Here is a 115,343-nt window from a genome sequence, read left to right as displayed (position 1 = left end):
GGTTTCAAAGACTGAGCGTGAAGCATGGGGAAAAATGATAGAGCGCTACTTCACAGGACGCAAGGAATTAAAGGCGGTCGTACAAATTGTGGATTTACGTCATCCACCTACAGCGGATGATTGCCTGATGTATGATTTTTTAAAGCATTACAATATTCCTTGTATTGTCATCGCGACAAAAGCAGATAAGATCCCCAAAGGTAAATGGGATAAACATAAAAAAGTAGTAAAAGAAACGCTCAATATGGAAAAGAATGATCCTCTTATTGTGTTTTCTTCAGAAAAAGGAATTGGCTTTGAAGAGACTTGGCGTACTATTGAAAATTTAATGTAATTAAACAACATCTATTGCTTCTAATTATTTTGGACAGTAGATGTTTTTTATTTTCATTTTAAGTGAAAGCCCAATAAAAGATTTAGGTTTTTTGATGAGAAGTTATGTAGAAACTTGGGAAAATCGCTTGATGTATGAAAGAATTGACCGATAAATTAAATAGGAGGTGGACTGAATGGATATCGCAGCTTTATCAATTGCCATGAACCAAGCGACTTTAATGCAAAATGTATCTTTAGCTGTTACAAAACAGGCAATGGAGATGCAACAGCAGAATACAGAACAGTTAGTTGAAATGTTAGATGCTCCACATCCGACAGCCGGACATACAATTGACATTCAAGTATGATTAAAGGTAAGGTAGCTTGAAGATAGAAAGCTACCTTTATCTTTGTGTCTAATGGTTGCTCTAATAAGAAAGTAGAATGCGTTAAAATGTAACTTTTTGAAGACGTAAAACTACCAATAATACGATATACTATTTATTAATAACAGATTTTAAAGGAGGCGGAATTTGTTGAAGAAGATTCCATACATACTTCTGATTTTGTTATTTGCGGTTTTTGGATTTTCATCGAGTCAACCAGCCAATGCTGCTACTCAAATGGTGACAGGATCCTTTGTCGATGTAACATTTTCAGAATATGCAAATCCAAACGGAGTACTAGAAAAAAAACTAAGTAAAATCACTTTACAAAATGACAGCGGTCGTACAGTTACATACAATATTAATGACAATGCCCGCCTGTATATTAATAATACTGTCACTACCATTGATGGTTTTAAAATGGGAATGAAGGTAGAGGCAGATATTTCTCTTCGAAGTGTTGTTGAACTACGCGGTTCATCTAATTCTACAAAGGATACTGAAACTACATCTCCTTCAGTTGAACAAAATACGAAAAAAGCAACGGTTACTGGGGTAGTCACAAGTATTGATCCTAACGGACTATTCATCATGTTTAAGCCAGATATTGGAGAGGAAACAACCTACTATCTAAATAAAGATACAAGCTATCAAAAAAATTCTTCATCTGTGGATATTAGTTCCCTCTATGTAGGAGATCGAATTAAGCTTAGTCTTAAAAATTTAAATACGTCTATCGTTACTAAAGTAGATATTAGTGAAACGGGTACATTAGTAGAAAATCTTTATAAAGGTGAAATACAAGTCGTTAATGCGAATGCAAATAAATTAACGATAAAAAATCAACATGCCTTTGTAAATTGGGACTTTGGTTCAGAAACGACAACTGCTTTATCTACGATGGATTTTTCATCAAAGGTACCTATTTATGTAGGGAATACAAAAATTGATAAAGGTCAGTTAAAAAACTATATTGGCAGTGAAGCATATTATGCTACGGTTAAACAATTTGGTAAAGAAGTAATTGAGAAAATTGTTGTCTTAAAAAATAACGAACGAACTTACTATGAGCCTATGCTTTCTGTGGATACAAAATATCAATTACTAAAACTTAAATCTGCTGGTACATTGTACTTCCATGATGGCACAATTTTAATTCGTAATGGGCGTTTAATCGAACCTACTGGCTTGCTAGCTTATGGAACAGCCTTTGTTATCTCGGACGGGGCTGCACGTGATCACTACGCACAGGTTGTCCAAGTGACAAGTGATAGCTTTATGTCTCCGAACTTAGCAGGTCATGAATTATACTATGGTCGCTTGTCTCAAGCAGATGGCTATCTAATTGAAATTGATGATGCGATGAAGATTGATTCCAATGTCTTTAAGAAAACAGAGCATACTGTTTTATCAGTAAGTAATTCTACTAAGGCAATAGTGGATGATGGCAAAAAAGTATATAGTGTTATCCCTGATATTGAGCTTCATTTATTTGAAGGCGATTATGGCTACTTCTATGTGAAAGATGGACATATCCAGGCTGTTCATATCCTTGATAATGCTAAGCCAGTTGCACCTTTAATGCTGGCAGGTAAGCTGCAATCAGTTAAATCAACATATCCAGCTGTTATCAATGTAAAGAGTGTCAGTCAATGGCAAAAAGGTCGTTGGTATGAAGCGGGAGAAATGGTTGATATGAATATTGATCAAACTACTCTTATAAAAGCTGGTAAAGTTATTCAACCAACGGATTTAAAACCTTCTGATCGTTTAGTAGTATTATCAGATCGTTTTGGCAAAGCTCATTTTATTTTAGTAGATTAATTTAATAAAATTTGTGAGTCTCTTGTGAGTAGAATAGATGAAAGATAGGCTATATGCGTTGAAGTGAGTGTATACTTATTCTTTTATTATGATACTTGCAGGAGACATGCGGATTTTAAGCTTTTTTATGCATGATTTTTGGCAGCCCCTATATAGACGTGCATGAAATGAAAGAGAGGGACAAAAAACGAATGCGAAAACATTTATCTAAAATAATGTTAGTAGTTCTTGCGATAGCTGTATTTGGCGTTACCATCCCGCAAAATGCATTAGCTGCTTCATTAGAAACTACAGGTGCTGTAAAAAATGAATATACATATGAAGAAGCTGTTTTCATTACAGGAACACCAGTTATTTTTAAAGGGACAAGTAAAGATATTAAAATTACTGAAAAAGAATCAAAAGGAAAATTAACAGAGACCTATAGCCTTAAGCTGACAGCGAGTAATGGGGCTACTTTAACACGAAATATTGCCTACGAATCAGATGTTGTCGATTATGCAACGATTGGTCAAAAAACGTCCAATGGTGTTGTGAAAAAGTATGCTGAAAAAATCGTGATTGGTAAAACTACCTATACATTAGTAGATTACCAATTTTCTCAAGGTACGGTGACGGACAATCGTGCTGCCTCGGATTATTATTCTGGTAATGTAATTTCTAGAAAAACCTATTCCTTCCAGTCAGGAACGGGGAAAAATGCAGTTCAAAATACAGTAACCATTGATACTGATAGTCGACATGCTGGCTATGAAAATTTCTGGGGAGCAACAGAAACACAAATTACAGAAGCGGTTTATTCTTTTAGTGATGGCAAGACAAGCCATGTGAAAAATCGATTATCTACAAGTAAATCACGTGTATTAAACTATGAACAAAACCTAGGAAGCTTAGGTAGCTTTGATGGTGGATATGCAGTTGTAAGTGAAAAAGATGTTATTTCCGAATATACGTATAATTTAGCCTCAGGACAAAAGGGGACGTTAGACCTAGACACGGAATATATGCCAACTATTGAAAGATTAATCATTCCTAAGTTTAGAGATTTAAACAATCATTACGCGAAGGAAGCAATTGATAAATTATACTCTTTAGGTATTTACACAGATACAAGTAACTTTTTCTCTCCGAATACTCCAATGAAGCGTTTTGACTTTACAACAGCGATTGGTAAAGCGGTTGATTTACGTGTTATGCAAGAAAAAGAAAATAAATCGAAAAAAACTGCATCTACAAGTGTTTTTAAAGATGTGAAGCGTACTGTAAAGGATTATGCCTATATTGAATCAGCTGTCAAGAAAGGAATTATTAAAGGAGTTACACCTGAGTATTTCAAACCAGATAGTCCGATTACACGTGGTCAAGCTGCGACGATATTTGTGCGTGCCTTAGGACTTGAAAACAAAGCACCAGACCCAGGCTATGTAACTAAATTTACAGATGATGCTCAAATTCCAAATTACACAAAAGACGGGATTTACATTGCTAATGAGTTAGGCTTAATGACAGGTGACCCTGTAACAGGCAGATTTAACCCTAACCAGCCATTAACGCGGGCACAGGCATCAGTAGTGCTGGAACGTTTCTTGAATTATTTGGAAAATGATCTAAAACAAAACTATCGTGATGACATATTGTTCTTCAATTAAAGAAAGGACTGAACTACATGGCACATGCTAAAAAAGCATTGTTATCACTGCTTTGCTTCGTACTAGTATTTATGTCAGCAGCTCCTGCTGTTACTTGGGCAGCCACGACAATTCAGGATGTACCGACGAATAATAGTAAATACAAAGCTATATCATGGGCAGTTGATAATGACTTACTATCATTGAATGGCGCTAATAATTTTTTACCAGATGAACAAATAACTGAACAAGAGCTTGTAGTTATGCTCGCAAAGCTTGATCGTAATTATGCATTAACGTATAACGAAAGTGTAGCGTATAACTTCTATAGTGATTTCTACTTACCTTTTAATGGTACACATGCAACTGCGAATCGTTCCAAAGCAATAACACGTGGTCAATTTGCACGGGTATATGCAGCCTTTAAAGGTTTAGATTTAGATGAACCTCAAGCAGTACAATATTTATATACAAATGATATTTCAACAGGTAGTACAGGAAAGAAAACATTTGCTGATTTTAATCCCTCTACAAAATTAAATCGTGGGGATATTGCAGTATTTTTATATCGTGCTGTACAAAATGGTTCCTTAAGTGTTCAAGGATTAAAACGTGCTGCTGCTGGCCGTGATAATGATAAAGTTACTTTACCAGCAGGCTTTATGGGCTCAGGTAGTGCAGATTTTGAAGAACCAAAGGATAATTCCAATGATTTTACTGGACCAGAATATGTAAATAATGCTTTACAAAGCATCGATGTTGAAAAACCAGATTTAATTGCAAATGGAGTTGACTCAACACTAATTACAGTATCGTTAAAAGCCTGTAATGGTGATCCAATTGCAGACGATAAATCTTATACATTCCGTGTAACTTCATCATATGGTGCAACAATTGTGGATACAGCAGGCGATCCAGTTAGAAACGTACAATCTGATGGCTCTACAGTGACAGCTATAGTAAAAGCACCAGCATTAACAAAGTCTGTCCGTGACACTATTTCTTTCGAGTTGATTAACAATACAGATCCAAGTATGAAATGTCTAGTAGGTGAAAAATTAAATGCACAGGTGCGTTACTCACCTCAACCAGAGATGCGTATTGATTACCAAGTGTATGATCCAGCCAATACCGATGATGATAATGGAAATGTTACACCTCCATTTAAACCTTACGAAAAATTGCCTGAGTTCTTTACGGAAAATATCATTGATGTTTACAATCCAGTTCCTTTAGACAAAGATGCAGATAAAAAGCTGTTTAGTATTGGTCAGCAAACGAATGTAACAGATGCACTTGGCAATGTGCAAAATACGTATTTAAGATATGGTGGTTCTGATCCAAAATATCCTGCTTTAGGTTATGAGAATGCCATTTTACAGTTTGAAAACTATGATATTTCCGTTTATTTATTTGAAGAACTATTAAATCGACGTTTGAAGGATTCCGTGACAACACCAGCTAAAACAGAAATTATGTATATGATTTCTGATGATGGTCGTCCTATCTATCGTGTGCAAGGAATTGACGATGCGATTGCTTCACAGGTAGAAAATATAAATCCGGTTGGTTCCATTATTCAGCTGATGAATCATATGCCAGAGGAAAAGAAATTAACATTAGAGCATTATGATAGTGTTATGAAAATATATGCTATTCTTACGAATTTGAGTAACTATGATCGAACAGTTCTATTAAAATATCAAGGCGGTAAATTACTTGGACAGGTAGAGGCTTATAAAAAGCGTGTAGAAGCATTAAAAGAAAGCGCAGAGGCAGCATCTAGACCATCTGGTAAAGATCGTTACACAAAAGTAATGGTTACATTAGTGAGAGCTGGCGGGGAACCAATTACTGACTATCAAGGAACTGTAAAAATTAAATTCGATGGTGTAGAAAAGACGGCTTCATTTGTGACAAATACCTCGGATTATTTAGATAAAACAGGGGGACCTGGAACAGCGGTAGCTTACTTTGATTCTATTATTTATGGGAAATCTAAAGTAGAAGCAACACTAGTCAATAAAATTGATCCGCGTTATACCACAATATTAAAAGACCTGACGGATAAAACGATTACTAAGGAAATTTTTACGAATCCGTATTTCAGTAAAAATTCTTGTTCATTAGCAACAGAGGTCGCATTTGTGGTTGATTATTCTGCATCCATGAAAACTGCTGATCAAACAAATTTCCGTGGTAAGAAAACGTTGGAAGCTATAAACCAAATTAAGGCAAAAAATAATATAGTGGTAGAAACGAATACAAAAGCTACTGTACTAGCAGAAGGCAGTACGGAGAATGTATTGAAAAAAGATCTCTATAAAACATCGAAAGAGAAGGGTGCTACAGACATCTTTGCAGGTATTGAATTAGCCCTTACGAAATTCTCAAACGATGCGAAAACGTCAAAAGCAATGGTTGTCATATCTGATGGCAAGACAAGTAAATCGAAAATGACAAAAGTGCTGAATGATGCGAAAAAGCAAGGCGTTAAAATTTATACAGTAAGTATGGGTAAAAAATCACAAATCAATGATGCCATTTTAATGCAGCTGGCTTCAGAAACTGGTGGAACTTATTATCATGCAATCGATAATTTACAGTTACATCAAGTGTTCCAAAAATTAATTGATGCGATTTTATGTAAAACAACTTCTTCAAGCTGTGTAAATCCTGATAATCTATTTGAAGAAGCATCTGTTACATTACGCAAAGGGAATATTACAATGAATGCTAGAATTGATGGTAATTGTTCAAATGTTGCGAAGGTTAATGTGCGCTTCACCTCTGTAAGCGGAGATGTACAATTCGAATTAAAGAAACGTAGTGATAATGTATATATGCTGACAAAAACAGTTCAAACTATGCAAGACTTCAAGGTGAACAACGAAATAGAATTTGTAGCATATGATAAAGAAGATAAAATCATCACGTTAAAGACAGTAACAATCACTAATTAATAGATATAGCTGCTCCTTCTCAAGGGGCAGTTTTTTAATTTGAAACAGGCCGTATAATTTGTTACACTTAGTTTATAATAATTCTAATGTAGATGACGAATCACAGTTCTTCATGACATGTTCACAAATTATAGATGAACTTCTGTCGAACTGTGCTATAATGAGATTTGTGAATTAGAACGTGTGAGGTGTTATTCATGCATACCATCGTAGTAGGCTTGAATTATAAAACAGCGCCTGTTGAAATTCGTGAAAAGTTATCATTCATAGAGAGTGAACTGCCACAAGCAATGGAAGCGCTGCAAAAACAAAAAAGCATATTAGAAAACGTTATTGTTTCAACATGCAACCGAACAGAAATTTATGCTGTAGTGGATCAATTGCATACGGGACGTCATTTTGTCAAACAATTTTTAGCAAATTGGTTCGATTTACCGGCGGAGACATTTTCTTCTTATCTAACTATTCGAGAAGAAGATGAGGCAATCGAGCATTTATTCAAAGTGACGGCAGGAATTGATTCTATGGTTCTTGGTGAAACGCAAATTTTAGGTCAAGTAAAGAAAAGCTTCTTAAGTGGACAAGAGATTGGAACAACAGGTACGGTATACAATCAGCTATTTAAACAAGCAGTGACATTTGCGAAGCGTGCACATAATGAAACGGCTATCGGTGAGAACGCGGTATCAGTTTCTTATGCAGCAGTTGAATTAGCGAAGAAAATTTTTGGGTCCCTACAGCGCAAACATGTGGCCATTTTAGGTGCTGGAAAAATGGGGGAACTTGCTATTGAAAATCTTTACGGAAGCGGTGTAGGAAAAGTAACCGTTATTAACCGTACATTTGAAAAAGCAGAAAGCCTGGCAGCTAAATTCCATGGTGAAGCAAAATCAATGAAAGAGCTGCAATGTTCTTTACTGGAAGCGGATATTTTAATTACGTCTACAGGTGCTACAGATTATGTGATTGATTATGAACTGATGCAATTTGTTGAACGTTTACGTAAAGGTAAACCATTATTTATGGTAGATATTGCGGTACCACGTGATATTGATCCGCGTGTTGGAGATTTACCTAATGTTTTCTTATATGATATAGATGATTTACAGGGGATTGTTGAAGCAAACTTAGCTGAGCGTGAGCGTGCGGCAGCTGATATTACGTCAATGATTGGCAAAGAAGTTCTTCAATTTAAAGACTGGGTTGCAACTCTCGGTGTTGTGCCAGTGATTTCAGCGTTACGTAAAAAAGCTAGTCATATTCAAGAAGAGACAATGATTAGCATTGAAAATAAAATGCCGGATTTAACGGATCGTGAACGTAAAATTTTAAGTAAACATACTAAATCTATTATTAATCAGCTGTTAAAAGAGCCCATCTTACAAGCAAAAGAAATGGCGAATTCACCAAAAGCAAATGAACAGTTACGTTTATTCCAACAAATTTTTGGTATTGAGGAAGCTGTAGAAGCTGAGGTACATGCAATGACAAAGCAAGAGCTTGATCGTAAAGAGCGTGTGCAATCAACACAACCTTCTACTGAACCAAAGTACTCTTTCTAAGATGTCTATACGTTCGTATTGAAGCATGAACCGAATCAAGGATTGGGCAAATCCGTAATTTTCTCACGAACGAGATTTTCTACTGATATTACATGAGGCGTTTTCGTATCTGTGTGGTAAACTAAGGATACGAAAACGTTTTTCTTTTCTAGGCTAAAGTTGAATATTTCTTTAGCAATTTCGATACAAAGAAGGGATGTCTATTGGCTGATTTGACAATGACAAGGCTTTATGAAGTAATGATCGTCTTGTATGCGATCAGTCTAGTATTTTACTTTACTGATTACTTTTATAAACAAGTACGAGCAAGGCGTATTGCTTTTTGGCTTGTTTCATTTGTATGGGTAATACAAAGTGCCATAATTTTATTAACCTTTGTGGAAACCAAGCGTTTTCCGATTTTATCCTTGTCTGAAGGGATTCTTTTTTATTCCTGGCTGCTCGTTACATTATCTATTATTCTGCATTGCATTGCGCGAGTAGATTTACCTGTATTTATTATTAATATATTAGGGTTTTTATTTGCTAGTATTTTTACTTTTATGCCTAAAAGACCGACAGGAGCAGTTAGTGATACTTTAATTTCGGAAATGCTTTTTATCCATATATCATTTGCGATTTTATCGTATGCAGCATTTACGCTAACATTTGTATTTGCGATATTGTATTTAATTTTATATCGATTACTTAAAAAGAAAAAATGGTCATATTTATGGACAAGGCTGCCATCTTTGCAACAAACGAGTAGCTGGATGAATATATCATTCTTTATTGGAATTCCTATGTTATTTATAAGTTTAGTTTTAGGGTTTGAATGGGCACTATTAACGTTAGAGAGTCTTTCGATTTTTGATGCAAAAATCATTGGTTCATTCATTATCTTAATTTTGTATTGCTTGATATTGTATGTGAATCGCAAAAGTAAGCTAACAGGTACAACTTATGCATGGGTACATATTTACGCATATTTATTAGTTGTTGTGAACTTCTTCCTAGGAAGTAGTTTATCGCGATTCCATTTATGGTATTAGAAGAAAGGTTGGAGACTGTTGAGAAAAATTATTGTAGGTTCTAGGAGAAGTAAGCTGGCATTAACACAAACAAATTGGTTTATTAATGAATTAAAGGCAGCTGGCGTACCATTTGAATTTGAAGTAAAGGAAATTGTTACAAAAGGCGACCAAATTTTAGATGTGCAACTTTCAAAAGTTGGAGGAAAAGGGCTTTTCGTTAAAGAAATTGAACAAGCATTGTTTGATAAGGAAATTGATTTTGCTGTTCATTCGATGAAGGATATGCCCGCAGTACTACCTGAGGGACTAGTAATAGGCTGTATTCCACCGCGTGAAGATGCACGTGATGCATTTATTTCAAAAGGACATGTGAAATTCGCCGATCTTCCTGCTGGTGCTGTAGTAGGAACAAGCTCACTTCGACGTAGTGCTCAGTTGCTAACAGTCCGCCCTGATATAGAAATTAAATGGATCCGTGGAAATGTAGATACACGTTTGGCAAAGCTTGAAACAGATGAATATGATGCCATTATTTTAGCGGCTGCTGGACTAAAACGTCTAGGCTGGAGCGATGAAGTGGTGACTGAGTTTTTACCTGTTGAGGATTGTCTTCCAGCTGTAGCGCAAGGTTCACTTGGGATTGAATGCCGTGGTGATGATACTGAACTATTAACAGAATTAGGCAAATTAACTGATAGCGTTACTTGGCAAGAAGCACATGCAGAACGTGCTTTCCTTGCAGCTATGGATGGTGGCTGTCAAGTACCTATCGCAGGATATGCTAAATCGAATGGGGAAGAAATTACAATAACTGGCCTTGTTGCTGCACCAGACGCCTCAGTTGTTTATAAGGAGACAGTAGTCGGCTCTGATGCGGAGGCAGTTGGGAAAGAGCTTGCTGAGATTTTAACGAAGCAAGGTGCCTTTGAATTAATTCAGCGTGTAAAGGCAGAGCAAGATGCAAAGTAATTTACCTTTAGAAGGTAAAACAATTATTTTGACAGGTACATCTAAAACGGCAACAATAATAGATGACATTACAGCTTTAGGTGGACGTGCCGTCATTGCCCCATTGATTGAAACTTGCGAGCTGATAGATAGAAATGATGATGTACAAATAGAGTTTGCGCGTCAATTTGAATGGCTTATTTTTACAAGTCAAAATGCTGTAGACGCTTTTGCCAGTAAAATGCAACGATTTAATTTAAGTGCAAGGCATTTCCAAGGGAAGATTGCTTCCATTGGCACTAGAACAACTACAGCACTAGAAAATCTAGGATTCCATGTAAGTTTTATGCCTTCCATCTTTAGTGCAGATGTATTTGTTAAAGAATTTCCCGAAGTAGCAGGTAGTAATCCTAGTTGTCTATTTATTCGTGGAGAAAAAGCGAAAAACACACTGAAGGAAGGTCTGCCCTTTAAAATAAAGGAATGGACAGTGTATGAAACGATTGAGCGTCATGACCAAAAACAAATCATTATAGAATGCATACGTGCAAGTAATGATGTCACGGTGATTTTAGCTAGTCCTTCGGCTGTTGATGTCTATGCAATGGATGTAGCTTCAGTCATTGGGTGGAAGGCGACTCGTATTGCAGCAATTGGTCATATTACAGAAGCGGCTATTTCAAATCACGGTGCTACAGTAGATGTTAAGCCTAGCGTATATACTATGCACGCAGTCATCGAAGAAATAATGAAAGTAGGGTACAGAAAATGACAAAATTACAATTTCAAAGACATCGTCGTTTGCGAGCAAATGCAGCGATACGATCAATGGTAAAAGAAACTTACTTACACAAAGAGGACTTAATCTATCCTATTTTCGTTATGGAAGGCGAAAATATTAAAAACGAAGTACCTTCTATGCCAGGTGTTTTTCAATTTTCATTAGATAAATTTGAAGCTGAGATTGATGAAGTTGTAGCATTAGGAATACCAGCAGTTATTTTATTTGGCTTACCTGCTGAAAAGGATGCGGTTGGTACTGGAGCATTCCATGACCATGGTATTGTGCAAGAGGCAACGCGTCTTGTTAAAGAACGCCACCCAGAGCTTTTAATCATAGCAGATACTTGTTTATGTGAATTTACAGATCATGGACATTGTGGCTTAATTGAAGGTGATCAAATTTTAAATGATCCTTCTTTAGAAATTTTAGCGCGTACAGCCGTGTCACAAGCAAAAGCAGGAGCAGATATCATCGCGCCGTCGAATATGATGGATGGCTTTGTTGCTGCAATACGTGCGGGCTTAGACGAAGCAGGCTTTGAACATATTCCAATCATGTCATACGCAGTTAAATATGCATCTAGCTATTACGGGCCATTTCGTGATGCAGCTGACGGTGCTCCTCAATTTGGCGATCGTAAATCATACCAGATGGACCCATCGAATCGTATAGAGGCATTCCGTGAAGCGGAGTCAGATATTGAAGAAGGTGCGGATTTCTTAATTGTTAAGCCAGCACTAAGCTATTTGGATATTATTCGTGATGTGAAAAATAATTATACTTTACCGATCGTTGCGTACAATGTTTCTGGAGAATATGCAATGATCAAAGCAGCAGCTATTAATGGCTGGATTGAAGAAAAAAATGTAGTGCTTGAAACATTATTAGGCATGAAGCGCGCAGGCTCTGATTTAATCATTACGTATCATGCAAAAGATGTTGCACGTTGGTTGGAGGAGAAATAAATGACACGTTCTTACGAAAAATCAAAACAAGCATATGCGGAAGCAATTAATTTAATGCCAGGTGGTGTCAGTAGCCCCGTACGTGCATTCAAATCTGTTAATATGGATCCTATTTTCATGGAATCTGGGCATGGTGCTATTATTAAAGATATTGATGGCAATGAATATATTGATTATGTATTATCATGGGGTCCACTTATTTTAGGTCATACACATCCTGAAGTTGTTCAAGCAATTGCAGATGCAGCAGCGAAGGGCTCTTCATTTGGGGCGCCAAGCTATACTGAAAATCGTTTAGCTAAATTGGTATTAGAGCGTTTACCAGGCATGGAAATGATTCGCTTTGTATCTTCTGGTACAGAGGCAACAATGTCTGCACTCCGTGTCGCTCGAGGAGTGACAGGACGAGATAAAATTTTAAAATTTGAGGGCTCTTATCATGGGCATGGAGACTCATTACTAATTAAAGCGGGCTCAGGTGTAGCTACATTAGGCTTACCTGATAGCCCTGGTGTTCCAGCAGATGTTGCACGTAATACATTAACAGTTGCATACAATGATTTAGAGGGTGCAAAGTTAATTTTTGAAAAGTTTGGAGCTGAGCTTGCAGGCGTAATTGTAGAGCCAGTAGCTGGAAATATGGGTGTCGTGCCTCCGCAGCCAGGCTTTTTAGAAGGTTTACGTGCATTAACGAAGGAATATGGAGCATTGTTAATCTTCGACGAAGTTATGACTGGCTTCCGTGTAGATTATAGTTGTGCACAAAGCTATTTTAATGTGACACCAGATATCACAACATTAGGTAAAGTAATTGGCGGTGGACTACCTGTAGGTGCTTATGCAGGGAAGAAGGAAATTATGGAGCAAATAGCACCAGCAGGCCCAATCTATCAAGCTGGCACACTCTCAGGGAATCCATTAGCTATGACTGCAGGCTATGAAACATTATCACGCCTTGATAAAGGTTCATATGAATACTTCAAAAAGCTAGGAGATCAATTAGAGGCTGGTTTCCGAGAAGCAGCCACAAAATACAATATACCGCATACTGTCAATCGTGCTGGTTCAATGATAGGATTCTTCTTTACGAATGAGAACGTGATTGATTTTGCTACAGCGAAAGCATCTGATTTACAATTATTTGCTGAATACTTCCGTCTAATGGCGGAGGAAGGAATATTCTTACCGCCATCTCAATTTGAAGGATTATTTATTTCAACTGCACATACAGAGGAGCATATCGCTAAAACGGTGGATGCCTTCCATAAAGTATTTGCTCAATTAGCTAGATAAGATTTAATGGCATGCTAGATTAATTTCTGGCATGCATTTTTAATTGTTTGAAAAACCACTAGCTATATGGTGTTTTTTTTGGGGCAAGCTTGATAAAAGTTAAGAGCATGTCCTCTCTAAAAACCGATATTTTTTACTTCAAAACATATCATTGTAATTATTGCGTTCATTATTATCAACGATAAATCTTTGTTGGGTAAAGGACCTGATTTTGTAAAAATTATATCTTTCAGCATAGTCAATTTGTAGTCAAATCGTTTATAATATAGCTATTCATAAAAGAAAGTAGTGAATTGATATGGCAACAGGCACACATATAGTCGAAGTACCCGTAGGAATTGATCATGTATGGGATTTCGTCAGCGATATGGAAAAATGGGCAAAGCTTGTCCCAGGTTATAACGCACATGAAATGATTGATGACAAACATTCAACATGGACTTTTAAAGGCAATGTTGGGGTTCTGAAAAAAACAGTTCAAGTTGAAATTACTATTTTAGAATGGGTTGCCCCTAGTAAAGTAACATTTGAATTAAAAGGTCTTTCGGATAATTTTACAGGTAACGGATATTTCCTTGCAGAAAGCATCGATGCAGAAAATACTAAAATGACAGGCTTTTTAGAGGTAGTAGCAGGTGGATTAGCAGGTCCTGTTTTAAATCCAATCTTTAAGCCAATCGTACCAAAAGCAACACAGATGCTAACAGATCGTGTAGCAAATAAAATTAAATTGGTACATGTATAATTTCATTTGTTTATCAGTAAAATGGCATGCTAGAAATTTTTCTAGTATGCCATTTTTTTGAAAAAGCATCATATTGTTATTTAAAGCAAGAGTATACAATCATTTTTTCTTTCAGCCTTAATTTTTCAATAGCATACCGACCTCTCTTACTTCATATGATGCAAGGGGAGGGATTATTATCGAACACAAAACTTGGAATATGCGTGAAACTTTCTGTTTTCCTGGCTACGGCTGCCCAACAGAAATAGCAGCTGTGCAAATTAAGCCTCAGTGGCAGACGATGCAATTAGAAGATTCATTGCGATTAATGGGTATTTATCATATTACAGCACATGTTCGCTTTGATTTTCAAGATATGCAAGCTTTTAAAGATGATGAAGAATTAGTAAAAATTGATGCGCTTGATATTCAAGGGGATACTGGTTATTTTGAATATGCAGTCCCATTACATGTCGACTTACCTAAAGACTCAGCTCTCGAGGATTTAATGGTAAAAGATGTTCGACCAACACTTACTAACCAAATGTGTCAGCTTGAATGGACTGTTACAAGTATTTTTAATGAACAAGAACTAGTATTAGAAAATGCTTGTGCTTTTGACCAACAATCGGCCACAGTTAAAGCTGAAAAATCAATTACGGTAGAAGAAACAGCACCGCTAAAGCAACATGTAGCTGTTTCAGCCCCAATAGAAGCACAGGCTGAAGTGAAAGTTGCTTCAGCAAAACTTGACAAACTTACAGCGAGTGAACAAAAAACTGTATTAAGAGAATCTTCAAGTCAGATTGTAGTTCGTGAGTCCAGCTCCTGGCAAGAGGTGCCATCTATGATCTGGGATTTAGAAGAAGGTTATACACCGCTAAAAGTTCGTGTCTCAAATGATATCATTTAAGAGTAAATAGCTTAGAAGTAGTAGGAGCAGTAAAAAGATAAAGTCTCCAGATGTTGGAATAATGATTACACGTATAAATTGAAACGCACAAATTGGCACAATAATTGTTCTACAATAAAAGCGAAGTTGCCTTAGCCATGGTGGTAAAAAACAGGGATTATACTTACGTCGTCGCATTTAAATATTCACTTCCTTTTCTATTTACTTTATTGTGAACACTAAAAATGACTAAATCACTTGAAAGATTGCACGATTTTGCGGTACAATGTGTAAAAATTGATATAGATGCTATGATAGGGAAGAGTAAATTATTCGTACATTTTTAGAGAGGAAACGGTAGCTGAAAAGTTTCTATTTGTGCCTAATTGAACGTAGCCCTTGAGCAGCTTTAGTGAACTAATAGTAGTTAAAGCCGGTTAAACACCGTTACCGAATTAAGAGCCAGTAGTAAAAAGGCTTAAGTAGTGCTATTTCTATTCATAACACTTACTTTACCACTGCTGGAATTAAAGGTGGTACCGCGAACTAAAACTCCTTCGTCCTTTTTGACGTTAGGAGTTTTTTTATTTTCAATCAAACTTCTGATGGATGTCTTTGGAACATAAGTCATGGAATGATTGAAGCTTTTCGATTTTTGCCAAAATCACACACAACAGGAGGAGTCAAAATGACAGAAAACATTTCAATGCCAACTAAATATGACCCACAGTCCATTGAAGCTGGTCGCTATGAATGGTGGTTACAAGGGAAGTTCTTCGAGGCGCAACCAGAAAGTGGGAAAAAACCCTATTCGATCGTTATTCCACCACCGAACGTAACAGGTAAATTACATCTAGGTCATGCTTGGGATACGACATTACAAGATATTTTAACGCGTATGAAGCGTATGCAAGGATACGATGCGCTTTGGTTACCTGGTATGGACCATGCGGGAATCGCAACACAAGCCAAAGTCGAAGCAAAACTACGAGAGGATAATATTACACGTTATGATTTAGGACGTGAAAAATTCCTCGAAAAAACATGGGAGTGGAAAGAAGAATATGCTAATCATATTCGCGATCAATGGGCAAAGCTTGGTCTTGGATTAGACTACACGCGTGAGCGCTTCACTCTTGATAAAGGTCTTTCTGATGCTGTTAAAACGGTTTTTGTTGATTTATATGAAAAGGGCTTAATCTATCGTGGTGAACGTATTATTAACTGGGACCCTGCAGCGAAAACTGCTTTATCAGATATTGAAGTTATCTATCAAGATGTTCAAGGTGCGTTCTATCATATGAAATATCCACTAGCAGATGGCTCAGGGCATGTAGAGGTTGCCACAACACGTCCTGAAACGATGCTTGGTGACTCAGGAGTAGCCGTTCATCCAAATGATGAGCGTTATAAGCATCTAATCGGTAAAACCGTTATTTTACCAATCGTTGGTCGTGAAATCCCGATTGTAGCCGATGATTACGTAGATATGGAATTTGGTACTGGGGTTGTAAAAATGACACCAGCCCATGATCCGAACGACTTTGAGGTTGGAAATCGTCACAATTTAGAGCGCATTCTTGTAATGAATGAAGATGGCACAATGAATGAGCTTGCTGGCAAATATAACGGTATGGATCGTTTTGAATGTCGTAAGCAAATTGTCACTGATTTACAAGAAGCAGGTGTATTAATTCGTATTGAAGAGCATATGCATTCAGTGGGACATTCTGAACGTTCTGGTGCTGTTGTAGAGCCATACCTCTCAGCACAATGGTTCGTTAAGATGCAGCCACTTGCTGATGCTTCACTTGAGATTCAAAAAGACGAAGAAGGTAAAGTAAACTTTGTACCAGCTCGTTTTGAAAACACATACTCTCGCTGGATGGAAAATATTCGTGATTGGTGTATCTCTCGCCAATTATGGTGGGGTCATCAAATCCCAGCTTGGTACCACAATGAAACAGGCGAAATTTACGTAGGAAAAGAAGCACCAGCAGATGCAGAAAATTGGACACAAGATGAAGATGTTTTAGATACATGGTTTTCTTCAGCACTTTGGCCATTTTCTACAATGGGCTGGCCAGACGAGGCAAATGAAGAATATAAACGTTACTACCCAACAAGTACATTAGTAACAGGCTATGATATTATTTTCTTCTGGGTATCTCGTATGATCTTCCAAGGTCTTGAGTTTACAGGTCAGCGCCCATTCAAAGATGTATTAATTCATGGTTTAGTACGTGATGGTGAAGGACGTAAAATGAGTAAATCACTTGGCAATGGTGTTGATCCAATGGACGTTATTGAGAAGTATGGTGCTGATTCCTTACGTTACTTCTTAGCAACTGGATCATCTCCTGGACAGGATTTACGTTATACAACAGAAAAAGTTGAAGCAGTTTGGAACTTTGCGAATAAAATTTGGAATGCCTCTCGTTTTGCGCTTATGAATATGGATGGTATGACATATGAAGAAATCGACTTATCTGGTGAAAAGTCAGTTGCCGATAAATGGATTTTAACTCGTTTAAATGAAACAATTGAGCGTGTAACATCCCTTGCAGAACGTTACGAATTTGGTGAAGTGGGTCGAGAGCTTTATAATTTCATTTGGGATGATTTCTGTTCATGGTATATTGAAATGGCTAAATTACCTTTATACGGTGATGATGAAACAGCTAAGAAAACGACTCGCTCTATTTTAGCTTACGTATTAGATCAAACAATGCGTCTATTACATCCATTCATGCCATTCATTACAGAAGAAATCTGGCAACATCTACCACATGAAGGTGAATCTATTACGGTGGCAGCGTGGCCAACTATTCGAACGGACCTTCAATTTGCTGAAGAAGCAGATAACATGAAGCTCCTAATGGATATTATACGTTCAGTACGTAATATTCGTGCGGAAGTTAATACACCAATGAGCAAAAAAGTTCCTTTATTTATCTCAGCAAAAGATGCAGCAACTGTAGCTGTCCTTGATGCAAATAAAGCGTATTTAGAAAAATTCTGTAATCCAGAGTCATTAACGATTGGTGAAGATTTAGAGGCTCCAGGTCAATCTATGACAGCTGTAGTAACTGGTGCTGAGCTATTCTTACCTCTTGTTGGGCTTATTAACCTAGAAGAAGAGATTGCTCGTCTTGAAAAAGAATTAGACAAATGGGCAAAAGAAGTGAAGCTTGTATCTGGAAAATTATCGAATGAGAAGTTCGTGTCAAAAGCACCTGAAGCGTTAGTGAATGCAGAACGTGAAAAATTAGCTGATTATGAGAGTAAACATGCAGTTGTATTAAAACGTTTGGAAGAGTTGAAAAATATGTAAAATCGGAACAGTGGATGGCAATAAAGTCATCCACTGTTTTTCTTTTTATGCAACAAAAGATATGTATTGTATTAGGGAAAAATATGTAGTAATATTTAAAATAATTAGTATAATAGGTGAAAAAGTCTGTGTTGTATTATAGGTATAAAAAACTATTAACAAATAATGTGAAAATATGTCGTACCATTTGTTCTATTTGGAATGGTATTTTTATGGTGATAATAATGGAGGTAAAGTATGACAGGAAATATTACTACAATTATTTCAAAAGTCAACAAGGCTTGTGATGATTTAGATTTTGTTAGTGCAAGAGTATTGATTGAGACCAACCTTCTGAAATTATCAGAGGCAAAACATTATCGTTTATTGAATTCAAATGGCCGTGTACTTATTAAGCATATCCTAGCAGACAGTAAGAAAGAGGAATCAACAAATAAATTAACACGAAATGACTTATTAACTATTAAAAGAATTAACGAGTATTGCTCGAATTTTGATATTTCTATGCTAAAAAGAACTTTAAAAAGCTCCTTTGATTTAGTGCAAAGAGATGATGTTCTGCCATTGTTGAATACGGATGCTAAAATTATATTAGATAATATGGGAGCACTACTTGGTGTACACCAGCTTCAATAACACGAAATGAAATTGCTTAAAAACACACAGAACTTCACTTAATTAAAGTGCTTTTCTGTGTGTTTTTAACGTTCATAAAAGATTGGTTAGATGGAATTAGCGTTTTTTGCGAAATGTATGCGCAATAGGTTCACTTGTACTAAAATAGAGATATTGTAGTAAGAGGGAGTGTTACTTTTGTTTAAAACAATGAAAGAGTGTACAGATTTTATTTTTACATTAAAGGCAGTTGATTATAAACGTGCTCCGCTTGTCCTGATGAGAGAGGTGCTTACACTTTTTGATAATCCACAGGACAAATTTCGCGCTATTCATTTGGCAGGTTCGAATGGGAAGGGTTCCACTGTGAATGCGTTAAGAGAAATTTTACAACATGCTGGCTATAAAGTGGGTGCCTTTACTTCACCACATTTAGAGCAAGTGAATGAACGCATGACGATTAACGGCACTCCAATTGCGGATGAGGATTTTTTACTTTATATGAATAAAGTAGCTGAGCAGATTCATTTACATTATAAAGGTGAGTTCCCAAGCTTTTTTGAAGTTGTTACTTTAATAATGTTCCAATATTTTGCGGATCAAGCTGTAGATATCGCCCTTATTGAAACAGGACTTGGAGGACGTTTAGATGCTACAAATGTCATTACACCTGAGCTTTCAATTATAACTACCATATCACTAGAGCATACTGCGTTTCTAGGCGATACTTTAGCGAAAGTAGCATTTGAAAAGGCAGGTATCATTAAAGATGGTGTACCGGTTATAGTGGGCGTTAAAAATGATGAGGCACTTACTGTTATTCAGCAAATTGCAGAAGAACGTCATGCACTATGTTTAGTGATAGGCAAGGATTTTAGTGTTGCAAACATAACACAAGGTACTAATTTGCAGCATTTTCATTATAAAAAGGCAAATAATGAGATGACAGATGTCCCATTAAAGATGGCAGGATCTCATCAAGTCGATAATGCGAGCCTGGCGATTACAGCTATCTTCACATTAAGAGAAAAGCAAGTACTTAACATTTCTAACGAGTCAATACGTTATGCATTGGCAAATGCTCAGTGGGCAGGTCGTTTTGAACAATTGGTGGGCAATATTGTATTAGACGGTGCTCATAATTCTGAAGGCACAGCTGCACTTATTCAAACTCTTAAAGAGGTTTATCCAAATCAAAACTATCACTTTATATATGCCGCTTTATCAGATAAAGATCATGCGAACAGTATTGCTCTGATGGATCAAATTGCTGCATCAATATCCTTTACGCAAATAGATTTACCCAATGCCATGCCTGCTGGAAAGCTAGCTGAGCTCTCTTCAAATAGGGAGAAGACTTTTCGAAGAGATTGGAAGGAAATAGTGCGAAAAGTACTACATCAAAGAGATGAGAAGGACATTGTAATTATTACAGGTTCACTTTATTTTATAGCCGAAGTACGACAATGGCTTCAGGAGGGAGAACGATGATTCCTAATCTGAATCGTTATAAGGAGAAATGGAACGTTAAGAGCGATGATATTATTAAACCTGGTCTTGCTACAATTGGAGAAGCATTAATACAAGTTGGTAATCCAGAAAACGGATTGCAGATTGTCCATTTAGCAGGGACGAATGGTAAAGGCTCGACGCTTACATTTCTTGAGTCGATAGCGAAAGCGCATGGCTTGCGTGTAGGTAAATTTATGTCTCCCTGCATTGTTGATGTACATGACCAAATTCAAGTGGAGGGTCAAGCAATTACTGAAGCGGAGATGGATCGAGTATTCCAACAAATGCAGGTAGCTGATCTTAGTGGAAAATTAACGGATTTTGAGCTATTAACGGTTGCAGCATTTTTACATTTTGCTGCTAGTAATGTCGATATCGCCCTTATTGAAGCAGGTATGGGAGGCTTACTTGATAGTACAAATGTAGTGATACCGATAGTATCGATTATTCCAAGTATTGCTATAGAGCATACAAAATTTTTAGGCAATACCATTGAAAGTATCACTCATCATAAAGCTGGCATAATAAAGCCATATAAACCAGTCATAATCGGTGATTTACCACAAGAGGCAAAGGAAATCATCCATAAGGAAGCTCGGGAAAAACAGTCATCTGTACTTGAACTTAATCAGCAATTTTATGTAGAGCAAGAGAAGGATGGAGAGATATATGATTATGGTAAGTTGGGCTTCCGTATTTCCAAGCTATCACGGTCGATGAAGGGAGCACATCAGGCACATAATATGGCTTTGGCGATAACGGCCTTTTTTGAAGTTGCAGCTGATCTTGATATAAATGTCAATAAAAATGCTCTTCAAAAGGGAGTGAAAGAGGCAGCTATTTTAGGACGCTTTGAAGAAATTTTACCGTATGTAATTTTAGATGGTGCTCATAATCCGGCAAGTGTTGAAAAATTAATTGAAACGATAAAATATGAGTTTCCTGGTGAGCAAGTTGCATTTGTAATTGGAATACTAGCAGATAAAGATGTTCAGGAAATATTGCGGTTATTTGAGCAGGTAAGCGATCAATTTAATTTTGTTGATTTTAATAATTCTCGTGCAATGAGTGCTCAAAACATGCTGGAGCTATCTGGTGCACCCTATAAGGAAGTTTTAGTAGACTATGCTTCATTTTTACAACAGCAGTCTGAAAGAAAGTTGAGAACTATTGTAACAGGTTCGTTATATTTATTAACAGAAGTACGGAGTGGATTGAAAAATAGATAACATTTAGTGGTATCAGTACTCATTTTTATGGGTACTGATGCGCATTGTTTTTTTCTTGAAGCGCTCGATAGCATTGTTGCATATGTCAAATACTCCATGTTACAGGTGGTCCAAACGAAGGGGAATAGGACTCAGTTCATTAAGGATATAAAACAATTTCGCTTTATGGCTTTGAAAATGAAGAAATAACTGATTCTAAAATATTATGAACAACAAGAAACAGCTTTATCAATGTCTTTTTCACTTACATACACGGAACCCTCAGTATCTATTATATAGTCGATATTATTTTCTTTTAATCTTACTACTAATAATTCTCGTGACTCTTCTGATAAGTTTTCTTGTCTGGCAAAAGAAATGTAAGTTCCCTCAGTAGAATCCCCATTACTGCATCCATTCAATATACTCAAACATAAGATGATAGAAAGCCAACGCCTAATTTTTAACTTCATAAAATCTCCCTTCTATATCTCTAGACACAGTTCTAAAAAAAACACGTAAAATCAACGTTTCTAAAAATCAATTTCACGCGTCTTTAAAGGTTTAATCACTGTTAGTATAAAGTTCAAAGCAAATCTTCTTAGCTCTATTATTTATTAGTTAATTGCCCACCTATTATTTCCAGGATAGTTTCCCAGTATTTTTTCATTTCTTCTCTAACATACTGATCTGATAGTTTCTCTTGATGAAAGCTAATTGTTGTTTTATTGTCTGCTTTTGATAGAACGCGAATTTGAACTGTTGATGGCCGCTCCCATCCCTCCTTTTGCCATGTCAGACGAAGCTGCTGTAACGGTTTAACAATCCTAATTTCTCCTGACCCCAAATTTGTCTTGTATGTTTGACCAGGTTTTAGAGTAATGCCAGTGCTTTCCCCCAGCCAAAGGGTTAATCCATCTGGTGAAGTGAGGAGATTCCAAGCATCCTCTTGAGAGATTGAAAATGATCTTCTTACACCTATTTGAAAGCCAGCTGCTTTTGTTTGCCCAATAATTCTATCGTTTGCCATCTTGGTTTCACTCCAATCGTTTTATTTTGTCTATAAAGTTATTCGATTTCCCCTTCATAATTTCCTTGTCTATATAGCAGAATAGATTGTTTTTGAAGACGAAAATAGTTGTTTTTTTAGGTATATCTTCTGTAAAACTACTAAATCAAAATATAGCAAATTAGCATTTACAGCTGCTTTTTTACATATACTTATATCAAATTGTCGTCGATAGCAGTCTGAGATGTTGAAGGAAGAGGTGATGGATGAATGAAAATTGTCAGTCATGTGATAAAAAAACAAATATTTCGAGCAATGATTATTGGAGGAATAGTTGGACTTTTTGGTGTAGCGATTTTTCTAGGTATTCTTCAGGCGAGTACTCAATTATCTTTAAAAAATGATAGTAACGAGGTAGCAAACAGCAATAATAAGGATGCAGACTCTGAAACTATTCCGACAGCGGGAGGTGCCACAAAGTCATCCATGTTTTTTGCGAGTCAAGCAGGGGTTTATTCAAATTATGAAAGTGCCAGCTCCTTTGTCTCCGAGCACCCTTCATTAAAAGAAAGTGCCATTGTTGAGGTGGATGGGAAATTTTATGTTTGGACGAGCATGGTAACAGATGAAAGCCAGCTTACCTTTTTAGAAGATCCCGCTACTTTTAAAAAAGCATTTAATGTAAACAGTGATAGCTGTAAGGAGGCAACAATTGCAGAGCTCCCATCCGTGTTAGCCGATAAAAAAGCAACAAAATTAAATTTTAAGGAAAATTCAAAGGATTCTACTCTTCCTGCTGATTGGCAATCGATTGGAGCTGCAGCCTCTTCTATTTCAAATGATGTTAGCATTATTCGCCTGCAAGTTTTTGCCCATTACAAATCGAAAAATGCTTGTCTTCAAGTAAAATTTTAGCATGAAATCAGCATTATCTTGATTATTAGAAAATTTTCAAATACCAATTTCTCCGTTATGATAGCTAGTAAGGAGGAATGGTTAAATCATGTTTAAAACAAATCATAACCTTGTGCTTGCTTCTGCTTCACCTAGACGAAAAGAATTACTAACTATGTTATCACTTCCTTTTGATGTTGTTACGAGTGAGGTAGAAGAGACAAGTGTTCAGGCAACAACAATGCAAGATTATGTGAAAGGTGTAGCTCTATTGAAAACACGTGATGTCGCAATAAAGGCACCAAGTGCAACTATTATTGGTGCAGATACGATTGTTGTTTATGATAATGAGCTACTGCATAAACCAAAAAATCGCGAGGAAGCAATTTCTCATTTAATTCGCTTATCAGGCAAACATCATGCGGTCATGACAGCTGTTGCTATAATCGAACCTAATGGTAATGAAACCGTGTTTATTGAAGAAACCACCGTTGTCTTTCATCAATTATCACAGGAGCTAATCGAAGTATATGTAGATTCGGGAGATCCATTTGATAAAGCAGGCGGTTATGGCATTCAAACGGCTGGAACCCTTTTAGTGAAGAGAATTGAAGGGGATTATAACAATGTTGTCGGCTTACCACTTGCAGCGTTATTTACGCAAATGGTGGCACTCAATATAATCCAATTTGCGAAGGAGTGAGACTTGATTGCCGAATGATGTTTTACTTAGTATGATGATACGAGACGTGAATATTGAAGATCGTCCACGTGAGAGATTATTGCGGCAAGGTGCGATGAGTTTATCAAATCAGGAGCTACTTGCTATTTTACTTCGGACAGGCACTAAAGAGGAGTCTGTTCTTGTTCTAGCAAATCGTGTATTAAGTGTTTTTGAGCGTTTGCACCATTTAAAGCATGCGACTATTGAAGAAATGGTTGCTATTAAAGGAATAGGCGAAGTGAAAGCCATTCAATTATTAGCAGCCATTGAGCTCGGTAGACGTCTTGCACAAAAACAAAGTGAAGAAAAGTATACGATCCGATCTCCGGAAGATGCTGCTGCCTATTTAATGCCCGATATGACCTCGTTAAGTCAAGAACATTTCGTTGCTCTTTTCTTAAATGTAAAGAATCAAATTATTCATAAGCAAACGATTTTTATCGGTAGCCTAAATGCGTCCATCGTCCATCCAAGAGAAATTTTTCGCGAGGCAGTTAAAAGATCAGCAGCCTCTATAATTTGTGCACATAATCATCCGAGTGGCATACCAACACCTAGTACAGAGGATATTGAAGTGACCAAAAGATTAGTAGAAGCTGGTTATATCATGGGCATTGAATTAATTGACCATGTCATCATAGGTGATCATCAGTTTATTAGTTTAAAAGAAAAAGGTTATTTTTAACTCTGCATATATTTTGCAGAGTTTTTAATGTGGTGACTAATATACATAATCGACTTTGTAGCTTTGAATGGTGAGCCATTTGTATTGAAAATAAATATTTTGTATTTTTTTGCGATATATTGTAAAAGAAAGCGAACCTTTTTTTAGATTAAACGTTATTGTATTCGTAGAAATATCTATTATATTCACAAAAATTGGTAGCCTGATACACGTTGTCTTATAACCATAAAAATTATATTCTAATCTATACGTACTATTTTAAGTTTAGGAGGGAATTAAAATAGTATCTTTTCCGCAAGAAGAGGCATGTGGCACTACAAATTCTTGCGTTTTTCCGTTATAATGAAAGGTATGATTTTATCTTTATGCAGTAGACGTTTCTCACCTCAGTAGTTGGTGAGTAGAATGATATGTCATTTTTTCAGTGCGTGTTAAACACCAACTGGATAAAGGTAAAGCCTCTGAATGCAATTACGGACAGAGGTATAATTGATGTCAACGAAAGTATGGCTTAAATAGAAAGGGAGTACACAATTTGTTTGGACTAGGAAGCAAAGATGTCGGGATTGACCTCGGCACAGCGAATACATTAGTGTTTATTAAAGGAAAGGGCATCGTTTTACGAGAGCCTTCAGTCGTAGCAAAAAATACAAAAACAGGAGACATCGTTGCCGTTGGTAATGATGCGAAAAATATGATTGGTCGTACACCTGGCTCAATCGTAGCAATCCGTCCAATGAAAGACGGCGTTATTGCTGATTTTGATATAACTACAGCAATGATTGAATATTATTTAAAAGAAGCCTCTAAAAATTCTGGTGGCAATTGGAAGAAGCCGAATGTAATGATTTGTGTGCCTTATGGTATCACATCCGTTGAGCAGCGTGCTGTTATTGATGCTGCTCGTCAAGCAGGAGCTAAGGAAGCATTTACAATTGAAGAGCCGTTTGCAGCAGCTATCGGTTCGAATTTACCAGTATGGGATCCTACAGGGTCAATGGTTGTTGATATCGGTGGCGGTACAACAGAAGTTGCGGTTATTTCATTAGGTGGTATTGTCACAAGTGAATCTGTACGTGTTGGTGGGGATGCGATGGATCAATCTATTATTTCGTATATTCGTAAATCCTATAACCTAACAATTGGTGAACGTACTGCAGAAGCTGTAAAAATGGAAATTGGTACAGCGTTAGCAGAAGGTCCAGAAGAAAAAATGGATATTCGAGGACGAGATTTACTCACAGGTTTACCAAAAACAATTGAAATTTCATCTAAGGAAATTTCTGAGTCTTTACGTGAAGCGGTATCATCAATTATTGATGGTGTTCGAAAAACGTTAGAGCAAACACCTCCTGAATTATCCGCAGACGTAATGGAACGCGGTATTGTGCTAACAGGCGGTGGTGCGCTATTAACGAATTTAGATAAAGTGATTAGCCAAGAAACAAATATGCCAGTTTTTATTGCGGAAGATCCGCTTGACTGTGTAGCTATTGGTACAGGTAAGGCGCTAGACCATATTGATTTAATTCGTCAACAACAAGTGAAAGGGTAAGGAGGTTTAGGCAATGCCACATTTTTTTTTCAATAAGAAATTAATATTGCTGCTCGTGGGCATGGTTTTTCTTGTGGCATTGATTAGCTTCTCATTACGTGATCGGACTAACGCAACTCTACCAGAGCAAATTATTAAAGATACTGTCGGCGTCGCACAATCTATTGTTGCGAAGCCGGCGAACTATATTACAGGTATATTTAATAAAATTGACTCCCTCTTAAACACGTACGAAGAAAATAAACGTTTAAAAGCACGCTTAGAAGATTTTGCGGTTGTACAAGCTGAAGCAGCGGATTTAAAATTAGATAATAAAAAGCTACAGGAGCTTATTGATAAATCAGAGAGCTTAAAAGATTTTAATCCGATTCATGCAACAGTTATTGCTAGAAATCCAGACCAGTGGGAAGAAAAAATTATTTTAAACAAGGGATCTTCACATGGTGTGGAAAAAAATATGGCAGTTATGACAGCGAAAGGTTTAGTTGGTAAAATTATTTTAGTGACACCTTTCACATCTGAGGTAGAGCTTTTATATACAAATAATCCAAACTATCGTGTTTCTGCGATGGTATTAGGAGATAAAGAAGCATACGGTTTAATCGAGGGCTTTGATAAAGAACGTAATGAACTCATTATGAAGCGAATCGATTCTAGCTTAACAGTTAAAGAAGGCCAGCAAGTGGTTTCTTCAGGTCTTGGCGGTATTTTCCCTAAAGGAGTGCCGATTGGAGAAATTACAGAAGTAAGTACAGATGATTTTGGCTTAACAAAAATGGTCTATGTAAAACCATCTGCAGATTTTTCAATTTTAGACCATGTTGTGATTGCGAAACGTACATCGACAGTTATTGATGGGTCAGATGGCAATGCAACCAATGAGGATCTATCAAATCCACCAGAGGCGAATGAAGAGGAGGAAAAATAATGGTTCGATTTCTCATCCCCTCTGTGGCAGTTTTACTATTTTTACTAGAACCAGAGTTTGCGATGCTTTCACCAATTGAAGTGAAGGGGCATATCTACTATTTAGTTCCAAGATTTTTAATCTTATATTTAATTTTTATATCCATCTATTACAGCCGTCAGCGTGCGGTAATGTATGGACTTTTTTTTGGTGTCTTGTATGATGTGTTTTACATTGATATTATTGGATTATATTCAGTGTTATATCCGCTTATTTGTTTTTTAGCAGGGTCTATCGTGAAAGTGATTCATCAGCACTTAGTTGTGACGACTTCAATCTCAGTTATTTTAGTAGCCATTTTAGAATTTATACTCTATCAATTTTTCTTTCTTATCGACTTTACAGCAATTCCATTATCGGATTTCTTACGTTCACGACTACTTCCAACAATAATTGCAAATGCTTTATTTTTAATGATGCTTGGTTGGGCTTTCAAATATTTAATTAATGCGCGTGTCTTACAGAGAGCGCGTGAAGTTTCTTAACAAAGAGCAACGTGAGGTGAGGCATTCATGAAAAAACAGTTAGTGAATATGAAGGGGACAAAGGATGGTTTTGTTCTTCGTTTAGATGATCAATGTGCATATGTCGATTTAATAGAAGAATTAAAGAACAAGGTTTCAGAAAGCGGTATCGATGGCAAAGTGGATGTCCAATTATATTTAGGCTATCGATACTGTTCAGAAGATCAAATAAATGAGCTGATTAAAATTGTACAGGAAACAGAGCAACTTATCGTTTCAAAAGTGCAAAGTGAAGTACTGACTATCCATGAAAGCAACCAGAAAATGATTGAAAGTCAACAAGATACATATATAGGCGTGGTCAGATCGGGACAAATTGTGCGTTCGGCAGGTGATATTATCGTTGTTGGAAATGTCAATCCAAATGGACGTGTTGAAGCTGGTGGTAATGTGTATGTTCTAGGAAGACTTAAAGGTATTGTACATGCTGGTCTTTATGGTAATAAGGAAGCAATTATTGCAGCATCCCGTTTCGAGGCAACACATATCATGATTGCTGATCAGGTTCAGGTGATGTCAGACGAACATGTAAAAGCAATTAATCAGGCAGAGATGACATGTGCATTTATCGGCTATGATGGGCGTATTACGTACGATCAAATTCATGTGTTAAAAAATATTCGACCATTGTTAAATGTGTCTAAGGGAGGAAGCTAGTGTGGGAGAAGCGATCGTCATAACTTCAGGTAAAGGCGGTGTCGGAAAAACAACGACAGCGGCTAACCTTGGAACTGCATTGGCTCTACAGGGTAAAAAAATATGTTTAGTAGATACTGATATTGGTCTACGTAATTTGGATGTAATATTAGGTCTTGAGAATCGAATTATTTATGATTTAGTTGATGTTGTTGAAGGACGTTGTAAAATTCATCAAGCATTAATAAAAGATAAACGGGTAGATGAGAAACTATTTTTATTACCTGCTGCTCAAACGACAGATAAAAATGCTGTTAATCCTGAGCAAATGAAGAGCTTAATAGAAGAGTTAAAAAGAGATTATGATTATGTATTAATAGACTGTCCTGCTGGTATTGAGCAAGGTTACCGTAATGCTGTTGCAGGTGCAGAGCATGCCATTGTAGTAACAACACCTGAAATCTCTGCTGTACGTGATGCGGATCGTATTATTGGCTTGCTTGAGCAGGAAGAAATAACAGCACCTAAGCTCATTATCAATCGTATTCGTCAGCATATGATGAAAAATGGGGATACACTGGATGTAAATGAGATAACTACACATTTGTCTATCGACTTATTAGGTATAATTGTAGATAATGAAGATGTTATTTCATCATCGAATAAAGGTGAGCCAATTGTGATGGATCCTGCAAATAAGGCTTCCCTGGGCTATCGTAATATTGCCCGTCGTATACTTGGTGAATCCGTTCCACTTATGGCGATTGAAGATGAAAATAGGGGTGTATTTTCAAAGCTGAAAGCGTTATTTTCGAGATAATCACTTGAGTCTTTTCGTGCATTTGTGCGAGAAGGCTTTTTTGTTGGCTTGATGGATAGAAGCAACAAAGTGATGGAAAGGAGAGCCAAAGTGACGGATAGAAACATCGAAACGGAGGATAGAAACATCACAATCAGGATATTTGGATTGTTGAAATTTTTTGCATGAATGGACATGCAATCTCATATAGTGTGAAAAAAGGATGAGGGCTTGTTTAAAAAATGGAAATGGATGGTCACAATCTTACTTGTGGCAGGAATTATGCTAGTGATTCGTCTAGAAGATCAGGGGGTGTTGGATACACCTGTGCGAAAGCTTGTGACAACATCAGAGGATTTAACTTATTTAAGCGAGCTAGGGCAAAGTTTGTTAAACAAAGAGGATGAAACAATTTTAGTATCAAGTGATGTTGGGCAAACTGAACTTTTAGCGTTTGCAAATGCTCAAGTTTTTAAGGAAGGCTTTTTATTGCAGTATGATATAGGATTACCCATCTATGCTGGACAGAATGGTCTAGTTGTTTTTACAGGTCATACAAAATACACAGGTAAAACGATGACGATTACTTATGATGATGGCACAACAGTTTCCTATGGTATGCTGGATAGTTTAGCACAGCTACCATATACAACGGTGCAGGCAAATGATTTAATTGGGATGAAAGAGGCTGGACAACTCTATCTATCAATTGAAAAGGATAAAACACACTATAATTTAGAGCAGATTGTACAGTGGCTGGAATCAACGACAGCAGATGAAAATTAAATTACACCTACTATGTATCCCTCTCGTATTGTTAATGATTTTTAGTGGCCAAATTGCTTATTATGCTATTATTTTAACTTCCTTACTTTGGCATGAAGCTGGACATCTATTAGCCGCAATGCTTTGCGGCGTTAAGGTCAAATCATGTGTCATTACACCTTATGGAGGGGAAATTGAATTTGAAAATCCAGCGGTTGTGCCAGCATCGTCACTCCTATGGATTGCCCTAGGGGGACCAATCGCTACAATTATAGGGATTGGCCTCGCTTTTTTTATGCCAGAAATTCTTGCCAATAAGCTTATCAATGTTCAACTTGTCCTTTTAGCTATTAATTTATTACCGATTATTCCGTTGGACGGTGGTCGAATATTTATGGCGTGTTTGTTTTTATTTTATCCAAGTGTTCGTGCGTTTGAATATTACTATTGGCTTTCTCTCATAATAACGTCTATCACATTTATTTTAACGTTAACCAATCTACCACATTCTATTTTTTTAGCTATTCTTTGTTTATTTATTTGGCTTCAAGCAATAAAAGAATGGAACTATCGAAAATATCGCCTAGCATTTGAGAAATATGTGATGAATAGATTGACTTAAAAAAAAGCGTGTGGTAATATTTTAATGTTATTGTTTGTAGCACCTGTGCTACTACAACCGCTCTGGAAAGGTTTAAGTATCTTTGATCACCTTTGTAAACAGGCGAGTCTGAGTCTAAGAGGAGGTGCAGTAAAATGTACGCAATTATTGAAACTGGTGGTAAACAAATCAAAGTAGAAGCTGGTCAAGAAATCTATGTTGAAAAATTAGGTGTAGAAGCTGACGAGGTTGTAACTTTTGATAAAGTATTATTCGTTGGTGGCGAAAACGTTAAAGTTGGCGCTCCATTCGTAGAAGGTGCTACTGTAACAGCTAAAGCTGTGAAAGAAGGCCGTGCGAAGAAAATCGTTGTTTTCAAAATGAAAGCTAAAAAGAACTACCGTCGTAAACAAGGTCACCGTCAACCTTACACAAAATTAGTTGTTGAAACAATCAACGCTTAATTGTGAGGTGTAGCGAATGATACAAGTTACGATTCATCACGATGAAAATAGACATGTGTCAGCATTTGAATATTCAGGACATGCTGAATACGATGAATCTGGTAAGGATTTAGTATGTGCAGGGGCATCTACCATTGCCATTGGCACAGTAAATGCTATTTACGCGCTATTACAAATCCAGCCAGAGGTCGAACAAGCTGCTGAAGGTGGAGGCTATCTTAAGGTAGCTTTACCATCAGATTTAGAGCCTGAAGTAGATGCAAAACTACAATTAATTGTCCAAGTTATGACTGCCCAAGTGTATTCTATGGTGCAAAATTATGGACAATACATCCAAATCAACTACAACCAAGTAGGAGGTGGAACTCGATGAAATTATTATTAGCATTAGACCTTCAACTTTTCGCATCGAAAAAAGGGGTAGGTTCTACTAAAAACGGACGTGACTCTGAGTCTAAACGTCTTGGTGCTAAACGTGCTGATGGCCAATTCGTAACTGGTGGTTCAATTCTTTACCGTCAACGCGGTACAAAAATTTACCCAGGTACAAACGTAGGTCGCGGTGGTGACGATACACTATTTGCTAAAGTTGACGGCGTTGTTAAATTCGAACGCTTAGGTCGCGATCGCAAACAAGTATCTGTATACCCAGCATCACAAGAAGCTTAATTATTAAAGGGCTGCTATTAAAGCAGTCCTTTTTTTACTGTTTCAATATATTGTGCCATTCACATAATTTGATACATACAAAGACTCTTCACCAAATAGAGTTGATATAACGAAAAACAACCCCATAAACGAAAAAATAGATCATTATAGAGTAATAGATAGGGGAGTAAGATGAGATACGGAGAGATGGAATTTGTTTGAATATGCAAAATTTGAGGATGCTAACGTACATATAATGGAACAATCTTTTGTGTAAGCACAAGGCAGATTCTGGACGCAATTATGTCGAGGCATAATTGATTGGGAAAACAATGGCGGTAGCAGAGTATGCTGAGCACATTGAAGACTTTGTATAAAATAAAGCTTCATAATAGATAAACTAAAAACAATCCGAAATAGCACTTAAAAGCAGTAAATCATAAAAAGGTTTACTGTTTTCTTTGATCGGTTATGCTTCATAAAATTCGATGAAGAATTAAGGGAAAAATACAGTAAAACTTGTTATACTAGTAAGGATAACTTTATTGGAGTGAATGGGATGAACAATCAATCACTAACCATTAGTGAAGTATTACGTTTTGCAAATCATGATTATGTGAATCAACTTCAACTGATTCGCATGAACTTAGATTTAGGTAGAATTGACGAATCAAAAAAACTTATTCAAAATTATTCGGAGCAATTACGAAAATTTTCTATTCTTAATCGTCTACAATTACCACAAACAATTGAGTGGCTACAAACGGCAGGCTGGCGCTATCCTTCCTTGTCATTAGAGCTTAGCGGTGAAATAAACAAGCCTGTTACCAATAATATTGATAGGGAAGTTGTAGATACCTTAAACAAAACAGTTATGCATGTTTATGATACATTAGATCCATTTACAGAACAAAGCTTAGCGCTTGATGTACGTGTTGACGATCATACATTTGCCGTGACATTCACGCTAAATGGGCTATGGAGTGCTGATGCATTCACCGAAAAAGGTTTGAAACAATTAGACATTCAAACAATTGAGCAGACAACAACGAGCTGGCAATATGTATTGAGTGCAAGTAGGGAGTGAACTAAATGTTTGTCGATCACGTAAAGATTTATGTAAAAGGTGGCGACGGAGGGGACGGAATGGTTGCCTTTCGCCGAGAAAAATATGTTCCAAATGGTGGTCCTGCTGGTGGTGATGGCGGTCATGGTGGGAATGTTGTGTTTCAAGTTGAAGAGGGCCTGCGAACGTTAATGGATTTCCGTTATAAACGCCACTTCAAGGCTGACCGTGGTGAGCATGGTATGAGTAAAGGAATGCATGGTAAACGTGCAGACGATTTAATCGTTAAAGTACCACCAGGCACAGTTGTAATGAACGAAGAAACGGGCGCTGTTATTGCCGATTTAGTCGAGCATGGTCAACAGGCGATTATTGCGAAAGCAGGTCGAGGTGGACGTGGTAATTCTCGCTTTGCAACACCAGCAAATCCAGCTCCAGAACTTTCTGAAAAAGGTGAGCCAGGACAAGAATTAAATGTTATATTAGAGTTAAAAGTTTTAGCAGATGTGGGACTAGTGGGATTCCCAAGTGTTGGTAAATCTACGCTTCTATCAGTTGTTTCTGCTGCTAAGCCAAAAATTGGTGCTTATCATTTTACCACAATCGTTCCGAATTTAGGCATGATTGAGACAGAGGATCATCGTAGCTTTGCGATGGCAGATTTACCTGGTCTTATTGAAGGAGCACATGAAGGGGTGGGCTTAGGTCATCAATTTTTACGTCATATCGAGCGTACACGTGTTATTGTTCATGTGATAGATATGTCAGGGATGGAAGGTCGCGATCCATATGAGGATTATTTAACAATTAATGAGGAACTAAAACAATATAATCTTCGTTTAACAGAGCGTCCTCAAATTATTGTAGCCAATAAAATGGATATGCCAGAAGCAGAAAATAACTTAGCGGAATTCCGCCAAAAAGTAGGAGAAGATATTCAAATCTTCCCGATTTCTGCGATTTCGCGTCAAGGTTTAAAAGAATTATTATTTGCCATTGCAGATTTACTAGAGGTAACACCTGAATTCCCTCTATATGATGATTTAGAGGAGCAATCAGAGGCAACAGTCATGTATAAACATGAGGCAAAAGGTGAAGATTTTGAAATCACTCGTGATGATGATGGTACATTTATTATCAGTGGTTACGCAATTGAACGCCTATTCAAAATGACTGACTTTAGCCGTGAAGATGGAATTCGTCGTTTTGCTCGTCAATTGCGTGCAATGGGCGTAGATGAAGCTTTACGTGAACGTGGAGCGCAAGATGGCGATACAGTTCGTCTGCAAGAGTTTGAATTTGAATTTGTCGATTAAGACAAGAGTTTTAGGGGGAAGCGTATGAAGAATGTTGCGAATCAGCGATATTATTTAGTTCGTGAAGATGTTTTAACGGATGCTATGCAAAAAACTTTGGAGGCGAAGCACTTACTTTCAAGTGGCTCAGTTTCATCCATTTGGGATGCGGTAAAGCAGGTGGATTTATCGCGAAGTGCGTTTTACAAATATCGTGATGCTGTATTTCCTTTCCACTCAATTGTACAGGAACGCATTTTAACAGTCTTTTTACAGCTTCAAGACCGTAAAGGAACACTTGCAAAGCTTTTAGAAACAGTGACAAATACACATTGCAATGTGCTAACTATTCATCAAACCATACCTATTCAAGGGCGTGCTAATGTTACTTTGTCATTAGATGTAACGAGTATGACCTGTGAACTTGACGAATTAATACAGCAACTAAAACGTTTAGATTTTGTAGAATCAGCGGAAGTTATTAGTTCAGGGGCATTGTAGTACCTGTTTTGAATTGCTGCTAAGATATAGGACGGCAAATAAGGCTTTAAGAGGAGCAGTCTCATTAGAAATGGTATCTGATGGGACAGCTCCTTATTCTTATCATTTCAAAAACGAATAGGATGTTAGTATAGTTGTCAAAAACATATAAAATATTTTAAAAACTACAATTTGTAGTGAGGGAGGAAATTGCAATGACAGAGCAGCATTGGGAAAAAAGAATCGCATATTTAGGACCAGAAGCATCATTTACATACTTAGCCACAAAAGCAATCTTTCCAACTGAGTGGCTCGTTCCATGTGCAACAATTCCAGAATGCATTGAGGCGGTAGCTGAGGGGAAGGTAGATTTAGCCGTTGTTCCTATGGAGAATGCTCTAGAGGGCTCTGTAACACTGACACTCGATTATTTATTCCACGAGGCAATCTTATATGTTACAGGAGAGCTACAGCTAAAAATCCAACAGCATTTAATGGTCAATAAAGCCCAAAAGGATCGTTGGGAATCGATTGAAGGGGTTTATTCACATCCACACGCTTTAGCGCAATGTCATAAATACTTATTCTATCGCTTCAGCCATGTACCATTACAGCAAACAACTTCAACTGCCGCAGCAGCAAAATATGTATCCGAAAATCCAAACGAATGCATTGCAGCTGTTGGTAATGCTGCAGCTGCAGAAAAATATGATTTGGAAATCGTTCAACCAAATATTCATGATTTCCATTTTAATCATACACGCTTCTTTGTATTATCCAAGCAAAATATACGGCTACCACAGGAATTATCAGATGGACAGGCAAAAACAACTTTTATGATTACCTTACCTACTGACCGTTCAGGGGCATTACATCAAGTGCTATCTGTATTTGCATGGAGGCAGTTAAATTTAAGTAAAATTGAATCCCGTCCATTAAAAACGGGCTTAGGTGATTATTTCTTTATGATTGATGTCTTAGCGGATGAAAAAGAACCTATGATGCGTGGGGCAATGGAAGAATTAGCTGCACTTGGCTGCAAGGTAAAGTCACTCGGTACTTACTTTACGTATTTGACGTCAGACGAATCTTAAAAACAGGCTAGGAGGTTTAGTATGGGCGGCATTATTTTGTTTGATGGAATCTGTAATTTTTGTGATAGCAGTGTACAATTTATTATTAGGTATGATCAGGCAGCATATTTTCAATTTGCGTCCATCCAAAGTGATGTGGGACAAGCACTCCTAGCTAAATATAATGTCTCAGAGAATGTTGACAGTGTCATATTAATTGAACATGGAGAGGCATATGTTGAATCAACTGCAGCTCTTAGAATCAGTCGGAAATTAGATGGTTTATGGCCAATCTGCTATCTTTTCATCCTTGTACCGCCATTTTTACGAAATATAGTGTACCGACTAGTGGCGAAAAATAGATATCGTCTTTTTGGTCAAAAAAAAATATGCCTTTTACCTACATCTTCCCAGCAGAAAAGATTTCTCTAACGATGAAGCTATCCAAGTTTATATTGGATAGTTTTTTTGTCAAAAAATGACTAAAATTACGGAGCCGATTTACACCTTAAACATGTTACACTAGTATTAATAGTATTTATTTGGTAAAAAAGGAGGCAAAAGTATGTTTTTGGTGGATATTCAAAAGGAGATTAAAAAAATTGCACCAGCAATACAATTGAATAAAGAAAAAATAAAATTACTTTTTGTGGAAAAATTACAGAACAATGAACCAGATTTCCTACATATGTTTCAAGATGATGTCAACAAAATAGAAGAATTCACAATATCATTAATCGATATGGTTTTTGGAGCAGTGATGCAAGAATCTTTAAAACAATTTATCCCATCCATAAAACCAATCGTACATCAGTACCAAAGCTTAGGCCTTTTACCAGACCATTATAAAAATTTAGGTAAATATTTAATAATTTCTATTCGCGAAGCATTAGAGGAAAGTGTAACACTTGAAGAAATTATAGCTTTTCAATTAATATTTTATCGATTAGCAGAAATAGCCACACGATTAGAAAAAAATGATTACAAAAAAGTAAAGATAGGTATGCAAACTTGGTTTTTTAAATCATTTCGTGTTGTAAAAAAAGTACAGGAAAGTGATTTAATTGTGTTAATTTATATTGTACCTATAGAGGGTAAAATAGCACCCATAGATGGAACAGATAACTATGTTTCAGTGCGTTTAACAATGCTGAATGAAGCACCTTCTCTTCAGCAAAGATTCCCAGTTATCGAAGAGATGGGCCATAAAGGATATGTAATGACCATCAATCGAAATGCTAATATCCAGAAAAATGATCAACTAACGGATTATTTATTTAATTGGATATCTGAAGGAGACACACTTGAAATTACCACACCAAAATGTAATAAAAAATATAACAGGTAAAAAGCAGCTGCTAGTCTTTTTGTAGAAAATGCTAGCAGCTAAGAACATACTATTGATCTGCAATTAAATAGCCTTTTTTTTCTAATGTACGCTCAATCAAATTTAATATTTCAGTTGAAGGTGCAGAAATGACATGTAAATGTGTACCTCCAGTGAGCTCTGATAAATAGCTTGCCTGTGTTTCATTAATACGTTCAATAAATTGTTTAACCTCATGCCGATTTGATACCATGAGAGACGCAGTGATTTCACCATAAATTGGATGTTCAACGATAACGTTTTTTACTGTGCCACCACAGTCAACTATTGTCATTAGCTCATCCTCAGCATCCTTTGATGTATGGAAACAGGGGATTGTCCGCTCTACAGTATGCTGTAAATGCTCTTGGTGCATATAGAGATAGCCTTGACTAGTTGCAATAATAGGCTCATTTCTAGCCTTTAATAATGTCATATCATTGACAATGACTTGTCTAGATACATTGGCGAATTTAGCTAAGTCTGTGCCTGTTATTGGTGTTGTACTATTTTTTAATTGTGCCAGAAGATACAGTCTGCGTTCCTCGCCTAACATTTTTTTCATAAGAGATCACCTCTGTCTGTAATAAAGGAAGCAGTTTTCCTTAAAGCCTAGTGTACCATGAAGCATTTCTAACATGCGTGAATTTTTTGTATCCAAATGAAACATTGAACATATGATACGTAGAGAGGAAGGGAGGAAAACATTGCGTATTCATATTGTTCAAAAGGGAGATACGTTGTGGAAGATTGCCAAAGAATACGGCGTTTCGTTTGAAGATTTAAAGAGACTGAATGCCCATCTTGCTAATCCAGATTACATTGTTCCAGGCATGGAAATTATTTTGCCTGAAAAAATAAACAAAGAACCGCATCGAGATGGGAACAGAGAGGGACATAGAGAAACAAACAGGGGCACACATAAAGAAGGACATAAGGAAACACAAATGCACAAAGAATCACCTACAAAGCCAGTTAAAGAAAGTGTTAAAAAAGAGGTACAAAGACCAATGCCACCACCTGTTGTTGTGCCACCACCACCGATGCCAGAACCACAGATGATACCAATACCTTATCCAATGCCAATGCCGATGCCGCAACAACCGATGTTTGTACCGCAGCCTGTAGAGCTAAGCTGGCACCAGCAAGTAGTTATGCCGCAGATAGAGCAAACACAAACCGTTGCTCCACCACCAGTGCAAATTCAACCACCACCACCTGTCGTACACCCAGCACCGCCACAACCAATGCCACAGCCGATTTATATCATGCCACCGCCAATGCCAGCAGTACCACATTGTTCTAGCTGCCATCAGCCAGTTCACCATCATATGTGGTGGCCAATGCAAATGCCAATGCAAATGCCGATGCAAATGCCAATGCAAATGGAGCCACAAGTAGAAGCCTATACAATGCCACAGCAACCAACATCTTGTGAAATGAAGGGTAGTCATGTAGCTGGAATGGAGAATTTCTTAGAGTCAAGCACATCACCGTTCTTCCAAAAACCTGAAGCATATACGCAGCCTCAATTCCAGCCTATGACAGAGATGAACATGGGGCAGTCTTGTGGTTGCAATACTCAACCAATGATGCCGAATTGGCAAATGGATCCATGTCACTGCCCGCCGCCATGCCCACCACCGCCACCATGTCCATCGGCTTGCCCACCGCCATGTCCGACATGTGGACCATGGGTGTCACCGCACTTATACCCAGGCGGGATGACGCCTTATCGATGGTGAAAAAGCATATATTATTGAGGAACTGAAGCCTAATATTTGGAAATATAAATATCGTTCAAAAACCTATTTTGTCAAACGTGCAAAGCAATTAGAAATAGTAGAAAAGGTAAAGGCAATCCATCGACAGCTTGGACGGCTTGAGCCTTCATTGGTTTTGCCTATAGTGAAAAGTGATGACGAAAATTTAATTGTGCAGATATGGCAAGAGGGTAGCAATAGTGCTAATTTTACCCATAAAAGGGATAGGTTAGAATCTCTTAAGCTATTAATAGCTTTACATGATACCCATAAAAAAATAGCCTGGCAAAAAGTACCGGGATTATACACCTACTCACAGCTTTTAAAATGGCAAATGCGTTATCTACGTTTTAAGAGCAGACGCAGTGAATTTCGCGCTTTTTTAACAAAAGAAGAAATAGATCAGATTTTACACTATAGTGATAAATCCTTACAGTTAATCTCTATGGAGGATGTACCTGAAAAAGATATTACACTTTTACATGGAGATGTTGTACATCATAATTTTTTAAGGTGCTCTAATGGCGACTTAAAGTTAATTGATTTTGATTTGGCACATCTTGGAGAAGCGGATGATGAATATATTTTATGGTTACATCGGATATTGCCAGCAGTAGATTATGACCTCACTAAAATTTTTAAAGAGCTACCAGAGCTGAAGCGATTAGATAAAAGAAAACTACATCGTTTAAAATATCCAAATGAACTATTACGTGAATGGCTTTTCGCAGTAGATTTACCATTAGATCAGCAACTAGTATTTTTAGATTATTTAGTACCGTTTACTAAACGTGCGCTCACATACTGGCCCAAATTGTGGTACGATATTGATAGAATGATGAAAAAATGACCGTCTATTGGCGGTCATTTTTGTGTGGGTGCAACTACTATACTATTTCTTATAGTCGAGCATTCGTTCGCTATATGCTATAATCGAAGACGATGATTGTGAGGGATTATAGATGTATGACTATTTAAAAGGACAAATAACACGTATTACCCCTGAGTATATTGTGCTAGAGCAGCAAGGAATTGGCTGGCAGCTAAACACACCGAATCCATTTGCGTTTAGAACATCTGCACTTGAACAACAAATTTTTGTACACTTACACGTACGTGAAGATGCACAAGTATTATATGGTTTTCCTAATTTGGATCAACGTGAACTATTTCGTAAGCTCATTTTAGTTTCAGGGATTGGGCCAAAAGGAGCGTTGGCTATTTTAGCTACAGGTAACCCACAGCAGGTAATCAGCGCAATTGAACGAGAAGATGAAACATTTTTAGTAAAATTCCCCGGAGTAGGGAAAAAAACAGCACGGCAAATGATTTTAGATTTAAAAGGCAAGCTTGGTTCCTTACTGGACACAATTGAATTGCCTAGTACTGAGGATGAGTTACCACTGTTCGGTGTGAATCCGTATAAACATGAGCTGGAGGAGGCTATTCTTGCTTTAATGGCACTTGGTTATTCTGAAAAAGAGCTAGAAAAAGTACGTCCGCAGCTTGAGGAAAATGAAATGCTGCAAACGACAGATGCCTTTATGAAACAAGCGTTACAATTGCTACTTAAGTTGAAATAGTGAAAGGGGGGAAAGTACATGTCTGAACGTATGATGGCTAGTGAGGCAGGCAGCTATGATGAGCAATTTGAATTATCTTTAAGACCCCAGCGATTGGCACAATATATTGGACAGCATAAAGTAAAAGAGAATTTACAAATTTTCATTGAAGCAGCAAAGCTTCGTCAGGAAAGTTTAGATCATGTGCTGTTATATGGACCTCCTGGACTTGGGAAAACGACACTAGCTGCTGTTATTGCCAATGAAATGCATGTCAATGTGCGCATGACAAGCGGACCTGCAATCGAACGTCCTGGAGATTTAGCAGCTATTTTAAGTTCATTGGAGCCTGGAGATGTACTATTTATCGATGAAATTCATCGCTTGCCACGAGCTATTGAAGAAGTACTTTATCCAGCCATGGAAGATTTTTGCTTAGATATTGTTGTTGGTAAAGGGCCTGAAGCACGTTCTGTCCGTCTTGATTTGCCGCCATTTACGCTCGTCGGTGCCACAACAAGGGCTGGCGCATTATCGGCACCTTTAAGGGATCGCTTTGGTGTACTACTGAGGTTAGAGTATTATGATGATATATCACTTGCTGAGATTGTCGTGCGTAGTGCACATTTATTTGATGTGGAAATTGAGCAAGTAGCAGCAGGTGAAATGGCTAGACGTTCACGTGGTACACCTCGTATAGCAAATCGCTTGTTGAAGCGGGTGCGAGATTATGCACAGGTGCTCGGAGATGGTATGATAACAGAGAATCTTGCAAAGCAAGCCTTAGAGCTATTACAGGTCGATCCTAGAGGACTTGATCATATAGACCATAAACTAGTAACCAATATGATTGAGCGCTTTAAGGGAGGTCCTGTAGGCTTAGATACACTAGCTGCATCTATCGGTGAGGAGCGGGTTACAATAGAAGATGTCTATGAGCCGTATTTAATGCAAATTGGCTTTATCCAGCGTACACCACGTGGAAGAGTCGCTAGTCATTTAGCCTACGAACATTTTGGATATGATTATCCCCAACAAACATAGAAGAAGGAAGTTTTTTCATGCGTGTAGAAGATTTTGATTTTGAATTACCAGAGGTGCTTATAGCCCAAACGCCACTTGTCGATCGAACAGCTAGCCGATTAATGGTTGTGACGCCAGGCTCAAATGAAGTGGAGCATCATCATTTTGCTCATATTTTAGATGAGTTACATGCTGGTGATTGCCTTGTGTTAAATGATACAAGGGTACTGCCAGCGCGTTTAATGGGCATAAAAGAGGAAACAGGTGCCCATATAGAAGTACTTTTACTAAAGCAAATGGCTGGTACGGATGAATGGGAAACACTTGTGAAGCCAGCAAAGCGTGTGAAAGTCGGTACAGTTGTCACATTTGGAGATGGCTTACTGACAGCTACTTGTACAGGAGAGCTTGATCACGGCGGACGTACATTTGAGTTTAACTATAATGGGATTTTTTACGAAATTTTAGAGCAACTTGGTGAGATGCCCTTACCTCCATATATTCGTGAAAAATTAGAGGATAAGGATCGTTACCAAACCGTCTACGCTAAAGAACGCGGCTCAGCTGCAGCTCCAACAGCGGGACTGCATTTTACAGAAGAATTACTGAAACAAGTAAAGGCAAAAGGTGTGGAGGTTGTCTTTATCACGTTACATGTGGGACTCGGAACATTTCGACCTGTCAGTGTAGATTCCATTGAAAATCACGAAATGCATGCTGAGTTCTATAGTGTTACCGAAGAAGCTGCATCAACGATTAATCGTATAAAACGTAATGGCGGTAAAGTGATTGCAGTTGGGACAACCTCTACACGAACATTAGAAACAATTGGCTCTAAATACAATGGAGAAGTGCGAGCAGAACAAGGCTGGACCTCTATTTTTATTTACCCAGGCTATGAATTTACAGTGGTAGATGGCTTAATTACAAACTTCCATTTACCGAAATCTACCCTTGTCATGCTTGTTAGTACGCTTGCAACAAGAGAAACTATTTTAAGTGCCTATTATCAAGCTGTAGAGGAAAAATATCGCTTCTTTAGCTTCGGTGATGCAATGTTTATTCGTCCACAGAGATAATTAAGGATAAAATCGGAGTACTGTTTTTACTTCAGATAAGAGAGGAATATTTTTTTATGACACAACCAGCAATTCGCTATGAACTACTTCATACTTGTAAGCAAACAGGAGCACGTCTTGGTATCGTGCATACACCACATGGCTCCTTTGAAACACCAGCCTTTATGCCAGTAGGTACGCAGGCAACTGTTAAAACAATGTCGCCAGAGGAACTAAAGGAAATGAATGCAGGTATCATCCTGTCTAATACGTACCATTTATGGCTTCGTCCAGGCAATGATATTGTCAAGGAAGCAGGGGGCTTGCATAAATTTATGAACTGGGATCGCCCAATTTTAACAGATTCAGGTGGCTTCCAAGTGTTCTCACTTAGTCAATTCAGAAAAATTGAAGAAGAAGGGGTTCACTTCCGCAATCATTTGAATGGTGATAAATTGTTTTTAAGTCCAGAAAAGGCGATGGAAATACAAAATGATCTAGGTTCAGACATTATGATGGCCTTTGATGAATGTCCACCATACCCAGCAACCTACGACTATATGCTGCAATCTGTTGACCGCACAACTCGTTGGGCGAAGCGTTGTAAAGAGGCACATAACCGTCCAGAAGACCAAGGATTATTTGGTATTATTCAGGGTGGAGAATATGAGGAATTACGTCGTCGTTCAGCAGAAGCATTAGTCGAATTAGATTTCCCAGGATATGCTATTGGAGGGCTGTCTGTTGGTGAACCAAAAGATGTTATGAATAGAGTTTTAGAGTTCACTACACCGTTAATGCCAGCAAATAAACCGCGTTATTTAATGGGTGTTGGGTCACCTGACTCATTAATCGACGGGGCAATTCGTGGTATTGATATGTTTGACTGTGTACTGCCAACACGAATTGCACGTAATGGTACACTAATGACCTCTGAAGGACGTTTAGTAGTAAAGAATGCAAAGTATGCTCGTGATTTCGGCCCAATTGATCCAAATTGTGATTGCTATACTTGTAAAAATTATTCACGTGCTTATATTCGACATCTTATTCGTACGGAGGAGACATTTGGTATTCGCTTAACGACATACCATAACTTACACTTCCTATTGAAATTAATGGAACAAGTACGTGAGGCAATCCGTGAAGATCGACTAGGTGATTTCCGAGAAGAGTTTTTCGAGAAATACGGCTTTAATGGCCCAAATGCTAAAAACTTTTAATTTTAAGGCAAAAAGATATGCACAAAAAATAGTCAAAAGATAATGTGAATCACTGTGATTAGTGTATATTTCTAGCAAAATATTGTCTATTATAGAAAAAATATTAGTAATATAGAAAATTTTTGGGCTTGTCCATCGCTTTTTAAGGGTGGAATAGTCTATACTAAAAAAAGTGATAATGGAAAGGGGGCAAGAATTATGAATTCGTATGTACAATTTATACCCATAGTGTTAATGTTCGTTGCAATGTGGTTTATTTTAATCCGCCCTGCTAAAAAGAGACAGCAGGAAACACAAAATATGCAGAGCAATTTGCAACGTGGAGATAAAGTAATTACAATAGGTGGCTTACATGGTGTGATTGATTCGATTGAGGATACAGCAGTAACATTGAAAATCTCAGAAAATGTACGTGTAAAATTTGATCGTCAAGCAATCGGACGAGTTGTAAGTGAAAAATAACTAAACTTCGATTTAAAGGCGTCGTCCATCATAAATTTGGACAACGCCTTTTGTATTTTTTATCGCCATTTCAATTATTTTTGACTAAGTTTTTCTGTATAAAATACAACATACACGGTCACCTTGTTAGTATGGGGGTGACTGTATGGAAGAATATTTAATTATTATTTTTAGAACATGCTTTATCTATGTGTTTATTTTGATTATTTTTCGATTAATGGGTAAACGTGAGGTTGGTGAATTATCCGTCATCGATTTAGTGGTATCCATTTTAATGGCTGAGGTTGCCGCATTTGCACTTGATGACTTTGAAAATCCTTTAATGAATGCTATTTTGCCAATTATCATGTTGTTTTTTATTCAAATAGGAAGTGCTTATTTATCATTAAAAAATAAAAAATTCCGTGATTTAGTGGATGGTGATCCCGTTTTACTGATAAAGGATGGTGTCATTTTAGAAAAAGAAATGCGCAAGCAACGTTATAATTTAGATGATTTGTGTCAACAGTTGCGCGAAAATGGTACTGCCTCTGTTACTGAAGTTGCTTACGCTTATTTGGAGCCCTCTGGGAATCTTTCTGTTTATGAGAAAGATGAAAAGGCATTTGTATATCCACTGATTATCGACGGTGATATTCAAGAAAGACATTTGAAACTTTTGCATAAGGATGCAGAATGGCTAGTGGCCGAGTTAGCCAAAAATAATATTACAAATTGTAAAACTGTATTTTTTTGTATCTGGGAAGATAATCGACTCCATATTCAACTGAAAGAATCTTAAACTTTTTTCACTAATTTCCGTAGGTACTGGACATCGGTAAAACGTAGCTGATTCGAAAAAATTAAAAAAGTAAATAGTAAAAATAAAGTTACACAACTACTTAAAATAAAAGGTAAAGACATGACGGGTATTAAAAAATACTGAGTGACACAAACCGCAATAAAGCAGCTATAAGGCACTACAAACATTCTAAAGCCTGCACGTAAATTTTTGCGTTGTCTGACTGTTGCGATATGCAAAAACGAAGTAAGTAATACACCAAATCCAATTGCCACAACTGCCCCCTTTTCCTGTATACCAGGCTGAGAAGCGAGTACGAACATGACAAATAACTTTCCTAGACCACCGTAAATGGAGTTCATCATGGCAGCGCGGGCCTCGCCTATTGCTTGCAATATCGAGTGCAATGGACTTTGAATATAGTAAAAATAAAAAATAGGGGCTAATATTTTCACATAGCCACGGTTTTCTTGTAGATGAAAGAGCTTCATCGCTAGTTCATCACCGTGTACAAAAAAGTACGTAGCGGCAATACATCCCACTAAAGACGATAAGCGTAACGACACGGAAATACGTTCCTGTAAAAGCGGTGTATGCTGACGAGCCACAGCATCACTAACAGCCGGAATTAGGACAATCGAAAGTGCAGTGGAAACAAAAGCAGGAAATAACAAAAGCGGCACTAGTACGCCCGAAATAACACCGTAAAGAATCGTTGCTGCGGAGGCTGTCAATCCAGCCATTGTTAGAGCTTTTAAAAAGATAATCGGCTCTAAAAACCATGTAAAGGAACCAAATAGCTTGCTGCCAGCAGAAGGGAGGGCTACTCGTAACATGGGTGAGGAAGGATATGCCTCGATTTTGTTTTTTCTCGTCAATAATTTTTTCTTTGAGATAATATAATGCATCCACAAATATAAGAAAGCAATGACTTCGGCTAAAAGCGTAATCCCCATGGCAGAAGCTGCTGTTACAGAAGCGTTATTATAGTTTGCTACATATGGTAGCATAAATGTGATAAAGCCAATACGTACAAGTTGCTCAAGCATTTGAGACCAAGCTGTTGGTGTAATTTTCGCGATCCCCTGTAAATATGCACGCAATAGCCCAGAGCCGACTGACACAGGCACCGCAAAGAGCGCAATCCAGAGCGTAAAGGTTGTATGTTCATTATGTAATAGAGTAGTCGAGATATATGGTATTGCTAGTGCAACAACTGGCATAAAGATGATCATGCCGATAAACGACCAAAGTATAGCCGTTTTCATAACACCAAAGATGTTTTCACGTTTGTTTTTTGCTAGTAGCTCTGCTACAATTTTGGCCACAGCGATAGGTAGTCCAAGTTGAATGAGTGAGATAAAGAAAATAAAAGCAGGATAGACGGTCATATAAATACCGACTGCTTCTTCACCAGCGATACGCATAAACTGCATTCTATAAAAGAAGCCAAAGAGTTTCGATAAAAAAATCACAAACATCAAAAATAGTGTACCTCGTACAAAAGAACTCATGCCATCCGTCCCTTCTCAAGCCGCAAAAATTCATTTACACTATTTGTATGCAAACATGTCTTACGATACAACTTTGATTGGAGATGATTCAAAATGAGTGTGCAGCATGAGCAGCTATTTGAAAAAATTCGTCCGGCAATTGATAGTAAGATAGGAGAGTTTCAGCATTATCAATACGATGCGATTACAGCAGAAGAGCTTTGGCGCTATTGTATAGAGAAAAAATGGCGCAAAAAAAATATCGAACAATTACGTTTACACGAGATTATCGCTACTATTTTTTCTGTATCTCCGTCGGATATTGTATCTTTTAATCAAGTAGAATTTTTACAAAGTAATAATTGGTTTACAGAATTGAATGCGGAAGAGTTAAAAATGCTCCTTGGACCAGTTAAAGCTTAAGAACTGTGTAAAAATTGTCAAATAATAAAAGAATACTAAAAGTGTTGAATTGACACCAAGCGCAACCTGTTTCATAATGAGTGTGTTGCGCTTTTTTTATTGAAATAAGTATTTTTACTGTCATACTTCTACTAGCTGTTATGAAAAGTAGAGGTTAAAAAGATAAATTTGCGCGTTATGAACGATTGAAATAAGTAGAGCAACCTTTTTGAAGCACAGGCTACATTATTCTACAGGAAAAGGAGGAATAGACGTTTCAAAAGGTATTGCTATTATACTTGTTTGTAGTGTAAGGGATGCCCTTACACCTATTCGAGGAGGATTTATAAATGAAACTAAAAAGTCGTATAGTTGCATTCGTATTGATTTTGGTGCTCTTTACAGCAGCCATTAGTACGACTGTAAACGGCGTCTTAAAGGACATTAAGCTTGGTCTTGACCTACAGGGCGGGTTTGAGGTTCTTTATGAGGTAAAAGAATTAAAAGATGGACAAAAGATTACACCTGGTGTTGTCTCGGCAACTGCAACTGCCCTGGATAAACGTATCAATGAAATTGGTGTAAGTGAGCCTAGCATTGAAATTGAAGGTGAAAATCGTATCCGTGTGCAATTAGCAGGGGTTGAAGATCAAGAATCAGCACGTAAATTATTGTCTACTTCTGCAAATTTAACATTCCGTGATGTCGATGATAATTTACTATTAGATGGTGATGACTTAAAGCCAGGTGGAGCAAAGGATTCCTTTGACCAGCAAAATCGTCCAATTGTTTCATTAACATTAAAAGATGCGAAAAAATTTGCTGATATTACAAGTAAAATTGCCGCTAAACCAGCAGGTGAAAATTTACTTGTTGTATGGTTAGACTTTGAAGAGGGTGTTGATTCATATAAAGCTGAATCACAAAAAGCGAAGCCTCGCTATGCATCTGCTGCAACAGTAAGTCAGACATTAAATACTACAGATGTAATGATTAGCGGGAACTTCACAGTTGAAGAAACAAAAAATTTAGCGGGTATTTTAGATGCTGGTGCACTTCCTGTAAAGCTTAATGAAATCTATTCTACATCAGTTGGTGCACAGTTTGGTGAGGATGCACTTAAAAATACAATTTTCGCTGGTATTGTGGGCGTAGTATTAATTTTCTTATTTATGCTATTCTACTACCGTTTGCCGGGCTTTATTTCTATCATTACACTTGCCATTTTCACTTTCTTAGTACTAGTTGTATTTGATTGGATTAATGCAGTTTTAACACTTCCAGGTATTGCAGCGATTGTGCTCGGTATAGGAATGGCTGTGGATGCTAATATACTAGCGGCTGAGCGTATTCGTGAGGAACTACGTGTAGGTCATTCAGTGAAACAAGCCTTCCAAATCGGCTCGAAGCAGTCCTTATCTGCGATTATTGACGCACAGCTTACTACATTATTAGCTGCGGCTGTATTATTTAAATTCGGGACAAGCTCTGTTAAAGGGTTTGCGACAACATTAATTATTAGTATTTTACTAAGCTTCCTAACAGCTGTTTGGGGATCTCGAGTATTACAAGGATTACTTGTAAATAGTGGCTATTTCAACAATCCTGCGTGGTTTGGTATTGCAAAATCGAAACAGCATAGCTTGGATGAAAATATAGGAACATTGGATTTATCAACGAAATTTGATCGTTTTGATTTTGTACACAATCGTAAGAAATTCTATACATTCTCCTTAGCTATTTTAGTGGCTGGTTTAGTGGTTCTTGGTATATTCCGTCTAAACCTTGGTATTGATTTCTCAAGTGGTACGCGTGTTCAAATTGAAGCGGATCAGACTTTAACGAAAGAAGAAGTATCTAAATACTTAGATAGCATTGACTTCTCATCTGATGATATCGTTCTTTCTGGAGAAAAAAGCAACAATGCTGTTATTCGTTATAAAGATGATCTATCACAAGCAGATATTCTAAAATTCCAAAAAGATGCTACAGAAAAATATGGCCATAAACCAACAGTAAGTACAGTATCTGATACAGTGGGTAAAGAGCTTGTGAAAAACGCAATCAAAGCATTAGCACTTGCAGCTATTGGTATCATTATCTATGTAGCGGTTCGTTTTGAATGGCGTATGGGTATTGGCGCAATTGTCTCGTTAATACATGACGTATTCTTAATTGTTGCTGTATTTAGTTTTATGCGCTTAGAAGTTGATATTACGTTTATTGCTGCTGTACTGACAATTGTTGGTTATTCTATTAATGATACGATCGTTACGTTTGACCGAATGCGTGAGAACTTGGATCGATATGATACGATTCAGGACCGTGAAGTGTTAGCGAATATTGTTAATAAATCATTACGTCAAACAATGGGTCGATCTGTGAACACAGTGTTAACGGTTATTATCGTGACAGTGGCACTTCTTATTTTAGGTGCACCATCGATTCAAAACTTCTCAATCGCGTTATTAATTGGTTTAATAACAGGTATGTATTCATCTATCTGTATTGCAGCACAAATCTGGTACTCATTAAAAATTCGTGAAATGAAAAAATCAGATGGTCAAATTCACAAAAAAGAGAAAAAACAATGGGGAACGGATGAGCCTGTTGTTTAATATATGCCTTTAAATTGGGAACAGGGAAGGGAATTTTCCTTTCCTGTTTTTAATGAAAAAAAAGATCTGCATGCTTTCGTTTGAAAGTTGCAGATTCTTTTTGTTTAAAGCCTAAATTGTTGTAGTAAAGTTTGTAGCTGCTGGGCGTTATCACTTAGCTCCTCAGCTACTGCATTGACCTGCTGCATTGTGGCTACTTGCTCATCAACTGCATGGGTAATAATTTGGGAGTTATTTGCTGAGATATCTGCACCAGAGGCGATTTCCGTTAGAGAGGTCGCTACTTCTTGAGCGCCAGCTGAAATTTGTTCCGATGTGGCTGAAATATCTTCAATTTGGTTTGTAAAGTCTTGAACAGATGATGAAATAGCGTCAAAGGCATTGCCTGCCTCATAAATTTTAGCTACACCGTCTTGAACAGATGTTAAGCCTTCAATAACAGCATCTTCGACATTTCTTGTATCCATTTGAATCTCATTTGTAATAGCGACAATTTGACTCGCAGATTGATTTGATTCCTCTGCAAGCTTTCGCACTTCATCTGCAACGACTGCAAAGCCTTTGCCATGTTCGCCAGCTCTTGCTGCTTCGATAGCAGCATTCAAAGCCAATAAATTGGTTTGCTCCGTAATGGCTGTGATTACTTTTGTAATTTGTCCAATATCTTCAGATTGCTTACTAAGTTTTTTTGTTAAATCAGCAATACGTATTGTAGCTTCAGAGATTGTATCCATCTGCTCTTTGGCAGTTAAAATGGTTGCACCACCTGTATTGGCAAGCTGTGTCATATTGAGAGCGTTGTGATGTAATTGTTGTGTAGTCTCAGCGATGCGTTGTACACCAGCAGCAGTTTCATCCATAGCGATTGTACTTTGCTGAGCTGTGCTAGCTGATGAAGTTAAGTGATCCGTAGTTTCTTTTACACGATGTGCAATATCGCTTGACGTTGCAGTCACTTCCTCAGTGCTAGCAGAAAGCTCTTCAGAAGCAGCAGATAAATGTGTGGCACTATCTTGAACATTTCCTATTAGCTTCGATAAATTTTGTTTTAACGTATTTACTGCTGTAGCAAGAATACCAATTTCGTCTTTTGAGCTATAGTCAAGTTGGGCGATTGTTAAATCACCTTGCGATAGTGCATCTGCTGCATCAATTACCTGTCGTAGCGGTTGGACGATAGAGTTTTTCACAAAATTCATAAAGTATAGTCCTACAAAGACACTTACAATAAGCAAAACAATGGAGAAAATGATAGCTCTTGATACAGTTAAGTCAACATCATGCTCAACCTTTTGAAGTTGTTCATCATGGTATTCCAATAGCTCTTTTGTCAAAGCAAAGATTTCCCTATTATGTTTTGTTACATCATTATTAATGTAGGATAATGCTAAATCCATATTGCCATTAGTAAAAGCTTGCATCGCCTTTTGGGAACTAGCCAGTAATTCATTTTGTAATGCAGATACTTGCTCCATAATACCTTTTGTATAATCTGAACGCACAATACTAGTCAGTTCTTGAATCGTCTCAGGTAATTGTTTTTCATATCTTTCTAAATTAGCTTTTGCCGTTTCATCATTACTATTTAAAAAATAGGAACGTAAAAAAAGGCCTTGAGAGGCAATTTGTTGCTGTATTTCTTCTGTTAATTGCATTTGGACAATTCGATGATTTAATGCCTCTTCTATATCTCTCTTAGCCACTTTAAATTGGAGAAATGATAGAATACTTAAGATCAATAGTAAACAAATTAATGAAATAAATCCTATATTTAGTTTTTTGCGAACGGACATTTACGTTCCTTCTTTCCTTCATAATATTAGAGAATCAATGTTCTGAAATTACTATAACTTGATATTTTTACAAGGTCAATACTTGGTAAGAGCTTAAAATTAGGTAGTTTTACTTCCTTTTTGTTGAATAAATAAAAGCGTTTTTTACTAGTAATGCTTTTCATCATTTCAATAGTATTTTTTCTTTTTCTCAGAATTCATTGACAATTCCGGTAGATTGGCATAAAATAAGGCTAACTTTTTGTTCGGTAATGGTAGAAGGTCTCGGGAGCGAGGCTAGCCATAGAGCAGATGAGCTGAGTTTAGATAAGAATAGCTGAGAAATTGTTGAATAAGAATAGTAGCGTAAGTGTGCAATCTAGAGAGTCAGTGGATGGTGTGAACTGATTTGCAGCTTAAGTGAATGGACTTATGAGAGTCGCTTATAATAAAAGCGAACGGCTTCCCCACGTTATAGGGGGTGCATTAACTTTGTTGACCATGCAGGTTAAAAAGTTAAAAGTCTTCGGACTATCTTTGCGTGATGGATTTCATGTCATGCTAGGACAGCACATAAGGGAGAGCAATATGCTCTAATATGAGGTGGCAACGCGGTCTTAATCGTCCTCTGCAATTAGGAAAATCCTTTTTGCAGAGGGCTTTTTTTATTTTTCAGCAACTATTTAAACATTGATTACATTCAGGGGAAATTTTGAAAAGGAGCTTGGTACTTATGCTATCTACGAGTTCAAGAACAAAAATGAAAACAATTAATGGTGATTCTTTAACACCGATTTTAATTTTTAGACGCTTACAAGGTAATCATAAATTTTTGCTAGAGAGTTCAGCCCAGCATGAGGGAGCAGGACGTTTTTCTTTTATTGGTGCTAACCCTAGAAAAACATATAAAGGTCAAGGTGATGAAATTCAAGAGTATTCCTATAAAACGGGAAAAACATATACACATAAAGGTGATTTATTTGTGTTATTGAAAAGATTAATGCCCCGCGTTTCCAATACTACGCAGTTCCCATTTTCAGGAGGCGCTGTTGGTTATGTAGGTCATGGGGCAACGTCAAATCCTTCTACTGAAGAGATGAATGTGGAGCTGCCTGATGTGCATTTTCATGTTTATGAGACAGTTATTGTTTTTGACCATGTAACAGACGAAGTTACACTAATTCATACAAATATAGATGCAGAAAAAAAAGAACCAAATTTAGAAGAGCTGGCACAACAGCTTATAAAAGGTAGAGAGACTGAGGATACGGACTGTCACTATGTTCCAAAGGAATCCGCAGTGAATGAACATTTTGAGAGCACTCTTACTGCTGTTAAAGATATTTTGGATGAAGAGATGACAAGGGTTGTGCTATCAAAGCGCTTAATAGCTGATTTACAAGGAGATGCTTTCGCTTTATATCGTCAATTACGGAAGAATAGTCCAGCAGCCTATATGTATTATGTAGAATTTGAGGATTACATAGTATTAGGTACATCTCCTGAAAGCCTTATTCGAGTTAAGGGTGGGCGGGTTATCGCAACGCCAACAGAAGGAACAGTTCCTAGAGGTAAAACTAAGGGGGAAGACTTGGAACAAGAACGAAAACTAGTGGAAAACACAGAAGTGAGAAAATCTCATGCGGTACTAGTTTCTGCCATTCAGCAAGAGCTACAGTCAGTGTGCTTTCGAGATTCGATTCAGGTGATAGAGGCGATGAAAATTGAGCGATCAAAGCAAGCTTTACACATGACATCTAGAGTTGAGGGTCAAATTTTACCTATGCTTCATGCACTTGATGTCTTAGCCGGAACATTACCACCTTTTGCATCAGCAGGAAATCCAAATGCACAGGCCAAGGATTATTTAGAAAAAGTTAGTCAGGCTACAGGTATTTTTGGAGGTGCCCTTGGGTTTATTGGCTTCAATGGTCATCTTGATTTTGCTTTAACAGGAAAATCAATGGTGATAGCCAATGAAACGATGCATATGCAAACAACTGTAACGGTAACAAAATATACAAATACCAACGAAATTTTGAAACAGGTGGAAGAGGAAGAACGGGATTTTTTAAAAGAAGGAGGTCAACATTAATGGAAGCTATTCAGCAAAAGGTACAGCAGAGAGAGCATCTCATCTATGAAGAAATGCTACAGGCAGCAAATTGGATGTTCCAGGATGACACACCGAAGGAGGAAATCGCTAGCTTTCTAACAGCATTATCTTGTAAAGGTGAAACAGCACACGAAGTAGCAGCATTGGCAACTGTTATGCGTTCATTTGCACTTGATGTACCTGCAAAAGTAGGTGTATATATGGATAATTGTGGTACAGGTGGCGATGGTTTAAATACCTTTAATATCAGTACAGCATCTGCTTTCGTTTTAGCTGGAGCAGGTGTTCAAATGGCTAAGCATGGTAATCGCAAAATTTCCTCAGCATCAGGAAGTGCGGATGTTTTAGAAGCGCTTGGTATTCATACGGATATTACCATTGAGCAAACTGTTGAACTCCTAGAGACAGAGGGAATTGCATTTCTATATGCGCCAAATGTGCATCCGAAATTAAAGCGTATTGGTGAGGTGCGTCGTGCTCTGGGTAAACCAACCATTTTTAATCTTGTGGGTCCCCTTACGAACCCAGTTTCATTATCAACTCAATTTACCGGCATTAATCGACCTAATTTTGTCATGGAGTACGCTTCAGTACTACAAATGCTTGGACGTGAGCGAGCGATGGTCGTTTCGGGACCACAGGGGTTAGACGAGGCGTCATTAGCTGGGCAGAATACCTTTGTCTTAGTGGATAAAGGAGACTTAATACCTTTTTCATTAACCGCAGAGGATGCAGGCCTTAGCTATGCGCCACTTGAATCAATCCGTGGGGGAAATGCAGATGAAAATGCCGTTATTATGCGAAAATTATTAGCTGGTGAACAAAGTGCTTACTTTGACACTGTATTATTAAATGCTGGTATTGGGCTATTCAGCTATGGTAAGGCTGAAACGGTTAAAGAGGGCGTAGACATGGCGAGGGATAGCATTTTTAGTGGGCGAGCATTACAAAAATTAGAAGCAGTCGCTGCTTTCAGCGAGAAAATTAAAGAAGTGGAGGTTGGACAATGAATATATTAAATAAAATTATTGACCAGAAAAAAATAGAGGTTTGTGCTTTACTTGAACAACCCGACCCACTTGCTAATTTTACAGAGAAGGCACGTCCATCATTATTTGAGCAATTACGAAAATCGGAAACATTACAAGTTATTTCTGAGATGAAGCGTGCATCACCTTCTAAAGGGCTTATTGCAGAAGGTACAGATCCAGTTGCGCAAGCAAAAATATATGAACATGCAGGAGCAGCGGCAATATCTGTACTAACAGATAAAGAGTTTTTTAGAGGATCCTTTGAGGATTTAGCCGCAGTTGCCGATGCTGTTCAGACACCTCTTCTTTGTAAGGATTTTATGATTGACCGTGCACAAATTCGTTTTGCCAAAGCATCAGGTGCATCCATTATTTTATTAATTGTTGCTGCATTAACAGATGAAATATTACGTGATTTATATAGCTATGCAGCAAGCTTAAACTTAGAGGTATTAGTTGAAGTGCATGACCTTCAGGAGCTTGAGCGAGCTTTGGCAGTAGGAGCTCAACTGATTGGCGTTAATAACCGCGATTTACGTTCCTTTGAGGTGAGCTTAGAACGAACACGTGAAATTGCAGAAGCTTTCCCATTCGACAAGGAGCACGTGTTAATAAGTGAAAGTGGCATTTGGACGCAGGAAGATGCTAAAACGGTAGCAGCAATGGGGGCAAGTGGTGTTCTTGTTGGCGAGTCCTTGATGCGTAGTGGTGATGCAGGAGCCGCATTAAAAAGTTTACAGGTAAGTAAGTTGGAGGCATCTGTATGACAAAGGTAAAGATTTGTGGACTCAAGGAACAGCAACATGTACTAGCTGCAGTAGAGGTAGGAGCAGATGCAATTGGATTTGTCTTTGCCCCAAGCAAGCGCCAAATTTCAATTGAACAGGCACATCAATTAGCAAAATATGTACCACAGGGAATTTTGAAAATAGGAGTCTTTGTTAATCCAAGTGTGGAGGAACTGCGAGCCGCTGTTGAAGGTGTGCCATTAGATTATGTGCAGTACCATGGAGAAGAGACACCCGAATTTATCCGCCAGCAGGGTTACCCCGCGATTAAGGCACTGTCAGTTCGTGATGAAGCAGATGTTCGTGCGGCTGCTCATTATAATGTTGACTATTATTTATTCGATGCTCCAGGCACTGATTTTAAAGGTGGGAGTGGCCATACGTTTGATTGGACACTTCTAGAAATGGCAGGGATTCCGCGAGAGAAATTAATTTTAGCGGGTGGTTTGAAAGCTGAAAATATTGCAGAGGCTGTATCGCTGGTGTCTCCTTATATGGTAGACGTATCGAGCGGTGTGGAGACAGATGGTATAAAGGATGAAGCAAAAATAAATGCATTTATACAGACTGTAAAGAAAGGAAGAGCATGATGGTAAATTCAATTGCAAATAGCGTACCGACAAAGGAAGGACGTTACGGAAAATTTGGAGGGCAATTTGTTCCAGAAACATTAATGACAGCCTTGCAGGAATTAGAGTTAGCCTATGATGAGGCAATGAGCGATCAGGAATTTACGGATGAACTAGCCTATTATTTACAACAATATGTTGGGCGCGAGACACCATTGTACTACGCAGAAAACTTAACACAGGAGCTAGGTGGTGCGAAAATATACTTAAAGCGAGAGGATTTAAATCATACTGGCGCTCATAAAATTAATAATGCCATAGGTCAGGCATTGCTGGCTAAACGAATGGGCAAAAAGAAAATTGTAGCGGAAACAGGAGCCGGGCAGCATGGCGTAGCAACGGCAACAGCATGTGCTCTGTTAAACCTTGAATGTGTTGTCTTTATGGGTGCTGAGGATATCAAACGTCAACAGCTAAATGTATTTCGTATGGAGCTGCTAGGTACAAAAGTGGAGTCTGTAGAAACAGGTTCTAAAACATTGAAAGATGCTGTGAATGCTGCACTTCGCTATTGGGTGACAAATGTTGAGGATACACATTATATTTTAGGCTCAGCTTTAGGACCACATCCATTCCCCAAAATCGTTAGAGACTTCCAGCGTGTTATTGGTGTTGAAACGAGACAGCAAATTATAGAAAAGGAAGGACGTTTACCAGATGCAGTTGTTGCCTGTATCGGTGGTGGTAGTAATGCAATTGGGATGTTTCATCCCTTTATCGATGACGAAGCCGTAGCATTATATGGTGTAGAGGCTGCTGGAAGTGGTATAGAAACAGGAAAACATGCAGCAGCTATTGCTGGAGGACAGCTAGGGGTATTGCACGGAGCATATATGTATTTATTACAGGATGATAATGGCTTTGTACAGGAGGCTCACTCGATATCTGCTGGGCTAGACTACCCAGGAAAGGGTCCAGAGCATTGCTATTTACATGATATTGGTCGCGCACATTTTGATTCGATTACAGATAGTGAGGCACTAGAAGGCTTACAGTTATTAAGTCGTACGGAAGGTATACTTCCTGCGTTAGAGAGCTCTCATGCTATTGCTTATACAGCAAAGCTAGCAAAAACGATGTCTACAGATGACATCATTGTTGTATGTTTATCAGGCCGAGGCGATAAAGATGTTCATACAGTCCGTAAAGCATTAGGAGGGGATGTATCATGACAACATTACAGCAGGCAATTGAACAAACAAAAATTGCTGGTCATAAAGCATTTGTGCCATATATTATGGCAGGAGATGGTGGGTTAGAAACGTTAAGACCCACAATTCTAAAGCTACAGCAATTGGAAGTTACGGCTATTGAGGTTGGTATTCCATTTACAGACCCTGTTGCAGATGGTCCAACAATAGAACGAGCAGGTGAACGAGCATTAGCGGCAGGTGTGACATTACGGAAGGTGCTAGAAGAGCTGGCCTCCTTTAGAGAAGAGATTCATGTACCATTAGTGGTTATGACTTATTTTAACCCTATTTTAGCTTACGGCTTAGAGGAATTTGCAAAAGCTTGTGTGGCGGGGGGAGTAAAGGGATTAATCGTTCCTGATGTTCCACTTGAGGAAAGTGCTATTTTACAAAAGGCATTAAATCCTCATAGTATTGACATAATCCAGCTTGTCTCGTTAACAAGCCCACCTGAACGAATTATGCGTATCGCCGCTGCAAGTCAAGGCTTTGTCTATGCTGTGACAGTTAATGGCATCACTGGAGCTCGCTCAAGCTTTGCAGATGATTTAGGTGGCCATTTTGCTCGCTTACGTGAAGCAAGTGAAATTCCAGTGCTAGCAGGCTTCGGTATTTCAACACCTGAGCAGGTGGTTAGTATGGGGGCACTGGGTGATGGTGTTATCGTTGGTAGTGCGATTGTGACGGCGCTTCATGAAAATAATTGGCATAAGATTGAATCATTGGTGCTCGCTTCTAAAGGCGTGCTAGAGAAGTCTACTCTTTAATTAGAGTAGGCTTTTTATCTTCATTCAGCAGAAGACTCCCACCTCTACAGGTACAGGTGGTGAGATGAATGCGGTTTTGGTTCTCCTTTTCAGTGGGTGTCCAAACACCTACTGAAATAGAGGAACTCAGTCTAAGAACGCCACGTCCTGTGGCAATTTATCTGTGGGAAAGCGAAGCGACAGCAACACACGCCTGAGTGACCAACATCATGTTGCTGCCGCTGCGCTAGCACTACCCTTTCGCACAAAAAACATCTGTTGGCCCAAAGCCCCGGCTGATGTCACGGATTTTCAAAGGAATGAATAAAAGGATGTTAGCTTAAAACCTTCGCATCCTGCGAAAACGGCTAACTGACCTGCAAAGGTAAAAACGCCACATCCTGTGTCATTACCGAAATGACCGACATCGTGTCGGCCCTCGTGCAGGCCTAGGAACAATTCAAAATCCGGACACAATTACGCCAAGGCGAAATTGATGAGACAAATAGCATTAAGAATCTTATGGATAAAACTATCAATCTAACTGATAGTGCGAATAAGCTAGATTTTCGGTATAATAGCCTTCGTAAGGAAGTGAGAAGATGATACTATCGAAAAAAAGATGGCAGGTGGAACGACCAGATGCCAAACTTGTACAAACATTACAAAATGACTTACAGCTGTCTGCAATTGCAGCGAAGATTTTAGCGGCACGAGGCTGCGCAACAACCGCTGATGCAGAGAGTTTATTAAATATGACAGAAGCAAATATTCATGATCCATTTTTAATGCATAACATGGCAGAAGCTGTAGCACGTATTGAGCAAGCACTTGAGAATGGGGAAAAAATATTAGTTTATGGAGATTATGATGCCGATGGTGTGACAAGTACAACTGTCATGCTAAATGTGCTACTTGATCTTGGAGCTGATGTATCGTTTAAAATACCGAATCGTTTTATTCACGGCTATGGACCACATGAGGATCTATTTCGTGAAGCATATGACGAGGGTGTTCAGCTAATTATTACAGTAGATAATGGAATTTCAGGCATTGAACCAGTTCGTATCGCGAAGGAGCTTGGCATGGATGTTATTGTAACTGACCATCATGAACCAGGCGATGAATTACCACCAGCGGATATTATTTTACATCCTCGCATACCAAAAGGGCATTATCCATTTGGCGAGCTTGCAGGTGTGGGTGTAGCTTTTAAGTTGGCGCATGCTTTATATGGTGAGTTACCTACACATCTAATGGAATTGGTAGCTGTCGGAACTGTAGCAGATTTAGTGCCATTAGTGGATGAAAATCGATATCTTGTAAAACGCGGAATAGAAGAAATGCGCCGTTCTCTTAGCCCTTGGGTGCTGGCAATGTGTGAAGTAGCAAGCGCCGAGCAAGCTAAGATTAACGAAGAAACAATCGGCTTTTATTTTGGTCCTCGCTTAAATGCAGTTGGTCGCCTTGGAGAAGCGGCTCCAGGTGTAGAGCTATTAATGGCTGAGGATCATGCAAAGGCAACAGCATTGGCAAAACAGCTCAACGCATGTAATAGTGAGCGCAAAGATATTGTTAAAAGCATAACAGATCAGGCAATCGCTCTTATTGAATCAGATGAAAAAATTCGGAATTCACTTGTTTTAGTTGTTGCGGGAGAGGGCTGGAATGCAGGTGTCGTGGGAATAGTTGCATCTCGGCTTGTTGAACTTTATTACCGTCCAACAATTGTACTTTCATTAGACAATGAAAGAGGGACAGCAAAAGGTTCTGCCCGTAGTATCGAAGGGTTCCATTTGTACAATGAACTAGCCAAAAATAGAGATATACTGCCTCATTTTGGTGGACATCCTATGGCAGCCGGCATGACATTATCTATCGAGCATGTTGACGAATTACGATTACGCCTAGATGCTCAAGCAAAAGCGTGTTTATCAGAGGAGCAACTAACACCTGTATTGGCTATCGATATTCCTTTAAAGCTAGATGAAATTTCTGCAGATGCTATCGAGGAGATTTCAACGCTCGGTCCATTTGGTACAGATTTTCCGAAGCCAGTTTATGTATTAGAGAATGTGGAAATAGCCTCTATGCGTAAAATAGGTGCAGCTGAAAATCATATTAAAATGGAGTTGACAGATGGTTATGAAAAATTAGATAGTGTTGGCTTTAATAAAGGTCATCTACATGAAGAGTTAACATATGGCATAAAAGTATCTTTTACAGGGGATTTACAAATTAATGAGTGGCAGGGACGTAAAAAGGCACAATTTATGATTGAAGATGTTCAAACAACAGAGTGGCAATTATTTGATATTCGGGGTATCCGTCAAACGGCTCGCTGGTTAAATACAGTTCCGAAAGAAGAAGCAACATTTATTGCCTTCCGTCGAGAGACATTGACTTACTACCAATCTCTTATTGGTGAGCCTATTCTAGCAGTAGATTCTTCACTTTCAAATGTGGGACAAACCAATTATGTTGTGCTTTTAGATTTACCACAAAATGTTCAACTGTTAGAAAATGTATTACAAATAACTGCTCCATCCCGTATTTATGCGCATTTTTATATGCCTGATTCACAATATTTTAATGGCTTGCCGACGCGCGAGCAATTTGCTTGGTACTATAAATTTTTGAAAAACCGCCCTGCTTTTCCACTTAATATGCATTTAGCAGATTTAGCAAAGCATACAGGTTGGCCATTAGATGCATTAAAATTTATGACACAGGTGTTTTTTGAGCTTGGTTTTGTTAAAATGGAGAGTGGACTGACGACTGTCAACGTGAATGCCATAAAACAGGAGCTTACGGAGGCACCGTCTTACAAACAACGTTCAGAACAGATTGAAATGGAGCAAAAGCTTGTTTATGCCCCTTATATAGAATTAAAACAATGGTTTGATGAACGATTACATTAATAGACGAAAAAGGTTCGTAGGAGGAGCAATATCATGGATTTAAAGCAATATGTAACAACGGTTGAGAACTGGCCAAAAGAGGGCATTAGCTTCAAAGATATCACAACAATTATGGATAATGGACCTGCATATAAATATGCAACAGATCAAATTGTCACGTATGCCAAAGAGTTAGGCGCAGAAATTATAGTGGGTCCAGAGGCTCGCGGTTTTATTATTGGGTGTCCAGTTGCTTATGCCCTTGAAATTGGCTTTGCTCCTGTTCGTAAACCAGGAAAATTACCCCGTGAAGTGGTAAGTGCTGATTATGGTCTTGAATACGGAAAAGATACATTAACTATGCATAAAGATGCCATTAAACCAGGTCAAAAGGTGTTAATTTGTGATGATTTACTTGCAACTGGCGGTACTGTTGAAGCAACGGTTCGTTTAGTGGAACAATTAGGTGGCGAGGTTATTGGCTGTGCCTTTCTAATTGAATTAAAAGAGCTAAATGGTCGTGCAAAACTTGGCGATTTAAACGTGAAAACACTGATTGAATATTAATACAGCTAAAAGGAAAGCGCCACATGCTTATGGCGCTTTTTTTATGGATTTTTGATTGGCAGAGAAAATTGCTCGGTTTGCAATAGCTTCCGCTCAGGTGCGCGAGAAAAACGCTCGGGTTGCCAGCATTCCCGCTCAAGTAAGCGAGAAAATAGCTCCGATTCCCAGCCAATTCGCTCGGGTCATTGAAAAAACTGCTCAGTTTGTCAGCCAATTCGCTCGGGTCAGCGAAAAAACTGCTCGGTTTGCCAGCCAATCCGCTCGGGTCAGCGAAAGAACTGCTCGGTTCGCCAGCCAATTCACTCAGGTCAGTGAAAAACTGCTCAATTCGTCAGCCATATCGCTCAGGTCAGTGAAAAAACTGCTCGGTTCCCCAGTCGTATCGCTCAGGTCAACGAAAAAACTGCTAAGGACCCTGCCATACCACATGAATAGCCTATTAGATTGCTCAAACAGTCCACCTTATGATTTATATGAGCAATCAAGCCCAGAGGCACTTTTCAATAAAGTTACAACCCCATGAAAATTACGCTTCATCGTAAGAGCGGATGATTTTTTGGATGGTTCTTAGTGTGTCATAGAAATTTGCATATTGATCAATGCCGATATCAGCAATAATTCTTTCTTGAATAGTCTGCCAAATAGGGGTAGCCTCGTTTAGTTTTTCAATTCCCTTATCTGTTAATGAGATGATTTTCGTGCGTGCATCTTGTGGATTTCTTGTTAATTCAACATAGCCGCTTTGCTTTAATATATTTATATTTCGCGTAACGGTGGTTTGGTCTAGTTGCAAAATTTCACCTAATCGGCTTATCGAAACGGTTTGTTGATGAGCAATATTGGCAAGCATTGAATATTGAGTGACCTTTAGACCTGTCGGCTGAAGCAACTTGTCATACAATTGCGTCACAACTCTTGTTTTTTTTCTAAGGTTTGCGCAAACACATATCTGCGTATAATCTAGAGTCTTCAGATTATTCTCCATTGTTCAGTTCCCCTTTTATGGATTCAGATAGCTTCAGTATACACCTATCATATGAGAAATACTGCTTGACAGCTATAAATACTCTTACTATTATTATATATGTATATACATGTAATATGAACAAAAATATGTATATACATGTTAATTCGAAAATCTTTCAAGAAATGAAGGTGTTATATGAAGCGTATTCATTATAGTTGGTTTATTCTCATTATCGCATTTTTTTCAATTATCGTAGCTGGTATTACTATGTCGTCTTCAGGAGTTTTTATAAATTCATTTGAAAAGGAATTTAATTGGGATAGATCCTTAATTGCTCTAGCCTTTGCAGTTAGTTTATTTTTATATGGGTTTTCTGGACCATTTATGGCAGCATTACTTGAAGTAGCTGGTTTGAAAAAGATGATGCTAGGGGCAATGGCGACCCTCGTAACAGGGCTGATACTTACACTTTTTATGAGTCAATCATGGCAATTAATCATTATTTGGGGAGGAATCATTGGTTTAGGGGCTAGCCTCTTTTTAACAGTACTAAGTCCATATGTCGCTAATCATTGGTTTGTAAAAAGAAGAGGGCTAGCAGTGGGGATTCTAACAGCAAGTACAGCAACAGGGCAATTAATTTTACTGCCTGTACTGGCTATTATCATTGAGCAGTTTTCTTGGCGACATGCGATTGGCTTAATTCTTCTACTTAGTACGCTCATGTTTATCATCATTTTGCTATTCATAAAAAACAAACCACAAGATATTGGGATGCTACCTTATGGACAGGAAGAAGAGCTAGAATTACCTGAGGAGCATCATAAAAAAAATCCAATTACTATAGCTTTTAGTGGGCTATTTGAGGCCATAAAGATTAAAGAATTTTGGCTATTAGCGGGAAGCTTCTTTATTTGTGGTCTGTCAACAAGCGGATTAGTCGGAACTCATTTTGTATCTTATTGTATTAGCTTTGGTGTACCACTAGTAACTGCCGCATCGTTTCTTTCTTTTATGGGCATATTTAATCTCGTTGGTACTACTTTGTCAGGGTGGCTATCGGATCGTTTTGATAATCGATGGTTATTGTTTTGGTACTATCTTTTAAGAGGAATGTCCTTGCTATTGCTTCCTTACGCATTAGCACAAGGTTCACTTCCCTTACTAGCGATTTTTACAATTTTTTACGGATTAGATTGGATTGCCACTGTACCTCCTACCATTAGTATTGCTAGACAAACTTTTGGGACGAATAAAAGTGGTGTTATTTATGGATGGATTTTTGCATCACACCAGGCAGGTGCTGCTCTAGCTGCTTATGGTGGAGGGCTTATTTATAAATTTTTCAATTCTTATACATGGGCTTTTTTCCTGGCAGGTGTTTTCTGTGCGTTAGCAAGCTTATTTGTTATTATGGTAAAAAAACAACCACAAAGGCAAGCTCATACTGAATAATATTGAAAAAATGAACTCAATGATCTAATTGATTTCATTTTTTTTTTGACTTATAACAAACAAAAGTTTATAATATAAACAAATATAATAAAAGGTGATGCTATGAATGAAAGAGAACAGGCGGTACTAGCATTAATTCGTCAAAATCCGTTTATGTCTCAGCAAGAGATGGCGGATAAGATGAATCTATCTCGTCCAGTCCTAGCCAACTTAGTGTCGAGTTTAACGAAGCAGGGAAAAATAGTAGGACGTGCGTATATTTTACCCGAGGAAAATGAAATTATTTGTATCGGTGGTGCAAATCTAGATCGTAAATTTCATGTGAAGGGGAACGTCCAATTTGGTACTTCCAATCCTGCAAGCTCATCATTTAGTGTTGGTGGTGTTGGGCGAAATATTGCTGAGAACCTTGGTAGGCTAAATCATCAGGTAACATTACTAACAACGGCTGGCAAAGATGCTGATTGGCAAGTTATCCAAGAGGCTTCTGAGTCATTTATGAATTTACGTTATGTTGAGCAATTAGCAGATGCTTCAACTGGCTCCTATACTGCGATAATGGATGAGCAGGGAGAGCTAGCATTGGCTGTAGCTAACATGGAAGTATATGATCTCTTACTGCCAAGCTTGTTAAAGAAGCATGAGGCGATGCTTGTCAATGCTGGATGCTTTATTTTGGATTTAAATTGTCCTAAGGAAACAGTGGCCTATATTCAACAGATGGCAATTGCCCGTGAAATTCCGTTAGTCATTGTGCCTGTATCTTCCCCTAAAATGAATCGACTACCTGATACATTGCAAGGAGTTACATGGTTTATTTGTAACACGGATGAAGCAGAAACAATTGTTGGTCATTCTATTGAAAGCGCTTTAGATTATGAAAATGCATTACAGCAACTACTTCAGTTAGGTGCTGAGCATGTCATTATTACAGCAGGAAGTAAAGGTGTATTTGCAGCATCGACTTCAATTAAACCAAGTCATTTTAAGGCTAAAATTATAGAAAAGATAGAAGATGTAACAGGTGCAGGTGATGCCTTTGTCAGCGCTGTGATCCATAGCTGGCTTACGGGACAATCCTTCGCAATATGCATTGATGCTGGTTTAACAAATGCTAAAAATACACTGGCATCCCCATATACAGTAAGACCTGAATTATCCGTAGATTTGTTAAAAAGTGAAATGGAGGAATAACAACATGAAAGAATTCATCGTATTATCAGAGGAAGTAAAAGCAGGACAAGCAAAAGGTTTACCAATCGTAGCATTAGAATCAACAATTATCTCTCACGGCATGCCATACCCTCAGAACGTTCAAACTGCACGTGAAGTAGAACAAATTATCCGTGACAATGGTGCAGTTCCAGCAACGATTGCTTTAATTGATGGGAAAATTAAAATCGGTTTATCAGATGAAGAACTTGAAATGTTCGGTAATGCGCAAGGAGTAGCAAAAACTTCACGTCGTGACTTAGGCTATTTATTGGCAACAAAAAAATTAGGCGCGACAACTGTTGCGGCAACAATGATTTGTGCAGAACTTGCGGGCATTGAAATTTTCGTAACAGGCGGTATCGGTGGTGTTCATCGAGGCGCTGAAACAACGATGGACATTTCAGCAGATTTAGAAGAATTGGCACAAACGAATGTGGCTGTAATTTGTGCAGGTGCTAAATCGATTTTAGACATTGGTTTAACATTAGAATATCTTGAAACTAAGGGTGTGCCTGTCGTTGGATTTGGCACAGATGAAGTACCTGCGTTCTATACTCGTCAAAGTGGTTTCGATGTTAACTTTAAACTTGATACGCCAGAAGAAGTGGCAGAGATGTTACGTGCAAAATGGCAATTAGGCTTGAAGGGCGGAGCTGTTATTGCGAATCCGATTCCTGAGTCTGAGGCGCTTGAACATGCATTCATTACAGAAATCATTGAAAAAGCGCTAATAGAAGCAGAAGAAAATGGTATTCAAGGCAAAAACGTTACACCATTCTTACTTGGAAAAGTAAAAGAATTAACAGAGGGCAAAAGCCTTGATGCAAACATTGCATTAGTAAAAAATAATGCAGTTGTAGGAGCAAAAATTGCTGTGGCGAATAATAAATTAAGCTAAACTAAACCATTATACAAGAAAAGAGACTCTTTGCGATGATACATTTGCAGAGGGTCTTTTTATTCATTGTGAAGAATAATTCTTCCATTTTTCACATTGTTCACGAGATTAACTAAACAAAATGACACAGTCACTTTACAATAGGCTACAATATTTTATACAATTAAATTTATATCTAATCTGAAAAATTTGACGAGCAAGGTGGACATGTTATGGCGAAAGAGCAAATTTTGACTCCTGAGGACGTATTTGAGTTAGTCAAATCCTACATGAATGATGAAAATGTCGCATTCGTGAAAAAAGCGTATGAATTAGCGAGGAATGCCCATATTGAGCAATTCCGAAGCTCAGGTGAACCGTATATTATTCACCCAGTGCAAGTAGCTGGTATTTTAGCTGAGTTACAAATGGACCCTGAAACAGTTGCGGCTGGTTTTTTACATGATGTTGTCGAGGATACAGATTTTACGCGCGACGATTTAGTTCGTGAATTCGGCGAAGAGGTTGCAATGCTTGTTGATGGCGTGACAAAGCTGGGGAAAATTAAATATTTATCAAAAGAAGCGCAGCAAGCAGAAAATCATCGTAAAATGTTTGTTGCTATGGCACAGGATATCCGTGTCATTTTAATTAAACTGGCTGACCGTCTACACAATATGCGGACGCTTAAGCATTTGCCTGCTGAAAAGCAACGCCGTATCTCCAAAGAGACGCTTGAAATTTTTGCACCACTTGCGCATCGTCTTGGAATTTCGACAGTTAAATGGGAGCTTGAGGATACAGCTCTTCGTTATTTAAATCCACAGCAATATTACCGCATTGTTAGTCTAATGAAGAAAAAACGCGATGAACGTGAGGCCTATTTAGAAAATGTTATGGCTGAGATGAAGTCACAGCTTACAGAGGTCGAAATTGATGCAGATATTTATGGTCGTCCAAAACACATCTACAGCATCTACCGCAAAATGGTGTTACAAAAAAAACAATTTAATGAGATTTATGATTTATTAGCCATTCGTGTATTGGTCGATAGTATTAAAGATTGCTATGCTGTTCTGGGAATCGTGCATACGCTATGGAAACCGATGCCTGGACGCTTTAAGGATTATATTGCAATGCCCAAGCAAAACCTTTATCAATCACTGCATACGACTGTAATTGGCCCTTATGGGGACCCATTAGAGGTGCAAATTCGTACAAAGGAAATGCATAAGATTGCTGAATATGGGATTGCTGCACATTGGGCCTATAAAGAAGGTAAAAAGATTGATACTGAAAAACAAAATGTTGATCAAAAATTAACATGGTTCCGTGAAATATTAGAGTTTCAAAATGAATCCTCAAATGCTGAGGAATTTATGGAGTCCTTAAAATTTGATTTATTTTCTGATATGGTTTATGTATTCACGCCTGAAGGAGATGTCATTGAATTACCAGCAGGTTCTGTACCTATCGACTTCGCATACCGTGTGCATTCAGAAGTCGGAAATCGTACAATTGGCGCAAAAATCAATGGTAAAATGGTACCGCTTGATACACCATTAAAAACGGGAGATATCATTGAAATCTTAACCTCTAAGCAATCTTTTGGTCCGAGTCGTGATTGGCTTAAAATAGCGCAATCCTCACAGGCAAAAAATAAAATAAAACAGTTTTTCAAACGTCATCTTCGTGAAGAAAATATTATCAAAGGCAAAGAGATGATTGAAAAGGAAATCCGTGCACAAGATTATGACATGAAGGAAACCATGTCAGCTGAGAATTTAAAACGTGTTTGCGACAAATTTAACTACACAAACGAAGAGGATTTATATGCAGCTGTTGGTGTTAATGGTATTACTGCACAGCAAGTTGTTAATCGATTAGCTGAAAAACGCCGTAAAGAGCGTGAACAGGAAGAAGCACTTGAGAAAATCGAGCAAAAAATGAAAAATCATGTTCCACAAAAACGCACAGAATCAGGTGTTATTGTAAAAGGGATTGACAATATGCTTATTCGACTTTCGCGTTGTTGTACACCTGTGCCTGGAGACGACATTGTTGGCTTTATTACGAAAGGTAGAGGTGTTTCAGTTCACCGTGCAGATTGTCCTAACATTCAAATAGAGGATGAGCAGGAACGTTTGATTGAGGTTGAGTGGGAAAATGGGCTAGCTCCTGAGAAAAAGGAATACCCAGTTGATATTGAAGTATCAGCCTTTGATCGACCAGGTATATTAAATGAAATTATGCAAATTGTTAGTGAAACGAAAACGAATATTTTAGCTGTCAGTGGTCGTGCTGATCGTGAAAAAATGGCCACTATTCATTTAACAATATCTATTTCAAATATTTCACATTTGCATAAAGTTGTAGAACGTATTAAACAAACTCCAGATATTTATTCAGTGCAACGTGTGATTAATTAAAAAGTCCTTGGTTGGATTAACTTTCTTGTTTATGGAAAGTTACAACGATAGAATTGAGGTTTTAAAGAATGAAAGTAGTTTTACAACGTAGTAAAGCGGCCACTGTTACGGTTGACGGGAAAGTAACAGGCGCTATTGATAATGGTTATGTCCTTTTGGTAGGAATTACACATGAAGATACACAAGAGGATGTTAACTATTTAGCCAAAAAGATAGCTAATCTCCGCCTTTGGGAAGATGCTGATGGAAAAATGAACCATTCTATTTTAGAGCATGGAGGGGCTATACTATCCGTCTCACAATTTACATTGTATGGGGATGCAAAAAAGGGGAATCGGCCAAGTTTTATAGATGCAGCTAGACCAGAAGTTGCGGAGCCGTTATGGCAGGCTTTTAATGATGCCTTACGTTTACACGGTTTACAAGTGGAGACAGGTATATTTGGTGCGATGATGGACGTTGCATTTACAAATGATGGCCCAGTTACTATACTTCTTGAGTCAAAATAATGGTACATTTCCTATATTTCCTTCATACACTATAAAGTATGGTTAGTTTTGTAGGAAGGAAGTGTCTTAAAGATGACGAAGATGGGAAGCATATCAAATCCATATTTATACGAAACTCTTAACATGATGATTGGTCAGGCTATTGTAGTACAAACCGAAAAAAATATTCAGCAAGGTGTATTAGCCTCAGTATTACCTGACCATATCGTTGTAGAGATTAGTCGTACGCCTTTCTTCATTCGTTTGGAGGAAATTGTATGGGTTACCTTGGCAACAGTTAAAAAATAAATGAGTAAAACCTTCAATTCACAATACGTGACTGGAGGTTTTTTTCATGTTGGAAAGCTATTTTTATTGTATAATTATCTAAAAATTTCGCCATTTAGAAAGGGGAGGTAAAATGATGCAAAGGATAGCCGTACTTGGTTCATTATTTTTTTGGAATAACATAAAACAAAACTTTTCCGCGTTTCCTCAAGTGCAATTTATTCATTTTCCTTACATGGTACCTGAGCAAAGTATTGAATTGATTGATAAGGCAGCCGCCCATGCAGAAATCTTATTATTTGCTGGCTCGATTTCCTATTATTACTGTATGGATAAAATAAAAGCTAAACAGATTCAAGCAGTCTATATTCCCTTTGATGAATTAACATTATCCCTATCATTGCTATCTATACAACATAACCAAAAGGTGAAATTATCCAATATGTCCATTGATTTACCTAAAATAAATACTCTATATCAAGTTTTAAAAGAGGCAGATATTATACAGTCTCCAGAGATGCATGCAATAGATTATGCTTGGGTGTACGATCAAAATGAAAAAATAGATCACTTTCAGATTGATGACTATATAACTTTCCATAAGGAGTTATATAAAGCAGGAAAAACAGAGCTGGCACTTACTAGCTTACATGCTGTTTATGAAGCGTTACAACAAGCAGGAATCCCAGCGAGCTATATGGTCGAAAGGAAACAGACTTTTATATCAACGGTAAATAAAGCCCTAAATACCTATAAAAACACCCTGTTAATTTCATCACAAATTGCAGTTGTTTCAATTCGCAGCAGAGAGAATTCTATTGCTAATAAACAATTATGGATGGAGAATTTAGAAAAAGTATGTAAAACGTTTCATGCAAGGATAGCTCAATCCCTTCAAGAGCCCTACTTAATTTTTTCTACAAGAGGAGCGATTGAAACACTTGATAGGATCTATTTAACATCGTTAATGAATCAGTTTGAAGTACAATTCGAAACGTCTTTTCGTATTGGAATAGGGTTTGGATATTCATTACATGAAGCTGAGTCACATGCCTCCCAAGCATTGTTTTTTACAACAAAATTTGACGAGCATTCCTCTGTTTTGTGCCTAGTTGATGAAGAAAATCGACTTCATGGACCATTATTTGAAAATAATAAAAACATAGCATTATCGAATAATGATCAGCATATTTTAGAGATTGCTGAAAAATTAAAAATGAGTGCTAAAAATTTAAATTTAATTAGGCAATTTAATAAGTTAAATAATAATAGACCTTTTTCTGCAACAGAATTAGCAATGTATTTAAATCTTTCTCGTCGATCAGCAGAACGAATGATTAATCGATTAATCGAGCAAAAATATCTTGTATTATCAGGTGAAGAGCATCCATACCATCAAGGTCGCCCGCGAAAGTTATATAAAGCAACTAATCTATTAAAGATCTGAAATGATAGAAAATTAATACTTTACAATAAATTTGAACTATTGTATATTTATTTTCAATTAAACGACATATAGCGACAAAATTTAAAAGGAGGAATATCCATGCAATTGAAAAAACGCTAATGTCTAAATTATTGAAGATAAGTGGGTGGAGAAATGGAAAATGAACAAATTGTTAAAAAGAAAAGCTGGCTAAAGGTACCTCATACATATACGATCATTTTTGCTATTATTTTTCTTGCGGGTATTTTAAGTTATATTATTCCAGCGGGGGAATTTGACCGTGTAGAGGACAAGGAAGGTCGAATGCTGGTTGTAGATGGAAGCTATCATCATATCGAGAGTGATCCCGTATCATTTTTTGAAATGTTTACAGCCATTCCAATGGGGCTAGAAAAAGGAGCCCAGATTATATTTTATATTTTCCTAGTAAGCGGAGTATTTGGAATTATTCGTGCTACTGGTGCGATAGAAGCGGGTGTTTATAAGGGTGTAAAAGCATTAGAAGGCAGAGAGAAACTGCTTATTCCATTATCAATGATTTTATTCTCTGTTGGCGGTTTCACGATGGGAATGGCAGAGGAAACAATTATTTTTGTGCCAATCGGGGTAGCAATTGCCCGTGCAATGGGGTTTGATGCAATCACTGGAACAGCTATGATTACGCTTGGTGCTGCTAGTGGTTTCTTTGGAGGAATGCTCAATCCATTTACAGTAGGGGTTGCACAATCTTTAGCTGATGTACCTTTATTTTCAGGGATTGGCTTCCGTGCAGTTGTATATGTGTTTGTATTAGGCTTTGCGATTTTCTATGTATCGCGCTACGCCTTTAAAGTCAAAAAGAATCCGCAGGCAAGTGTTATTTATGACATTGAACAGAAGGCTAAATCAAATCTTTCTACAATTGCTATGCCAACCTTAACAGGGAAACATAAATTAGTGTTCATTGCGATGGCTTGTGGTATTGGATTTAATATTTATGGAGTCTTTAACTGGGGCTGGTTTTTAACACAATTAACGGCATCCTTTTTAATTATGGGTTTACTTGCTGGTCTTTTAGGAGGATTAAAACCGGGAACAATTTTTGATTCCTTTATTGATGGGGCTAAGGCTGTTACTTTTGGTGCGCTTATTGTAGGATTTGCTCGTGCCATTACAGTTGTGCTTGAGCAAGGAAAAATTATTGATACAATTGTTTATGCTGCATCTGAAACGATTGGTCATTTGCCACATTCCATCAGTGCGATTGGGATGTTATTAATTCAAGCCCTCTTAAACTTGTTTATTTCATCAGGTAGCGGTCAGGCAGCGGCAACAATGCCAATTATGATTCCAATTACAGATTTACTAGGTTTAGAGCGTCAAGTTGCTGTTTTAGCTTTCCAATATGGGGATTCATTAACAAACTCTATTATTCCTACTTCATCGGCATTGATGGCATACTTGGCTGTGGCAGGTATTCCGTATGAAAAATGGATTAAATTTATTTGGAAGATGATTCTTGGCTGGGCTGTCATAGCCTGTATTGCATTAATTGCGGCTGTCGCATTGGGAATCTCTTAAAAGAAAAGCTGTGCAGAAAAGTAGATGATTATCTTCTTTCTACACAGCTTTTTGATTTTTAATCGCTTTCATTAAAATAATTCAAGATGCCTTGATAAATCCCCAGACTTGCTTGTTCCCGGAATTTTGCGGTTGTAACGACACGCTCCTCACTTGCATTACTTAAGAAGCCTAATTCAATAAGGACAGCCTTTTGTCGATTTTCTCGGAGCACTAAGAAATTCCCTAGCTGGGCCCCACGATCCCTTAAATCAATTTTACTAGATAGCCCATTATGAATGGCCTCAGCAAGGGTCTTTTGATTACTGTTCAAATAGTATGATGTAAAGCCATTAATAGAGCTATCATCTGTCGCATCGTAATGAATACTAATAAAAGCATCTGCCTCATGCTGATGGGCTATTGAGACACGTTTTCGAAGTGCTACATATTCATCCGATTCTCTAGTCATCACTACATTGGCACCAGCTGCACTCAACTTTGAGGCAAGTAGAGAAGCAGTTTTCAACGTGATTTCCTTCTCATCAGTACCTCGTTGACCAGTAGTACCATGATCATTTCCACCATGTCCTGCATCAACAACAATTGTAAGCCCATTTAACGTTCCTTTTTTACGAGGCTCAGATGTATTTTTTTTGTTCGTCATAGCTTTATTGGAGGTAGTTGTAACGACCCAGTTCGCTACAAATGCAGTTTTGTTATCTAATTGTATTTCATAAAAATCATCTTTCGCACCTACAATAGGGTAGCTTTTGCCTGCATCTACACGTTCTACAACTTCAGCCGTTGTAGTAGCATCTGTCCGTAGGTTTGTCCCATTATAGATAATTGTTACAGATTCCAGCTCTGTAGCTGAGGAAGATGTAGATTTGGTTTTTTCTACATTTGAAAATGTGCCATAAAAACTATATACCCAGCCAGTTATTTTATTGCTGTACTGAATTTGTACCCAGTTATGTTCTTGGGCTAATACCTTAAAGGCTTTTCCCTTTTTAACAGAACCTACTTTTTTCGCATTTAAATCGGGCTTTTTTCGAACATTCAATGTATCCACTAACACTGTAAAAGTTGTATCCTTGTTCACCTTTTTTGTAGATACCTCAATGACAGGTTTTTCCGAATCAGTTTTTTTCTCAGGTTTATTATTAATGGTAACATAATCTGTCGAAACCCAGCCAACTAGCCCGTTCCAATCAATTTTCGCCCATTCGCCGCTTTCTTCAATCAGATTAGCTTGCTTACCCGTTGAAAGTTGTCCAAGAACTGCAGAAGAAATGTCAGGTTCCGTGCGAATATTAAGACGATCAACCTGTGAGATGACGGTTTTATCAATTGTTTGTTTAGCATTTATAGGAGCAGTTAGCCATGAGGCTACCCATCCTTCGTCATTGCCAGATTTTACTTGAATCCAGTCTCCTTCTCGACCAATAGAAGTTAAGGAATCACCTTCTTCTAACGTCGTAATAATAGGATAAGACAGTCCCGGTCCCTCACGTAAATGAAGAATCGTCCCCGTCACTTTTAAATCACTGGTGTCGGCAAATGCACTTTGAACATTAATTTTACTTGGAATGGCAATCGTTAACATTAGCAAGAAGATGATCATGATATGTAAAAGTTTTGTCCTCATCAAATTCCTCCTATTCCTTGTGCTATTTTACCATGCTTTAGTAATAGAATTCGTGGGAAAATGGTAATGGAATTTGCTGTTTTCGCAACTGTTTCGTGAAAAATACAAAAACAGTTGACATTATCTTTCGTTGTGACTAACATAAAGGGTAATCAAAAAATGATTTACTGCTTATGACCAAGCAAGTAGCGTATACCTCTATTGGAAAAGAGAGGGAAAGACCTAGGCTGCAATCTTTCCTGCAAAAATGTATAACGTGAACAACACTTGAGAGGCTTTTTTCTGAAAAGTAAAACTTAGTAGGGAAAAACGGAATCGGCCGTTATCCGATTATGAGGAGGACGCTCGTTGTTAGGCGCGTCAACTAGGGTGGAACCGCGGAAGCTTCTATAGCTCTCGTCCCTTGCAATATGCAAGGTGGCGAGAGCTTTTTTGTTTCTAAAAAATTGGAGTCGCTCAATTTGGAGAGGAAGCCCTAAACATAGTGAAAAAACACCGTTTAAACGAGCAGGCACTCAAAAATCTATCATAAGCAATCAATAGAGGAGGTAGTTATATGAGTTTTAAAGTACCACGTGGGACGCAGGATATATTGCCGGGTCAATCAGAAAAATGGCAAAAAGTCGAAGCGATTATTCGAGATATTTGTCATGTTTATCGTTATAACGAAATCCGTACACCTATTTTTGAGCAAACAGATTTATTTGCACGTGGTGTTGGTGAAACAACTGATGTAGTACAAAAAGAAATGTATACCTTTGAGGATCGTGGAGGGCGTTCATTAACGCTACGTCCTGAAAATACAGCTGGTGTAGTCCGTGCCTATGTTGAGCATAAAATGTTCGGTGCACCTGATCAGCCAGTTAAGCTATCTTATTTAGGACCAATGTTTCGTTATGAGCGTCAACAAGCTGGACGTTATCGTCAATTTGTTCAATTTGGTGTGGAGGCAATTGGTTCAGCTGATCCAGCTATTGATGCCGAAGTGATTGCACTAGCCATGGATGTCTATGAATCAGTAGGCTTAAAGGATTTAAAATTAGTCATCAACTCACTTGGAGATAAAGTTACACGCGAAACACATCGTACGGCACTGCTCCAGCATTTTGAGCCACATATTCATGAATTTTGTACAGATTGTCAAAATCGATTACAAAAAAACCCATTGCGTATCTTAGACTGTAAAGTGGACCGTGAGCATCCATTAATGAAATCTGCTCCAGCATTAACAGATTTCCTAACTGAGGAATCAGCAGCCTATTTCGCTCAAGTTAAAGCATATTTGGACATTTTAGGTATTTCATATGAGGTTGATCCAAATCTTGTAAGAGGTCTTGACTATTACAATCATACAACATTTGAAATTATGTCAACAGCTTCTGGCTTTGGTGCCATTACGACTCTTTGTGGTGGAGGGCGCTACAATGGGCTAGTCGAAGAAATTGGTGGTCCAGATGTACCAGGAATCGGTTTTGCATTAAGTATTGAGCGTCTTTTACTAGCTCTTGAAGCTGAGGGAGTTGAATTAGACACAGCATCAGGTCTTGATGTTTATATGATTGCAATGGGTGATGAAGCGAAGCTAAAAGCGGTTGAATTAACGAGTACCTTCCGTGCTAAGGGCATTGCTACTGAGATGGATTACTTGGATCGCAAAATGAAGGCACAAATGAAATCCGCTGACCGTTTAGGTGCACAATATACGATTGTTCTAGGCGAAACAGAGCTTGAAGAGCAAGTGGCTGCTGTTAAACATATGGAATCAGGCGAACAACATAAAGTCGCTTTCTCAGAATTAGTAAATTACCTATTAAAACAAAAATGAACACAAACATCATCATATTGCCAAGATCGGAATTGATAGACAAAGGTATTATCTGTCCAATTACTGATGAAACATACATTTCATTTTGGATAGATAATGTTTAACAAAAAACGAAGATTCCTTGGCAGCAATTCACTACTTAGTAGGAAATGTATACTACATAAGTAAATAAATCATTTGGAGGAATTGTTAAAATGGCTACAAGAACACATGCTAGTAACGAATTATCAGAAGCGTTACAAGGCGAAAAAGTCGTATTAAAAGGTTGGGTACAACGCCGCCGTGACCTAGGTGGTTTAATTTTTATTGATTTACGTGATCGTACTGGTATCACACAGGTTGTTTTTAGTCCTGATGTTGCTGAGGCACATGCTTTAGCAGATAAAGTACGTAGTGAATATGTCATTGAAGTGGAAGGAACAGTTATCCTTCGAGCAGAAGATCAAATTAATCCAAATGTGCCAAATGGAAAAATTGAGGTAGAGGCATCAACATTAATTGTAATCAATACAGCAAAAACACCGCCATTCCAAATCGAAGACCGTACGGATGTTTCAGAAGATTTACGTTTAAAATACCGTTATTTAGACCTTCGTCGTCCAGTTATGTATGAAACATTCAAGCTGCGTTCAGATGTAACACGTACAATTCGTAATTTCTTACAAAATGAAGACTTCCTAGAAGTGGAGACACCAATTTTAACAAAATCTTCTCCAGAGGGAGCTCGTGACTATTTAGTTCCATCACGTGTCCATGAAGGTGAATTTTATGCATTGCCACAATCACCACAGCTATTTAAGCAGTTATTAATGGTGGCAGGCTTTGAGAAATACTTCCAAATCGCACGTTGCTTCCGTGATGAGGACCTGCGCGCTGACCGTCAGCCAGAGTTTACACAGGTCGATATTGAAACAAGCTTTTTAACACAAGAAGAGATTTTAGAAATGAATGAACGCTTAATCCAGGCTGTTATGAAGGAAGTTAAGGGTATTGATATTCCTGCTCCGTTCCAACGCATGAAATATCAAGAGGCAATGGACCGCTACGGCTCAGATAAACCTGACGTACGTTTTGGCTTAGAGCTTGTTGCTTTAAACGATATTTTTGATGGCTGTGGTTTTAAAGTATTTGCTGATACAGTAGCACAAGGAAAACAAGTAAAAAGTATTAATATTAAAGGTGCCGCAGATAGATACTCACGTAAAGATATGGATGAGTTAACAAAATTCGTCGGTATATATGGAGCAAAAGGTCTTGCTTGGTTAAAGGTAACAGAGGAAGGCTTAAATGGTCCGATTGCGAAATTCTTTGACGAGGCATTAGCAAGTGCGTTAATTGAGCGTATGAAAGCGGAGGTTGGGGATATTCTAGTATTTGTTGCTGATCAAGCATCTGTTGTAGCCGCTTCTCTTGGTGCACTTCGTACGAAATTAGGCCATGACTTAGACTTGATTGATGAATCACAATTTGCTTTCCTATGGATTACAGATTGGCCACTATTGGAATACTCTGAGGAAGATGGCCGCTACAAAGCAGCACATCATCCGTTTACACGTCCATTTGATGAAGATATTCCTTTAATGGAAACTGATCCGTCCGCTGTTCGTGCACAAGCATACGATATCGTATTAAACGGCTATGAGCTTGGTGGAGGCTCACTTCGTATTTATGAACGTGAGTTACAGGAAAAAATGTTTGCATTACTTGGTTTCGCAGAAGAGGAAGCAAAAGCACAATTTGGCTACCTATTAGAAGCGTTTGAATACGGTGTGCCACCACATGCAGGTCTAGCATTTGGTCTTGACCGCTTTGTCATGATACTAGCAGGCCGCAACAATTTACGTGACACAATTGCATTCCCGAAAACAGCAAGTGCTAGCTGCTTATTAACAAATGCGCCAAGTGCTGTTTCTTCAGAACAGTTGGATGAGTTAAATTTAGCGATTAAGGCATTTAAAAAATAATTAGTACTTCTAAATACCTGGATTCTCTAGCAAAAAATGTTGAGAATCTAGGTATTTTTTGCGTTTTCGCAGGAATTTATATTTTAAAAGAAAAAATCGTTTGAATTATCTGAAATATGATGTTATGATAACTGTAATACGAATCCTGATGTGTTTGTTTATCTGCTGATTCTACCTAACAGTTTTGACCGAACATTATAGAATTGGGAGCCTTCATTTTGTAGTCGCAAACATGCCCTAACAAGGAGCGGGACGTTTAAAACTGCAAAGCGGGCACCCCCCTGCGAATTGCGGGTTCAAAACGAATGTTTCTTGGCATTACGGCACAATCGGGATTCGTCAATACATAATGAAACAAAAGGAGCATGTACTGCTCTTTTTTTATTGCTCAAAAATGCATGATATCATCAATAAGTTAGTGAATAATCAAATCATAAAGAAAAATTTAGAAAATATGAAAAAATTACTTTTTATTTTTGTGAAAGCGGCATATAATTGGTATAGACAACTATACCAAATGAAGATTGGTAGCTTGTTTGCTTCAGCAATGCTCCTTCATAAGGAATAAAGGGGGGTGACTCATTGAAGGGGACACTATTGATTTCAAATGTTACGATAGTCAATCACGATAAGATGCCATTTAAAGGCGACTTGCTGATTGACAATGGTAAGATCATAAAAATAAGTCATGCATTATCCAATCGTGCTGATCATTATATCGATGGCAAAGATAAAAATTGGTTCTTACTTCCTGGCTATATTGATATGCATATTCATGGTTCTGCTGGTCACGATACAATGGATGCTACCCCATCTGCCTTACATCAAATAGCCCGTTCTTTAGTAAAAGAGGGTGTAACGGGCTTTCTTGCTACTACAATGACACAATCAGTAGAAGCAATTGAAAGCGCTTTAGCCAATATTGCACTTTTTGAAAATAGTGAGGATGAAGCAGATTTACTAGGAATCCATGTAGAGGGCCCATATGTTTCCAAAAAAAGGGCAGGTGCTCAGCCAATTGAATACATTATATTACCCTCCATCGAGCAATTTGCAGCATGGCAAAAAATAAGTAACCAACGCATCAAACAAATAACGATTGCACCTGAAGTAGAGGGAGGCTTTGCCTTTCTTAAATCCTTAAAGGGCTCACATGTAATTCCCTCTATAGGTCATTCTGATGCCACAATTGAGGATGTAGAGAGGGCAGTTGAACTAGGTGTAAGGCAGGCTACACATTTATATAATCAAATGAGTCCTTTTCATCACCGCAATCCAGGTGTCGTGGGAGGCGTGTTAGTAGAAGATGGTGTTAAGGTTGAAATCATTGCAGATTTTGTGCATAGTCATCCTCAGGCTGTCAAGCTGGCGTATCGGACGAAGGGAGCTCAAGGAATAATTTTAATTACCGATGCGATACGGGCGAAAGGCTTACAGTACGGTGATTTTGATTTAGGTGGGCAAACTGTTCATGTTTCTAAGGCTGGGGCACATTTATCTAATGGAGCTTTAGCTGGCAGCGTGTTAACGATGGAACAAGCGGTGAAAAATATGAAAGCGATCACAAATTGCTCCTGGCAGGAAATTGTTGCAATGTCCTCTACAAATGCTGCTGAGCAATTACAGCTTACAACTAAGGGGCGTATCTCAGAAGGTTATGATGCAGATTTTGTATTACTTGATGAAAAATTAAATGTGCAAAAAACTATTTGTCAAGGTAAAGTTGTATTTGAGAAATGAAAGTAAAGAGATGATAAGGATGGTGCAAGACTTGTTAGATAAAAATTCTCATATACCTATCTATATACAAATAGAAGAGATTATTAAGCAATGCATTTATTTAGAAGAATACAAGATTGGGGAAAACATTCCCTCTGAACGTGAGCTTTCAGCGCAATTTGATGTCAGTAGAATGACTGTTCGTCAATCTATTACAAACTTAGTGAATAGTGGCTTACTGTACCGTGAAAAAGGAAGAGGCACCTACGTAGCTAATCCAAAATTGGAGCAACCATTAAAGGGATTAACGAGTTTCACAGAGGATATGCGGGCAAGAGGGATGGAACCTAGCAGTAGAGTTCTACGCTTTGAAAAAATTGTCCCTCCAGTTGATGTGGCTGGAGATTTAATGTTAGAGCCTGGCGAAGAGGTATTCTTTGTAGTTCGAATTCGTAATGCGGATTCTAAGCCAATGGCAATCGAAAGAACATATATTCCAGTAAAAGTGTATCCAGAGTTAGATGAAAAGAAAATTATGGGGTCATTGTATGCCTTGATTGAAGCAAAATTCCATCAAAAAATTGGAAATGCCATTCAACAAATGGAGGCAGCTATTGTTACAAAAGAGGATAGTAAATTTTTACAAATTAATCATACAGCACCTGTCTTAATTATTAAACGTACAAGTTATTTATCAGAGGGCGTTCCGTTTGAGCTTGTGCGTAGTACTTATCGAGCTGATCGATACAAATTCATTAGTGAAATTAAAAGGTGATTCTATGCATGTATACTTTCAAGAAATACAAAAGTTAATGCAAACCATACAAGAGCAAGAACATACTCAAATAACTGAAGCTGCGCAGTTAATTGTCCAACGGCTTCAACGTGGTGGTATTGTGCAATTATTTGGTTGTGGTCATTCTCAACTTTTAGCACAGGATGCATTTTATCGTGCGGGTGGTCTCGTACCTGTACGCCCAATTATCATTGAAGCTTTGACATTACATGCAGGTGCTATAACATCATCTAAAAATGAAAAGGATCCGACGATTATAGAGCTGTATAAGGAGCAATTTGACTTTCATGAAAATGATGTATGTATCATTATCTCAACTTCAGGGCGAAATCCTGCACCTATTGATGCAGCACTTCTAGCAAAACAATCAGGAGTACTCGTTATGTCACTCCAATCTCTTAAATATCATAATCAGCCCTCGCGTCATGCAAGTGGAAAACGCTTAGAGGAAATAGTGGATATTATGATAAACACACATACACCAGTAGGCGATGGGGTACTGAGTTACAATGAAACACAGTTTGCACCAGCTTCCACAGTGATTGGGGCATTTATTTTAAATGCGTTATTTAGTGAAGTTATCAATAATATGGCAAGCTTAGGGTGCGTATTACCAGTATTTGAAAGCAATAATGTTGAATCCAATCGATCTCATAATGAGGTTTTGATGGCTAATTATCAACATCGGATTGACTTTAATTGAAAAACGGGGGAGATATCGATGAAAAAGATGTATAAAATAACAGCACCAGAGGGGCTACATGCTAGACCTGCAGCGTTGCTTGTAACTGCTGTTACGCCATTTGAATGTGATGTTACTTTAACGTATAAGGAGAAATCGGTAAATTTAAAATCAATTATGGGGGTTATGGCTCAGGGAGTAGCTACAGGAGGCATGGTAGAAATTTTTGCAGAAGGTCCTGATGCGGAGAAACTTTTTCAAACGGTTACAGAAGTATTCATTTCTAAAGGAATTGGTGAGGAATGCTAGAAATACAGGGAATAGCTGTGTCTGATGGCATTAGTTTTGCAAAGGCATATTGTTTAAAGGATCCAGATTTATCGTTTGAAAAAGTAACTGTATTGGATGTACAAGAAGAACTAGAACGATTCAAGGCAGCTATGGGGAAGGCAAAAAAGGAGCTTCAAGAGATTTACGAAATTGCTCAGGGCAAATTTGGTGCAGACAAGGCAACGATTTTTGCAGCACATTTATTAGTGATAGAAGATCCAGAAATGATTGCAGCAGTTGAGTCGAAAATTCTAACAGGTGTGAATGCAGAGTCTGCCTTAGATGAAGTGGCAAATATGTATATCGAGATGTTTGAGGGAATAGACAATATTTATATGCAGGAGCGAGTGGCAGATATCAGAGATGTCTCTAAACGAATATTAGGGCATTTGCTTGGCATTGAAATGGTAGATATCAATCGTTTAACCTCTGAGGTTATCATCGTTGCAGAAGATTTAACACCCTCTATGACAGCGATGCTAGATACGAAGTATGTAAAGGGGTTTATAACGGATATAGGTGGTAAAACATCGCATTCTGCTATACTTGCACGAACATTAGAGATTCCAGCGGTGGTAGGAACTAAAAATGCTACACAAGTCATTCAACAAGGAACTTTGATTATTTTAGATGGCACAAATGGCAAAATTATTGTGAACCCAACCTCAGAAGTATTCAGCTTTTACAAGCAACTGCACACACAGCACATAGCAGCGTGTAAAGAGCTTCTTCAGTACCGTTCTTTGGCAAGTTGTAGCGCGGATGGATATGCTGTAGAAATAGCTGGTAATATTGGCAAACCAGAGGATGTAAAAATGATTCTAAATGCTGGTGGTGATGGTGTAGGTCTTTTTCGAACGGAATTTTTATATATGGGACGTCAGGAGCTACCTTCAGAGGAGGAGCAGTTTCAAGCTTATAAAAGTGTACTTGAGAAAATGCAGGGAAAGCCAACGATTGTTCGAACTTTAGATATCGGTGGTGATAAGCATCTGCCTTATTTACAACTACCAGCAGAAATGAACCCTTTTCTTGGTTATCGAGCCATTCGAATTAGCTTAACACAGCACGATATTTTCCGCGTACAGCTTCGTGCATTATTAAGGGCAGGTGCCTATGGTCATTTAAAGATAATGTTTCCAATGATTGCAACTTTGGATGAATTTCTAAAAGCAAAAGCGATGCTTCTGGAGGAACAGCAGCATTTAAAAAATAATGGCTATTTAGTCGCTGAAAATGTAGAGCTTGGCATAATGATTGAAATCCCATCAGCAGCCATTATAGCGGACATATTTGCTAAGGAAGTAGATTTTTTTTCAATTGGCACAAATGATTTAATTCAATACACATTAGCGGCAGATCGCATGAATGAAAATGTGTCTTATTTATACCAACCATACCATCCAGCCGTTTTAAGATTAATTAAAAACGTTATTGATGCAGCCCATCAGCAAGGTAAATGGGTAGGTATGTGTGGTGAAATGGCAGCAGATGAAATAGCCATACCGATTTTACTAGGGTTGGGATTAAATGAGTTCTCAATGAGCGCCTCCTCTATTCTAAAAACGAGAGCGCATATTGCTAAGCTTTCAAAGCAGCAATTAGTGCTACACATTGAGCGCATTTTATTACTTTCTACAGCAGATGAGGTGAAGGCGTATGTTCAAAGACACTTAAGTCCGTGAATTTCAAGAATATTCAGTATTGAATAGGGGTGATTTGTTTTATGGATATAAAGATGATTCCACCAGAAGATTATTGTCAGGTACATCAACTAAGAGATTATTGTTTTCCTAATAAATATATAGGAGCACGCCGTGAGGATTTTCAATACTGGATTGAGCACAGCATAACGCTCGGGGCTTATGATGCACAGAAGGTAGTTGGTCAGCTATTAATATTACCTCTTAATATAACTGTACATGGTAAGAGTTATGCTATGGGCGGAATTGGCTTTGTAGCAACCTATCCAGAATATCGGCAGCAGGGAATTATTAAAAAGCTAATGACAGCAGCGCTATTGAAAATGAGAGAAAGCGGGCAATCCTTATCTGTCTTAGCCCCTTTTTCTGTTTCCTTTTATCGTCACTTTGGCTGGGAGCTATTTTTTGAAAAACTACATTATTCCATTCCACAAATGCTTTTTCCTGCTTTTGGAAAACAACTAGATATTATTAAACGCATGAGCTTTGAATGGCGAGATAATGGCCTTTATCGTGACATTAAGGATTTTCATAATGTACAGGCACTTACTCGTAATGGGGGTATGCTACGAAATAATGCGTGGTGGCAAAGGATAGAGAGAAGGATGCCAGACAGTCATTTGGCAGCCTACTTTAATTCTGATAATGTAGCAGGTTATATTCGTTATACGATACACAATGAAATATTTGAAATTCATGATTTTATAGCAGAGGATTTGCTGGCAGAACAAGCAATTTGGCGCTTTGTCACATCACATGCTGCAAGTGTTACTAGCATTAAGGGAATTACCTCTAGCGACCATCACTTTGGCTTTCATTTTAAAGAACCACAGTTTAAAAGAGAGGTTGTTCAGGATGTCATGATTCGAATAGTGGATGTTCTCTCTTTTATGCAGCAATATTCATGGCAGGAAATGCAAGAGCCCTTGTATGTGCGTATAGAAGATTCCTTTTGTGCATGGAATGAGCATATCTTTAAAATAAATAAAGATGGAAATGTTTCAATTGTAGAGACAAATTCAATCCCTGCGATGCATATGTTAGCATTACCAATCAATCTTTTTTCTGCTATGATGATAGGCTACCTTTCTGTAAGTGAAGCAGTGGAATATGCCCATAAACAGCCAACAAAAGAGCTTGTTGAGCGATGGCAGCTTGCAATACCTACTGAGAAACCCGCCTTTTACGAGTATTTTTAATGGGTTATACAGATGAATTATAAAATTTTTTTTAAACTTTTTTCTGGACTATACCAGTTTGGTGAATCCTTTTATTCGCCTGAAAGAAGGTTATAGCCCAATTTTTGAAACAATTTTCTAACGAGGGAAATAGTGTAAAAATTATATTGTGGTATATACCAATTGATGCTATTCTCAACTTAAGTAAGCGATTTCAAAGCTGGAAAACAACAAATTTTCGCTAATTAGAAAGACCATTTAATAATTAAAGGGAGTGCTGAAAATGAAAAATATTATGCTAGTGTGTGTAGCAGGAATGAGTACTAGTTTATTAGTGTCAAAGATGCAAAAAGCTGCACAGGATCAAAATATGGAGGCAGATATTTATGCAATTGCTGAGGGGGAAGTTGAAAAAGTATTAGCCAATAAAATGCCTGACGTGCTTTTATTAGGCCCTCAGGTACGGTACTTAAAGGGATCATTTGAAAAAAAATTTAAAGATATGAATTTTCCAATTGATGTCATTAATATGGCTGACTACGGCATGATGAATGGTGAAAATGTCTTGAAACAGGCGTTAACACTAATTGGTTAAGGGGGCAAAGTCAATGGAAGAAACTGCTTTAATGGCATCTGTTATGGGCTTGATTGTGCATAGTGGAAATACAAAGAGTGAATGCATGGAAGCCATTCAGCTAGCAAAAAAAGGACAGATTGTTGAAGCAAAAGACAAAATAAAGCTTGCCAATGACGCTTTGATTGAAGCACATCATTCTCAAACAGCTTTATTGTCACAAGAGGCAAGGGGCGAAAAAGTAGAAGTATCCATGCTGTTAATCCATGCTCAGGATCATTTAATGAATGCTATAACATTTCGTGATTTAGCTGTAGAAATGATTGAGCTATATGAACGAATCAAAGGGGAGTAGCATCGAATTTTGATGTCCAAATAAAAAATAAAGGGAGTGTGTGAAATGTTCCGTTTTTTAGAAGAAAAATTTGTGCCAGTTGCTGCTAGAGTAGGGAATCAACGTCATTTAGTTGCCATTCGTGATGGGTTTATTACAATCATGCCATTGACAATTGTTGGATCATTTGCTGTGCTTATTAATACTTTTCCTCTTGAGCTATATCAAAATGCACTCGATTCCATTTGGAAGCACGAAACCTGGACTCAGTTTGGCGGCAACATCTGGGGTGCGACATTTGGAATAATCTCACTATTATTAGCATTTGTCGTAGCATACCACCTAACAAAAAGTTATGACAAAGATGCGTTATCTGGTGGTGTGATAGGGCTTGCTAGTTACATGACCTTTGGGACATTTGGGGAGGGCGGCTTAACAGGGCTAACGACAGGTACTGGCGGCATATTTGTAGCCCTCATTACAGCCTTAATTTCTGCTGAATTATTCTCACGTTTATCGGGCAATCCAAAGCTTTTAATAAAAATGCCTGCGGGAGTACCGCCAGCAGTTTCAAAGTCGTTTGCCGCATTACTACCAGCAATTATTATAATTGGTTTAATAGCATTAGTACGTACAATTATTTCTGCTGGTTTTGATATTCCAGATATTATTGGTACATTTTATTCAGCTGTTCAAGAGCCATTTATGGGCTTAACAAATACATGGGTAGCAGGTCTTATTTTAGCGTTTATTCCAACATTTTTATGGTCGTTTGGTGTTCACGGGGCAAATATTATTGAACCATTTATGCAATCGATTAATCTACAAGCAATTGATGCAAATGTTGCTGCCATTTCAGCAGGTAAAGTAGCACCGTATATTATTAATAAACCATTCTTTGATGCATTTATCAATATGGGTGGTTCAGGTACTACAATTGCCTTAATCATTGCTATTTTCATCATTGCGCGGAAGAACAAACAGTATAACACGGTCGGTAAGCTCTCGGCAGCACCAGGATTGTTTAACATTAATGAGCCATTGCTATTCGGTTTACCAATTGTTTTAAATCCAATTCTATTTGTGCCGTTTATTTTAACGCCTATGATCAATGTCACAATTGCCTTCTTTGCAACTAAATGGGGCTTAGTACCAGCAGCGACAATAGCTGCACCATGGACGACACCTCCTATTATTAATGGTTTTTTAGTAACACAATCATGGCGCGGTGCAGTGCTTAGTATTGTTCTAATTGCTGTTGCTATCTGTATCTATTTACCATTCTTATCGATGGCAAATCGTATGGCAAAACAAAATGAGCAACGAGCTGCTGAAGCGGAGGCTCAAAGTCAACAGTCTGTTACACAATCAAATATTCAAAAAGTAGAAGTGTAATGACTGATTAACGGAGGTATTTGAATTGAGAAGATTAGGAATTTCACTATATCCCCAGCATAGTACACTAGACCAAATGAAGCATTATGTGCAGCTTGCTCATGACAATGGCTTTGATCGAATATTTACATGTCTACTGTCGTTAAATAACGATCAGGAACGACAAAAATTACAGCAAATAAATAATTTTGCGCAGCAGCTTGGCTTTGAAATTTCAGCTGATATTGCACCAGCTGTTTTCGAAGATTTAGGCTTAACGTATAAAGATATCGCTTACTTTAAGGAGCAGTATCATTTAACGGCTTTGCGTTTAGATATGGGGTTTTCTGGTCAAGAAGAAGCTTTTATGTCACTTGATGCAAGTAATATAAAAGTAGAATTAAATATTAGTAATGGTACTAAGTATGTAGAAAATATATTATCCTACCAACCAAATAAAGATAATATTATTGGCTGTCACAATTTTTATCCAAGACGTTTTACGGGTCTTTCTCGTCAGCACTTTTTAACAACCTCTAAGCTGTTCAAAACGAATCATATTCGCACAGCTGCCATGATTTCATCGCAGCATGCCAAATATGGACCTTGGGAGCAAACCGAGCATGGCTTGCCAACATTAGAAGAGCATCGTTATCTACCAATTACTGTGCAAGCAAAGGATTTATGGCATACAGGATTAATCGATGATTGTATTATTGGAAATATGTATGCCTCTGAAGAAGAGCTCCATGCTTTAGGTCAATTAAATCGTCAAAAACTTGAGCTTAAAATTGTACCCTCTGCTGAAACATCTGTTTTAGAAGAAGCGATTCTATTTAAGGAGCCCCATTTTAACCGTGGAGATGTATCAGAATATGTGATTCGAAGTACACAGTCTCGCGTTAAATATAAAAATGGTGACTTCCCTGCTCATGATACAAATCCATTAAAACTGGGTGATGTGACCATTGATAATAATCTGGATATTCGTTATAAGGGCGAACTGCAAATTGTGTTGAAGGAAATACCTAATGCTGGCTCAACCAATATAGTAGCCAGAGTTGCCGAGGAAGAACAATTTTTACTAGCACATATTCAGCCATGGGAATCATTTGGCTTTACGAGATGATAGTGGATAGAGAAAGGGATTGAGAGATTAATCCTCAAAGTGTTGAAAAATTAATTAGTCAAGGGACTCTTTGTGAATATTTAGTCAAAATGAAGGTGATTTCCGTTCCAGGCTACTCGCTTTGTCGCTGCCGCTTCGCTTTCGCGCAGAGCAAGGCTTCCTGTGGGCGAGCGACGAGCCGCTTCCTGCGCTGGAGGAACGAAGGTTAAGTGCGTCACGTCCTTTGACAACGCCTTCGTGACCAACATCGTGTTGGCCTCAGGGTCTCGTCTGTCTCACTATCCCACGGGAGTCGAGTAGCCTTGCACTTCAATCAGCAATAGTGTAGAACTTTAAATATTTTCTTCCTTCAAAAGTAAAGTAAAAGCATATTACTCACCATCATTAAATGGATAGAATAGTGACTTCAATTTATCACTATACATTTGTGTAAAATGCCAGAAGAAAATACGATGAGCAGTGGTTGATTGGAGTGTAGACTGAGTGACTCCTCGGGGATTCAGCGGCTCATCGGAAGCCTCCAGGAAAGCACTCAGTCGGAACGGAGGTCAACCCCTCGTTTTGAAAAAGGGCTATACTTTTTAATTTGTCACCTTGAATTCATTGACATAATAGTATTTCAACAACATGGGGATTGAGCGATCAATCCTTTTTTCTTTATGAGGAAAGGGGCAAACATTATGTATGTTTTAGCGATAGACGGTGGAGGCACAAAAACATCTGCGGTCCTGTGTGATGAATATGGAAATATTTATGCCAAAGTAGTGACCACTCGCAGTAATCCGACAGCAATGGATTTTCACTATTTTGAGTCAACAATTCATACTATCATGCAAAATTTACAGCAGCAAAACCCCCAAGTATTTTCAGCTGTACATAGTTGTTTTGCTGGTATGGCAGGGGTAAAGGAGCTTCAGGCAGAGAGAACTGTAGAAGAAATATTACAGCAATATGTTTCAAAAACTACAATTATTTCTGTTGACAATGATGCCATAATTGCCCTTTATGCTGGAACGCTTGGTCAGGCAGGTATTGTTCAAATAGCTGGAACTGGCACCATAACAATGGGTTTCGATCAACAGCAAAATTTTCATCGTGTAGGAGGCTGGGGGTATCTTTTTGATGATGAGGGTAGTGGATATGATTTAGGTATACAAGCTCTGAAGGCGATTTTTCAAAGCTATGATGGTAGAGGAAGAGCAACAGCTTTAACAGATGCAGTACTACATTATTTTGCTGTAGCTAATGTGCCACAATTAATAGAGTGTATTTATGGAGAAGAGCATCCACGTACAGTTGTTGCACCATTAAGTAAATATGTTGTTGCAATGGCTAATCAGGGTGATGAAGTTGCCCATAAAATTTTAGAAGATGTTTCCCAAAAGTACTATAGTGCGATTAAAGCCTGTTATAAACAAATGATTTGGGAAAAAGAACATGTACCTGTTGTCTTAGCAGGGGGAGTTTTTAAAAATGAAGGTTATTTTCTACCTAAGTTGCAGCAGCTCGCAATTGCTGATGACCTTCCTTTGCAATTTATAAAACCGCTGCTACCACCAATTGGGGGAGCAGTCATTGCAGCTTTTAAGGAAATGAATATTCAGCCCTGTACAGATTTTATCGAAACTTTTCAAAAGAATGATGAATAATTAGAAAATTAATCGTGTAAAACTAGGGGCAATTGAGAGATTGCTCCTATAAGCGTTGAATATTTTTTAGTTATAATTTTCACTTGAAGAATTACATGATAAAATGTAAGATAGGTTTGATTTTATCTTAGTATTTAAATAGGTTTACTAATGAAGTGAGGACCTCATCCCTCATGGATAGAACAAAAGCTAAAGCCTTCACAACCTACTGCCTAGAACGAATAGGGCTTTTATGGACAGTGAATCGCCCTTTACTTAGGGGTTTTGTATCTGATGATGCGCATTTGGTACAGATTAAATAATGCACATGTAAACAGGATAAAAATTATAATAGACGGAGAGTGTAAGAATGTTACATCAATTTTCACGTAACGAGCTCGCTATAGGAACAGAGGGTCTCGAGAAATTAAAAAATACAACGGTTGCCATACTTGGAGTAGGTGGTGTTGGGTCATTTGCAGCCGAGGCATGTGCACGAAGTGGAATAGGGCGCATTATTTTAGTGGATAAGGATAATGTTGATATCACGAATGTAAATCGCCAATTAGTCGCTTATCTTTCGACAGTAGGTAAATCCAAATCAGGTGTTATGAAAGAGCGTATTGCAGATATTAATCCACAATGTGAAGTAATTGATATGCATATGTTTTACACAGAAGAAACATATGAAGATTTTTTTGCACAAGGCATTGATTATGTGATTGATGCAAGTGATACAGTGATGTATAAAATCCATATTATGAAGGAATGCTTAAAACGTAATATTCCAATTATTTCAAGTATGGGTGCAGCAAATAAAATGGACCCTACTCGCTTCCAAATTGCAGATATTTCAAAAACACATACAGATCCACTAGCAAAGGTTATTCGTACAAAATTACGCAAGGAAGGTATTCATAAAGGGGTTACAGTGGTGTTCTCTGATGAAAGTCCTATTGTAGTTCGACCAGATGTCGTTGAGCATGTTGGGAAACCTGATGCAGCTATTCGCAAAGCGAAAATGCCGCCATCCTCAAATGCGTTTGTACCTTCTGTCGCAGGTTTAATTGCAGCAAGCTGGGTAGTGAATACAATTTTAAAAGATGTAAAAATCACTCGTGTGCAGGGATAATGTATTATTAAATAATAGTAAACTTCCTTACAGGGTGTGAGCAAAAAAGAGCGAGATTGAACATTTTTATAGAAGTAGCTGACTCAATTGACTTTGGAGGCAGCTGCTTTTTCTGTGTTACAATAGGAGCGTTGTAAAAAAAGGAGGCGGTTAATAGTGGAACAAATCTACCAAATGGAATATAGGGGCTTAAATTTGTTTGATGAAATCAGTACGGTGGAGCTTGCTATTGATGAACAAGAGCAAACAATACATATTTTTGATGCTGAACAGGTTGTAAGCCCTATTTTTAATTTTGATGTTTCTGCTTATGAGCTATCAGAGGGTTTTTACAAGATGGCAGATATACTTCGCCATAAACGTATATTGACAAATTATCAGCAGGGTAGGGAATGGACGCTAAGTGAATGGCTCATCACAAACAATGCTTATTTTTATAGTCCAAAACAAAGAATAAAAAAATATATCAAGGGAAGCATTATAGAAATTGTTGATTGTACGAAGGAGCAATTTTTATTTGAGCAATATATACAAAGGATTTAATTCTATCAAAATAGATCATCTTATGTACATAAAAATGCTATTAATTCACGAAATTGTCTTATTTTCTTCCTGTCCACACTTCTTGATTTGGTTTATTGCTATAATTTGAATAATTCCAATTGATAATAGATCGATTTGTTTGGAATGTACAGGACTGCTTAGGGGAGTAGGAATGACGTTTAGAAAACAAATGAGAACATGGGAGAGTGGTAAAATGGAAATTCAAGTAATTCGTGATCATTTAGACATTGTAAAACTTCAAGAAAAGATGGATGCTATTGTATTTGACTATTTGGATACATCTAATAATTATCCAAAAGCTATGAGAGAACTAAATCCTTTATATATACAGGTCACTACATTTTATAAAGAGTATGTTGCTAATAGGGCAGGTGAAATACCAGATGCCAATACATACTGGCATTTGTTTATAGATTGTAGTGCAAAATTATGCTATTTTTTAGCCGCATCAATCTATTATTCTTCTAATGCGTTACAAAAAACGCCAGAGAAAGTCGAGCAATTATTAACTATCGCAGCCTATTCATTACCTAGTATCGAACAGGAGGAGAATGCGCAATTATTATCTGCCATTTTTGCTCTTTATAGTGAAGTTGTAAATGATGACGAGAAAGCGGATTCATTAAAAAATACAGTGCTAGACCAAAAAGGTTCAGTTAAGCAATGTCTGCAGCATTTTAATCAATTTGTCGATAAAGAAGTAGTGATATAATTTCTTTCGTTACTATTCAGAAAATAGAATACTCAACTAGAATCTGCTTACTTTCTGTGGTTAAGCCTAATTCTTACAAGCTTTGTTTTGTAAGGGGTGTATTTTTCCAAGGAAGTTTAGCGGATTTTTTTATTCAGCCTCTATAGGGGGCGAGAGAATGCGCCTTTTTTCTATTCAGTTGGTGTAATTGTTTGTTACTTATGTAAAAAGGACTTTTGTTAAAAAAGGAATTTATATATTTTTGTCGAAATATAGTTGGAAAATAGGTAATATATATGAAAGGTTCATAGCACAGTGGAATTTATAGAAAGGAGGGCTATTAATGTTTATCAATGGTACGGAACTAGATTTGACGAACTTAGAAAAACCATTGCTATTGGTAAATGAGGATGAAGAACTTTTATTTCAACGGTTGATTCAGCCCACACTTGAATATGAGCTAATTCAATGTCAATTAGCGCTGTCCACAAGAAAATCGATCTCCCTAGTAAAGGATTTTTGGCTGGCCTTGTACAAGGGGCGAGAAAAATTATATATCAACAGCGGGCATGCAATGTTATACCCAATTCGTCTAATATTATTTGAACTTGTGACACAGGCAGAACATTTTAAACGTTTGGCGAAAAAATCGTTAGGAGATGAATGCCTATCATTTATCTATGCTGTTGTCCTATTACAATTTATCTTACAATGGCTGAAGGATAGATTTAAAAATAACAATGAAGTGTATGAGGCAATGAAATTACTATACAGAGCGACTGATGACTATTTAGATGACGAACAAGTTCCAATATCAAGGGAACATTTGATTGCCCAAGCAATTGCAGTGAAGGCAATTCGTTATGAGGTAAAGGAAAACGCCCAAGAGTTTGCGAGTTTACTTTATCAAACCTATAATTTTCTAAACCACTTACATGATAAAGTAAAGGAAAAAGAGGAGGATGAGACTAATTCTCTACCATCAATGAGGAATGTGGCAGATATTTTGAACTTATTTTATAGTGAGCGTTACACAACGGATAATCCCAGCTTTACAGGATGATTGCTTGAGCAGTCTGTCCTGTTTTTTTTATGGAATGTAAATGAATTAAAACGATATTTTCTGAAATTTCTTTAAAATCATTTCTTTAATATGTCATATATGCTATCATTACTTATTATTTTATCCGGTATTTTAAATAAAACGGTAATTTTATGTAAGTATATATTACATTAAAAGGAGTGATATATGTGAGGCAATTTAACTGGAAGTCCATAAAAGCGAATGTCCATTTATGGTGGAATTATCAATTAAATAAAAAGACCATACAAATGAAGGAAGAAATGTTTGAAGGTATTGCAAAAACACGAGTAGATTTACTAAAAAATTGGACACATGATCGCTGGGTATCACTTGAAAATAGAGCACAGATCATTGCTCAAACAGAGCATCAATTCCTAGATTCTTTTTTACGAGAATCCAAGGAGAAAAGTACATATTTTACTGAATTATTTTTAATAGATTCAACACTAAAGGTCTTCGCTTCTAGTTTTTCTCGGCATGCTGGTATGATATATTCAGATAATGATCAGATGATAAGTAAGGCAATTCAACAAGTTATAGCAACAAAAGAGCCTTTATTATTTGGACCATTTATTGACCCTCTAACAGAGCAAATAGGTGCAAGATCCTCTAATTTTCATGATGCGGTAACATTGTTATTTTTACAACCAGTTTTGAAGAAACAACAGTTACATAGTGTACTAGCTGCTCGTGTACCAAATGATGTACTAGGTGATTTAATTCAACGTGAGGCGGGCCATATTTATCCGCAATCAGGCGATAATTATTTGTTTATGGCGCACTCCAAGTTTGATGCGTCTATTTCTCAAGGAGTTGCGCTTTCTCGTAGTCGATTTGAGGACAGCTCAATTACCTCTGGCGCTAATTTGAAATCTGGTATTGAAACTAAAAATGGAAATATAGTAAAGGTAAACAAACATACAGAATTTGAGTTATCATTCTTGAATCCTATTGCCTCAAAAATACATTCTGGTGTTACAAGCACCATACAAAATGGACAAAATGTAGCTATACATTTTCCGGGTTATGCAGATTATAGAGGTGTTCCAGTTGTAGGCAGCGGGAGAATCTTTCAGCTTCCTCATTCTCCTGACGAATGGGGAATAATGTGTGAGGCTGATTTATATGAAGTGTACAATGAACGATCCATTGGCTTTACTTTAGCGTGCAGCTTTATAATTTTTATGCTGATGAATATTTTTCTATTTCAATTATTGTCATGGTTACAGCTTCCTAACATGCTTATCTTTTGTATTAATATGATGTATGGTGCTGCTGGTGCCTGGTATTTCTTAATAAAGCGTTTAGCGCCGATAACAAGCAAGCTTGAGAATATGACGGGAATGATTCAAAAAATCTCCGAAGGTGCTGGTGATTTAACCATCCGTACTCCTGAAACGATGCTGACTCGGGATGAAATAGGGGATATGGGTCGTGCAATTAACAATTTTGTAGATAGTCAAGGAGAGTTATTAGCGAGGGTACAACGATCATCTCATGATGTTGAGTCAACTAATATTATCCTGCAAAATCGTACGGTCCAGGTAGAGACTGATTCGATAATAGTGCTGCGGCAAATGAAAGAAATGCATATAGCCATTCAACATCAGCTGTATAATGTTCAACAAGCGATGGGGCATATTGAAGAAATTCAAGAAAAAATGCATGTAATGGAAATAAACGCAGATGAACAATTAAAAATAGCTCAACAACAAGTTGAAGAAATAAATGAGGAAATGAAAAAAATTGTAGGCAAGGTACAATCGACATTGCAACTCACTTCAACGTTCCAACAAGCTTCTGAAAGCATTGGAAATGTTGTCGTATCAATTAATGCAATTGCTGAGCAAACAAATCTATTAGCCCTAAATGCTTCGATTGAGGCAGCAAGAGCTGGTGAACATGGAAATGGCTTTGCGGTAGTGGCAGAGGAAATACGCAAGCTATCGATGCAAACAAAGAATGCAACTGAAGAGATTCATTCAACTTTACATAGTATAGAAACGAGCTCGGAGAATATTCAGCAATCTATTAAAGCAAGTAGTATGGAAGTGGAGCAGGGGGCTAGCTTCATAAAGGGTGTTCATGCAATGTTGATGAAAATGTCAACTCGTTCATCAAAAAATCATGAAACCGAAGAAATGAAAAATATCATTCAAAGTATTGCAGCGAGTAGTGAACAAAATGTACGGGTAGTTACTCAAGTTTCTGCGTCAACAGAAGAAATGATGGCGCAAATTAAGCAAGCGCGCTTTAATTCTGAGCGATCGTCTCTAGTAATTGGCAGACTCGCACATGCTGTGTCAAAATTTAAGGTGAAATAAAAGTAACATCAGTTGAGACAAGACTGCTTGAATTTAACCTTTCATTCATATAAGAACTTATTGAAAAGTTTCTTAATTCTTTGGAGGAAAATAATGACAAAAGAACAATTGTTGAAGAATATTAATAACTTGATGCGGATGCACTCAGAGGGGCTTCTTGGTGGTGAAACAATGCCTGAAGACATACTGATTAATGTTGTTTCAGAAGAGGATTTACTAGAAGTATTAACGTTAGCTATGGCTTTAAATTATCAAAGAAATTCTTATAAGCTGTGGGAGTCAGTTGCAAAAACATACCAAGATGAAGAAACGAGGTGGATTTTTAATCCCAATATTGTGGTAAATAAGGATATCGATATGATTCGAGAGGTATTACTTCTTTATCGTGTAGGATTACAGCCTAATCGACATCCAGAAATTTGGCAGCGTGTAGCCAGGGGAATTGTTCATTCTTCAGCAAAAGGAAATGTCCTTGGTCTTATTGAATCAGTTCAATTTGATATTCATCCATTGAAGGAATTAATGCAGGGAACAAGAAAATCCGATTTTCCTTATCTATCTGGTCCGAAAATCTTCAATTACTGGCTTTATGTTGTGGAGAGCTATACAGATATTTGTTGGAATTCTCGTGAACTAATGACAATTGCACCTGATACTCATATTTTGAAGGCTACCGTTAAATTAGGATTATGTTCGGAGAAGGTATTAAAAGGTGGAACTGATGATAGAAAAATTGTAGCTAACGCTTGGGAGAGGGTGCTAAAAGGAACGGGGATAGTACCGATTGATGTGCACACACCATTATGGCTATGGTCTCGGTCTGGATTTCCTGCGTTAGTAGATTTTTAAAGATGTGGAGTTGTTAAAAGGACAATGCATATTAGTTATATCATATACATTGTCCTCTTAATTATGTTCTTGAAATGCTGTGGGGATCAATGAATTTATTGTTGTTCCTTATGGAAAGATTTAAGCTTTTCATAGATTCCTGCCATTCGTTTTTCTTCACCAGCGATAACAGGCGTATAAAATTCAATTCCAACAAGCTCGTCTGGTAAATACTGCTGATCAACCCAGCCACCGAATGTACCAATTGGGGTGTTATGTGGGTATTGATAGCCGACATGTCCTAAATCTTTTGCCCCCTCGTAATGAGCATCACGTAAATGATGTGGAATATCGCCTGTTTTTCCTTCGTGGATGCTAGCAATAGCAGCATCAATAGCTGCAATAGCGGAATTGGATTTAGATGCTAGGCACATTTCAATCACAGCACTAGCAAGGGGAATACGAGCCTCCGGTAAACCTAAACGCTCTGCTGCTTGAACGGCAGCGAGCATATGTGCGCCAACATCTGGCTGTGCTAGTCCTATATCCTCGTAAGCCATGACAAGTAAACGTCTGCTGACAGCGACTAGATCACCAGTTTCTAGTAAATGTGCTAAATAATATAGTGCGGCATTGGTATCACTGCCACGCACAGATTTTTGTAATGCAGATAGCAAATTGTAAAAGTGGGACCCATTTTTGTCACCGTAAACACCAATTCTTCCAATAAGATGTTTGATAATATGATCTGCCGCAATGGTTTGACCGTCTATCTCATCACTTGCATAATAAATGGATTCAAGTAAAGTTAGTGCCTTGCGTGCATCTCCGTTAGCGGCACCAGCAATTTGTTCAATCTGTCCATCTGTTAAGATGAAATGCTGTTTGCCTAATCCACGTTTTTCATCAGCAAGTGCCTTTTTCACAAGCTCCATAAGATTTTCCTGCGTTAGCCGTTTTAGTTGATAAATCTCCCCACAGCGGGAGCGAATCGCTGGATTGACATCGTGATATGGATTCTCAGTAGTGGCCCCAATGAGAACAATCGAGCCATTTTCAACATGTGGCAGCAAAGTATCCTGCTGTAATTTATTAAAGCGATGAATTTCATCCAAAAAAAGTAATACTTTCCCTGAGATTCTTGCTTCCTGTACAATATCCTCAACATCTTTTTTCCCAGCACGTGTAGCATTTAGTGCAAAGAAGGGGAGTTTTGAGCTCCCTGCTATAGCATTCGCAATCGACGTTTTTCCAATACCAGGCTCACCGTATAAGAGCATAGACGGAACATGTCCATTTTGAATCATTTTATAAAGAGCGGTAGAAGGACCAATGAACTCTTGATGACCGACGATTTCATCAAGGCTTAACGGTCGCATGCGGTAAGCAAGTGGTTCGTTATGCATAAAAAATACCCCCTTTAAACGTAATATATATGAGCTGAAATGAAGTGTCGATGTATTTTGTCCATCCAAACTAATGCACAATTATTAGTATATCATAACCATTCAAGAGTATTTCCGAGTTCTTCAAGAGGAGATTATGATATACTGTTGGTAGTATTTTTGACTAGACTAATTGAGGGTGATAAAATGAAAATTTCAACTAAAGGCCGTTATGGGCTAACAATTATGATTGAATTAGCAAAGCATTATGGAGAAGGTCCTATACCGTTACGTAAAATTGCCGCAGAAAAGGAGTTATCTGAGGCCTATTTAGAGCAATTGGTTTCCCCGCTACGTAATTCAGGCTTAGTAAAGAGTGTACGTGGTGCCTATGGTGGTTATATGCTAGCGAATCCACCGAGTGAGATTTCCGCAGCAAATGTTATTAGTGTTTTAGAAGGTCCTATCCAGCCGGTTGAAGGAATTGAAAATGAGGAAGCACCTCAACGAGAGCTATGGCTTCGCATTCGCGATGCTGTGAAAAATGTGTTGGATACAACTACTATTGAAGATTTAGCACAATATACTGAGGAGAATGTAGTGGAAGGCTATATGTTCTATATTTAATTAAGTTTAGGCTAAAGCATCGTTATTCTTTTTTTGTAGGGATACGGATGCTTTAGCGCTTTTCGTACAAAGGAGTTTTCAACATGAAATCATATATTTATCTCGATCATGCGGCAACAGCACCTATGAATGACAAGGTCATCCATGCTATGACTGTTGCAATGCAGGATGTTTATGGAAATGCATCGAGTATTCATGGAGCAGGTCGAGAGGCACGGAAATATTTAGATGATGCACGTGAAGTATTAGCCAAGTCAATTGGTGCTCAGCCTGGAGAAATCATTTTAACAAGTGGTGGCACTGAGGCGGATAATACAGCAATACTGGGAACCGTGAATGCCCGAGCTAGTGAAGGGAAACACATTATTACTACACAAATTGAACATCATGCAGTGCTACACACATGTGAAAAGCTTGAGCGAGATGGCTTTGACGTAACCTATTTACCAGTTGATGAAAAGGGACGTGTTTCTGTAGAAGATGTGCGGAATGCATTACGAGAGGATACGATTTTAGTTACGATTATGTATGGGAATAATGAAGTCGGAACAATTCAACCGATTGCTGAAATTGGGGAGCTTTTACTAGAACATAAGGCCACTTTCCATACAGATGCAGTGCAGGCATACGGTTTAGAGACATTAAATGTTGCTGATTTACATGTGGATTTACTAAGTGTTTCTGCGCATAAAATTAACGGCCCTAAAGGGATTGGCTTCCTTTACCAAAAAACGGGAACGCAGCTAGCTAGCTATGCTCTTGGTGGTCAACAGGAGAAAAAACGTCGTGCAGGCACTGAGAATGTACCTGCAATTATTGGTTTTGCGACAGCTGTGCAAATTGCAAATGACTTGCGTGAAGAGAAACGAGCGCTGTACAATCGCTTTAAGCAAATTATGCTTGATATTTTTACACAAGAAAAGCTAACATACCACATCAATGGAGATGTAGAAAATACACTTCCACATCTTTTAAATGTAAGTTTCGCTGGTATGGAAGTAGAGTCCTTCCTTGTAAATCTTGATATGGCAGGTATTTGTGTGTCAAGTGGATCTGCTTGCACTGCGGGTTCCATTGACCCATCTCATGTTTTAGTGGCAATGTTTGGACAAGGAGCAGAGGAATTACGTAACTCAATTCGTTTTAGCTTTGGACAAGGTTTAACGGAAGAGAATGTACGATATGCTGCTGAGAAAACAGCAGCAGTTGTGAAAAGACTTGCGAAAAAATAAAGTATATAGCGCTTAACTTGTTTTATCTTCATTCAGCAGAAGACTCCAGCCTCTACAGGTGGTGAGATGAATGCGGTATTGGTTCCTTTTAAGTGGGTGTCCAAACACCTACTGAATGAAGATAGGCCTCCGGCGGATGTCACGGATTTTCCGGATGCAATTACGCCAAGGCGAAATTGATGGAAATTGAAGAAAAGAAAAGGTGACCACAATGAAAGAAACACGTGACCCCTCACAAATTCGTGTCGTTGTTGGCATGTCAGGCGGGGTAGATTCTTCGGTTGCAGCCTATTTGCTGAAACAACAGGGGTATGAGGTAATCGGAATATTTATGAAAAACTGGGATGACACAGACGAAAATGGCGTTTGTACAGCTACTGAGGATTATGATGATGTTATTAAAGTATGTAACCAAATAGGGATTCCGTACTATGCGGTCAACTTTGAAAAGCAATATTGGGATAAAGTTTTCACATACTTTTTAGAGGAATATAAAGCAGGACGCACACCAAACCCTGATGTAATGTGTAATAAGGAGATAAAGTTCAAAGCCTTTTTAGAGCATGCGATGGATTTGGGAGCTGATTATTTAGCAACAGGACATTATGCTAGAATCGACCGAAGCGGTGATGGAGAAGTGAAAATGCTTCGAGGAATAGATGCTAATAAGGATCAAACATATTTCCTAAACCAACTATCTCAGGAACAATTATCACATGTTATGTTTCCAATTGGTGATATTGAGAAAAAAGAGGTTCGAAAAATTGCAGAAGAAGCCGGTTTAGCGACGGCTAAGAAAAAGGATTCAACAGGAATCTGCTTTATTGGAGAACGTAATTTTAAAGAATTTTTAAGTCAATATTTACCAGCTCAACCTGGTAAGATGGAGACAATGGATGGCGTTGTCATGGGTCAGCATGACGGATTAATGTACTATACATTAGGTCAACGACATGGTCTTGGGATTGGTGGAGACGGAGAGCCTTGGTTTGTGCTTGGGAAAGATTTAGAGCGCAATGTATTACTTGTTGGACAGGGTTTTGATAATGAGTATTCATACTCTACTTCATTAACTGCTGTGAAAATGAACTATACTTCGACAAAAAAATTGCCTGGGAAATTTTCATGCACAGCAAAATTCCGCTATCGTCAAACGGATACACCAGTAGAAGTTGAAATTTTAGAAGATGGCCGTGCGCAAATTACATTTGATGAACCAGTACGCGCAATTACACCTGGACAAGCTGTTGTTTTATATGATGGTGAAGAATGCTTAGGTGGTGGTACAATCGATGAGGTTTTTAAAGATAATGAAATATTAACATATGTTGGATAATTAGTGAAAAGACTGCTGTAATTGCTTTATATGAGCAGTCTTTCACTATGTAGAGGTGAACGAATACTATGGATTTTAACGAACAGGGCATTTTAGCCTTTCAAGAAAAGCGCTATGAAGAGGCTGCACAACTTTTTACACAAGCAATTGAAGCAGAACCACAAAATGCAATTGGCTATGTTAACTTTGGGAATCTTTTAGCAGTTTTAGAGGATACTGAGCGTGCAGAGAGATTCTTTCAAAAAGCCATCTCTGTAGATGAAACAGCAGCAACTGCTTACTATGGCTTGGCTAATTTATACTATAATGTTGAACGCTATGCAGAAGCTGTAAAATTATATGAGCAAGCACTAAAGCATAAAATAGAAGGTGCAGATGTATATTATATGATGGGTAAATGCTTTGAGCGTATGGAGAATTCAAAGCTGGCACTGCCATATTTACAACGTGCTAGTGAGCTTGCGCCAGAGGATACACAAATTCGTCTTGCCTATGCTATCGTGCTATGTGCGCTAGAAATGTTTACAGAAGGGAAAAAGGAGCTGGATCAGTTAATCGAGCAGGATTGGAATAATGCTGATGCACATTATAATTTAGGTGTACTTTATGCAGTGTCTACAGATCAAACAGAAGAGGCAATGTATCATCTAAAACAAGCCTTTACCCTACAACCTGACTATGACCAAGCAAGATATATTTATGATATGATTGCGCAACGATTTAACTAATATAGAAGCAGCAAGTGTCACTCCATGAACTTGCTGCTTTTTTTTTGTCTTGATTCAGTGGGCGTACAAATGGTCACTGAATCAAGAAAAAGCCCCTGACAGATGTCATAGATTTTGAGAAGGAGCTTTTCGAGTGAGCTTGTAAAAAATCCGGATGCAATTACGCTGAGGTGTAATTGATTTAGTAATAAACTGAACAGAGATATTGAAGAAAATTACAATAATGATCCATTATTTTTTGATAAAATGAATCCTTTCTTCTTTCATTTTAAGCTCAAACTTGGTAATGTATGTCATGCAGGAAAGGATAAGGTGACAAGATGAATAAAGTATTTATTGCACTACTACTTGTAACAGCACTTGCTGCAATTGAAGGAACGATTGTTAGTACTGCTATTCCAAGCATTACAGCTGATCTATTAGGTGTGGACTTAATAAGTTGGATTTATTCAGCTTATTTATTAGCTTCTGCCATTGCTGCGATTATTTTTGGAAAGTTAGCCGATTTATTTGGACGTAAACGGATGATTATTACGGGTATCATTATTTTTTTATTAGGTTCCATGTTATGTGGTTTAGCACAATCGATGGAGCAATTAATTGTCTTTCGTGCGATCCAAGGTATTGGCGCAGGTTCAATTTTACCAATTACATTAACGATGGTTGGTGAGTTGTTTAAGACCGAAAAGGCGCGAGCTAAAGGACAAAGCTATTTAAGTATGGTATGGGGCGTGTCTGGCGTGGTTGGTCCATTATTTGGAGGATTTATTGTTGACCAAGTGTCATGGCATTTTATTTTTTTCATTAATGTACCATTTGGCTTAGCCTCCATTTATTTAATAGTCAAACATTATCAAGAACAGTTAGAGACAGTGAAACGTAAAATTGACTACTTAGGCGCTGTGTTATTTACAATTGGAATGGTTTCGCTGTTATATGTTATTATCAATAACAGCAAAACACAGGCTTGGTTATCGAGCGAATCGCTTCTTATGTACGGAGTCGCAGTTGTACTTTTAGGAATTTTTATATGGGTGGAGCTACGAGCAGAAGAGCCTATTATTCCGTTAACGTTGTTTAAAAATGGTCGCCTAATGGTGATTAATGCCTTAACATTAAGCGGAATGTCTATTGTGATTGGTGTGACGGTCTATATTCCGATATTTGCACAAAGTGTTCTTGGCAAAAATGCAACACAAGCAGGTTTATTATTAACACCGATGTCCATTTTCTGGACAGTGAACTCTATTATGGCAGGTTATTTAATCGGACGATTGACAAATAAACGAATTATCCAAATGGGTACGATTTTACTGGTTACGGGTACACTATTGCTTGCAAGACTATCTTCAGGTTCTAGCGATTTCAGTGCTTATTTCGCTTCATCATTAATCGGACTAGGTATGGGCTTTATCATGCCGATGTTGATGATTTCCATTCAAAAGGTGGCAGATCCGAAACAGCTCGGTATATCAATTGGTCTGAACTCTTTTACAAATACATTTAGTCAAGCGGTTGGTGCAGCACTATTTGGAATGATTTTTAACCTTGCAACGAGTGAAAAAATGGCTTCATTAGGAAAAGGTGAAATTCAATTAAATGGTGAATTTGCAAAAGGTGGATTTAGTGTAGATGAAGTAAGCTTTTTAAAGGAAACTATTGCGAATGGTGTAAGCTATGTATATATAGCTGCCTTTGTTTTTGCCATTTTTGCCCTTGTTTTCTCCTTCTTTATAGCAACGAAATCTAAAGAGAAGGCGTAATAAAATAGCTTTTTTGTAATCTTGGAACAATAAAAATCCACTCCACTTTCTGTGAGAAGGCAATATTGGACTTAAAGGGTCTTTTGCTTTTCTTGCAGAACGCTAGGTGGATTTTTTTGTTCTATCAAAACATCATTGGTAACATTTAGATCAATATTTTTTATTGCTAGGTAGCTGCGTTAAGTATTTAGCTAGATGTGTTATAGATGTATTATCTAACAATGAAGGCTCAGCTTCATTTTCTTTTAAAATATTGATCTCTTTATTCAGTCGCTCCATTTTTCGATCTAATTCAGCTGCTTGTAGAGCGGCTTCCTTTAATTCAACACGAATACGTTCGGGTACTTCTTTGTTATACTTATAATAAATTTTGTGTTCGAGGCTTGCCCAAAAATCCATCGCTATAGTTCGGATTTGAATTTCTGTATAAACCTTCTCCATATGGTCTGACATAAATATCGGGATTTTAATAATGAGATGTAAGCTTTGATAACCATTTTCTTTTGGCTCAGCAATATAATCTTTAACCTCTACAACCTCAATGTCATGTTGTGCCTGTAACATGGCACTAACCTTATAAATATCTTCCACAAAGGAACAGGTGATGCGAGCCCCTGCAATATCACGAATGTTTTCACGAACCGCTTCCATTGACGGAGGAAGTTCTTTTTTCATCATCTTTCCCAAAATACTTTTAGGAGATTTTACACGTGTGGAAATATGTTCAATTGGATTATATTCATGAATCAACTTAAATTCTTCTTGTAAGATATTTATTTTCGTCTCCACTTCTTGTAGGGCAAATTTATAGGCTAAAAAGAAGCGTGTTAATTCAGTTTGAAATGATTTTAAAGAGTTTACTTCAAGTTCTGTTTTCATATTTTATAAGTCCTTTCTTGTTTTAGGCTAACAATAGGAGGGCATACCTATCATAAGTAAAAACTCCTGTATGCGTGGTAAAAAGAGGATTCTTATGTATTAGTTTTATCTTTACTAAGCAGAATACTCCTACCTCTATAGGTGGCAAGATGAATGCGATTTTTTCCTATTGGTGGGCATATAAACGGCCGCTGAAATAGAGGAACTCAGGTTAAGATCCTCACATCCTGTGAAACCGCTTGAGTGACCAACATCGTGTTGCTGCCGCTCGTTAGCACTACGCTTTCGCACAAAAAACATTTGTTGACCTAAAGCCCCTAGGCGGATGTCACGGATTTTGAAAAACATCAAAAAACTAATGCCAAAATCCAGATGAATATATTTTGCATCCAAATGCTTAAGCCTATACCGTAGTAGGAGGTTATGACGATCATTCCTATGAGAAGTGCGGGAATAATAAATAAGATTAGATATTAAGAAATATATTCATGTGAACCCCTTATACTTCATGCTATACAATATAGAACTCACATGACAAATAAAAGGTTTCAGAAATTCTCGAATGGAATAGAGGAGAAAGGGTGAGGAGGTAAAACAAAGGGGAGCTAGATGTCCCTTTGTTTTAACTAATAATTTCAGCATGTAAGTTATAACGCTTATTGAACTCGTCTACAAATACTTGTAAATCGATATATGTTCCAATATAAGGCTCTGTTTCTTGGTCACGCAGAAAGCCGCATGTTGCTTTTAATGATTTGGAAAACTCTAATAGCATTTGCTCATTATCTAGCTGTACATGCAAGGAACGTGAATTATCCTTAGTGTTTACTTTAAAGTACTTGCCGTCTATAATACGTTCTAAATTTGTTTCTTGAAAAGGGAAAATAATATCTTTATAAATTAGCTTCACAATACCCCGCCTTTTTTACAATAGTTCACTACATCTGCATATGATAAATCTCCACCAAAAATTGAAAGTGCACTTCCAATCGTCACATGAAGCTTACCATTTGCTAATTTTTTGAATTTCTCTAGGTCCTCAATAGAACGAACCCCTCCAGCATATGTTGTTGGAATGGTAGTCCATGCTGCTAAATCTCGAACTAAGCTTTCCTGCATGCCGCCTTTTTTTCCTTCCACATCAACCGCATGAATGAGTAGCTCCGCACAGAAATTTTCAATATAAGCAATGGACTCAGCATTGACCTCAAAATCACTAAACTTTGTCCATTTGTCAGTAACGACATACCATTTATCGTTGTGCATTCGACAGCTTAAATCAATAACTAAATGCTGTTTGCCAATTTTCTGTACGAGTTCCATCAGTCGATCCATATCAAGCTTGCCATCATGAAAAATAAAAGAAGTCACAATCACATGCGAAGCGCCAGCATCAATAAACTTTTTGGCATTTTTTGAGGTGATTCCACCACCTATTTGTAGACCATGAGGATAAGCTGCAAGTGCTGTTAATGCAGCCTCTTCATTTCCTTCACCGAGCATGATAACGTGCCCACCCGCTAATTGATCTTGAGCAAACATTTTTGCATAATAACTAGAGTCATGATTGGAAATAAAATTTTCAATGACTTTTTGATCTGCATGTCCCAATGTGCTACCCACAATTTGTTTTACTTTGCCATCGTGTAAATCGATGCAAGGTCTAAATTCCAATAGCTTCACAATCCTTCCGTGCGACAAAATTCATTTCTATCATATCACGGAAAGATTGATAAAAGCTGTGAAATGTCAATTGTCAAAATAATGTTAAAAGAATTGAGTGAATTCTCTTTTTAAACGATTATTAACATTATATTGTGGTAAAATAAAAAGATTGAAACGCATATGAAAGGACGAATCAACAATGGCTGAGAATCTTGATTTATTTGAACTAAATAAATTTTTTATACTCGGACGTCCAATCGTCTCTATCTTTCATAATGCTCAAAATATGTATTCGATTGTTCGTGTGAAAATTCAAGAGACTAATTTACAGTATGAAGATAAAGAAATAATTGTTGTAGGCTATTTTCCACCATTACAAATGGATGAACAATATCGTTTTACAGGTTTATTGAGACAGCATCCAAAATATGGTGTGCAATTTCAAATTGAGACGTTTACAAAAGAAGTACCAGCAACAGAGCAAGGAATTATTCATTACCTATCAAGTGATTTATTTGTTGGGATTGGAAAAAAGACAGCTGAAACAATTGTAGAGAAACTTGGAGCCAATGCTCTACGTCTAATTTTAGAGGACCCAAATGCACTTGATATTGTCCCTCGTCTATCAGCCGAAAAAAAAGAGGTTATCCACCGTACAATCGAACAAAATCTTGGTCTTGAACGAGTAATGATACAGTTGAATGAATGGGGTTTTGGCCCTCAGCTAGGCATGAAGATTTACCAGACATATCGCACTGATGCCATTGAGCTCCTTACAGAAAATCCATATCGTCTAATTGAAGATGTTGAAGGTGTGGGATTCTTTCGTGCAGATGAGCTAGGTGCAAAGTTAGGGATTACTGGTAATCATCCAGACCGTATTAAGGCCGCCATTTTACATATTCTAAATACAGCAGCTTTATCAGAGGGACATGTATTTTTAGATGCTGAGCAAGTTTTGCCCTTAGTAAAAGATATGCTGGAGCAAAGTCAACGAGAGGAAATACCATTCGAGGCAATATCAAGGGCCTGTATTGAATTGCGTGAGGAAAGTAAAATTTGTGGGGAAGAAACGAGGCTGTATTTACCGTCTCTCTATTTTTCAGAAGTAGGAATCGCCTCCAAAATAGTGGCATTAATTGAGCGTAATAAGAAAGCTGAGCATTTTAGTAGAGACGAAATTCGGAAAGCGATTGGAGAAACAGAGGACTTACTTCATGTGACCTATGCCGAAACACAGGCGAGTGCTATTGAACAGGCCTTAAACTCGGCTGTGATGATTTTAACGGGTGGACCAGGTACTGGTAAAACAACGGTTGTACGGGGCGTCGTGGAAGTATATGCAAAGCTTCATGGTTTATCACTAAACCCAAAGGAATATGCACAAAAGGAAGAACCCTTTCCCATCATTTTATGTGCTCCTACCGGACGTGCTGCTAAGCGTTTATCGGAATCCACAGAGCTTCCTGCAATGACCATTCATCGATTACTAGGATTTACCGGACAAGAAAAGGAAGAAGAAACAGAGCGCGAGGTTACAGGAAAGCTCATCATTGTAGATGAAATGTCCATGGTGGATACTTGGCTTGCGCATCAATTATTGAAAGCTCTACATGAGGATGTTCAAGTTGTATTTGTGGGTGATCAGGATCAGCTCCCTCCAGTTGGGCCTGGACAGGTGTTAAAGGATTTACTGGCATCGCAGCAAATTCCTACTGTTGAATTAACCGAAGTGTATAGACAGGCTGAGGGCTCAACTATTATTGAACTGGCTCATCAAATTAAACGTGGTACAATTCCAAAAGAATTAACGGTCAAAACCTCAGACCGCTCCTTTATTAAAGCCTCCTCAGATCAAGTAGCAAGTGTTGTTACACAGGTTGTAAAAAGTGCTGTGGCGAAAGGACAAGAAATTCGCAATATTCAAGTGTTAGCACCAATGTACAAGGGACCTGCAGGCATTGATAACTTGAATAAAATGATCCAAGAGCTCATAAACCCAAACGATACTGGTTCAAGAAAAGAGCTTGTTTTCGGTGATGTAACCTATCGCATAAAGGATAAAGTATTACAGCTTGTCAATCAGCCTGAAAGCAATGTTTTTAATGGAGATATGGGCGAAGTCATCAGTATTATCAAGGCGAAGGAAACTATCGAGAAACAGGATTTACTTGTCGTTTCATTTGACGGCATAGAAGTAACCTATCAGCGCAGTGATCTCAATCAATTGACGCTCGCCTATTGCTGCTCTATTCATAAATCACAAGGCTCGGAATTTCAGACAGTAATTATGCCAGTAGTTCGAGGCTATTCTAAAATGCTGCGTCGCAATCTGCTATATACTGGTATCACTCGGGCGAAAAATTTTCTGATTTTATGTGGTGAGCCAGAAGTACTTGCTGATGGCTTACAGCGTACAGATGATCTACAGCGCTTTACTTCTTTACGTGCAAGACTTAATCCTATGGATATTGTAGAGGAAGTGGCTGAAATAGAAACAGTATCAGTAAAAATAGATGAACAGCCGATTAAAGATGTAAAGTTAACTGTTGAAACAGAAGCGATTATCCATCCAATGATAGGGATGGATGGTGTTTCACCGTACGATTTTTTAGATGACTAAAGAGAATTAAATATTTTGAGGTGAAGAAAGTGAAACGCATAGTATTATTGCTTCTATTCATGATGATCCTACCTTTTGCAGGAAAAGTATATGCAAATAATATGATCTTCCAAGTGAATGAAGAAGCAACTGTCTTTGATAATCGTTCAGGCTCACTTGAGCAGGTTGGCACATTATCAGCAGGACAAACCTTTGAAGTAACAAAAGATTATGGGGCAAATTGGTGGCAAATACGTTGGGGTGGTTATTATGGGTATGTTGATAAGCGTTATACAACAGTTGTACCAGCCACAACCTATAAAAATAAAGTTCCAACAGTGGCAACGATAAAGGATTATGTTATTCCAACACGCGTTGCACCAATTTTTGATAATTCTGGTAATAAACTTGTGCAATTTGCAACCCTATCTGAGGGAGTTCGTTTCCCTATTTATAGTAAAATGGGGGATTGGTATGGCATTGCAGTGAACGGGCGACTAGGATTTGTACATAGGAATTTTGTTGAAGAAGAAAAGGGGCAGGAGACAACAAAACCCAATAACACAAAGCCTGTTGAAAAGCCTACACCTACCCCACCACCTCCTAGTAAGCCAAATGGTTATATGGAGGCATTAGAAAATGTTACCCTCTATGATTTACGTGGTGACAAGCCAATGACAATCGCCCTATTACTGAAGGGGCAACAGCTTGAGGTTGTCGATGCTTCAGACGAAACATATGTAGAGGTTCGATGGGGGCAAACTTTTCTTTATGTAGAAAAAGAAAAAATTAAATTAATGAATACACCTTCTTATAAAAATATTGGGAAGGATCATGCTGTGAAAAATGAGTATTTCATCCCGATTTCTGCAAACAGCGAGATTTATGACTGTACTAATAAAGCATTATATCCGTTTGCTAAATTAGATCCGAATCGCCGTTACCCGATTTTACGAAAAGAGGGCAGCTGGTATGTAACAGTTCTTGGAGGTCGTGAGGGTTATATTCATAGCTCGAAAGTGGCGCTAGATCGCGGTGTTCCTGTTATGATGTATCATCATTTTTTGAAAGAACATGAGCTTGGTCGTTTTAAATATGTCAGTACAACGATGACAGATGTACAATTTACAAAGGAAATGCAGTATTTAAAAACTAAAAACTACGAAACGATTACAACGGATGAACTATTGCGTTTTATGCGCAATGAAATTACATTACCTGCTTATTCCATTCTACTAACTTTTGATGATGGCTTACTATCGACACGTGAATATGCCTATTCAGTTCTTCAAAAGAATGGCTTTAAAGCTACCCAGTTTTTAATTACATCACGCAATGAAAGCTCGTCTGCTGAGCAAATGTTTAATTATAACGACTTGCAGGCACTTTCACGTCAGGATATTGAAAATATGCAGGATGTCTTTTCCTATGGATCACATACTTACAACTTACATGATCTAATAGGAAATAAAGGCAAGATGCTACTAATCCCATATCATGAAGTCGTGCAAGATTTAAAACAAAGTTTAACGTTTATCCCTGAAGCAAAAGCTTTTGCTTATCCATTTGGACAATATACATCAAATACAATTTATGCAGTAAAAGAAGCAGGTTTTAACATGGCATTTTCAACGCAGCCTGGCTATAATAAGCCATACGATGATGTGTATCAAATTAAACGGCTATATAGTGATCAGAAAACTACATTTGAGCAGTTCCAAAAAATGGTTCTGCCGTACGCTAATTAAAAAAACTTTTCCCATCATAAAAACCTAAAAAGCGCGAGCATTGATTGCTCGCGCTTTTCTCTGTACTTTCCAGGGTGATTAGTGAATACCTACGATATGATGTTTGACAACTTCATATGCCTGGCAAACATTATTATATTGAGCTTTGTCTTGAGCAATTAAATTGGAAGCGATAGAAAATAAAAGATTTTCTTCGTTATGATCCTCCATTTGATTCATTAAGGCAGCTTCTAATTCTTCAACATATGCAATGATTTTATGATTCATCTATAATTCTCCTTTGAAGAAAGATGTTTTTTGTTTTGTTTACGAGGTTATCTTACACCTCCATGAAGTAAAAATCTAGCAACTCTGTACTAGTTCAAACAGACTTTTTTTTGAATGTGACGTAAAATTGAACTTGTTAAAAAACCGCTTATTGTAATCGCTTTTATCTAAAGTAACTGAAAAATCAGCAATATAAGCTAATTCTTTTCTGTATCAATCAAGTAGTACAGTTATTTTTAATTAATGAATTGCTGTAATACAGTTGGCAACTCTGGAACCTAAAATTGGGAAAATTCATATACTAAATGAGTATAAAATATTTGGAATATTTAGGGGTGACTGCATGCCAGTAATTACAGGACAGCAATATATTGATCGTATTGATGCTTTGCAAACGTATATTTCTATTGATGGTGAGATTGTAACAGGGAAGGTGTCGGAGCATCCAGCGTTTAAGGGGGTTATGCAGAGTCAGGCAAGACTCTTTGATCTGCAAAATGAGCAGGCGTTGCTTGACACGATGACCTATCTATCACCGACTAGTGACCATCGTGTCGGGATGTCTTTTCTACAGGTATTGACAGTCGAGGATCTTGTAAAAAGACGTCTTGCTGCAAGAGAATGGGCATTATCGACTCATGGCCTTATGGGAAGAAGTCCAGATTATATGAATACGACATTAATGGCACTTGCGTCAGCTGCTGATTATTTAAAAGATAAACCAAATTGTTTTCCTGAGCATTTACTGAGATTTTATGAGCATGCTCGCGAAAATGATTTAACGATGACCCATACCTTTATAGAGCCACAAGTTAATCGTAAGAAGTTTTATTTTGAGAATGAGGAAGTCACTATTGCTGCTAAAATTGTTGCCAAAACAAGTGAAGGGTTGGTCATTAAAGGGGCAAGATTACTTGCCACACAGGGAGGAATTACCGATGAACTTCTTGTGATTTCAACAAACGGTTATGACGAAGGAAAAGGCTTTGCATTTTCGATTCCTAGTAATACTAAAGGCTTAAAGTTTTTATGTAGGCAGTCCTTTGTAGGTGGTGAATCAACATTTGATTATCCATTAAGCAGCCGCTTTGAAGAAATGGATGCAATTGTTGTATTTGATGATGTGATTGTGCCATGGGAGCGCGTCTTTTATTATGAAAATTTAGAAGTTGCCAATACCTTTATGAACATCAGTGGCTTTCAGTCTTATAGCTTACATCAAGTGCTGTCACGCCAAATAGCTAAAACAGAATTTATTTTGGGTGTTGTACAATCGATTGTAGATACCATTAATATCGGAGACTATCAGCATGTGCAGCAAAAGGTCGTAGATATTATTGTACCGCTAGAAACAATGAAGGCTTTATTATTAAAGTCAGAAATTGAGGCAACAAGGGATGCTTTTGGCTTTATGAGACCAGATCATCCAACATTGCAAGTTGCCATTCATGTTTTCCCTAAAGTGTATCCGACTTTTACTGAAATCATCCAATTACTTGGTGCGAGTGGATTAATGTCTATTCCAAGTGAAAAAGCATTTCTATCGGATAATGGAGACTTGAAACACTATTTACAGTCTTTTAAAGATGAAGGCAAAGAACGTGTTAAAAAATTCCGTTTAGCTTGGGATTTAACAATGAGTAGCTTTGGCACAAGGCAAACACTTTATGAGCGTTACTTCTTTGGTGACCCAGTCCGCCTAGCAACTGCACTTTATCAAACCTATAATCGAGAACAATACATTGGAAGGGTGGAAAACTTTTTAAAAATATGATTGTTCCTAAAACTGATCCAGTGCTTTTTCAGTTTGACAGTTGTTTCATAATGCATTATGATTTACAGGAATAAAAAAATAACAATCCCTTCGTTAGGTGAGGCTCCTATGCTGGAGATACGCTACTACCCAAAAATGTCGAGAGACGCCAATGGGTCAACAGAAATCATCGAAATAAGGTGTTTTTTAACGTAGCTGGAGTAAATTTCCTATGCCGCATAGTGCTAAAACTCAACGTTTGAAGGTAAGAAAGCAAAGTACTGTACTTAACTGTGCTGTTTTTTTGATATGTGTATTCAACACGCCTTCATTCGTCGAAGGCGTGTTTTTGTTATTTAAGGATGGTGATGAGAAATGGATAGTAGTCCTGAGCCGAGTAAGCAAATGCTAGGAAGAAATACACAATTAAGGATCGTCGATTTCTTATCGCCGAAACAACAATAGGCTATGTCTGTTTGTTCTCCTTAAATAATAAAACATGAGGTGAAAAACAATGATTAAAATTCATTATTTTGAAAAAGGAAACAATATAGTAAAACATGATTTTAATTTGAAAGAATTTAATCACGATCTCCATGCTGAGGATTTATTATGGGTTGATTTATATGCATATAGCTACAATGAATTAAATGATATAGCAGAAATTTTTGGCTTCCATCCATTAGCAGTAGAGGATTGCTTAAACGAAGGTTCTCGCCCTAAAATGGATCATTACGGTGACTATAAATTCTTTGTTTTCCATGCCCCTATTTATAATGAAAAAAGCAGCAATGAAATAACTACAGTAGAATTAAATATTTTTATGGGCCCTAATTATGTTGTAACGGTTCATAAACAAAAGCTTAAATGGCTAGGTCACATCGAAAATATTTGCTTAAACAGTACGAAGTATTTAGAAAAAGGAACCGATTTTCTTTTGCATACAATTATCGATGGTATTACTGATGAATATTTCCCAGTTTTAGAACGGATTAGAGCGCGCATAGATGAGCTTGAAGAGGAAATATATGATTATCAGCCGAAAATAGTTACAGAGGAGTTTCTTGCGCTCAAGCGAACTATTATATTCATTCGACAGGCAATAATGCCACAAAAAAGAATCTTTTCAAATAGTAATGGTCAGTGGAAATTTGAAATTCGTGAGGAAAATATTCCATTCTATAAAGATTTAAATGACCACCTTGAACGAATTGTTGAATCGACGGAAACTTACAGAGATTTAGTAAACAGTACCTTAGATACGTATTTTTCGATTATCAGTGGAAAATCAATTGAAAAGCTTAATCTGCTAACAGTAATATCAACGATTATGTTGCCATTATCAGTCATTACAAGTTTCTTTGGCATGAATGTTCCTTTACCATATCCAGATTCACCAATTACAACGATTACAATTAGTGTGTTTTTAGTCGTATTTACTTGGGGAATGTGGGCATACTTCAAAAAAATGATTGCTTAATGATGATAAGCCTGACTAGTGGCAATTGACAGAACAAAATATTTTTTTTATAATGCTCGATAGAAAATAGTAAAAACGATGATGGAACAAGTACGTATTTGTGGGTGTTAAGAAAGGGATTTCTTGGCTGGAAAAATCCTCGCATTGCAGATACCGAAAGCTACTCCAGAGTGCAGTTAATCCCTGCCGTTCACTGACGTTACAAGTGCTAAAGAGGTAAGTATTTTTTACTTACAACTAGGGTGGTACCGCGAGACAACTAACAAGTCCTCGTCCCTTATTGGGATGAGGGCTTTTTTATGCTTATTTGCGGATTCATATCGTGAATTTTACAAAATTAATAAGGAGGAATTTATCCTATGAAAGCAGCAGATATTCGCCGTATGTATTTAGAATTCTTTAAAGAGAAAGGGCATCATCATGAGCCATCAGCACCGCTAGTACCAATTAATGACCCATCATTACTTTGGATTAACTCTGGTGTTGCCACTCTTAAACCGTATTTTGATGGTCGCGTCATTCCAGATAATCCGCGTATCACAAATGCCCAAAAATCGATTCGTACAAATGACATTGAAAACGTTGGTAAAACAGCGCGTCACCATACGTTTTTTGAAATGCTTGGAAACTTCTCTATTGGAGATTACTTCAAAAAAGAAGCGATTCATTATGCTTGGGAGTTCTTAACGGATAAAAAATGGATGGGCTTTGATCCAGCACTATTATCTATTACATTACATCCTGAAGATCAAGAAGCCTATGATGTTTGGCATAACGAAATTGGTATACCTGAAGAACGTTTAATTCGATTAGAGGGGAACTTCTGGGATATTGGAGAAGGTCCTTCTGGTCCAAACTCAGAGATTTTTTATGACCGTGGAGAAGAATATGGCTCTAATGATAGTGATCCAGAAATGTATCCAGGTGGAGAAAACGAACGCTATCTCGAAATTTGGAACTTAGTGTTCTCACAATTCAACCATAATCCAGATGGTACGTATACGCCGCTTCCAAAGCAAAATATTGATACAGGTATGGGTCTTGAGCGTATTGTATCGGTTGTGCAAAATGTTCCAACTAACTTTGATACTGATTTATTCATGCCTATTATTGAAAAAATTGAGGAATTTGCCAACCGTAAGTATAAGCGTCCTGGTGAAGTTGATTTACATGAAATCTTCGGCTCTGAAGAGGATATTAATACACCATTTAAAGTAATTGCCGACCACATTCGTACAGTAGCGTTTGCAATTGGTGATGGCGCACTTCCTTCAAATGAAGGTCGTGGTTATGTATTACGTCGCTTATTACGTCGTGCCGTTCGTTATGCAAAACAAATTGGCATTGAAAAACCATTTATGTTTGAATTAGTACCAACTGTAGGCAAAATTATGGAGGACTTCTATCCAGAAGTAACAGAAAAAAGTGAATTTATCCAGCGTGTTATTAAAAATGAAGAAATTCGCTTCCATGAAACATTAGATGGTGGTTTAGCTATCTTTAATGAAGTGGTTGAATCACAAAAAACAGCGGGACATGATTATATTCCAGGTGCAGATGCCTTCCGTTTATATGATACTTATGGTTTCCCAATCGAATTAACAGAAGAGTATGCAGAGGAAGTGGGCATGAAGGTAGATCATGATGGCTTCGAGGCGTCAATGGAAGAGCAGCGTGAGCGTGCTCGCGCTGCTCGTCAAGATGTAGATTCCATGCAAGTACAAAATGAAGTTCTAGCAAATTTAACGGTTGCTAGCGAATTTGTAGGCTATGATTCATTAACCGTAGACACAGCAATTGCAGCGATGATTGTTAATGGCCAAGTAGCAAAGGTTGCCTCTGAAGGTCAAGAAGCGTTAGTTATTTTAGCTAAAACACCATTCTATGCTGAAATGGGTGGACAAATTGCGGATAGCGGTATTATTTCAAATGATAGTTTTACTGCTGTTGTCAAAGATGTTCAAAAAGCACCAAATGGTCAGCCGCTCCATACAGTGGTAGTTGAATCTGGTGAAATGC

105 protein-coding genes, 1 other RNA gene, 1 riboswitch and 5 other annotated features (2 of these 112 cut by a window edge) are annotated in these 115,343 nt (G+C 37.8%); of the genes, 93 read left to right on the top strand and 13 right to left on the bottom strand.

What is annotated here, in order from left to right; translation table 11 throughout:
- The 13 genes from yihA to AC1RNS_RS04775 form a co-directional block, all read left to right on the top strand.
- On the top strand, positions 1 to 334 hold the 3' portion of the coding sequence (gene yihA / locus AC1RNS_RS04835; protein ID WP_427542081.1) for a ribosome biogenesis GTP-binding protein YihA/YsxC. 248 nt of this gene lie to the left of the window's left edge; the window shows 334 of its 582 coding nt (coding positions 249–582); its start codon lies off the left edge, out of view; the stop codon is at positions 332 to 334.
- A gap of 175 nt (positions 335 to 509) precedes the next feature.
- Positions 510 to 683 carry a YjfB family protein gene (locus tag AC1RNS_RS04830; protein WP_283869002.1) on the top strand — a complete coding sequence of 58 codons (174 nt, stop codon included), beginning with the start codon at positions 510 to 512 and terminating at the stop codon, positions 681 to 683.
- 168 nt (positions 684 to 851) lie between these two features.
- Positions 852 to 2,525: a hypothetical protein gene (locus AC1RNS_RS04825; RefSeq protein ID WP_492991161.1), complete on the top strand. Its 1,674-nt coding sequence runs from the start codon at positions 852 to 854 to the stop codon at positions 2,523 to 2,525.
- A 191-nt stretch (positions 2,526 to 2,716) separates the two neighbouring features.
- The gene (locus AC1RNS_RS04820) at positions 2,717 to 4,174 is read left to right on the top strand and encodes an S-layer homology domain-containing protein (protein ID WP_492991160.1); all 1,458 of its coding nucleotides are present in this window, start codon (positions 2,717 to 2,719) and stop codon (positions 4,172 to 4,174) included.
- Positions 4,175 to 4,191: 17 nt separating this feature from the next.
- The gene (locus AC1RNS_RS04815) at positions 4,192 to 7,116 is read left to right on the top strand and encodes a VWA domain-containing protein (protein ID WP_492991159.1); all 2,925 of its coding nucleotides are present in this window, start codon (positions 4,192 to 4,194) and stop codon (positions 7,114 to 7,116) included.
- 197 nt (positions 7,117 to 7,313) lie between these two features.
- Positions 7,314 to 8,678, top strand: coding sequence for a glutamyl-tRNA reductase (hemA, locus tag AC1RNS_RS04810; protein ID WP_492991158.1), 1,365 nt, complete (start codon positions 7,314 to 7,316; stop codon positions 8,676 to 8,678).
- A gap of 203 nt (positions 8,679 to 8,881) precedes the next feature.
- Entirely contained in the window at positions 8,882 to 9,709 is an 828-nt protein-coding gene (ccsA, locus tag AC1RNS_RS04805) for a cytochrome c biogenesis protein CcsA (RefSeq protein WP_427542066.1), read from the top strand.
- Positions 9,710 to 9,727: 18 nt separating this feature from the next.
- Entirely contained in the window at positions 9,728 to 10,660 is a 933-nt protein-coding gene (hemC, locus tag AC1RNS_RS04800) for a hydroxymethylbilane synthase (RefSeq protein ID WP_492991157.1), read from the top strand.
- Positions 10,650 to 11,411 carry a uroporphyrinogen-III synthase gene (locus AC1RNS_RS04795; protein WP_492991156.1) on the top strand — a complete coding sequence of 254 codons (762 nt, stop codon included), beginning with the start codon at positions 10,650 to 10,652 and terminating at the stop codon, positions 11,409 to 11,411. The genes hemC and AC1RNS_RS04795 overlap by 11 nt, the downstream gene beginning before the upstream one ends.
- Positions 11,408 to 12,388: a porphobilinogen synthase gene (gene hemB / locus AC1RNS_RS04790; protein WP_492991155.1), complete on the top strand. Its 981-nt coding sequence runs from the start codon at positions 11,408 to 11,410 to the stop codon at positions 12,386 to 12,388. Before AC1RNS_RS04795 ends, hemB begins: the two co-directional genes overlap by 4 nt.
- On the top strand, positions 12,389 to 13,681 hold the full coding sequence (gene hemL / locus AC1RNS_RS04785; RefSeq protein WP_492991153.1) for a glutamate-1-semialdehyde 2,1-aminomutase: 1,293 nt from the start codon (positions 12,389 to 12,391) through the stop codon (positions 13,679 to 13,681).
- 298 nt (positions 13,682 to 13,979) lie between these two features.
- Positions 13,980 to 14,426 carry an SRPBCC family protein gene (locus AC1RNS_RS04780; RefSeq protein WP_054771341.1) on the top strand — a complete coding sequence of 149 codons (447 nt, stop codon included), beginning with the start codon at positions 13,980 to 13,982 and terminating at the stop codon, positions 14,424 to 14,426.
- Between the two features lie 199 nt (positions 14,427 to 14,625).
- Positions 14,626 to 15,318: a valyl-tRNA synthetase gene (locus AC1RNS_RS04775; protein WP_492991152.1), complete on the top strand. Its 693-nt coding sequence runs from the start codon at positions 14,626 to 14,628 to the stop codon at positions 15,316 to 15,318.
- Here AC1RNS_RS04775 and AC1RNS_RS04770 read toward each other — a convergent pair.
- Complete coding sequence (locus AC1RNS_RS04770) at positions 15,301 to 15,495, bottom strand: YszA family small membrane protein (protein WP_492991151.1); 195 nt, start codon at positions 15,493 to 15,495, stop codon at positions 15,301 to 15,303. The genes AC1RNS_RS04775 and AC1RNS_RS04770 overlap by 18 nt on opposite strands.
- Before the next feature lie 104 nt (positions 15,496 to 15,599).
- Positions 15,600 to 15,865, top strand: a binding site (T-box leader).
- A 120-nt stretch (positions 15,866 to 15,985) separates the two neighbouring features.
- Between AC1RNS_RS04770 and AC1RNS_RS04765 the strand changes: the two genes are divergently transcribed.
- From AC1RNS_RS04765 to AC1RNS_RS04750, 4 genes are all read left to right on the top strand, one after another.
- A complete protein-coding gene (locus tag AC1RNS_RS04765) occupies positions 15,986 to 18,631 on the top strand; it encodes a valine--tRNA ligase (protein WP_492991150.1) in 2,646 nt (881 codons plus the stop codon).
- Positions 18,632 to 18,868: 237 nt separating this feature from the next.
- On the top strand, positions 18,869 to 19,267 hold the full coding sequence (locus tag AC1RNS_RS04760) for a hypothetical protein (RefSeq protein WP_492991149.1): 399 nt from the start codon (positions 18,869 to 18,871) through the stop codon (positions 19,265 to 19,267).
- 177 nt (positions 19,268 to 19,444) lie between these two features.
- Positions 19,445 to 20,737: a bifunctional folylpolyglutamate synthase/dihydrofolate synthase gene (locus AC1RNS_RS04755; RefSeq protein WP_492991148.1), complete on the top strand. Its 1,293-nt coding sequence runs from the start codon at positions 19,445 to 19,447 to the stop codon at positions 20,735 to 20,737.
- Positions 20,734 to 21,987 (top strand): bifunctional folylpolyglutamate synthase/dihydrofolate synthase, encoded by a 1,254-nt coding sequence (locus AC1RNS_RS04750; protein WP_492991147.1) that lies wholly within the window; start codon positions 20,734 to 20,736, stop codon positions 21,985 to 21,987. The genes AC1RNS_RS04755 and AC1RNS_RS04750 overlap by 4 nt, the downstream gene beginning before the upstream one ends.
- Positions 21,988 to 22,190: 203 nt before the next feature.
- Here the strand turns inward: AC1RNS_RS04750 and AC1RNS_RS04745 are convergent, their stop codons facing one another.
- Both AC1RNS_RS04745 and AC1RNS_RS04740 read right to left on the bottom strand, forming a co-directional pair.
- On the bottom strand, positions 22,191 to 22,439 hold the full coding sequence (locus AC1RNS_RS04745; RefSeq protein ID WP_492991146.1) for a hypothetical protein: 249 nt from the start codon (positions 22,437 to 22,439) through the stop codon (positions 22,191 to 22,193).
- A gap of 137 nt (positions 22,440 to 22,576) precedes the next feature.
- On the bottom strand, positions 22,577 to 22,996 hold the full coding sequence (locus tag AC1RNS_RS04740) for an SRPBCC family protein (RefSeq protein ID WP_492991144.1): 420 nt from the start codon (positions 22,994 to 22,996) through the stop codon (positions 22,577 to 22,579).
- 249 nt (positions 22,997 to 23,245) lie between these two features.
- Here AC1RNS_RS04740 and AC1RNS_RS04735 point away from each other — a divergent pair, with 249 nt between their 5' ends.
- From AC1RNS_RS04735 to AC1RNS_RS04645, 19 genes are all read left to right on the top strand, one after another.
- Positions 23,246 to 23,890, top strand: coding sequence for a hypothetical protein (locus tag AC1RNS_RS04735; RefSeq protein ID WP_492991142.1), 645 nt, complete (start codon positions 23,246 to 23,248; stop codon positions 23,888 to 23,890).
- A gap of 88 nt (positions 23,891 to 23,978) precedes the next feature.
- Positions 23,979 to 24,572 (top strand): Maf family protein, encoded by a 594-nt coding sequence (locus AC1RNS_RS04730; protein WP_492991140.1) that lies wholly within the window; start codon positions 23,979 to 23,981, stop codon positions 24,570 to 24,572.
- Between the two features lie 34 nt (positions 24,573 to 24,606).
- The gene (gene radC, locus AC1RNS_RS04725; protein WP_492991197.1) at positions 24,607 to 25,278 is read left to right on the top strand and encodes a RadC family protein; all 672 of its coding nucleotides are present in this window, start codon (positions 24,607 to 24,609) and stop codon (positions 25,276 to 25,278) included.
- A 535-nt stretch (positions 25,279 to 25,813) separates the two neighbouring features.
- Positions 25,814 to 26,833, top strand: a complete 1,020-nt coding sequence (locus tag AC1RNS_RS04720; RefSeq protein ID WP_492991139.1) for a rod shape-determining protein — start codon at positions 25,814 to 25,816, stop codon at positions 26,831 to 26,833.
- A gap of 13 nt (positions 26,834 to 26,846) precedes the next feature.
- A complete protein-coding gene (gene mreC / locus AC1RNS_RS04715) occupies positions 26,847 to 27,761 on the top strand; it encodes a rod shape-determining protein MreC (RefSeq protein WP_492991138.1) in 915 nt (304 codons plus the stop codon).
- The gene (gene mreD / locus AC1RNS_RS04710; protein ID WP_492991137.1) at positions 27,761 to 28,285 is read left to right on the top strand and encodes a rod shape-determining protein MreD; all 525 of its coding nucleotides are present in this window, start codon (positions 27,761 to 27,763) and stop codon (positions 28,283 to 28,285) included. The genes mreC and mreD overlap by 1 nt, the downstream gene beginning before the upstream one ends.
- 27 nt (positions 28,286 to 28,312) lie before the next feature.
- On the top strand, positions 28,313 to 28,981 hold the full coding sequence (minC, locus tag AC1RNS_RS04705) for a septum site-determining protein MinC (RefSeq protein ID WP_492991136.1): 669 nt from the start codon (positions 28,313 to 28,315) through the stop codon (positions 28,979 to 28,981).
- A gap of 1 nt (position 28,982) precedes the next feature.
- A complete protein-coding gene (gene minD, locus AC1RNS_RS04700; RefSeq protein WP_492991134.1) occupies positions 28,983 to 29,780 on the top strand; it encodes a septum site-determining protein MinD in 798 nt (265 codons plus the stop codon).
- Positions 29,781 to 29,990: 210 nt separating this feature from the next.
- Positions 29,991 to 30,545 carry a peptidoglycan DD-metalloendopeptidase family protein gene (locus AC1RNS_RS04695; RefSeq protein WP_492991133.1) on the top strand — a complete coding sequence of 185 codons (555 nt, stop codon included), beginning with the start codon at positions 29,991 to 29,993 and terminating at the stop codon, positions 30,543 to 30,545.
- Positions 30,535 to 31,146: a site-2 protease family protein gene (locus tag AC1RNS_RS04690; protein WP_492991132.1), complete on the top strand. Its 612-nt coding sequence runs from the start codon at positions 30,535 to 30,537 to the stop codon at positions 31,144 to 31,146. The genes AC1RNS_RS04695 and AC1RNS_RS04690 overlap by 11 nt, the downstream gene beginning before the upstream one ends.
- Before the next feature lie 45 nt (positions 31,147 to 31,191).
- Positions 31,192 to 31,266: a sequence feature (ribosomal protein L21 leader region), on the top strand.
- A 14-nt stretch (positions 31,267 to 31,280) separates the two neighbouring features.
- Positions 31,281 to 31,589 (top strand): 50S ribosomal protein L21, encoded by a 309-nt coding sequence (rplU, locus tag AC1RNS_RS04685; RefSeq protein WP_313373082.1) that lies wholly within the window; start codon positions 31,281 to 31,283, stop codon positions 31,587 to 31,589.
- Between the two features lie 16 nt (positions 31,590 to 31,605).
- Entirely contained in the window at positions 31,606 to 31,962 is a 357-nt protein-coding gene (locus tag AC1RNS_RS04680; RefSeq protein WP_492446483.1) for a ribosomal-processing cysteine protease Prp, read from the top strand.
- Positions 31,959 to 32,258, top strand: a complete 300-nt coding sequence (gene rpmA, locus AC1RNS_RS04675) for a 50S ribosomal protein L27 (RefSeq protein ID WP_053484817.1) — start codon at positions 31,959 to 31,961, stop codon at positions 32,256 to 32,258. The genes AC1RNS_RS04680 and rpmA overlap by 4 nt, the downstream gene beginning before the upstream one ends.
- A gap of 538 nt (positions 32,259 to 32,796) precedes the next feature.
- Positions 32,797 to 33,324 carry a Spo0B domain-containing protein gene (locus tag AC1RNS_RS04670; RefSeq protein WP_492991131.1) on the top strand — a complete coding sequence of 176 codons (528 nt, stop codon included), beginning with the start codon at positions 32,797 to 32,799 and terminating at the stop codon, positions 33,322 to 33,324.
- A 5-nt stretch (positions 33,325 to 33,329) separates the two neighbouring features.
- A complete protein-coding gene (gene obgE, locus AC1RNS_RS04665) occupies positions 33,330 to 34,619 on the top strand; it encodes a GTPase ObgE (protein ID WP_492991130.1) in 1,290 nt (429 codons plus the stop codon).
- A gap of 24 nt (positions 34,620 to 34,643) precedes the next feature.
- A complete protein-coding gene (locus AC1RNS_RS04660) occupies positions 34,644 to 35,099 on the top strand; it encodes an ACT domain-containing protein (protein ID WP_283868916.1) in 456 nt (151 codons plus the stop codon).
- Positions 35,100 to 35,293: 194 nt separating this feature from the next.
- Entirely contained in the window at positions 35,294 to 36,172 is an 879-nt protein-coding gene (gene pheA, locus AC1RNS_RS04655) for a prephenate dehydratase (RefSeq protein WP_492991129.1), read from the top strand.
- Between the two features lie 21 nt (positions 36,173 to 36,193).
- Positions 36,194 to 36,583 carry a thiol-disulfide oxidoreductase DCC family protein gene (locus AC1RNS_RS04650; protein WP_492991127.1) on the top strand — a complete coding sequence of 130 codons (390 nt, stop codon included), beginning with the start codon at positions 36,194 to 36,196 and terminating at the stop codon, positions 36,581 to 36,583.
- A gap of 133 nt (positions 36,584 to 36,716) precedes the next feature.
- Entirely contained in the window at positions 36,717 to 37,499 is a 783-nt protein-coding gene (locus tag AC1RNS_RS04645; RefSeq protein WP_492991125.1) for a hypothetical protein, read from the top strand.
- 49 nt (positions 37,500 to 37,548) lie between these two features.
- On the opposite strand, the gene AC1RNS_RS04640 is transcribed toward AC1RNS_RS04645, so the two are convergent.
- Positions 37,549 to 38,082: a transcription repressor NadR gene (locus tag AC1RNS_RS04640; protein ID WP_492991123.1), complete on the bottom strand. Its 534-nt coding sequence runs from the start codon at positions 38,080 to 38,082 to the stop codon at positions 37,549 to 37,551.
- A gap of 142 nt (positions 38,083 to 38,224) precedes the next feature.
- On the opposite strand from AC1RNS_RS04640, the gene AC1RNS_RS04635 reads away from it, so the two are divergent.
- The 8 genes from AC1RNS_RS04635 (at position 38,225) to AC1RNS_RS04600 (ending at position 45,389) form a co-directional block, all read left to right on the top strand.
- Positions 38,225 to 39,262: a LysM peptidoglycan-binding domain-containing protein gene (locus AC1RNS_RS04635; RefSeq protein WP_492991121.1), complete on the top strand. Its 1,038-nt coding sequence runs from the start codon at positions 38,225 to 38,227 to the stop codon at positions 39,260 to 39,262.
- The gene (locus tag AC1RNS_RS04630; protein WP_492991195.1) at positions 39,252 to 40,130 is read left to right on the top strand and encodes a phosphotransferase; all 879 of its coding nucleotides are present in this window, start codon (positions 39,252 to 39,254) and stop codon (positions 40,128 to 40,130) included. Before AC1RNS_RS04635 ends, AC1RNS_RS04630 begins: the two co-directional genes overlap by 11 nt.
- 112 nt (positions 40,131 to 40,242) lie before the next feature.
- Positions 40,243 to 40,863 (top strand): Holliday junction branch migration protein RuvA, encoded by a 621-nt coding sequence (ruvA, locus tag AC1RNS_RS04625; RefSeq protein WP_492991119.1) that lies wholly within the window; start codon positions 40,243 to 40,245, stop codon positions 40,861 to 40,863.
- Positions 40,864 to 40,881: 18 nt separating this feature from the next.
- A complete protein-coding gene (gene ruvB, locus AC1RNS_RS04620; protein ID WP_492991117.1) occupies positions 40,882 to 41,886 on the top strand; it encodes a Holliday junction branch migration DNA helicase RuvB in 1,005 nt (334 codons plus the stop codon).
- A gap of 17 nt (positions 41,887 to 41,903) precedes the next feature.
- Positions 41,904 to 42,944 carry a tRNA preQ1(34) S-adenosylmethionine ribosyltransferase-isomerase QueA gene (queA, locus tag AC1RNS_RS04615; protein WP_492991115.1) on the top strand — a complete coding sequence of 347 codons (1,041 nt, stop codon included), beginning with the start codon at positions 41,904 to 41,906 and terminating at the stop codon, positions 42,942 to 42,944.
- A gap of 56 nt (positions 42,945 to 43,000) precedes the next feature.
- On the top strand, positions 43,001 to 44,146 hold the full coding sequence (gene tgt, locus AC1RNS_RS04610; RefSeq protein ID WP_492991113.1) for a tRNA guanosine(34) transglycosylase Tgt: 1,146 nt from the start codon (positions 43,001 to 43,003) through the stop codon (positions 44,144 to 44,146).
- 198 nt (positions 44,147 to 44,344) lie between these two features.
- Positions 44,345 to 44,608, top strand: a complete 264-nt coding sequence (yajC, locus tag AC1RNS_RS04605) for a preprotein translocase subunit YajC (protein ID WP_492991112.1) — start codon at positions 44,345 to 44,347, stop codon at positions 44,606 to 44,608.
- A gap of 145 nt (positions 44,609 to 44,753) precedes the next feature.
- Positions 44,754 to 45,389, top strand: coding sequence for a DUF421 domain-containing protein (locus AC1RNS_RS04600; RefSeq protein WP_492991111.1), 636 nt, complete (start codon positions 44,754 to 44,756; stop codon positions 45,387 to 45,389).
- Here AC1RNS_RS04600 and AC1RNS_RS04595 read toward each other — a convergent pair.
- On the bottom strand, positions 45,386 to 46,903 hold the full coding sequence (locus tag AC1RNS_RS04595; RefSeq protein WP_492991109.1) for a putative polysaccharide biosynthesis protein: 1,518 nt from the start codon (positions 46,901 to 46,903) through the stop codon (positions 45,386 to 45,388). The genes AC1RNS_RS04600 and AC1RNS_RS04595 overlap by 4 nt on opposite strands.
- 93 nt (positions 46,904 to 46,996) lie before the next feature.
- Between AC1RNS_RS04595 and AC1RNS_RS04590 the strand changes: the two genes are divergently transcribed.
- Positions 46,997 to 47,305, top strand: a complete 309-nt coding sequence (locus AC1RNS_RS04590; protein WP_492991107.1) for a post-transcriptional regulator — start codon at positions 46,997 to 46,999, stop codon at positions 47,303 to 47,305.
- A 329-nt stretch (positions 47,306 to 47,634) separates the two neighbouring features.
- Positions 47,635 to 49,902, top strand: coding sequence for a protein translocase subunit SecDF (secDF, locus tag AC1RNS_RS04585; protein ID WP_492991105.1), 2,268 nt, complete (start codon positions 47,635 to 47,637; stop codon positions 49,900 to 49,902).
- Positions 49,903 to 50,006: 104 nt separating this feature from the next.
- Here the strand turns inward: secDF and AC1RNS_RS04580 are convergent, their stop codons facing one another.
- Positions 50,007 to 51,695, bottom strand: a complete 1,689-nt coding sequence (locus tag AC1RNS_RS04580; protein ID WP_492991104.1) for a methyl-accepting chemotaxis protein — start codon at positions 51,693 to 51,695, stop codon at positions 50,007 to 50,009.
- Positions 51,696 to 52,013: 318 nt separating this feature from the next.
- Positions 52,014 to 52,306 (top strand) — a binding site (T-box leader).
- A gap of 101 nt (positions 52,307 to 52,407) precedes the next feature.
- Between AC1RNS_RS04580 and AC1RNS_RS04575 the strand changes: the two genes are divergently transcribed.
- The 9 genes from AC1RNS_RS04575 to AC1RNS_RS04535 all read left to right on the top strand — a co-directional run bounded on the left by AC1RNS_RS04575 (position 52,408) and on the right by AC1RNS_RS04535 (position 62,167).
- Complete coding sequence (locus tag AC1RNS_RS04575) at positions 52,408 to 53,769, top strand: chorismate-binding protein (protein ID WP_492991103.1); 1,362 nt, start codon at positions 52,408 to 52,410, stop codon at positions 53,767 to 53,769.
- Complete coding sequence (gene trpD, locus AC1RNS_RS04570; protein WP_492991102.1) at positions 53,769 to 54,800, top strand: anthranilate phosphoribosyltransferase; 1,032 nt, start codon at positions 53,769 to 53,771, stop codon at positions 54,798 to 54,800. The genes AC1RNS_RS04575 and trpD overlap by 1 nt, the downstream gene beginning before the upstream one ends.
- Entirely contained in the window at positions 54,797 to 55,588 is a 792-nt protein-coding gene (gene trpC, locus AC1RNS_RS04565) for an indole-3-glycerol phosphate synthase TrpC (protein ID WP_492991101.1), read from the top strand. The genes trpD and trpC overlap by 4 nt, the downstream gene beginning before the upstream one ends.
- Positions 55,585 to 56,199, top strand: a complete 615-nt coding sequence (locus tag AC1RNS_RS04560) for a phosphoribosylanthranilate isomerase (protein ID WP_492991099.1) — start codon at positions 55,585 to 55,587, stop codon at positions 56,197 to 56,199. Before trpC ends, AC1RNS_RS04560 begins: the two co-directional genes overlap by 4 nt.
- Entirely contained in the window at positions 56,199 to 57,410 is a 1,212-nt protein-coding gene (trpB, locus tag AC1RNS_RS04555; protein WP_492991097.1) for a tryptophan synthase subunit beta, read from the top strand. The genes AC1RNS_RS04560 and trpB overlap by 1 nt, the downstream gene beginning before the upstream one ends.
- Entirely contained in the window at positions 57,407 to 58,198 is a 792-nt protein-coding gene (gene trpA / locus AC1RNS_RS04550; protein ID WP_492991095.1) for a tryptophan synthase subunit alpha, read from the top strand. Before trpB ends, trpA begins: the two co-directional genes overlap by 4 nt.
- Before the next feature lie 581 nt (positions 58,199 to 58,779).
- Entirely contained in the window at positions 58,780 to 61,098 is a 2,319-nt protein-coding gene (gene recJ / locus AC1RNS_RS04545; protein WP_492991093.1) for a single-stranded-DNA-specific exonuclease RecJ, read from the top strand.
- A gap of 33 nt (positions 61,099 to 61,131) precedes the next feature.
- A complete protein-coding gene (locus AC1RNS_RS04540) occupies positions 61,132 to 61,644 on the top strand; it encodes an adenine phosphoribosyltransferase (RefSeq protein ID WP_492991091.1) in 513 nt (170 codons plus the stop codon).
- A 55-nt stretch (positions 61,645 to 61,699) separates the two neighbouring features.
- Positions 61,700 to 62,167, top strand: coding sequence for a hypothetical protein (locus AC1RNS_RS04535; protein ID WP_492991089.1), 468 nt, complete (start codon positions 61,700 to 61,702; stop codon positions 62,165 to 62,167).
- A gap of 3 nt (positions 62,168 to 62,170) precedes the next feature.
- Here AC1RNS_RS04535 and AC1RNS_RS04530 read toward each other — a convergent pair whose 3' ends face one another.
- Positions 62,171 to 62,629 (bottom strand): MarR family winged helix-turn-helix transcriptional regulator, encoded by a 459-nt coding sequence (locus tag AC1RNS_RS04530; RefSeq protein WP_492991087.1) that lies wholly within the window; start codon positions 62,627 to 62,629, stop codon positions 62,171 to 62,173.
- 177 nt (positions 62,630 to 62,806) lie between these two features.
- Between AC1RNS_RS04530 and AC1RNS_RS04525 the strand changes: the two genes are divergently transcribed.
- From AC1RNS_RS04525 to AC1RNS_RS04490, 8 genes are all read left to right on the top strand, one after another.
- Positions 62,807 to 64,066 carry an MFS transporter gene (locus AC1RNS_RS04525; protein WP_492991085.1) on the top strand — a complete coding sequence of 420 codons (1,260 nt, stop codon included), beginning with the start codon at positions 62,807 to 62,809 and terminating at the stop codon, positions 64,064 to 64,066.
- Positions 64,067 to 64,168: 102 nt separating this feature from the next.
- Complete coding sequence (locus AC1RNS_RS04520; RefSeq protein ID WP_492991083.1) at positions 64,169 to 65,260, top strand: carbohydrate kinase; 1,092 nt, start codon at positions 64,169 to 64,171, stop codon at positions 65,258 to 65,260.
- Between the two features lie 4 nt (positions 65,261 to 65,264).
- Entirely contained in the window at positions 65,265 to 66,179 is a 915-nt protein-coding gene (locus AC1RNS_RS04515; protein ID WP_492991081.1) for a pseudouridine-5'-phosphate glycosidase, read from the top strand.
- A 212-nt stretch (positions 66,180 to 66,391) separates the two neighbouring features.
- Complete coding sequence (locus AC1RNS_RS04510) at positions 66,392 to 68,587, top strand: RelA/SpoT family protein (RefSeq protein ID WP_492991079.1); 2,196 nt, start codon at positions 66,392 to 66,394, stop codon at positions 68,585 to 68,587.
- Positions 68,588 to 68,655: 68 nt separating this feature from the next.
- Positions 68,656 to 69,096 carry a D-aminoacyl-tRNA deacylase gene (dtd, locus tag AC1RNS_RS04505; protein ID WP_492991077.1) on the top strand — a complete coding sequence of 147 codons (441 nt, stop codon included), beginning with the start codon at positions 68,656 to 68,658 and terminating at the stop codon, positions 69,094 to 69,096.
- A 72-nt stretch (positions 69,097 to 69,168) separates the two neighbouring features.
- Complete coding sequence (locus tag AC1RNS_RS04500) at positions 69,169 to 69,384, top strand: DUF2642 domain-containing protein (protein ID WP_492991075.1); 216 nt, start codon at positions 69,169 to 69,171, stop codon at positions 69,382 to 69,384.
- A gap of 112 nt (positions 69,385 to 69,496) precedes the next feature.
- Positions 69,497 to 70,810, top strand: coding sequence for a MarR family transcriptional regulator (locus AC1RNS_RS04495; RefSeq protein WP_492991073.1), 1,314 nt, complete (start codon positions 69,497 to 69,499; stop codon positions 70,808 to 70,810).
- Positions 70,811 to 70,963: 153 nt separating this feature from the next.
- Entirely contained in the window at positions 70,964 to 72,370 is a 1,407-nt protein-coding gene (locus tag AC1RNS_RS04490) for a YfcC family protein (protein WP_492991072.1), read from the top strand.
- Positions 72,371 to 72,428: 58 nt separating this feature from the next.
- On the opposite strand, the gene AC1RNS_RS04485 is transcribed toward AC1RNS_RS04490, so the two are convergent.
- Positions 72,429 to 74,000 carry an N-acetylmuramoyl-L-alanine amidase family protein gene (locus AC1RNS_RS04485; RefSeq protein ID WP_492991070.1) on the bottom strand — a complete coding sequence of 524 codons (1,572 nt, stop codon included), beginning with the start codon at positions 73,998 to 74,000 and terminating at the stop codon, positions 72,429 to 72,431.
- Positions 74,001 to 74,164: 164 nt separating this feature from the next.
- Positions 74,165 to 74,407: a binding site (T-box leader), on the top strand.
- Between the two features lie 149 nt (positions 74,408 to 74,556).
- Here AC1RNS_RS04485 and hisS point away from each other — a divergent pair.
- The 20 genes from hisS to AC1RNS_RS04385 all read left to right on the top strand — a co-directional run bounded on the left by hisS (position 74,557) and on the right by AC1RNS_RS04385 (position 95,880).
- The gene (gene hisS / locus AC1RNS_RS04480; protein WP_492991068.1) at positions 74,557 to 75,825 is read left to right on the top strand and encodes a histidine--tRNA ligase; all 1,269 of its coding nucleotides are present in this window, start codon (positions 74,557 to 74,559) and stop codon (positions 75,823 to 75,825) included.
- A gap of 194 nt (positions 75,826 to 76,019) precedes the next feature.
- Positions 76,020 to 77,789 (top strand): aspartate--tRNA ligase, encoded by a 1,770-nt coding sequence (gene aspS / locus AC1RNS_RS04475; RefSeq protein WP_492991066.1) that lies wholly within the window; start codon positions 76,020 to 76,022, stop codon positions 77,787 to 77,789.
- A gap of 139 nt (positions 77,790 to 77,928) precedes the next feature.
- A non-coding RNA gene (gene ssrS / locus AC1RNS_RS04470) (6S RNA) lies at positions 77,929 to 78,129 on the top strand.
- 242 nt (positions 78,130 to 78,371) lie between these two features.
- Entirely contained in the window at positions 78,372 to 79,529 is a 1,158-nt protein-coding gene (gene nagA, locus AC1RNS_RS04465) for an N-acetylglucosamine-6-phosphate deacetylase (protein ID WP_492991065.1), read from the top strand.
- 31 nt (positions 79,530 to 79,560) lie between these two features.
- On the top strand, positions 79,561 to 80,283 hold the full coding sequence (locus tag AC1RNS_RS04460) for a GntR family transcriptional regulator (protein ID WP_492991193.1): 723 nt from the start codon (positions 79,561 to 79,563) through the stop codon (positions 80,281 to 80,283).
- 4 nt (positions 80,284 to 80,287) lie between these two features.
- The gene (locus AC1RNS_RS04455; protein ID WP_492991191.1) at positions 80,288 to 81,007 is read left to right on the top strand and encodes a sugar isomerase domain-containing protein; all 720 of its coding nucleotides are present in this window, start codon (positions 80,288 to 80,290) and stop codon (positions 81,005 to 81,007) included.
- An 18-nt stretch (positions 81,008 to 81,025) separates the two neighbouring features.
- Complete coding sequence (locus AC1RNS_RS04450; protein ID WP_492991063.1) at positions 81,026 to 81,295, top strand: HPr family phosphocarrier protein; 270 nt, start codon at positions 81,026 to 81,028, stop codon at positions 81,293 to 81,295.
- Entirely contained in the window at positions 81,289 to 83,001 is a 1,713-nt protein-coding gene (gene ptsP, locus AC1RNS_RS04445; protein WP_492991061.1) for a phosphoenolpyruvate--protein phosphotransferase, read from the top strand. Before AC1RNS_RS04450 ends, ptsP begins: the two co-directional genes overlap by 7 nt.
- Before the next feature lie 41 nt (positions 83,002 to 83,042).
- The gene (locus AC1RNS_RS04440; RefSeq protein WP_492991060.1) at positions 83,043 to 84,218 is read left to right on the top strand and encodes a GNAT family N-acetyltransferase; all 1,176 of its coding nucleotides are present in this window, start codon (positions 83,043 to 83,045) and stop codon (positions 84,216 to 84,218) included.
- A 262-nt stretch (positions 84,219 to 84,480) separates the two neighbouring features.
- Complete coding sequence (locus AC1RNS_RS04435) at positions 84,481 to 84,792, top strand: PTS sugar transporter subunit IIB (protein ID WP_492991059.1); 312 nt, start codon at positions 84,481 to 84,483, stop codon at positions 84,790 to 84,792.
- A gap of 13 nt (positions 84,793 to 84,805) precedes the next feature.
- Positions 84,806 to 85,126, top strand: a complete 321-nt coding sequence (locus AC1RNS_RS04430; protein ID WP_492991058.1) for a PTS lactose/cellobiose transporter subunit IIA — start codon at positions 84,806 to 84,808, stop codon at positions 85,124 to 85,126.
- 45 nt (positions 85,127 to 85,171) lie between these two features.
- Entirely contained in the window at positions 85,172 to 86,500 is a 1,329-nt protein-coding gene (locus AC1RNS_RS04425) for a PTS sugar transporter subunit IIC (protein ID WP_492991057.1), read from the top strand.
- Positions 86,501 to 86,525: 25 nt separating this feature from the next.
- Positions 86,526 to 87,608, top strand: a complete 1,083-nt coding sequence (locus tag AC1RNS_RS04420) for a DUF871 domain-containing protein (RefSeq protein ID WP_492991055.1) — start codon at positions 86,526 to 86,528, stop codon at positions 87,606 to 87,608.
- Between the two features lie 680 nt (positions 87,609 to 88,288).
- Positions 88,289 to 89,257, top strand: a complete 969-nt coding sequence (locus AC1RNS_RS04415; RefSeq protein WP_492991054.1) for an N-acetylglucosamine kinase — start codon at positions 88,289 to 88,291, stop codon at positions 89,255 to 89,257.
- Between the two features lie 349 nt (positions 89,258 to 89,606).
- A complete protein-coding gene (locus AC1RNS_RS04410; protein WP_492991053.1) occupies positions 89,607 to 90,368 on the top strand; it encodes a tRNA threonylcarbamoyladenosine dehydratase in 762 nt (253 codons plus the stop codon).
- Positions 90,369 to 90,524: 156 nt separating this feature from the next.
- Positions 90,525 to 90,911: a hypothetical protein gene (locus tag AC1RNS_RS04405; RefSeq protein ID WP_492991052.1), complete on the top strand. Its 387-nt coding sequence runs from the start codon at positions 90,525 to 90,527 to the stop codon at positions 90,909 to 90,911.
- A gap of 172 nt (positions 90,912 to 91,083) precedes the next feature.
- Positions 91,084 to 91,644, top strand: a complete 561-nt coding sequence (locus tag AC1RNS_RS04400; RefSeq protein ID WP_492991050.1) for a hypothetical protein — start codon at positions 91,084 to 91,086, stop codon at positions 91,642 to 91,644.
- Between the two features lie 322 nt (positions 91,645 to 91,966).
- Positions 91,967 to 92,686 (top strand): hypothetical protein, encoded by a 720-nt coding sequence (locus AC1RNS_RS04395; RefSeq protein WP_492991048.1) that lies wholly within the window; start codon positions 91,967 to 91,969, stop codon positions 92,684 to 92,686.
- A 188-nt stretch (positions 92,687 to 92,874) separates the two neighbouring features.
- On the top strand, positions 92,875 to 95,031 hold the full coding sequence (locus AC1RNS_RS04390) for a methyl-accepting chemotaxis protein (RefSeq protein WP_492991047.1): 2,157 nt from the start codon (positions 92,875 to 92,877) through the stop codon (positions 95,029 to 95,031).
- Positions 95,032 to 95,124: 93 nt separating this feature from the next.
- Positions 95,125 to 95,880: a hypothetical protein gene (locus AC1RNS_RS04385; RefSeq protein ID WP_492991046.1), complete on the top strand. Its 756-nt coding sequence runs from the start codon at positions 95,125 to 95,127 to the stop codon at positions 95,878 to 95,880.
- Between the two features lie 95 nt (positions 95,881 to 95,975).
- Here the strand turns inward: AC1RNS_RS04385 and AC1RNS_RS04380 are convergent, their stop codons facing one another.
- Complete coding sequence (locus AC1RNS_RS04380; RefSeq protein WP_492991044.1) at positions 95,976 to 97,265, bottom strand: replication-associated recombination protein A; 1,290 nt, start codon at positions 97,263 to 97,265, stop codon at positions 95,976 to 95,978.
- Between the two features lie 186 nt (positions 97,266 to 97,451).
- Here AC1RNS_RS04380 and cymR point away from each other — a divergent pair, with 186 nt between their 5' ends.
- From cymR to AC1RNS_RS04355, 5 genes are all read left to right on the top strand, one after another.
- Positions 97,452 to 97,871 carry a cysteine metabolism transcriptional regulator CymR gene (gene cymR / locus AC1RNS_RS04375; protein WP_492991042.1) on the top strand — a complete coding sequence of 140 codons (420 nt, stop codon included), beginning with the start codon at positions 97,452 to 97,454 and terminating at the stop codon, positions 97,869 to 97,871.
- Between the two features lie 83 nt (positions 97,872 to 97,954).
- Entirely contained in the window at positions 97,955 to 99,103 is a 1,149-nt protein-coding gene (locus tag AC1RNS_RS04370; RefSeq protein ID WP_492991040.1) for a cysteine desulfurase family protein, read from the top strand.
- 211 nt (positions 99,104 to 99,314) lie between these two features.
- On the top strand, positions 99,315 to 100,439 hold the full coding sequence (gene mnmA, locus AC1RNS_RS04365) for a tRNA 2-thiouridine(34) synthase MnmA (protein ID WP_492991038.1): 1,125 nt from the start codon (positions 99,315 to 99,317) through the stop codon (positions 100,437 to 100,439).
- A 68-nt stretch (positions 100,440 to 100,507) separates the two neighbouring features.
- Positions 100,508 to 101,167 (top strand): tetratricopeptide repeat protein, encoded by a 660-nt coding sequence (locus AC1RNS_RS04360; RefSeq protein ID WP_492991036.1) that lies wholly within the window; start codon positions 100,508 to 100,510, stop codon positions 101,165 to 101,167.
- Positions 101,168 to 101,487: 320 nt separating this feature from the next.
- Positions 101,488 to 102,930, top strand: coding sequence for an MDR family MFS transporter (locus tag AC1RNS_RS04355; protein ID WP_492991034.1), 1,443 nt, complete (start codon positions 101,488 to 101,490; stop codon positions 102,928 to 102,930).
- Between the two features lie 150 nt (positions 102,931 to 103,080).
- Here AC1RNS_RS04355 and AC1RNS_RS04350 read toward each other — a convergent pair whose 3' ends face one another.
- The 3 genes from AC1RNS_RS04350 to hisA all read right to left on the bottom strand — a co-directional run bounded on the left by AC1RNS_RS04350 (position 103,081) and on the right by hisA (position 105,483).
- The gene (locus tag AC1RNS_RS04350) at positions 103,081 to 103,809 is read right to left on the bottom strand and encodes a GTP pyrophosphokinase (RefSeq protein ID WP_492991032.1); all 729 of its coding nucleotides are present in this window, start codon (positions 103,807 to 103,809) and stop codon (positions 103,081 to 103,083) included.
- Between the two features lie 622 nt (positions 103,810 to 104,431).
- On the bottom strand, positions 104,432 to 104,719 hold the full coding sequence (locus AC1RNS_RS04345; protein ID WP_427549939.1) for a hypothetical protein: 288 nt from the start codon (positions 104,717 to 104,719) through the stop codon (positions 104,432 to 104,434).
- Positions 104,716 to 105,483, bottom strand: coding sequence for a phosphoribosylformimino-5-aminoimidazole carboxamide ribotide isomerase (hisA, locus tag AC1RNS_RS04340; protein ID WP_492991030.1), 768 nt, complete (start codon positions 105,481 to 105,483; stop codon positions 104,716 to 104,718). The genes AC1RNS_RS04345 and hisA overlap by 4 nt, the downstream gene beginning before the upstream one ends.
- A 190-nt stretch (positions 105,484 to 105,673) precedes the next feature.
- Between hisA and recD2 the strand changes: the two genes are divergently transcribed.
- Together recD2 and AC1RNS_RS04330 are read left to right on the top strand one after the other, a co-directional pair.
- Positions 105,674 to 108,097, top strand: coding sequence for an SF1B family DNA helicase RecD2 (gene recD2, locus AC1RNS_RS04335; protein WP_492991028.1), 2,424 nt, complete (start codon positions 105,674 to 105,676; stop codon positions 108,095 to 108,097).
- Between the two features lie 29 nt (positions 108,098 to 108,126).
- Positions 108,127 to 109,824 (top strand): polysaccharide deacetylase family protein, encoded by a 1,698-nt coding sequence (locus tag AC1RNS_RS04330; RefSeq protein ID WP_492991026.1) that lies wholly within the window; start codon positions 108,127 to 108,129, stop codon positions 109,822 to 109,824.
- Positions 109,825 to 109,902: 78 nt separating this feature from the next.
- On the opposite strand, the gene AC1RNS_RS04325 is transcribed toward AC1RNS_RS04330, so the two are convergent.
- Positions 109,903 to 110,091 (bottom strand): hypothetical protein, encoded by a 189-nt coding sequence (locus tag AC1RNS_RS04325; protein WP_492991024.1) that lies wholly within the window; start codon positions 110,089 to 110,091, stop codon positions 109,903 to 109,905.
- Positions 110,092 to 110,434: 343 nt separating this feature from the next.
- Between AC1RNS_RS04325 and hpaB the strand changes: the two genes are divergently transcribed.
- From hpaB to alaS, 3 genes are all read left to right on the top strand, one after another.
- Entirely contained in the window at positions 110,435 to 111,865 is a 1,431-nt protein-coding gene (hpaB, locus tag AC1RNS_RS04320) for a 4-hydroxyphenylacetate 3-monooxygenase, oxygenase component (RefSeq protein WP_492991022.1), read from the top strand.
- Between the two features lie 82 nt (positions 111,866 to 111,947).
- A riboswitch (M-box (ykoK) riboswitch) is annotated at positions 111,948 to 112,115 on the top strand.
- A 243-nt stretch (positions 112,116 to 112,358) separates the two neighbouring features.
- Positions 112,359 to 113,324 (top strand): magnesium transporter CorA family protein, encoded by a 966-nt coding sequence (locus tag AC1RNS_RS04315; protein ID WP_492991021.1) that lies wholly within the window; start codon positions 112,359 to 112,361, stop codon positions 113,322 to 113,324.
- Positions 113,325 to 113,393: 69 nt separating this feature from the next.
- Positions 113,394 to 113,605 (top strand) — a binding site (T-box leader).
- Between the two features lie 78 nt (positions 113,606 to 113,683).
- Positions 113,684 to 115,343, top strand: partial view of an alanine--tRNA ligase gene (alaS, locus tag AC1RNS_RS04310; protein WP_492991020.1) — the 5' portion only. The gene runs 1,001 nt beyond the window's last position; the window shows 1,660 of its 2,661 coding nt (coding positions 1–1,660); its start codon is at positions 113,684 to 113,686; its stop codon lies off the right edge, out of view.

Source organism: Lysinibacillus sp. GW821-FHT14F06, from assembly GCF_058803665.1.
Note: the sequence above shows the minus strand (reverse complement) of the source record. Positions and strands in the feature narration are given on the sequence as shown.

Bases quoted from the DNA above. Each gene is read 5' to 3' on its own strand.
- AC1RNS_RS04830 (WP_283869002.1), top strand. From the start codon at position 510: ATGGATATCGCAGCTTTATCAATTGCCATGAACCAAGCGACTTTAATG.
- AC1RNS_RS04820 (WP_492991160.1), top strand. From the start codon at position 2,717: ATGCGAAAACATTTATCTAAAATAATGTTAGTAGTTCTTGCGATAGCT.
- AC1RNS_RS04815 (WP_492991159.1), top strand. From the start codon at position 4,192: ATGGCACATGCTAAAAAAGCATTGTTATCACTGCTTTGCTTCGTACTA.
- hemA (WP_492991158.1), top strand. From the start codon at position 7,314: ATGCATACCATCGTAGTAGGCTTGAATTATAAAACAGCGCCTGTTGAA.
- AC1RNS_RS04795 (WP_492991156.1), top strand. From the start codon at position 10,650: ATGCAAAGTAATTTACCTTTAGAAGGTAAAACAATTATTTTGACAGGT.
- hemB (WP_492991155.1), top strand. From the start codon at position 11,408: ATGACAAAATTACAATTTCAAAGACATCGTCGTTTGCGAGCAAATGCA.
- hemL (WP_492991153.1), top strand. From the start codon at position 12,389: ATGACACGTTCTTACGAAAAATCAAAACAAGCATATGCGGAAGCAATT.
- AC1RNS_RS04780 (WP_054771341.1), top strand. From the start codon at position 13,980: ATGGCAACAGGCACACATATAGTCGAAGTACCCGTAGGAATTGATCAT.
- AC1RNS_RS04775 (WP_492991152.1), top strand. From the start codon at position 14,626: ATGCGTGAAACTTTCTGTTTTCCTGGCTACGGCTGCCCAACAGAAATA.
- AC1RNS_RS04770 (WP_492991151.1), bottom strand. From the start codon at position 15,495: ATGCGACGACGTAAGTATAATCCCTGTTTTTTACCACCATGGCTAAGG.
- AC1RNS_RS04765 (WP_492991150.1), top strand. From the start codon at position 15,986: ATGACAGAAAACATTTCAATGCCAACTAAATATGACCCACAGTCCATT.
- AC1RNS_RS04760 (WP_492991149.1), top strand. From the start codon at position 18,869: ATGACAGGAAATATTACTACAATTATTTCAAAAGTCAACAAGGCTTGT.
- AC1RNS_RS04750 (WP_492991147.1), top strand. From the start codon at position 20,734: ATGATTCCTAATCTGAATCGTTATAAGGAGAAATGGAACGTTAAGAGC.
- AC1RNS_RS04745 (WP_492991146.1), bottom strand. From the start codon at position 22,439: ATGAAGTTAAAAATTAGGCGTTGGCTTTCTATCATCTTATGTTTGAGT.
- AC1RNS_RS04740 (WP_492991144.1), bottom strand. From the start codon at position 22,996: ATGGCAAACGATAGAATTATTGGGCAAACAAAAGCAGCTGGCTTTCAA.
- AC1RNS_RS04735 (WP_492991142.1), top strand. From the start codon at position 23,246: ATGAAAATTGTCAGTCATGTGATAAAAAAACAAATATTTCGAGCAATG.
- AC1RNS_RS04730 (WP_492991140.1), top strand. From the start codon at position 23,979: ATGTTTAAAACAAATCATAACCTTGTGCTTGCTTCTGCTTCACCTAGA.
- radC (WP_492991197.1), top strand. From the start codon at position 24,607: ATGATACGAGACGTGAATATTGAAGATCGTCCACGTGAGAGATTATTG.
- mreC (WP_492991138.1), top strand. From the start codon at position 26,847: ATGCCACATTTTTTTTTCAATAAGAAATTAATATTGCTGCTCGTGGGC.
- mreD (WP_492991137.1), top strand. From the start codon at position 27,761: ATGGTTCGATTTCTCATCCCCTCTGTGGCAGTTTTACTATTTTTACTA.
- minC (WP_492991136.1), top strand. From the start codon at position 28,313: ATGAAAAAACAGTTAGTGAATATGAAGGGGACAAAGGATGGTTTTGTT.
- AC1RNS_RS04690 (WP_492991132.1), top strand. From the start codon at position 30,535: ATGAAAATTAAATTACACCTACTATGTATCCCTCTCGTATTGTTAATG.
- rplU (WP_313373082.1), top strand. From the start codon at position 31,281: ATGTACGCAATTATTGAAACTGGTGGTAAACAAATCAAAGTAGAAGCT.
- AC1RNS_RS04680 (WP_492446483.1), top strand. From the start codon at position 31,606: ATGATACAAGTTACGATTCATCACGATGAAAATAGACATGTGTCAGCA.
- rpmA (WP_053484817.1), top strand. From the start codon at position 31,959: ATGAAATTATTATTAGCATTAGACCTTCAACTTTTCGCATCGAAAAAA.
- AC1RNS_RS04670 (WP_492991131.1), top strand. From the start codon at position 32,797: ATGAACAATCAATCACTAACCATTAGTGAAGTATTACGTTTTGCAAAT.
- obgE (WP_492991130.1), top strand. From the start codon at position 33,330: ATGTTTGTCGATCACGTAAAGATTTATGTAAAAGGTGGCGACGGAGGG.
- AC1RNS_RS04660 (WP_283868916.1), top strand. From the start codon at position 34,644: ATGAAGAATGTTGCGAATCAGCGATATTATTTAGTTCGTGAAGATGTT.
- pheA (WP_492991129.1), top strand. From the start codon at position 35,294: ATGACAGAGCAGCATTGGGAAAAAAGAATCGCATATTTAGGACCAGAA.
- AC1RNS_RS04650 (WP_492991127.1), top strand. From the start codon at position 36,194: ATGGGCGGCATTATTTTGTTTGATGGAATCTGTAATTTTTGTGATAGC.
- AC1RNS_RS04645 (WP_492991125.1), top strand. From the start codon at position 36,717: ATGTTTTTGGTGGATATTCAAAAGGAGATTAAAAAAATTGCACCAGCA.
- AC1RNS_RS04640 (WP_492991123.1), bottom strand. From the start codon at position 38,082: ATGAAAAAAATGTTAGGCGAGGAACGCAGACTGTATCTTCTGGCACAA.
- ruvA (WP_492991119.1), top strand. From the start codon at position 40,243: ATGTATGACTATTTAAAAGGACAAATAACACGTATTACCCCTGAGTAT.
- ruvB (WP_492991117.1), top strand. From the start codon at position 40,882: ATGTCTGAACGTATGATGGCTAGTGAGGCAGGCAGCTATGATGAGCAA.
- queA (WP_492991115.1), top strand. From the start codon at position 41,904: ATGCGTGTAGAAGATTTTGATTTTGAATTACCAGAGGTGCTTATAGCC.
- tgt (WP_492991113.1), top strand. From the start codon at position 43,001: ATGACACAACCAGCAATTCGCTATGAACTACTTCATACTTGTAAGCAA.
- yajC (WP_492991112.1), top strand. From the start codon at position 44,345: ATGAATTCGTATGTACAATTTATACCCATAGTGTTAATGTTCGTTGCA.
- AC1RNS_RS04600 (WP_492991111.1), top strand. From the start codon at position 44,754: ATGGAAGAATATTTAATTATTATTTTTAGAACATGCTTTATCTATGTG.
- AC1RNS_RS04595 (WP_492991109.1), bottom strand. From the start codon at position 46,903: ATGAGTTCTTTTGTACGAGGTACACTATTTTTGATGTTTGTGATTTTT.
- AC1RNS_RS04590 (WP_492991107.1), top strand. From the start codon at position 46,997: ATGAGTGTGCAGCATGAGCAGCTATTTGAAAAAATTCGTCCGGCAATT.
- secDF (WP_492991105.1), top strand. From the start codon at position 47,635: ATGAAACTAAAAAGTCGTATAGTTGCATTCGTATTGATTTTGGTGCTC.
- AC1RNS_RS04580 (WP_492991104.1), bottom strand. From the start codon at position 51,695: ATGTCCGTTCGCAAAAAACTAAATATAGGATTTATTTCATTAATTTGT.
- AC1RNS_RS04575 (WP_492991103.1), top strand. From the start codon at position 52,408: ATGCTATCTACGAGTTCAAGAACAAAAATGAAAACAATTAATGGTGAT.
- trpD (WP_492991102.1), top strand. From the start codon at position 53,769: ATGGAAGCTATTCAGCAAAAGGTACAGCAGAGAGAGCATCTCATCTAT.
- trpC (WP_492991101.1), top strand. From the start codon at position 54,797: ATGAATATATTAAATAAAATTATTGACCAGAAAAAAATAGAGGTTTGT.
- AC1RNS_RS04560 (WP_492991099.1), top strand. From the start codon at position 55,585: ATGACAAAGGTAAAGATTTGTGGACTCAAGGAACAGCAACATGTACTA.
- trpB (WP_492991097.1), top strand. From the start codon at position 56,199: ATGGTAAATTCAATTGCAAATAGCGTACCGACAAAGGAAGGACGTTAC.
- trpA (WP_492991095.1), top strand. From the start codon at position 57,407: ATGACAACATTACAGCAGGCAATTGAACAAACAAAAATTGCTGGTCAT.
- recJ (WP_492991093.1), top strand. From the start codon at position 58,780: ATGATACTATCGAAAAAAAGATGGCAGGTGGAACGACCAGATGCCAAA.
- AC1RNS_RS04540 (WP_492991091.1), top strand. From the start codon at position 61,132: ATGGATTTAAAGCAATATGTAACAACGGTTGAGAACTGGCCAAAAGAG.
- AC1RNS_RS04530 (WP_492991087.1), bottom strand. From the start codon at position 62,629: ATGGAGAATAATCTGAAGACTCTAGATTATACGCAGATATGTGTTTGC.
- AC1RNS_RS04525 (WP_492991085.1), top strand. From the start codon at position 62,807: ATGAAGCGTATTCATTATAGTTGGTTTATTCTCATTATCGCATTTTTT.
- AC1RNS_RS04520 (WP_492991083.1), top strand. From the start codon at position 64,169: ATGAATGAAAGAGAACAGGCGGTACTAGCATTAATTCGTCAAAATCCG.
- AC1RNS_RS04515 (WP_492991081.1), top strand. From the start codon at position 65,265: ATGAAAGAATTCATCGTATTATCAGAGGAAGTAAAAGCAGGACAAGCA.
- AC1RNS_RS04510 (WP_492991079.1), top strand. From the start codon at position 66,392: ATGGCGAAAGAGCAAATTTTGACTCCTGAGGACGTATTTGAGTTAGTC.
- dtd (WP_492991077.1), top strand. From the start codon at position 68,656: ATGAAAGTAGTTTTACAACGTAGTAAAGCGGCCACTGTTACGGTTGAC.
- AC1RNS_RS04500 (WP_492991075.1), top strand. From the start codon at position 69,169: ATGACGAAGATGGGAAGCATATCAAATCCATATTTATACGAAACTCTT.
- AC1RNS_RS04495 (WP_492991073.1), top strand. From the start codon at position 69,497: ATGATGCAAAGGATAGCCGTACTTGGTTCATTATTTTTTTGGAATAAC.
- AC1RNS_RS04490 (WP_492991072.1), top strand. From the start codon at position 70,964: ATGGAAAATGAACAAATTGTTAAAAAGAAAAGCTGGCTAAAGGTACCT.
- AC1RNS_RS04485 (WP_492991070.1), bottom strand. From the start codon at position 74,000: ATGAGGACAAAACTTTTACATATCATGATCATCTTCTTGCTAATGTTA.
- hisS (WP_492991068.1), top strand. From the start codon at position 74,557: ATGAGTTTTAAAGTACCACGTGGGACGCAGGATATATTGCCGGGTCAA.
- aspS (WP_492991066.1), top strand. From the start codon at position 76,020: ATGGCTACAAGAACACATGCTAGTAACGAATTATCAGAAGCGTTACAA.
- AC1RNS_RS04455 (WP_492991191.1), top strand. From the start codon at position 80,288: ATGCATGTATACTTTCAAGAAATACAAAAGTTAATGCAAACCATACAA.
- AC1RNS_RS04450 (WP_492991063.1), top strand. From the start codon at position 81,026: ATGAAAAAGATGTATAAAATAACAGCACCAGAGGGGCTACATGCTAGA.
- ptsP (WP_492991061.1), top strand. From the start codon at position 81,289: ATGCTAGAAATACAGGGAATAGCTGTGTCTGATGGCATTAGTTTTGCA.
- AC1RNS_RS04440 (WP_492991060.1), top strand. From the start codon at position 83,043: ATGGATATAAAGATGATTCCACCAGAAGATTATTGTCAGGTACATCAA.
- AC1RNS_RS04435 (WP_492991059.1), top strand. From the start codon at position 84,481: ATGAAAAATATTATGCTAGTGTGTGTAGCAGGAATGAGTACTAGTTTA.
- AC1RNS_RS04430 (WP_492991058.1), top strand. From the start codon at position 84,806: ATGGAAGAAACTGCTTTAATGGCATCTGTTATGGGCTTGATTGTGCAT.
- AC1RNS_RS04425 (WP_492991057.1), top strand. From the start codon at position 85,172: ATGTTCCGTTTTTTAGAAGAAAAATTTGTGCCAGTTGCTGCTAGAGTA.
- AC1RNS_RS04415 (WP_492991054.1), top strand. From the start codon at position 88,289: ATGTATGTTTTAGCGATAGACGGTGGAGGCACAAAAACATCTGCGGTC.
- AC1RNS_RS04410 (WP_492991053.1), top strand. From the start codon at position 89,607: ATGTTACATCAATTTTCACGTAACGAGCTCGCTATAGGAACAGAGGGT.
- AC1RNS_RS04400 (WP_492991050.1), top strand. From the start codon at position 91,084: ATGACGTTTAGAAAACAAATGAGAACATGGGAGAGTGGTAAAATGGAA.
- AC1RNS_RS04395 (WP_492991048.1), top strand. From the start codon at position 91,967: ATGTTTATCAATGGTACGGAACTAGATTTGACGAACTTAGAAAAACCA.
- AC1RNS_RS04385 (WP_492991046.1), top strand. From the start codon at position 95,125: ATGACAAAAGAACAATTGTTGAAGAATATTAATAACTTGATGCGGATG.
- AC1RNS_RS04380 (WP_492991044.1), bottom strand. From the start codon at position 97,265: ATGCATAACGAACCACTTGCTTACCGCATGCGACCGTTAAGCCTTGAT.
- cymR (WP_492991042.1), top strand. From the start codon at position 97,452: ATGAAAATTTCAACTAAAGGCCGTTATGGGCTAACAATTATGATTGAA.
- AC1RNS_RS04370 (WP_492991040.1), top strand. From the start codon at position 97,955: ATGAAATCATATATTTATCTCGATCATGCGGCAACAGCACCTATGAAT.
- mnmA (WP_492991038.1), top strand. From the start codon at position 99,315: ATGAAAGAAACACGTGACCCCTCACAAATTCGTGTCGTTGTTGGCATG.
- AC1RNS_RS04360 (WP_492991036.1), top strand. From the start codon at position 100,508: ATGGATTTTAACGAACAGGGCATTTTAGCCTTTCAAGAAAAGCGCTAT.
- AC1RNS_RS04355 (WP_492991034.1), top strand. From the start codon at position 101,488: ATGAATAAAGTATTTATTGCACTACTACTTGTAACAGCACTTGCTGCA.
- AC1RNS_RS04350 (WP_492991032.1), bottom strand. From the start codon at position 103,809: ATGAAAACAGAACTTGAAGTAAACTCTTTAAAATCATTTCAAACTGAA.
- recD2 (WP_492991028.1), top strand. From the start codon at position 105,674: ATGGCTGAGAATCTTGATTTATTTGAACTAAATAAATTTTTTATACTC.
- AC1RNS_RS04325 (WP_492991024.1), bottom strand. From the start codon at position 110,091: ATGAATCATAAAATCATTGCATATGTTGAAGAATTAGAAGCTGCCTTA.
- hpaB (WP_492991022.1), top strand. From the start codon at position 110,435: ATGCCAGTAATTACAGGACAGCAATATATTGATCGTATTGATGCTTTG.
- AC1RNS_RS04315 (WP_492991021.1), top strand. From the start codon at position 112,359: ATGATTAAAATTCATTATTTTGAAAAAGGAAACAATATAGTAAAACAT.